This is a genomic window from Stutzerimonas kunmingensis, assembly GCF_014764705.1.
Taxonomy (GTDB): Bacteria; Pseudomonadota; Gammaproteobacteria; order Pseudomonadales; family Pseudomonadaceae; genus Stutzerimonas.
This window is the reverse complement of the sequence record NZ_JACXXG010000004.1, coordinates 111195-226537: the sequence shown is the minus strand read 5'-3', so window position 1 is coordinate 226537 and position 115343 is coordinate 111195. Positions and strand designations below refer to the sequence as shown.

The 115343-nt window shown below is 63.5% G+C and carries 108 protein-coding genes and 3 pseudogenes (2 of these 111 cut by a window edge); 51 read left to right on the top strand and 60 right to left on the bottom strand.

All coding sequences use genetic code 11. The annotated features are described in order from the left end of the window. The 7 genes from IEG05_RS05935 to mreB form a co-directional block, all read right to left on the bottom strand. Positions 1-1918 carry the 5' portion of a YhdP family protein gene (locus tag IEG05_RS05935; protein ID WP_191121764.1) on the bottom strand. 1886 nt of this gene lie to the left of the window's left edge, so 1918 of the gene's 3804 nt are visible here — the first part of the coding sequence; its start codon is at positions 1916-1918; its stop codon lies off the left edge, out of view. Positions 1919-1967: 49 nt separating this feature from the next. Continuing rightward, positions 1968-3425, bottom strand: coding sequence for a ribonuclease G (gene rng, locus IEG05_RS05930; protein WP_102832016.1), 1458 nt, complete (start codon positions 3423-3425; stop codon positions 1968-1970). Between the two features lie 85 nt (positions 3426-3510). Next, positions 3511-4101, bottom strand: a complete 591-nt coding sequence (locus IEG05_RS05925) for a Maf family protein (protein ID WP_191121763.1) — start codon at positions 4099-4101, stop codon at positions 3511-3513. Between the two features lie 95 nt (positions 4102-4196). Continuing rightward, entirely contained in the window at positions 4197-5345 is a 1149-nt protein-coding gene (locus IEG05_RS05920) for a PEGA domain-containing protein (RefSeq protein WP_191121781.1), read from the bottom strand. A gap of 194 nt (positions 5346-5539) precedes the next feature. Beyond that, complete coding sequence (gene mreD, locus IEG05_RS05915; protein WP_014821395.1) at positions 5540-6028, bottom strand: rod shape-determining protein MreD; 489 nt, start codon at positions 6026-6028, stop codon at positions 5540-5542. Further along, entirely contained in the window at positions 6025-7008 is a 984-nt protein-coding gene (mreC, locus tag IEG05_RS05910) for a rod shape-determining protein MreC (RefSeq protein WP_218972462.1), read from the bottom strand. The genes mreD and mreC overlap by 4 nt, the downstream gene beginning before the upstream one ends. A 126-nt stretch (positions 7009-7134) precedes the next feature. Continuing rightward, positions 7135-8172, bottom strand: a complete 1038-nt coding sequence (mreB, locus tag IEG05_RS05905; protein ID WP_003302863.1) for a rod shape-determining protein MreB — start codon at positions 8170-8172, stop codon at positions 7135-7137. Positions 8173-8490: 318 nt separating this feature from the next. Between mreB and gatC the strand changes: the two genes are divergently transcribed. The 6 genes from gatC to IEG05_RS05875 all read left to right on the top strand — a co-directional run bounded on the left by gatC (position 8491) and on the right by IEG05_RS05875 (position 14523). Next, positions 8491-8778: an Asp-tRNA(Asn)/Glu-tRNA(Gln) amidotransferase subunit GatC gene (gene gatC, locus IEG05_RS05900; RefSeq protein WP_014821398.1), complete on the top strand. Its 288-nt coding sequence runs from the start codon at positions 8491-8493 to the stop codon at positions 8776-8778. Between the two features lie 17 nt (positions 8779-8795). Beyond that, a complete protein-coding gene (gene gatA, locus IEG05_RS05895; RefSeq protein ID WP_090519523.1) occupies positions 8796-10247 on the top strand; it encodes an Asp-tRNA(Asn)/Glu-tRNA(Gln) amidotransferase subunit GatA in 1452 nt (483 codons plus the stop codon). An 11-nt stretch (positions 10248-10258) separates the two neighbouring features. Next, the gene (gene gatB / locus IEG05_RS05890; protein ID WP_191121762.1) at positions 10259-11704 is read left to right on the top strand and encodes an Asp-tRNA(Asn)/Glu-tRNA(Gln) amidotransferase subunit GatB; all 1446 of its coding nucleotides are present in this window, start codon (positions 10259-10261) and stop codon (positions 11702-11704) included. Positions 11705-11844: 140 nt separating this feature from the next. Then, positions 11845-12246, top strand: a complete 402-nt coding sequence (locus IEG05_RS05885; RefSeq protein ID WP_090519272.1) for a septal ring lytic transglycosylase RlpA family protein — start codon at positions 11845-11847, stop codon at positions 12244-12246. A 67-nt stretch (positions 12247-12313) separates the two neighbouring features. Next, positions 12314-13399, top strand: coding sequence for a calcium/sodium antiporter (locus IEG05_RS05880; RefSeq protein WP_191121761.1), 1086 nt, complete (start codon positions 12314-12316; stop codon positions 13397-13399). Between the two features lie 38 nt (positions 13400-13437). Next, complete coding sequence (locus tag IEG05_RS05875; RefSeq protein WP_014821403.1) at positions 13438-14523, top strand: calcium/sodium antiporter; 1086 nt, start codon at positions 13438-13440, stop codon at positions 14521-14523. A 43-nt stretch (positions 14524-14566) separates the two neighbouring features. Here the strand turns inward: IEG05_RS05875 and IEG05_RS05870 are convergent, their stop codons facing one another. From IEG05_RS05870 to IEG05_RS05845, 6 genes are all read right to left on the bottom strand, one after another. Continuing rightward, positions 14567-14992, bottom strand: coding sequence for a bactofilin family protein (locus IEG05_RS05870; protein WP_191121760.1), 426 nt, complete (start codon positions 14990-14992; stop codon positions 14567-14569). Between the two features lie 17 nt (positions 14993-15009). Then, positions 15010-15366 (bottom strand): hypothetical protein, encoded by a 357-nt coding sequence (locus tag IEG05_RS05865; protein ID WP_014821405.1) that lies wholly within the window; start codon positions 15364-15366, stop codon positions 15010-15012. Next, complete coding sequence (locus IEG05_RS05860) at positions 15347-16324, bottom strand: M23 family metallopeptidase (RefSeq protein ID WP_023445930.1); 978 nt, start codon at positions 16322-16324, stop codon at positions 15347-15349. Before IEG05_RS05860 ends, IEG05_RS05865 begins: the two co-directional genes overlap by 20 nt. A 186-nt stretch (positions 16325-16510) precedes the next feature. Continuing rightward, positions 16511-17452: an AEC family transporter gene (locus IEG05_RS05855; RefSeq protein WP_023445931.1), complete on the bottom strand. Its 942-nt coding sequence runs from the start codon at positions 17450-17452 to the stop codon at positions 16511-16513. Positions 17453-17557: 105 nt separating this feature from the next. After that, positions 17558-18118 (bottom strand): response regulator transcription factor, encoded by a 561-nt coding sequence (locus IEG05_RS05850; RefSeq protein ID WP_014821408.1) that lies wholly within the window; start codon positions 18116-18118, stop codon positions 17558-17560. 32 nt (positions 18119-18150) lie between these two features. Next, on the bottom strand, positions 18151-19404 hold the full coding sequence (locus tag IEG05_RS05845; RefSeq protein ID WP_003302234.1) for an ATP-binding protein: 1254 nt from the start codon (positions 19402-19404) through the stop codon (positions 18151-18153). 152 nt (positions 19405-19556) lie between these two features. Here IEG05_RS05845 and IEG05_RS05840 point away from each other — a divergent pair, with 152 nt between their 5' ends. The 7 genes from IEG05_RS05840 (at position 19557) to IEG05_RS05810 (ending at position 28804) form a co-directional block, all read left to right on the top strand. Beyond that, positions 19557-20261, top strand: a complete 705-nt coding sequence (locus IEG05_RS05840) for an SIMPL domain-containing protein (RefSeq protein ID WP_191121759.1) — start codon at positions 19557-19559, stop codon at positions 20259-20261. A gap of 178 nt (positions 20262-20439) precedes the next feature. Then, positions 20440-22644 (top strand): TonB-dependent receptor domain-containing protein, encoded by a 2205-nt coding sequence (locus IEG05_RS05835; RefSeq protein WP_191121758.1) that lies wholly within the window; start codon positions 20440-20442, stop codon positions 22642-22644. 158 nt (positions 22645-22802) lie between these two features. Continuing rightward, a complete protein-coding gene (locus IEG05_RS05830) occupies positions 22803-23396 on the top strand; it encodes a PepSY-associated TM helix domain-containing protein (RefSeq protein ID WP_191121757.1) in 594 nt (197 codons plus the stop codon). A 9-nt stretch (positions 23397-23405) separates the two neighbouring features. Then, positions 23406-23915, top strand: a complete 510-nt coding sequence (locus IEG05_RS05825; RefSeq protein ID WP_191121756.1) for a DUF2271 domain-containing protein — start codon at positions 23406-23408, stop codon at positions 23913-23915. 14 nt (positions 23916-23929) lie between these two features. Beyond that, a complete protein-coding gene (locus IEG05_RS05820) occupies positions 23930-24805 on the top strand; it encodes a DUF4198 domain-containing protein (RefSeq protein ID WP_191121755.1) in 876 nt (291 codons plus the stop codon). A gap of 104 nt (positions 24806-24909) precedes the next feature. Then, positions 24910-26469: a sulfite reductase subunit alpha gene (locus IEG05_RS05815; RefSeq protein ID WP_224742700.1), complete on the top strand. Its 1560-nt coding sequence runs from the start codon at positions 24910-24912 to the stop codon at positions 26467-26469. A gap of 280 nt (positions 26470-26749) precedes the next feature. After that, positions 26750-28804 carry a TonB-dependent receptor family protein gene (locus IEG05_RS05810; RefSeq protein WP_191121754.1) on the top strand — a complete coding sequence of 685 codons (2055 nt, stop codon included), beginning with the start codon at positions 26750-26752 and terminating at the stop codon, positions 28802-28804. A gap of 456 nt (positions 28805-29260) precedes the next feature. Here the strand turns inward: IEG05_RS05810 and IEG05_RS05805 are convergent, their stop codons facing one another. Then, on the bottom strand, positions 29261-30424 hold the full coding sequence (locus tag IEG05_RS05805; RefSeq protein WP_191121753.1) for a type III PLP-dependent enzyme: 1164 nt from the start codon (positions 30422-30424) through the stop codon (positions 29261-29263). Between the two features lie 454 nt (positions 30425-30878). Between IEG05_RS05805 and IEG05_RS05800 the strand changes: the two genes are divergently transcribed. The 3 genes from IEG05_RS05800 to IEG05_RS05790 all read left to right on the top strand — a co-directional run bounded on the left by IEG05_RS05800 (position 30879) and on the right by IEG05_RS05790 (position 35423). Beyond that, on the top strand, positions 30879-33005 hold the full coding sequence (locus tag IEG05_RS05800; protein WP_191121752.1) for a TonB-dependent receptor family protein: 2127 nt from the start codon (positions 30879-30881) through the stop codon (positions 33003-33005). 303 nt (positions 33006-33308) lie between these two features. After that, entirely contained in the window at positions 33309-34892 is a 1584-nt protein-coding gene (locus IEG05_RS05795) for a peptide chain release factor 3 (protein ID WP_191121751.1), read from the top strand. A gap of 123 nt (positions 34893-35015) precedes the next feature. Next, on the top strand, positions 35016-35423 hold the full coding sequence (locus tag IEG05_RS05790; protein ID WP_191121750.1) for an endonuclease domain-containing protein: 408 nt from the start codon (positions 35016-35018) through the stop codon (positions 35421-35423). Between the two features lie 797 nt (positions 35424-36220). Here IEG05_RS05790 and IEG05_RS05785 read toward each other — a convergent pair. The 4 genes from IEG05_RS05785 to ptsP form a co-directional block, all read right to left on the bottom strand. Then, positions 36221-38614, bottom strand: coding sequence for a membrane-bound PQQ-dependent dehydrogenase, glucose/quinate/shikimate family (locus IEG05_RS05785; protein WP_191121749.1), 2394 nt, complete (start codon positions 38612-38614; stop codon positions 36221-36223). 129 nt (positions 38615-38743) lie between these two features. Beyond that, on the bottom strand, positions 38744-40483 hold the full coding sequence (locus IEG05_RS05780; RefSeq protein ID WP_191121748.1) for a PTS fructose-like transporter subunit IIB: 1740 nt from the start codon (positions 40481-40483) through the stop codon (positions 38744-38746). A 20-nt stretch (positions 40484-40503) separates the two neighbouring features. Next, positions 40504-41442 (bottom strand): 1-phosphofructokinase, encoded by a 939-nt coding sequence (gene pfkB / locus IEG05_RS05775; protein WP_191121747.1) that lies wholly within the window; start codon positions 41440-41442, stop codon positions 40504-40506. Further along, positions 41442-44318 (bottom strand): phosphoenolpyruvate--protein phosphotransferase, encoded by a 2877-nt coding sequence (gene ptsP, locus IEG05_RS05770; RefSeq protein WP_191121746.1) that lies wholly within the window; start codon positions 44316-44318, stop codon positions 41442-41444. Before ptsP ends, pfkB begins: the two co-directional genes overlap by 1 nt. 180 nt (positions 44319-44498) lie before the next feature. On the opposite strand from ptsP, the gene cra reads away from it, so the two are divergent. The 6 genes from cra to IEG05_RS05740 all read left to right on the top strand — a co-directional run bounded on the left by cra (position 44499) and on the right by IEG05_RS05740 (position 48400). Further along, positions 44499-45488 (top strand): catabolite repressor/activator, encoded by a 990-nt coding sequence (cra, locus tag IEG05_RS05765; RefSeq protein ID WP_191121745.1) that lies wholly within the window; start codon positions 44499-44501, stop codon positions 45486-45488. 68 nt (positions 45489-45556) lie between these two features. Beyond that, positions 45557-45862, top strand: coding sequence for a nucleotide pyrophosphohydrolase (locus IEG05_RS05760; RefSeq protein WP_003302193.1), 306 nt, complete (start codon positions 45557-45559; stop codon positions 45860-45862). Beyond that, on the top strand, positions 45859-46608 hold the full coding sequence (locus IEG05_RS05755) for a methyltransferase domain-containing protein (protein WP_023445948.1): 750 nt from the start codon (positions 45859-45861) through the stop codon (positions 46606-46608). Before IEG05_RS05760 ends, IEG05_RS05755 begins: the two co-directional genes overlap by 4 nt. Positions 46609-46626: 18 nt before the next feature. Continuing rightward, a complete protein-coding gene (locus IEG05_RS05750) occupies positions 46627-47235 on the top strand; it encodes a DUF4136 domain-containing protein (protein ID WP_042927682.1) in 609 nt (202 codons plus the stop codon). A 72-nt stretch (positions 47236-47307) separates the two neighbouring features. Beyond that, the gene (locus tag IEG05_RS05745; protein ID WP_102832038.1) at positions 47308-47865 is read left to right on the top strand and encodes a DUF4136 domain-containing protein; all 558 of its coding nucleotides are present in this window, start codon (positions 47308-47310) and stop codon (positions 47863-47865) included. A gap of 85 nt (positions 47866-47950) precedes the next feature. Beyond that, on the top strand, positions 47951-48400 hold the full coding sequence (locus tag IEG05_RS05740) for a DMT family transporter (RefSeq protein WP_191121744.1): 450 nt from the start codon (positions 47951-47953) through the stop codon (positions 48398-48400). A gap of 17 nt (positions 48401-48417) precedes the next feature. Here IEG05_RS05740 and IEG05_RS05735 read toward each other — a convergent pair whose 3' ends face one another. After that, positions 48418-49350, bottom strand: coding sequence for an SdiA-regulated domain-containing protein (locus IEG05_RS05735; protein ID WP_191121743.1), 933 nt, complete (start codon positions 49348-49350; stop codon positions 48418-48420). Positions 49351-49580: 230 nt separating this feature from the next. Between IEG05_RS05735 and IEG05_RS05730 the strand changes: the two genes are divergently transcribed. The 3 genes from IEG05_RS05730 (at position 49581) to IEG05_RS05720 (ending at position 51785) form a co-directional block, all read left to right on the top strand. Next, positions 49581-49874 carry a hypothetical protein gene (locus IEG05_RS05730; RefSeq protein WP_003302182.1) on the top strand — a complete coding sequence of 98 codons (294 nt, stop codon included), beginning with the start codon at positions 49581-49583 and terminating at the stop codon, positions 49872-49874. Between the two features lie 76 nt (positions 49875-49950). Continuing rightward, entirely contained in the window at positions 49951-51324 is a 1374-nt protein-coding gene (locus tag IEG05_RS05725; protein WP_191121742.1) for an MATE family efflux transporter, read from the top strand. 2 nt (positions 51325-51326) lie between these two features. Further along, entirely contained in the window at positions 51327-51785 is a 459-nt protein-coding gene (locus tag IEG05_RS05720) for a DUF2214 family protein (protein WP_041014872.1), read from the top strand. 15 nt (positions 51786-51800) lie between these two features. Here the strand turns inward: IEG05_RS05720 and speA are convergent, their stop codons facing one another. From speA to IEG05_RS05675, 9 genes are all read right to left on the bottom strand, one after another. Beyond that, positions 51801-53714, bottom strand: coding sequence for an arginine decarboxylase (gene speA / locus IEG05_RS05715; RefSeq protein ID WP_014821432.1), 1914 nt, complete (start codon positions 53712-53714; stop codon positions 51801-51803). A gap of 122 nt (positions 53715-53836) precedes the next feature. Further along, positions 53837-54208, bottom strand: coding sequence for a translation initiation factor Sui1 (locus tag IEG05_RS05710; protein ID WP_090519308.1), 372 nt, complete (start codon positions 54206-54208; stop codon positions 53837-53839). 148 nt (positions 54209-54356) lie between these two features. Beyond that, positions 54357-55460, bottom strand: a complete 1104-nt coding sequence (thiO, locus tag IEG05_RS05705; protein WP_191121741.1) for a glycine oxidase ThiO — start codon at positions 55458-55460, stop codon at positions 54357-54359. Between the two features lie 59 nt (positions 55461-55519). Next, on the bottom strand, positions 55520-55936 hold the full coding sequence (locus IEG05_RS05700; RefSeq protein WP_042927699.1) for a type IV pilin protein: 417 nt from the start codon (positions 55934-55936) through the stop codon (positions 55520-55522). Continuing rightward, a complete protein-coding gene (locus IEG05_RS05695; protein WP_224742698.1) occupies positions 55933-59169 on the bottom strand; it encodes a pilus assembly protein in 3237 nt (1078 codons plus the stop codon). The genes IEG05_RS05700 and IEG05_RS05695 overlap by 4 nt, the downstream gene beginning before the upstream one ends. Before the next feature lie 8 nt (positions 59170-59177). Beyond that, a complete protein-coding gene (locus tag IEG05_RS05690; protein WP_042927701.1) occupies positions 59178-59666 on the bottom strand; it encodes a pilus assembly PilX family protein in 489 nt (162 codons plus the stop codon). A 5-nt stretch (positions 59667-59671) separates the two neighbouring features. Continuing rightward, entirely contained in the window at positions 59672-60694 is a 1023-nt protein-coding gene (locus IEG05_RS05685; protein WP_191121740.1) for a PilW family protein, read from the bottom strand. After that, complete coding sequence (gene pilV / locus IEG05_RS05680; RefSeq protein ID WP_042927703.1) at positions 60691-61128, bottom strand: type IV pilus modification protein PilV; 438 nt, start codon at positions 61126-61128, stop codon at positions 60691-60693. Before pilV ends, IEG05_RS05685 begins: the two co-directional genes overlap by 4 nt. Before the next feature lies 1 nt (position 61129). Further along, a complete protein-coding gene (locus tag IEG05_RS05675) occupies positions 61130-61627 on the bottom strand; it encodes a GspH/FimT family pseudopilin (protein WP_042927704.1) in 498 nt (165 codons plus the stop codon). A 131-nt stretch (positions 61628-61758) separates the two neighbouring features. On the opposite strand from IEG05_RS05675, the pseudogene IEG05_RS23620 reads away from it, so the two are divergent. Both IEG05_RS23620 and IEG05_RS05665 read left to right on the top strand, forming a co-directional pair. Continuing rightward, a pseudogene (locus IEG05_RS23620) lies at positions 61759-61833 on the top strand (prepilin-type N-terminal cleavage/methylation domain-containing protein); the annotation flags it as partial. Positions 61834-61845: 12 nt separating this feature from the next. Further along, complete coding sequence (locus tag IEG05_RS05665) at positions 61846-62271, top strand: GspH/FimT family protein (RefSeq protein ID WP_042927705.1); 426 nt, start codon at positions 61846-61848, stop codon at positions 62269-62271. On the opposite strand, the gene ispH is transcribed toward IEG05_RS05665, so the two are convergent. From ispH to murJ, 6 genes are all read right to left on the bottom strand, one after another. Then, positions 62268-63212: a 4-hydroxy-3-methylbut-2-enyl diphosphate reductase gene (ispH, locus tag IEG05_RS05660; protein ID WP_191121739.1), complete on the bottom strand. Its 945-nt coding sequence runs from the start codon at positions 63210-63212 to the stop codon at positions 62268-62270. The genes IEG05_RS05665 and ispH overlap by 4 nt on opposite strands. A 116-nt stretch (positions 63213-63328) precedes the next feature. Further along, positions 63329-63766: an FKBP-type peptidyl-prolyl cis-trans isomerase gene (locus tag IEG05_RS05655; protein ID WP_101274460.1), complete on the bottom strand. Its 438-nt coding sequence runs from the start codon at positions 63764-63766 to the stop codon at positions 63329-63331. Continuing rightward, the gene (lspA, locus tag IEG05_RS05650) at positions 63759-64262 is read right to left on the bottom strand and encodes a signal peptidase II (protein ID WP_044315014.1); all 504 of its coding nucleotides are present in this window, start codon (positions 64260-64262) and stop codon (positions 63759-63761) included. Before lspA ends, IEG05_RS05655 begins: the two co-directional genes overlap by 8 nt. 36 nt (positions 64263-64298) lie before the next feature. Beyond that, positions 64299-67130, bottom strand: a complete 2832-nt coding sequence (gene ileS, locus IEG05_RS05645; RefSeq protein WP_191121738.1) for an isoleucine--tRNA ligase — start codon at positions 67128-67130, stop codon at positions 64299-64301. Position 67131: 1 nt separating this feature from the next. Next, positions 67132-68082 carry a bifunctional riboflavin kinase/FAD synthetase gene (ribF, locus tag IEG05_RS05640; protein WP_191121737.1) on the bottom strand — a complete coding sequence of 317 codons (951 nt, stop codon included), beginning with the start codon at positions 68080-68082 and terminating at the stop codon, positions 67132-67134. 84 nt (positions 68083-68166) lie between these two features. Beyond that, positions 68167-69714, bottom strand: coding sequence for a murein biosynthesis integral membrane protein MurJ (murJ, locus tag IEG05_RS05635; RefSeq protein WP_101274462.1), 1548 nt, complete (start codon positions 69712-69714; stop codon positions 68167-68169). 222 nt (positions 69715-69936) lie between these two features. Between murJ and rpsT the strand changes: the two genes are divergently transcribed. Then, on the top strand, positions 69937-70215 hold the full coding sequence (gene rpsT / locus IEG05_RS05630; protein ID WP_003288018.1) for a 30S ribosomal protein S20: 279 nt from the start codon (positions 69937-69939) through the stop codon (positions 70213-70215). Positions 70216-70302: 87 nt separating this feature from the next. Here the strand turns inward: rpsT and IEG05_RS05625 are convergent, their stop codons facing one another. The 5 genes from IEG05_RS05625 to rplU all read right to left on the bottom strand — a co-directional run bounded on the left by IEG05_RS05625 (position 70303) and on the right by rplU (position 73990). Next, complete coding sequence (locus IEG05_RS05625; protein WP_003302151.1) at positions 70303-70767, bottom strand: CreA family protein; 465 nt, start codon at positions 70765-70767, stop codon at positions 70303-70305. A 7-nt stretch (positions 70768-70774) separates the two neighbouring features. Beyond that, the gene (gene proB, locus IEG05_RS05620; RefSeq protein WP_191121736.1) at positions 70775-71893 is read right to left on the bottom strand and encodes a glutamate 5-kinase; all 1119 of its coding nucleotides are present in this window, start codon (positions 71891-71893) and stop codon (positions 70775-70777) included. Between the two features lie 105 nt (positions 71894-71998). Next, a complete protein-coding gene (gene cgtA, locus IEG05_RS05615) occupies positions 71999-73216 on the bottom strand; it encodes an Obg family GTPase CgtA (RefSeq protein WP_003302134.1) in 1218 nt (405 codons plus the stop codon). Positions 73217-73385: 169 nt separating this feature from the next. Then, positions 73386-73643 (bottom strand): 50S ribosomal protein L27, encoded by a 258-nt coding sequence (gene rpmA, locus IEG05_RS05610; protein WP_003281574.1) that lies wholly within the window; start codon positions 73641-73643, stop codon positions 73386-73388. A 35-nt stretch (positions 73644-73678) separates the two neighbouring features. After that, complete coding sequence (gene rplU, locus IEG05_RS05605; RefSeq protein ID WP_003302133.1) at positions 73679-73990, bottom strand: 50S ribosomal protein L21; 312 nt, start codon at positions 73988-73990, stop codon at positions 73679-73681. A gap of 242 nt (positions 73991-74232) precedes the next feature. On the opposite strand from rplU, the gene IEG05_RS05600 reads away from it, so the two are divergent. Beyond that, positions 74233-75201, top strand: a complete 969-nt coding sequence (locus IEG05_RS05600; RefSeq protein ID WP_191121735.1) for a polyprenyl synthetase family protein — start codon at positions 74233-74235, stop codon at positions 75199-75201. 148 nt (positions 75202-75349) lie between these two features. Then, positions 75350-75577 (top strand): PA4570 family protein, encoded by a 228-nt coding sequence (locus IEG05_RS05595; RefSeq protein WP_003302130.1) that lies wholly within the window; start codon positions 75350-75352, stop codon positions 75575-75577. A gap of 116 nt (positions 75578-75693) precedes the next feature. Here IEG05_RS05595 and IEG05_RS05590 read toward each other — a convergent pair whose 3' ends face one another. From IEG05_RS05590 to IEG05_RS05560, 7 genes are all read right to left on the bottom strand, one after another. Continuing rightward, complete coding sequence (locus IEG05_RS05590; RefSeq protein ID WP_014821449.1) at positions 75694-76311, bottom strand: BamJ family beta-barrel-assembly machinery protein; 618 nt, start codon at positions 76309-76311, stop codon at positions 75694-75696. Positions 76312-76407: 96 nt separating this feature from the next. Beyond that, the gene (locus IEG05_RS05585; RefSeq protein WP_080902094.1) at positions 76408-76548 is read right to left on the bottom strand and encodes a DUF2256 domain-containing protein; all 141 of its coding nucleotides are present in this window, start codon (positions 76546-76548) and stop codon (positions 76408-76410) included. Continuing rightward, the gene (locus IEG05_RS05580; RefSeq protein ID WP_191121734.1) at positions 76545-78080 is read right to left on the bottom strand and encodes a cryptochrome/photolyase family protein; all 1536 of its coding nucleotides are present in this window, start codon (positions 78078-78080) and stop codon (positions 76545-76547) included. Before IEG05_RS05580 ends, IEG05_RS05585 begins: the two co-directional genes overlap by 4 nt. A 58-nt stretch (positions 78081-78138) precedes the next feature. Next, positions 78139-78444, bottom strand: coding sequence for a DUF6482 family protein (locus IEG05_RS05575; protein WP_191121733.1), 306 nt, complete (start codon positions 78442-78444; stop codon positions 78139-78141). A 90-nt stretch (positions 78445-78534) separates the two neighbouring features. After that, the gene (locus IEG05_RS05570; RefSeq protein WP_003302125.1) at positions 78535-79023 is read right to left on the bottom strand and encodes a TIGR00645 family protein; all 489 of its coding nucleotides are present in this window, start codon (positions 79021-79023) and stop codon (positions 78535-78537) included. Between the two features lie 166 nt (positions 79024-79189). Continuing rightward, complete coding sequence (locus tag IEG05_RS05565) at positions 79190-79525, bottom strand: PA4575 family protein (protein WP_014821453.1); 336 nt, start codon at positions 79523-79525, stop codon at positions 79190-79192. 175 nt (positions 79526-79700) lie between these two features. Then, positions 79701-82139 (bottom strand): Lon protease family protein, encoded by a 2439-nt coding sequence (locus tag IEG05_RS05560; RefSeq protein WP_191121732.1) that lies wholly within the window; start codon positions 82137-82139, stop codon positions 79701-79703. A gap of 266 nt (positions 82140-82405) precedes the next feature. Here IEG05_RS05560 and IEG05_RS05555 point away from each other — a divergent pair. Continuing rightward, a pseudogene (locus IEG05_RS05555) lies at positions 82406-83442 on the top strand (cytochrome-c peroxidase). Between the two features lie 46 nt (positions 83443-83488). Here IEG05_RS05555 and mscL read toward each other — a convergent pair. Beyond that, positions 83489-83899, bottom strand: coding sequence for a large-conductance mechanosensitive channel protein MscL (mscL, locus tag IEG05_RS05550; protein WP_038657142.1), 411 nt, complete (start codon positions 83897-83899; stop codon positions 83489-83491). Between the two features lie 223 nt (positions 83900-84122). Here mscL and IEG05_RS05545 point away from each other — a divergent pair, with 223 nt between their 5' ends. Beyond that, the gene (locus IEG05_RS05545; protein WP_003281602.1) at positions 84123-84392 is read left to right on the top strand and encodes an HP1242/YdcH family protein; all 270 of its coding nucleotides are present in this window, start codon (positions 84123-84125) and stop codon (positions 84390-84392) included. Positions 84393-84449: 57 nt separating this feature from the next. Here IEG05_RS05545 and IEG05_RS05540 read toward each other — a convergent pair whose 3' ends face one another. Continuing rightward, positions 84450-84884 carry a CopD family protein gene (locus IEG05_RS05540; RefSeq protein ID WP_014821457.1) on the bottom strand — a complete coding sequence of 145 codons (435 nt, stop codon included), beginning with the start codon at positions 84882-84884 and terminating at the stop codon, positions 84450-84452. A 116-nt stretch (positions 84885-85000) separates the two neighbouring features. Between IEG05_RS05540 and radA the strand changes: the two genes are divergently transcribed. Continuing rightward, complete coding sequence (gene radA / locus IEG05_RS05535; protein ID WP_041014892.1) at positions 85001-86362, top strand: DNA repair protein RadA; 1362 nt, start codon at positions 85001-85003, stop codon at positions 86360-86362. A 3-nt stretch (positions 86363-86365) separates the two neighbouring features. On the opposite strand, the gene IEG05_RS05530 is transcribed toward radA, so the two are convergent. The 3 genes from IEG05_RS05530 to glyA form a co-directional block, all read right to left on the bottom strand. Further along, the gene (locus IEG05_RS05530; protein ID WP_046617866.1) at positions 86366-86734 is read right to left on the bottom strand and encodes a PilZ domain-containing protein; all 369 of its coding nucleotides are present in this window, start codon (positions 86732-86734) and stop codon (positions 86366-86368) included. A 57-nt stretch (positions 86735-86791) separates the two neighbouring features. Further along, positions 86792-87253: a methyltransferase family protein gene (locus IEG05_RS05525; protein ID WP_046617865.1), complete on the bottom strand. Its 462-nt coding sequence runs from the start codon at positions 87251-87253 to the stop codon at positions 86792-86794. A 135-nt stretch (positions 87254-87388) separates the two neighbouring features. Next, the gene (gene glyA / locus IEG05_RS05520; RefSeq protein WP_041014895.1) at positions 87389-88642 is read right to left on the bottom strand and encodes a serine hydroxymethyltransferase; all 1254 of its coding nucleotides are present in this window, start codon (positions 88640-88642) and stop codon (positions 87389-87391) included. Between the two features lie 253 nt (positions 88643-88895). Between glyA and ettA the strand changes: the two genes are divergently transcribed. The 6 genes and pseudogenes from ettA (at position 88896) to gdhA (ending at position 96082) form a co-directional block, all read left to right on the top strand. After that, entirely contained in the window at positions 88896-90563 is a 1668-nt protein-coding gene (ettA, locus tag IEG05_RS05515; protein ID WP_046617864.1) for an energy-dependent translational throttle protein EttA, read from the top strand. 161 nt (positions 90564-90724) lie between these two features. Further along, entirely contained in the window at positions 90725-92716 is a 1992-nt protein-coding gene (siaA, locus tag IEG05_RS05510; RefSeq protein WP_046617863.1) for a biofilm regulation protein phosphatase SiaA, read from the top strand. 15 nt (positions 92717-92731) lie between these two features. After that, on the top strand, positions 92732-93274 hold the full coding sequence (gene siaB, locus IEG05_RS05505) for a biofilm regulation protein kinase SiaB (protein WP_046617862.1): 543 nt from the start codon (positions 92732-92734) through the stop codon (positions 93272-93274). Between the two features lie 17 nt (positions 93275-93291). Then, positions 93292-93669 carry a biofilm regulation phosphoprotein SiaC gene (gene siaC / locus IEG05_RS05500; protein ID WP_045665504.1) on the top strand — a complete coding sequence of 126 codons (378 nt, stop codon included), beginning with the start codon at positions 93292-93294 and terminating at the stop codon, positions 93667-93669. 12 nt (positions 93670-93681) lie between these two features. Then, complete coding sequence (gene siaD, locus IEG05_RS05495) at positions 93682-94467, top strand: biofilm regulation diguanylate cyclase SiaD (RefSeq protein ID WP_046617861.1); 786 nt, start codon at positions 93682-93684, stop codon at positions 94465-94467. Between the two features lie 276 nt (positions 94468-94743). Next, positions 94744-96082, top strand: a pseudogene (gene gdhA / locus IEG05_RS05490) (NADP-specific glutamate dehydrogenase). A 103-nt stretch (positions 96083-96185) separates the two neighbouring features. Here the strand turns inward: gdhA and IEG05_RS05485 are convergent. Next, entirely contained in the window at positions 96186-96962 is a 777-nt protein-coding gene (locus tag IEG05_RS05485) for a ferredoxin--NADP reductase (RefSeq protein ID WP_046617859.1), read from the bottom strand. Between the two features lie 97 nt (positions 96963-97059). Between IEG05_RS05485 and IEG05_RS05480 the strand changes: the two genes are divergently transcribed. Genes IEG05_RS05480 through IEG05_RS05470 form a run of 3 tightly spaced genes read left to right on the top strand, consistent with a single transcriptional unit; the run spans position 97060 to position 99008 of the window. Beyond that, entirely contained in the window at positions 97060-98184 is a 1125-nt protein-coding gene (locus IEG05_RS05480) for a methyltransferase (protein ID WP_046617858.1), read from the top strand. Continuing rightward, on the top strand, positions 98181-98558 hold the full coding sequence (locus IEG05_RS05475; RefSeq protein ID WP_046617857.1) for a MerR family transcriptional regulator: 378 nt from the start codon (positions 98181-98183) through the stop codon (positions 98556-98558). The genes IEG05_RS05480 and IEG05_RS05475 overlap by 4 nt, the downstream gene beginning before the upstream one ends. A gap of 57 nt (positions 98559-98615) precedes the next feature. Further along, on the top strand, positions 98616-99008 hold the full coding sequence (locus IEG05_RS05470) for a carboxymuconolactone decarboxylase family protein (RefSeq protein ID WP_046617854.1): 393 nt from the start codon (positions 98616-98618) through the stop codon (positions 99006-99008). Positions 99009-99130: 122 nt separating this feature from the next. On the opposite strand, the gene IEG05_RS05465 is transcribed toward IEG05_RS05470, so the two are convergent. The 6 genes from IEG05_RS05465 to IEG05_RS05440 form a co-directional block, all read right to left on the bottom strand. Beyond that, positions 99131-101332: a xanthine dehydrogenase family protein molybdopterin-binding subunit gene (locus tag IEG05_RS05465; protein WP_191121731.1), complete on the bottom strand. Its 2202-nt coding sequence runs from the start codon at positions 101330-101332 to the stop codon at positions 99131-99133. Further along, complete coding sequence (locus tag IEG05_RS05460) at positions 101329-102315, bottom strand: FAD binding domain-containing protein (protein WP_046617852.1); 987 nt, start codon at positions 102313-102315, stop codon at positions 101329-101331. The genes IEG05_RS05465 and IEG05_RS05460 overlap by 4 nt, the downstream gene beginning before the upstream one ends. Then, on the bottom strand, positions 102312-102824 hold the full coding sequence (locus IEG05_RS05455) for a (2Fe-2S)-binding protein (RefSeq protein ID WP_042927739.1): 513 nt from the start codon (positions 102822-102824) through the stop codon (positions 102312-102314). The genes IEG05_RS05460 and IEG05_RS05455 overlap by 4 nt, the downstream gene beginning before the upstream one ends. A gap of 197 nt (positions 102825-103021) precedes the next feature. Beyond that, a complete protein-coding gene (locus IEG05_RS05450; RefSeq protein ID WP_046617851.1) occupies positions 103022-103612 on the bottom strand; it encodes a nucleotidyltransferase family protein in 591 nt (196 codons plus the stop codon). Beyond that, the gene (locus IEG05_RS05445; RefSeq protein WP_046617849.1) at positions 103605-104582 is read right to left on the bottom strand and encodes an XdhC family protein; all 978 of its coding nucleotides are present in this window, start codon (positions 104580-104582) and stop codon (positions 103605-103607) included. The genes IEG05_RS05450 and IEG05_RS05445 overlap by 8 nt, the downstream gene beginning before the upstream one ends. Before the next feature lie 72 nt (positions 104583-104654). Further along, the gene (locus tag IEG05_RS05440; RefSeq protein ID WP_046617848.1) at positions 104655-105221 is read right to left on the bottom strand and encodes a DJ-1 family glyoxalase III; all 567 of its coding nucleotides are present in this window, start codon (positions 105219-105221) and stop codon (positions 104655-104657) included. A gap of 131 nt (positions 105222-105352) precedes the next feature. Between IEG05_RS05440 and IEG05_RS05435 the strand changes: the two genes are divergently transcribed. The 3 genes from IEG05_RS05435 (at position 105353) to IEG05_RS05425 (ending at position 109411) form a co-directional block, all read left to right on the top strand. Further along, entirely contained in the window at positions 105353-106648 is a 1296-nt protein-coding gene (locus tag IEG05_RS05435; RefSeq protein WP_046617847.1) for an NCS2 family permease, read from the top strand. 207 nt (positions 106649-106855) lie between these two features. Continuing rightward, positions 106856-107944: a tRNA (uridine(54)-C5)-methyltransferase TrmA gene (gene trmA / locus IEG05_RS05430; RefSeq protein WP_191121730.1), complete on the top strand. Its 1089-nt coding sequence runs from the start codon at positions 106856-106858 to the stop codon at positions 107942-107944. A gap of 72 nt (positions 107945-108016) precedes the next feature. Then, entirely contained in the window at positions 108017-109411 is a 1395-nt protein-coding gene (locus tag IEG05_RS05425) for an MBL fold metallo-hydrolase (RefSeq protein ID WP_046617845.1), read from the top strand. A 142-nt stretch (positions 109412-109553) separates the two neighbouring features. On the opposite strand, the gene IEG05_RS05420 is transcribed toward IEG05_RS05425, so the two are convergent. Next, entirely contained in the window at positions 109554-111155 is a 1602-nt protein-coding gene (locus IEG05_RS05420) for a 2Fe-2S iron-sulfur cluster-binding protein (RefSeq protein ID WP_046617997.1), read from the bottom strand. Between the two features lie 140 nt (positions 111156-111295). Here IEG05_RS05420 and IEG05_RS05415 point away from each other — a divergent pair, with 140 nt between their 5' ends. The 6 genes from IEG05_RS05415 (at position 111296) to IEG05_RS05390 (ending at position 114406) form a co-directional block, all read left to right on the top strand. Beyond that, entirely contained in the window at positions 111296-111703 is a 408-nt protein-coding gene (locus tag IEG05_RS05415; protein WP_003302072.1) for a DUF1924 domain-containing protein, read from the top strand. 10 nt (positions 111704-111713) lie between these two features. Then, the gene (locus IEG05_RS05410; protein ID WP_003302071.1) at positions 111714-112238 is read left to right on the top strand and encodes a diheme cytochrome c; all 525 of its coding nucleotides are present in this window, start codon (positions 111714-111716) and stop codon (positions 112236-112238) included. Between the two features lie 150 nt (positions 112239-112388). Next, entirely contained in the window at positions 112389-112949 is a 561-nt protein-coding gene (locus IEG05_RS05405; protein WP_003302070.1) for an RNA polymerase sigma factor, read from the top strand. Continuing rightward, the gene (locus IEG05_RS05400; protein ID WP_003302068.1) at positions 112942-113370 is read left to right on the top strand and encodes an anti-sigma factor family protein; all 429 of its coding nucleotides are present in this window, start codon (positions 112942-112944) and stop codon (positions 113368-113370) included. The genes IEG05_RS05405 and IEG05_RS05400 overlap by 8 nt, the downstream gene beginning before the upstream one ends. Next, a complete protein-coding gene (locus IEG05_RS05395; RefSeq protein WP_046617844.1) occupies positions 113367-113831 on the top strand; it encodes a periplasmic heavy metal sensor in 465 nt (154 codons plus the stop codon). The genes IEG05_RS05400 and IEG05_RS05395 overlap by 4 nt, the downstream gene beginning before the upstream one ends. 92 nt (positions 113832-113923) lie before the next feature. Further along, positions 113924-114406 carry a hypothetical protein gene (locus IEG05_RS05390; protein WP_003302065.1) on the top strand — a complete coding sequence of 161 codons (483 nt, stop codon included), beginning with the start codon at positions 113924-113926 and terminating at the stop codon, positions 114404-114406. Between the two features lie 13 nt (positions 114407-114419). On the opposite strand, the gene IEG05_RS05385 is transcribed toward IEG05_RS05390, so the two are convergent. After that, positions 114420-115343: the end of an LTA synthase family protein gene (locus IEG05_RS05385; protein ID WP_003302063.1), read on the bottom strand. It continues 1227 nt past the right edge of the window; only the last 924 of its 2151 coding nucleotides appear in the window; the start codon falls outside the window, past its right edge; it ends in the stop codon at positions 114420-114422.

The window sequence follows — 115343 nt, the reverse complement described above, 5'->3', positions numbered from 1 at the left end:
CGACCTGCCCCTTCACGGCCAACTGCGGCACGTTGCCGGCGCCGACGCGAGGAATGTCCGCTGTCGCATCACGCACGTGACTGTCGAGAATCCGCCCTTCCGCGAGCCGGACGCGAACCCCGCTGTCTTCGATCAGCACCTCGCCACGGCCCTGCTGCAGCACGGGCCAGCCGGGCTGAAACGCCAGCTCGGCATCGCGCACCTTGAAGTACAGGCTCAGGCTGCGCGCGCTGTCGGAAGCTCCCTTGCTCAATGCGCCCTGGTACTGGAAATAACCTTGCTCGACCGTACCGCTGCGAATTGCTTCCTTGAGCCAGCTGACCAACGCCGGGCTTAACGCCGGTGAGCGTGTCGGCAAGTATTTTTCGGTAAAGCGCGCGTCGCCTTCGCTCAAGCCAACCCGCAGGTCCATGTAATCCTCTGCCGCGGGATCCCTGGCCAGGCGGATCAGGAAGTCACCGGCGATCTTGCCTTCCTCGCCGTCGATACGCAGATAGGGCGCAGCCAGCGTGAAGGCCTGCTCGTCCAGCGCCCAGGTCAGACGCCCGCCGGCGTGTCGGTAGCGCCAGGGCTCGGGATACAGTGGCGCAAGCTGCAGGCTGAAGTCGTCGCTGTCCACGCGCAGTTCTCCGCCGCCCAGGTCACCGCGTATGCTGCCACTCGCATTGCCCACCGCCGGTATCCAGTTGTGTGCGGCGAAACTGATGCGGTCCAGATTGGCTGCGAACTGCAGCCGCTGCGGCGATTCCATCTGGTGGTAGTAGTCGAGCTGCAGATTGCGCAGTGTTCCGCTGGGCTGCAGCGCGGTCAGCGTCTCGGTTGCGGCCGGTGGTAGCGGCGCCAGTGCACGGACGAGTGTGGCGATCGGCGCGATACCCAACCGATCAGCCTGCAGCTGCCAATGCTGCTGAGTCTGATCCTGCTGAACCTGGATTCGCGCATCGCCCCAGCGCTCGCCTTCGAGATCGAACGCCAGCCGGTCCAGCAGCAGCCGGTAGCCCTGCTCGTTGCGATCGATATAAGCCTCGCCCCCAAGGTCCTCAAGCTGAACAGGCTCACGATCGGCAAAGGACGTGATCAGTTGCGGCGCGTTAATCCGTAGAACAGCACGCTCCAGCGCCTGTTCGCGCCAGGTTGCCCACAGCTCACCTCCCATCTTCAACGTCTGCAGATGCCAGTCGGCAGTCAGTCGGCGCGGCAACCAGGCGGCCCAGTCGCTTTGTGGCAGGCTGAGATAAACCTGCGCCTCGGCGTGCTGCCAGCGTTGCGGCTGCACCCGCCCCTCAATGCGCAAGGCCAGGGGCAGGCCATCCGGCAGGATGCTGCGCCCGTCCAACCGGAGCCCCACACCGTCGACGAGCAGGCCCAGATCGGTGTAGCTCAGGGTCAGCGGCGGTTCTCCGAATGGCTCCAGCGTGATCTGGCTGTTGCGCACCGCCAGCCCACGCACCCGCTGCAACGACTCGAGAATCTTCTGCGGTTCGGGCGGTTTCTGCTCGGTACGGGTCGGCAAGCCCTCCACTCGCCACTTGCCCTCGGCATCTTCAGCGACAGACAGCTGCACGCCGCTAAACTCCAGCCGGCTCAGCCGCCACTCTCGCGCCCAGAGGCTGGCCGCCAGGTCTGGGACGATGGCAATACGGTCCAGGCGCATCGCGCTGTCACCCTCGCCGAGCAATACATCATGCGCCAGCAAACGGGGAGCGAAACCCTCCCAGCGGCCTTCGAGCCTGCCCAGCGCGATTGGCATGCCCAGCGCCGCCTGCGCCTTCTCCTGCACCTCGGCCCGGTACTCGGCGATTACAGGCACCAGCTGCCGCCCCAGGCTCACGTAGAGCGCGGCCAGAATCAGCCCGAACGCGATTACCCAGAACAGCTGGCGCGACAGTGTCACGAGGAAGGCAGCGAGGCGGTTCATCTGGATGCGCTCCGGTCATCCTGGCCCTTGCGGCCCGGTCTACCATTGTTCAGAGCAACACCACGTCATACTGTTCCTGGGAGTACATGCTTTCCACCTGGAACTTGATCGAGCGACCGATAAAGGCCTCCAGGTCGGCGACATTGCCCGACTCCTCGTCGAGCAGACGATCGATCACCTTCTGATTGGCCAGCACCCGGTAGCCTTCCGCCTGGTAGGCCCGCGCCTCACGCAGGATCTCGCGGAATATCTCGTAGCAGACGGTCTCCGGCGTCTTCAGCTTGCCGCGCCCCTGACAGCACATGCAGGGTTCGCACAGCACCTGTTCGAGGCTTTCGCGGGTGCGCTTGCGGGTCATCTGCACCAGGCCGAGTTCGGTGATGCCGATGATGTTGGTCTTGGCGTGATCGCGCTCGAGCTGCTTCTCCAGCGTGCGCAGGACCTGGCGACGATGCTCCTCGTCCTCCATGTCGATGAAGTCGATGATGATGATGCCGCCCAGATTGCGCAGCCTGAGCTGGCGGGCAATGGCAGTGGCCGACTCGAGATTGGTCTTGAAAATGGTTTCTTCCAGCGTGCGATGACCGACGAATGCACCGGTGTTGACGTCGATGGTGGTCATCGCCTCGGCCGGATCGATGATCAGGTAACCGCCGGACTTGAGCATGACCTTGCGCTCCAGCGCCTTCTGGATCTCGTCCTCGACGCCATAGAGATCGAAGATCGGCCGCTCGCCCGGATAGTGTTCGAGGCGGTCGCCCAGCTCGGGCATCAGCTCGCCGACGAATTGGGTGACCTTCTGGAAATTCTCCCGCGAATCGATACGGATCTTCTCGATCCGCGGATTGACCAGATCACGCAGGGTCCGCATGGCCAGAGAGAGGTCTTCGTAGATCATCGTGGGCGCTTCGACGGTCTTGATCTGACTGGCGATCTGCTCCCACAGACGGCGCAGATAGCGGATATCCATGAGTATCTCGTCGCTGCCGGCCCCTTCAGCCGCGGTACGCAGGATGAAGCCACCGGCTTCCTGGATGCCCTCTGCCTCAACGCATTCGGCAACGACCTGCTTGAGCCGCTCGCGCTCGGCTTCATCTTCGATACGCAGGGAAATGCCGACATGGCTGGTGCGCGGCATGTACACCAGGTAGCGCGATGGGATCGACAGCTGCGTGGTCAGGCGCGCGCCCTTGGTGCCAATGGGGTCCTTGGTGACCTGCACCACCAGACTCTGGCCTTCGTGAACCAGGGCGTTGATCGGCTCGACCGCATTACCCTCGCGGGCGGAAATCTCGGAAGCATGGATGAACGCGGCGCGATCCAGCCCTATGTCGACGAACGCCGCCTGCATACCCGGCAGGACGCGCACCACCTTGCCTTTGTAGATGTTGCCGACGATGCCACGGCGCTGGGTGCGCTCGACATGCACCTCCTGCAGGACACCGTTCTCCACCACCGCCACCCGCGACTCCATGGGGGTGATGTTCATCAGGATTTCTTCGCTCATTGTTGTTCTCGGCGGTGGCTTGATGTGCAGCGCTAGCTGGTGGTTGAGTCGATTCTAACCGGCCTGCGCGCCGAAGCCACAGGCTCTAGCTTGAGCCTTTGGTCCAACGTGGAAGTCCGAAGGCGTCGATCAGCTGCGCCGTTTCACATAACGGCAGGCCAACCACCGCCGAATAGCTGCCGTGCAACTGGCTGACGAACACCGCGCCCCAGCCCTGGATGGCGTAACCGCCCGCCTTGTCCGCCGGCTCTCCGCTATCCCAATAGCGTTCGGCTTCAGCTTCGTCGATGGTACGGAAAGTCACCTCGCTGATGACCACACGCACCTCGCAGGCACTTCGACTGGCCAGCGCGACGGCGGTCATGACCCGGTGCGTACGCCCGGATAACGCCGCCAGCATGGCGAGCCCGTCGGCACGGTCGGCAGGCTTGCCGAGAATATGCTGATCGAGCACCACGCTGGTGTCGGCACCCAGCACGCAGCCGTCGCGATCCCCCAGACTGACGAGCCCGGCGAGCGCCTTGTCGCGCGCAACGCGCTCGACATACGCCTCGGGCGACTCGGTTGGCGAGGGCGTTTCATCGACGGACACGCTGATGAGAGAAAACGGCACGCCGATCTGCGCGAGCAATTCGCAGCGGCGGGGTGATGCCGAGGCAAGAAACAGAGCGCCCATGGCAGTTCCTCAGACGGTAAAGCGACAGCGTCGCATATCCGGGGTACGTCGAGGAAGGCGCAGAGGACCGGCGTAAGGACTACGCCGGGCATGGATCAGAACTTGAAGTTGACCACCTGATCACCCTTGAGCGACAGCGTGCGCTTCTGGGTAATGCCACCGGAGGTGACCTGAATGTCATAGACACCGCTGTCGAGCACCAGCGAAACCGGCGTGGCGCCATGCTCCTGGTCGTTGATGCGGACCCTATCGTCGTACTTGTTGCTACGCACGATCAGCGAGTGGGTCTTGCTGTCGCATTGCTCGTAGGGCACATCGAGAATCGCGCACGGCATCATCTTCTTCGCCGTGATGGTCGCCTCGACGTTCATCTGCGCGTTGACGGTGCCGTCCAGGCTCATGCTTGCCTGGGCGAAATCGGTACGTGTGCGGTAGCGGTACCAGGCGGTATCCAGGTCGACATCGACAATCTGCTCGCGGATATCCTCGGCCAGCACACGCTGGTAGTTTTCCAGCACCCATTGCGACATCTGACCATCGTTGCGGTGCTCGGCCAGGCAGGCCGCGAGACTCTTGCTGGCGGAACAGCGGAACGAAACCGACTGCTCGAAGCGAATGGTCTTGTCCAGCTTGCGGGCAATGGCCTGAATCTTCTTGCTGTTGCGCTCGCGAACCTCGGCCGCCAGCTGGGTCTTGAGACGATCGACGTCACGCGCGGCAAGCGAGAACTTCAGGTGCTGGCTGCCGAGATCCTTCTCCAGAGCTTCGACGCGTTCGCCAATGGCTTTCTCGGCTTCGGCACTACGTTTGTGCTCGTCCAGCAGCTCATCGAGACGCTTGCGCTCGGCGCTCTGACCGAGGAAGTCGTCGACCTCCAGGCGAATCAGCTTCTTGCTGTTGGCCAGCTGCAATTGCACGGCAGCGAGCTCGCTCTTCTCGGCTCGCAGCGCATCTTCAAGCTTCTGCTTTTCAAGGAGAATGGCGTCGAGCTCTGCAATCTTGCCGGCCAGCTGCTCGGCGCGAGGCGAATCGGCAGCGGACTCAGAGGGAGCGGTAACGGTGGAGAGCGTATCTGGGGCCGACAGCTTGGCCAACTGAGGGGCCTGCGGGGCGCTATCGGCCTGAGAGTAACCAGTGCTCATGACCAGCGTCATCAGCAGCGACCCTACCGCGCCGGCAGCCAGCACCGCACGGGCGCCACGAGAGCCTTGCGGCCTGGAAAAAATCGAACTGCCAGCTTCCATACTCATCGCCCGTGCTGTTGTGCTTATCGTCTTCTGAAGCAGAAACCAGTAATGGCGGAACGCCATAGCGGCAGCATGATTTCAGAATTGCTTTGGAGCAGCAAGGCGTAAGCCGTGCCCGGCGGCACAAACCCACACAAAAGATCAGATTTTTTCAGCGCAGAGTACGACGGACGAAATCGACCGGGCGTTGGTCAATACACCGCAAATCGCTGACGCAGCCCCTGCAACGCGACATAAACCCAAGGCCAGAGCAATGCGCTGACCGGCACAGGCACGAGGAACAGCAGCGTCGGCGGCCGATTACCGGTCAGCGTGTTCAGCCAGAGCTGCACCAACTGGGCGAGGCCGAGCACAACCAGCAGCACCATGCTCTGTTGCCACAGCGGAAACATGCGCAGGCGTTGTTGCAGGCTCAGCACCAGAAAAGCGATCAGAATCAGCGGCAAGGCGCTCTGGCCGAACAGCGTGCCGGCCAGCACGTCCTGCGCGAGCCCGAAACAGAACGCGGCGCCCAGCCCACCGCGATGCGGCAGAACCAACGACCAGAAGGCGATGACCAACCCCAGCCATAGCGGCCGTGCGATCTCCGCGCTGCCGGGCATGGGCGCGACGCTGAGCAGCAGCGCGATCGTCAGGCTGAACCAGATGACCCATCCATTATTTGGCCGCCCGCTGATCATTGCGCCTCCTCCGATACCGTTGTCGACGACGAAGCGGCGGGCGCCTGCTCGGAATCGCTCGTTTCAGCCCCCGCCTCAGCAGCGGGTGCGGGCGCAGGTGCGGCTGCCTCCGCGCCTTCGGCAGCGGCTTTCTGATCGGCATCGGCCTGGGCCTCGGCAGCGTCGGCGGCCCGCTCTTCCGGCGTCCGCGAATCGCTGAAGACCAGCATCAGATAGCGGCTGCGATTGAGCATGGCGGTCGGCACCGCACGTACGATGGCGAACGGCTGGCCGGAGCCGTGCACCACCTCGGTCACCTGCGCCACCGGATAGCCGCTTGGGAATCGCTGACCGAGCCCGGAACTGACCAACAGATCTCCTGCTTTGACATCAGCCGTTTCGGCCACATGGCGCAGCTCGAGATAGTCCGGATTGCCGGTGCCCACGGCGATCGCACGCAGTCCGTTGCGGTTGACCTGCACCGGAATGCTATGGGTGACATCGGTCAGTAGCAGCACGCGCGCGGCATACGGCAGCACCTCGACGACCTGCCCCATCAGGCCGCTGGCATCGAGCACCGGCTGCCCCATGAAGACGCCGTCCTTCTCGCCCTTGTCGATCAGGATGCGATGGGTGAACGGGTTCGGGTCGAGCCCGATCAGCTCGGCGACGATGACCTTGTCATCCACCAGCGCCGCCGAGTTGAGCAACTCGCGCAGGCGCACGTTCTGCTCGGTGAGCATCGCCAGCTTCTGCAGGCGCCGCTGCATCAGCAGCGCCTCGGCCTTGAGCTTCTCGTTCTCGGCCATCAGGCTGCTGCTACTGGCGATCTGCTCGGTCGCACCTCTCCAGATCCGCACCGGCATGTCGGCGACCCAGTAGAACGGCGTCAGTACCAGCCCCATCTGGCTGCGTACCGTCTTCAGCGCGTCGAAGCGTGCATCCACCACCATCAGCACGACACAAAGCACGACGAACACCAGCAGGCGTACACCGAGCAAAGGTCCCTTGGCAAATAGCGGCTTGATTGCAACTACCTCACGAGTAAAAGCTTGAGACTAAACGCGACAAGCCGAAAGCCGGTGCGACCGGATCTTTCGGCTTGTCATGAGCACAGCGGCGCAGGCTCACTCCGTGGACAGCAGGTCCATGGCGTGACGATCCATCATCTCCAGCGCGCGACCACCGCCACGGGCGACGCAGGTCAGCGGCTCCTCGGCGACGATCACCGGCAGACCGGTTTCCTGGGCGAGCAGCTTGTCCAGATCACGCAGCAGCGCGCCGCCGCCTGTCAACACCAGGCCGCGCTCGGCGATGTCGGAGGCCAGCTCCGGCGGAGATTGCTCCAGCGCGCTCTTGACCGCTTGAACGATGGTCGCCAGCGATTCCTGCAGGGCTTCGAGCACTTCGTTGGAATTCAGGGTGAAACTGCGCGGCACGCCTTCGGCCAGGTTGCGGCCACGGACGTCCACTTCGCGGACCTCGCCGCCCGGGAAGGCGGTACCGATTTCCTGCTTGATGCGCTCGGCAGTGGATTCGCCGATCAGGCTGCCGTAGTTGCGACGCACGTAGGTCACGATGGATTCGTCGAAACGATCACCGCCGACTCGCACGGATTCGGCGTAGACCACGCCGTTGAGGGAGATCAGCGCGATCTCGGTGGTACCTCCACCGATGTCCACGACCATGGAGCCACGGGCCTCGTCCACCGGCAGACCGGCACCGATCGCAGCGGCCATCGGTTCCTCGATCAGGAACACTTCGCGAGCACCGGCGCCGAGTGCGGACTCACGAATGGCACGACGCTCGACCTGGGTCGACTTGCAGGGCACGCAGATCAGCACGCGCGGGCTGGGCTGCAGGAAGCTGTTCTCGTGCACCTTGTTGATGAAGTACTGCAGCATCTTCTCGCAAACGCTGAAGTCGGCGATCACACCGTCCTTCATCGGACGGATCGCGTTGATGTTGCCCGGGGTACGGCCCAGCATGCGCTTGGCCTCGGTGCCGACGGCGACAACGCTCTTCTGGTTGCCGTGGCTACGAATGGCGACTACAGAGGGTTCGTCGAGAACAATGCCGCGATCGCGCACGTAAATAAGGGTATTGGCAGTGCCCAGGTCGATCGACAGATCACTGGAAAACATGCCACGCAGTTTCTTGAACATGGGAAAAGGGCCCTGGGGCAAACGCGTGGGGAAAAAAGTGCCGCAAACTCTAACAATGGTGCGAAGTTAGGGCAAGGCGAGAGTCCTCCCGCGTGGCGCCAGAAATGAGGCATTGCGTGCCAGGTCGCATGACGGTGGTCGCCACTCATCCTAAGGCCGCGCACCGCGTCCACGCTACCGATAACCGCCTCGGGCATGTAAGATTGACGGCTTTTCCGGGCCAGAAAGCCCATTGCCGCGGCTCGTCCCGTGCTGCCATGCACCCCGTCCAGTCGACGGAAGGTGCAGTCCCGATTCGCTTTCCGCTGGAGATACCCGATGGCGCTTGAACGCACCGAGGTGGAGAAGATCGCTCATCTGGCCCGCCTGGGCCTGTCTGAAGCCGACCTGCCCCGCACCACCGAGACCCTCAACAATATCCTCGGCCTGATCGACCGCATGCAGGCGGTCGACACCACTGGTATCGAGCCGCTGGCCCACCCGCTGGAAACCACACAGCGCCTGCGTGCCGATGCAGTCACCGAGAGCAACCAGCGTGATGCCTACCAGGCCATCGCACCCGCCGTGGAAGAAGGCCTCTATCTGGTTCCGCGAGTGATCGAGTGATGATGAAGGATTCCGACATGCACAACCTGACGCTTGCCGAGATCGCCCGCAACCTCGCCGAGAAGCATTTCTCCGCCGAGGAACTGACGCGCACCCTGCTGGCCCGCATCGAGCAGCTCGGCCCGCAGCTCAACGCGTTTATCAGCGTGACCGACGAGCTTGCCATCGCACAGGCCAAGGCCGCCGACGCGCGTCGCGCCGCCGGCGAGAACGGCGCCCTGCTCGGCGCACCGATCGGCCACAAGGACCTGTTCTGCACCCAGGGCATCCGCACCAGCTGCGGCTCGAAGATTCTCGACAACTTCAATGCGCCCTACGATGCCACCGTGGTGGAACGGCTCGCAGCTGCCGGCACGGTTACCCTCGGCAAGCTGAACATGGACGAATTCGCCATGGGCTCTGCCAACGAGTCGAGCTATTACGGCGCGGTGAAGAACCCCTGGGACCTGACCCGGGTACCCGGCGGCTCCTCCGGCGGTTCCGCCGCGGCCATCGCCGCACGACTGTTGCCTGCCGCGACCGGCACCGACACCGGCGGTTCGATCCGCCAGCCGGCTGCGCTGACCAACCTCACCGGCCTCAAGCCGACCTACGGCCGGGTATCGCGCTGGGGCATGGTCGCCTACGCATCGAGTCTCGATCAGGGCGGCCCGATGGCACGCACGGCCGAAGACTGCGCGCTGCTGCTGTCGGCAATGGCCGGTTTCGACGCCAAGGACTCCACCAGCGTCGACCAGCCGCTGGACGATTACCTCGCCGCGCTGAGCCAGCCGCTCGCCGGTCTGCGCATCGGCCTGCCGAAGGAGTACTTCGGCGCCGGCCTCGATCCGAAGATCGCTGACGCCGTCATGGCATCCGTCGAGGAACTGAAGAAGCTCGGCGCCACGGTCAAGGAAATCAGCCTGCCGAACATGCAGCATGCGATTCCTTCCTACTACGTGATCGCGCCAGCCGAGGCCTCTTCCAACCTCTCGCGTTTCGATGGCGTACGCTTCGGCTATCGCTGCGAAAACCCGGTCGACCTCACCGACCTCTACAAGCGCTCGCGCGCCGAAGGCTTCGGTGACGAGGTCAAGCGGCGCATCATGGTCGGCACCTACGCGCTGTCCGCCGGTTACTACGATGCTTACTACCTCAAGGCGCAGAAAATCCGCCGCCTGATCAAGCAGGACTTCGTCGCTGCCTTCGAGCAGGTCGACGTGATCCTCGGCCCGACCACGCCGAACCTGGCCTGGAAGCTGGGCGAGAAGAACGCCGATCCGGTTTCGGCCTATCTGGAAGACATCTACACCATCACCGCCAACCTGGCGGGCATTCCCGGCCTGTCGATGCCGGCCGGCTTCATTGATGGCCTGCCGGTGGGTGTGCAACTGCTGGCGCCGTACTTCCAGGAAGCGCGCCTGCTCAATGTGGCGCACCAGTATCAACAAGTCACCGATTGGCACATGCGCGCCCCGGCCGGATTCTGAGGAGATTGAAGATGCAATGGGAAACCGTGATCGGGCTTGAGATCCACGCACAGCTCGCGACCCAGTCGAAGATCTTTTCCGGCAGCGCCACCACCTTCGGCGCCGAGCCCAACACCCAGGCCAGCCTGGTCGACCTCGGCATGCCCGGCACACTGCCGGTGCTCAATGCCGAAGCCGTGCGCATGGCCTGCAAGTTCGGCCTGGCGATCGATGCCGAGATTGCGCCGAAGAACGTCTTCGCGCGCAAGAACTACTTCTACCCCGACCTGCCCAAGGGCTACCAGACCAGCCAGATGGACCATCCCATCGTCGGCAAGGGCTATCTGGACATCACCCTGGAAGATGGCAGCACGCGGCGCATCGGCATCACCCGCGCGCACCTGGAAGAAGACGCTGGCAAGAGCCTGCACGAAGACTTCCACGGCTTGAGCGGGATCGACCTGAACCGCGCCGGCACACCGCTGCTGGAGATCGTCTCCGAGCCGGACATCCGATCGGCCAAGGAAGCGGTCGCCTACGTCAAGGCGATCCACGCCCTGGTGCGCTACCTCGGCATCTGCGACGGCAACATGGCCGAAGGTTCGCTGCGCTGCGACTGCAACGTCTCGGTGCGGCCGAAAGGCCAGGCCGAGTTCGGCACCCGCGCCGAGATCAAGAACGTCAACTCCTTCCGCTTCATCGAGAAGGCGATCAACCACGAGGTGCAGCGGCAGATCGAGCTGATCGAGGACGGCGGCAAGGTGGTGCAGGAAACCCGCCTGTACGACCCGAACAAGGACGAGACGCGCTCGATGCGCAGCAAGGAAGAAGCCAACGACTACCGCTACTTCCCCTGCCCCGACCTGCTGCCCGTAGTGATCGAGCAGAGCTTCCTCGACGAAGTGCGCGCCAGCCTGCCCGAGTTGCCGGTACAGAAACGCGAACGCTTCGAGCGCGAGTTCGGCCTGTCGGCCTATGACGCCGACGTGCTGGCGGCCAGCCGTGAACTGGCCGACTACTTCGAACAGGTCAATGCCACCTGCAGCGATGCCAAGCTGGCGGCCAACTGGGTGATGGGCGAGCTGTCCAGCTTGCTCAACAAGGAAGGCCTGGAGATCGAGCAGTCACCGGTTAGCGCCGAGCAGCTGGGCGGCATGATCCTTCGCATCAAGGACGACACCATCAGTGGCAAGATCGCCAAGATGGTCTTCGAGTCCATGGCCGCCGGCGAAGGTTCGGCTGACGAGATCATCGAGAAGAAGGGCCTCAAGCAGGTCACTGATTCCGGCGCCATCGAGTCGATGCTGGACGAAGTGCTGGCAGCGAATGCCGAGCAGGTCGAACAGTACCGCTCCAGCGACGAAGCCAAGCGCGGCAAGATGTTCGGCTTCTTCGTCGGCCAGGCGATGAAGGCTTCCAAGGGCAAGGCCAACCCTGGCCAGGTGAACCAACTGCTGAAGAAAAAACTCGAAGGCTAAGCTGAGCGATGGCCCTCCGCGGTTGCCCCTGCTGCAACCGCGGACATCGCTGCATCACCGCTCCCGGCATCGCCACAACGTCACGACACCTGCCGCGGGCCATCGCCGACTCAGCGATCGACCCAACGGAAGGATTGTTCATGCGCCTGACACGCTTCACCGCCCTATTGTTGCTGGTCTTGCTGGTCAGCGGCTGCGCAGATCGCCAGCCGGCCCAACCCGCCAAGGCACCACCGACCACGCAAGAGCGCTTCAGCCAGAGCGGCAAGGCCTCTTATTACGCGCGGATGCATCACGGCCAACGCACCGCCAACGGCGAAACCCACGATCAGAACGCGCTGGTGGCGGCCCATCGCAGCCTGCCTTTCGGCACGCGGGTGCGGGTCACCAACGAGCAGAACGGCAAGCAGGTGGTGGTACGTATCAACGACCGCGGACCATTTCGCCGCGGCCGCATCATCGACCTTTCCCGCGCCGCGGCGGCACAACTGGACATGCTCAAGACCGGCGTGATCCGCGTGCGTATCGAAACCCTCCCATGAAGGAACAGGCACCTGCAGTGATGTCACAAAGCACAGACTGCGCTACCCCAGCCAAGGGAGCGCCCGCATGTCGCTGATTACCTTTGGCTACCTCATCAGCGGCCTGGTACTGCTCGTCGTCGGTGCCGAAGCGCTGGTACGCGGCGCGGCCAAACTGGCCGGCCGCTTCGGCATTCCGCCCCTGATCATCGGATTGACGGTGGTGGCCTTCGGCACCAGCGCCCCGGAAACAGCCGTCAGTGTGCAGGCGTCGCTGAATGGCAGCGGTGACATCGCAGTAGGCAACGTGATCGGCAGCAACATCGCGAACATCCTGCTGATTCTCGGCATTTCCGCACTGATCGCACCGCTGGTGGTATCCCGGCAACTGATCCGCCTCGATGTGCCAGTGATGATCGGCGCCGGCCTGCTCTGCTATGGACTGGCCTGGAACGGCAGCATCAGCCGACTGGACGGTATCCTGCTGCTCGTTGCCCTGATTGGTTACACACTGTTTCTGGTCCTCGCCAGCAAGCGGGACAAGCCGGGACCAGGCGTCGACGAATTCGACACCGAGTTCGGCCCGGACGCTGGCGACAAGCCTTATGCTTGGGTGCTCCAGCTGCTGCTGATCCTGCTCGGCCTGGGGCTGCTGGTGGGAGGCTCGAATCTGCTGATCGAAGGTGCCGTTGGCCTTGCGCGCGCGCTCGGTCTTTCCGAGCTGGTCATCGGCCTGACGGTGGTTGCGGTCGGCACCTCGATGCCGGAGCTGGCGACCTCGGTGCTGGCGGTCATCAAGGGGGAGCGCGACATTGCTGTCGGCAATGTGGTGGGCAGCTGCATCTTCAACCTGCTGCTGGTACTCGGAGCCGGCGCCGCGGTGGCCGCGGAAGGCCTGTCCATTTCCCCCAATGCGCAGTCCTTCGACTTCCCGGTAATGCTGGCCGTGTTCGTCGCCTGCCTGCCGATTTTCTTTTCCGGGTATTGCATCCGGCGCTGGGAAGGTCTGATGTTTTTCGCCTATTACCTGGCCTACACCCTGTATCTGGTGATGTTCGCCACCGGCCTGGGTGCCATCGAGCTGCTGCGCGACGCGATGCTCTGGTTCGCGTTCCCCTTGACGGCCGTCACGCTTTTGGTGATCTTCCTGCGCGCCTGGCAACACCAGCACTGAAACACCCACTTTCTGGATTTTTTGCGGAGCGCCCCATCGTGACCCTGATGACCTTTGTCTACCTCATAGCCGGCCTGGTGCTGCTCGTTGCCGGCGCGGAGGTCCTGGTGCGAGGTGCAGCCAAACTCGCCGCCCAGTTCGGCATCTCCCCACTGGTCATTGGCCTCACCGTGGTCGCCTTCGGCACCAGCGCGCCGGAGACGGCCGTCAGCGTGCAGGCCGCACTCAATGGCAGCGGTGACATCGCGATCGGTAACGTCGTGGGCAGCAACATCGCCAACGTACTGCTGATTCTCGGCATGACCGCACTGGTCGCACCACTGGTGGTATCGCGTCAACTGATCCGTCTGGACGTGCCGATCATGATCGGCGCCAGCCTGGTGACCTTCGGCCTGGCGTGGGACGGAGAACTCAGCCGTATCGACGGTGCACTGCTGTTCACCGCGGTAGTGGTCTACACGCTGTTCCTGATCATAAGCAGTCGCCGCGAAAAAGCTGCGGAAGTCGACGACGAGTTTGCCAAGGAGTTCGGGCTGGATGAGCCGGCCAAGCCGCATGCTGGGCTGATCAACGCTGGCCTGGTGATCGCAGGCCTGGTGTTGCTGGTGGTGGGCTCCAATTTCCTCGTCGAGGGCGCCGTGGCCCTGGCCCGGGCGCTCGGCCTATCGGAGTTGGTCATTGGCCTGACCGTGATCGCCATCGGCACCTCACTGCCAGAACTGGCCACCTCGATCATGGCGGCCTTTCGCGGCGAGCGCGATATCGCCGTCGGCAACATCGTTGGCAGCAACATCTTCAATCTGCTCTGCGTACTCGGCCTGGCCTCGCTGGTGTCGCCGCAGGCGATCGGCGTGTCTTCGAACGCGCTAGCCTTTGATTTCCCGGTGATGATCGCGGTAGCGGTAGCCTGCCTGCCGATCTTCTTCGCCGGCTACTGCATCAAGCGCTGGGAAGGCGCCCTGTTCGTCGCCTATTACGTGGCTTACACCCTGTACCTGGTGCTGACCAGTACCGGCCGCCCGTTCGCGGAAACCTTTGGCGACGCCATGCTGGGCTATGCACTGCCGCTGACCGCGATCACGCTGCTGGTCATCGCCGGCCGCGCCTGGAAAACCCAGCGCTGACAACAGGACAAACCACCGGCGGGCCTGGCTGGCCCGCCTTCACTCAGCCCTCATGCACCTGAGGCCGCGGCAACTCGAACACCTGGGCACTCTCCTCTTCGTCACCCATGCGGTTGAGGGTCCCGTCGACTACCGCGCCGTTCTCCATGCTCAACTGGCGATAGCGGATGTTCCCGCGCACGCGCGCGTTGGAATGTAGTTCGAGCAGATGCTCGACCACCAGATCGCCGACGATGGTGCCGTCGATCAACGCATCGTAACTGCTCACGTTGCCCTCAATTCTTCCCTCGGCGCTCAGGGCCAGCAGGCTGTGTGTGCCCGGCTTGTGGCAGACATCGCCGCGCACTTCACCGCTAACCTTCAATCCTTCCTCGAAGGTCACATCCCCGATCAGGGACAGGTTGTCGGAGATCAGGCTGGAAAATTGATCGATGGTGACGCGGGGTACCGGCTTCTTCTTGTTGAACATCATCTACTCCAAAAAAGTTAACGGGCCTTCTTCTGCTGACGGAAGAACGCCAGATCGGTCTGCAGCCGCTCGACCTGCGCTGAGAGAGTGGCTATACGCCTTAGCAATTGCTCTTCGGTGGCCTGGATTTCCTGGCGCTTCAACCGGCTCTGCCCAAGCGCGGCCCTGAGTGCCTGGCTGTCCTGCGTCAGCGCCTCAACCTGCCGTGCATGAGCCACCTGCTCGTGGTTGCGCAGGTACAGCAGCGCGCCGATCACACAGAGCAGTCCAAAGATCAGCCAACGTCCGCTGCGCGCGCTGCGCGCGGCTTGCAGTCGGTGCTCGGCGCGTAGCAACTCGCGCGTGGAAGGGCGTTTAGTCCTCAGCCAGGCCATCGCTGTCACGCTCCAGATCACCCAGGGCCAGGAACCGCTGCGGGTCGACGAAGCGCCCCTTGTGCAGCACCTCGAAATGCAGATGAGAACCAGTGGATCGGCCTGTCGAACCCACCGCACCGATACGCTGTGCCGGCGTGACGACCTCACCCTGGCGAACATCCAGTCGCGACAGGTGGGCATAGCGCGTGACCAGGCGATTGCCATGGTCGATCTCCACCAGTTTGCCGTAGGCACCTCGGTAGCCGGCGAAGCGCACCCGGCCTCCCGCCGCAGCGACCACGTCGGAGCCGCTGCGCAACGCGAAGTCCACCCCGGAATGGAACGCCAGTTTCTTGCGGAAGGGGTCGACGCGATTGCCGAAAGCCGAGCCCAGCCGTGCCTCGCCTACCGGTCGCCGTGACGGAATCGCCATGAGCGCCGCGTTGCGCTCGGCCACTTGTTGCATCAGCCCGTCCAGCATCACCCGCATGCAGCGAGCAGAGGTCTCGCTGTGCTGCAGGTCGGCAAGGCTCAGCCGCTCGGCATCGACCAGCAGCTCCCCCGAACAACCCCGAGGCGGCAACAGCGCGCCGCCCTGCCCTGCGCCGGCCGTGCGTGCCGGCACCAGCACGGGCAGCAGCGTCGGGTCCAGCGCCGACAGCTGGCCATGCAGAACACGCTGTTGATCCATCATCTGCTGCAGGGCGAGCAGATCGGATTCGAGAGTTTTCAACCGGCCGACCACCTCGCCGACGCGGGCGATGGCAAAGCGGTCCTCATCCTCGACGGGTACATCACCCTGATGCATGGCCAGGTTCGGCGTGCGCAGATCGCTGCCAAGCCAGACACCGCCGGCAAAGCTTCCCAGACTCAGCACCAGCAACAGCGCAAAACCCGGAACCGCAAGGCGCCGCAGGTTCACCACGCGTATGTCGTCACGCGTCAGCGAGCGGCTCGAAGGTGTGAAAAATGCCATGAGAGATTCCCTAGAACACGGAGCGGCCGCCTCGCCAGGCAAGCCGTTGAACGTCCAGGGCAATTTGACGCAAACGCACTTTTTTTTCTGAGGCCTGATGACCGATTACGACCATCGCGCCGCGATTCTTAAGCTGAGAGCCGCATTGGCGACGAACGGCGCGGCGAATCGCAGCCAAGGTCTCGACTAGATCCAGCCCAGCCAGCCCAGCAGAAACAGCCCGGCGTTGATGCTCAGCGCTGCCATCAGCGTCGTGATGACAATGATGGTCGCGGCCAGCTGATGATTGGAATTGACCGCGCGCGCCATGACGAAACTCGCCGCCGCAGTTGGGCTGGCAAAGTAGAGAAACAGGATACCCAGCTCCGCATCGCGAAAGCCGTAGGCCCAAGCACCCAGGGTCGCGAGTGCCGGCAGCCAGACCATCTTCATCAGGCTCGAACTGAGCGCACTGCCGCTGCTCTTGCGCAACGCATCCAATGACAGCGTGGCGCCGATGCAGATGAGCGCCAGTGGCAAGGTCATCTGCGCAAAGTACTGGCCCGAGGTCATCAGCCAGCCCGGCAAGTCAATCTGCCAATAGGCGAAGGGCACGGCCGCGACCACACCAATGATCAGCGGATTACGCAGGATGCTGAGCAAAATTTCCTTCGGACCGACCTGCCCATCGGGGCTGTAGATGGCTAGCACCATCGCCGAGAGGCTGTTGTAGACCAGAATCACCACCCCGGCGAGCACACCGCCAACGGACAGGCCGTAGTCACCGTAGAGGCTGCTGGCCAGCGCCAGACCGACGATGCCGTTGTTGCCACGAAAAGCGCCCTGCACGTACACGCCGCGATCGGATGCCGGGCAACGCCACAAGGCCCAGACCCAGGCCACGATGAATGTCGCAATTGTGGCGAGCACGAAATAGAGCAGCAGTGCCGGCTGCAGCGCCGCTGTCAGATCGGCCTTGATGATGGAGATGAACAGCAGCGTCGGCATGGTGCCCCTGAACACCAGCGCCGAAGCCGTATACACGAACGCAGCGTCGATCCAGCCGAGGCGCTTGAGCGCGACACCGAGAAACAACATGGCAAACACCGGCGCAGTGACGCTCAGGGTTTGCAGTACGAGGGGGAGCATGGAAGACGCCTGCAACTACAAAGCTCGCAAGCATAAAGCATGCGTTACGCGAGGGCTCGGGCGCCGTGTGATGACAACGCCGCCCCCGCGAGACGATGACGCCGGTTAGCGTCGCACCGGACGTTTCTGTAGCTTGCGCTGCAAGGTCCGTCGATGCATGCCCAGGGCACGGGCGGTAGCGGAGATATTGCCGTCGTGCTCACTGAGCACCCGCTGGATATGCTCCCACTGCAGGCGATCGACCGACATGGGATTTTCCGGCACCAGGCTGTCGAGATCGGCATGCTGCGACAACAATGCCGCCAGCACGTCGTCGGCATCGGCAGGCTTGCACAGGTAATTGCAGGCGCCGCGCTTGATCGCTTCAACCGCTGTGGCGATGCTCGAGTAACCGGTCAGGATCAACACCCGCATCTCGGGGTCCAGCTCGAGCAACTTGGGCAGCAGCACCAGGCCCGAATCGCCTTCCATCTTAAGGTCGAGCACTGCGTAGTCAGGAATATCCTGCTTGGCCAGGGCCAGGCCCTCCTCGGCAGAACCAGCAATGCTGACCTGCAGGCCCCGGCGACTCATGGCGCGCGCCATTACCCGGGTGAACGTCGGATCGTCATCCACCAACAGCAGGTGAGGTTGTTCTTCACCCTCTTGCTGCAACTCGTCGGTCATCTGTGCATTCCTCGCATTGGTCACGATCAGGATCAGGCGCGTACCGAACCATGCGGTAGGCGCAGTTCGGTCAGTGTGCCACCTTCTTCGTGATTGTAGAGCTTCACCGTGCCGCCAGCGCGCGTGACGCTGGCCTGACTGAGAAACAGACCAAGGCCGAAACCCTTGCCCTTGGTCGTGATAAAGGGTCTGCCGATCTGCTCGGCGATCGCCAGCGGAACACCGGCGCCGTGGTCACGGATGGTCAGCTTGATCCACTGCGGATCCCAGTCCAGGCGTATTTCCAGATCCTCGGGACTGGCATCGGTGGCGTTATTCAACAGGTTGAGCAGCGACTGGCTGAGGTCCGCCGGCGGCATCAGCTTCGGCGCACTGCCAAGGCCGACGCACTGGAAGCGGAATGTTGCCTCTGGACGCATCAGGTGCCAGCGCTGCAGGACCGAGTCGACCCATTCGCGTGCGGTCTGCTCGACGACCGCCTGGCGCCGGTCTGCCTCGGCGGCGCGGACCAGTTGACGCAGGCTCTCCTTGCAGAGCTGGACCTGCGACTGCAGCAGGCCGAGATCCTCGCTCAGCTGCGGGTCCTTGTATTCCTGGCGCAACTCCTTGAGCAGCACGCTCATGGTTGCCAGCGGCGTGCCCAGTTCATGAGCGGCGCCAGCGGCCTGGGTGGCCACGGCGAGCAGTTGCTGGTCACGCATGCTCTCCTCGCGGCGCTGGGCCTGCTGCTGTTCCTGTCGGCGCAGCTGTTCGGCCATGCGCGCGACGAAGAAAGTGATCAGCGCGGCCGCCAGCGCGAAACTCAGCCACATGCCGTAAACCTGCAGCGTCGCCCGCTCGAAGGGTGGCAGGGTGAGCGGGTCGTACCAGACCAGCATCAGCGTGTAACCCAGCAGCGCCAGGCCGGAAAGCACGATGGAATAAAGCCACGGCAGGGTTGCCGCAGCGATGGTCAGCGGCACCAGGTAGTAGGACACGAACGGATTGGTCGAGCCGCCGGAGTAGTACAGCAGCGCGCTGTGGATCATCAGGTCGCAGCCCAGATGCACGGCGTATTCCAGCTCGGTGACGGGCCAGGGGCCGCGCAAACGCAGTGCCGTACCCAGACAGAGCACCGCCGACACGGCCAGCGTGATGCCCAGCGCCAGCCAAGGCAGCGTCAGCATCTGCGTCGCGTAAGCCACGCCCACGGCGCCGGACTGTGCAGCCAGCACCACGATGCGAATAAGGGTCAGAAGCCGAAGGTTCTGCCGGCTGGCAGATAGCAGCGGGACGGATGTGTACATGGAGTCTCCAAGAATTCGGCGGAGTATAACCAAGCCGTCTGGCGGCCAAACCGAAATGCGGCAACTCGACGCACGGGCAGCTGCATACATTCACCGGCGCAGGTAGAGTCTTGCGCTATCGCACCGGCCGGTGCACATGCCAAGGATCCGTTATGCAGCCAACTCTCTTCCGCAGCGCAGCCCTCATGGCGCTGATCACCAGCCTCGTCATCCTGCCCGCCATGGCCGAGGAACCACGCTACAACCAGGTCGCCCTGCGCGCCGAGGTCAGCAGCGAAGTGGCCCATGACCGCATGCACGTCACGCTCTACAGCGAAGCACAACACAACGACCCCGCCCAGCTCGCGGCAGAGACCACCCGCGCGCTGAACCAGGCGCTGGAGACCGCTCGGCAGAGCAAGGATGTGATCGTCAGCCAAGGCAGCCGCAACAGCTATCCAGTCTATGACGACAAGGGCCAGCAGATCTCCGGCTGGCGGGAGCGTGCCGAGCTGCGCCTGGAGAGCGGCAACTTTGCCAGCCTGTCGAAGCTGACCGCCGAGCTGATGAAGAGCCTGAAGATGAGCAGCATGCACTTCAGTGTCTCCGACCCGATACGCAAGCAGAACGAGGACGCCCTGCTCAAGGAGGCGGTCGCCGCGTTCCAGGCGCGCGCCCAACTCGCGACCGAAGCGCTCGGCGGCAGCGGTTACAAGCTGGTGAGCCTCAACCTCAACGGCGGCGGATTTCAACCTGTCATGCGCAGCAGCGCGATGAAGATGGACATGATGGAATCGGCACCCATCCCCGAAATCGAAGCGGGCACTCGCCAGGTCACGATCAACGCCGACGGCGTCATCGAAGTCCAGATGCCGTGACCGAAACTGACCGTTCGAACCACTTCTAAATATTCGCTTACAAATAGCCAGCCCGCGCTGTGCAAGGGCTGGCAACCGATTTGACGACACAGATGAGAAACCAATGCAGTAAAGTCTAAATTCTCGTTTACGAATGATTATCATGCGGGCGCCAAAGAGACGGCTACAAGGAGCCCGCATGTCTATCCCCTTCGCACGTACCGCCCTATCCTGCGCCATGATCGGCTGCAGCTGGACGGCTCTCGCCCAGAACGCGCCTGTCACGCTCAACGACACGGTCGTCAGCGCCTCCGGCTTCGAACAGAAGATCACCGAAGCACCGGCCAGCATCAGCGTCATCAGCCGTGAAGCCCTGCAGCAGAAGCGCTACAACAACCTGGCGCAGGCACTGGGCGACGTGGAAGGCATCGACATCGGCCAGGGCACCGGCAAGACCGGCGGGCTCAACATCAGCATTCGCGGCATGCCCAGCCAGTACACCCTGATCCTCATCGACGGCCGTCGGCAGAACGCCGCAGGCAATGTCACGCCAAACGGCTTCAACGAAACCTCCACCAGCTTCATGCCGCCGCTGTCGGCCATCGAGCGCATCGAAGTGATCCGTGGCCCGATGTCGACGCTCTACGGCTCCGACGCCATGGGCGGGGTAATCAACATCATCACCCGCAAGTTCGGCAAGGAGTGGACCGGCTCGGTGACACAGGATTACACCTACCAGCAAGATCGCGACTTCGGCGACACCCGCAACACCAGTGTCTACGCCAGTGGTCCGCTGATCGACGGCCTGCTCGGCCTGCAGGTCCGCGGCAGCCTGTTCGATCGCCAGGAGTCGGACCTTAGCTACGGCAATGGCATTGATGTCAGCAAGCGCGGCCCCTCGCCCGTCGATGGTCGCAACCAGAACATCGGCGCCCGCCTGGCTCTGACCCCGCATCAGGACCATGACTTCGCGCTGGATATCGAGCGTGGACGGCAGGCATACAACAACGACGAATGCCAGCTCGGCACCCTCGACGGCTTGAACAGGGCTTGTACCGCACTGGATACCGCAGCGAACGGCTATGACGACGAGCTTCGCTTCGAGCGCGAACAGATCGCCCTGACCCACACCGGTCGCCTCGGCTTCGGCACGCTGGATTCCAGCCTGATGCACAACACCACCGAAACCTTTGGCCGGACCATTCCCGGCACCATCGGTGCGCCGACCGCCGTACCCGGGGCAATCGGCGGGGACGATCGCGAGCTGGAAACCACCAACCTGGTCTTCGACACCAAGCTGGTTGCCCCGATCGGCGAATCGCACATCGCCACCGTAGGCGGCCAATGGTGGAAAGCCGAAATGACCGATGGCATCGCCCAGACGGAATTCGAGCAGAAGACCTGGGCACTGTTTGCCGAAGATGAGTGGCGCCTGCGCGATGATCTGGCCCTGACTCTGGGCGCCCGCTATGACGACCACGAGTCCTTTGGTGGACATGTCAGCCCGCGGGCTTACCTGGTCTGGAACACCACCGATAGCTGGACGCTCAAGGGCGGCATCAGCAAGGGCTACAAGACGCCGGACCTGAACGACCTGCACGGCGGCATCAATGGCGTAACCGGCCAGGGCTCCATCATCACCATCGGCAACCCGGACCTGGACCCCGAAACGACCACCAGTACCGAGATCGGTGCCTATTTCGACAGCCTGACCGGCTTCAGCGCCAACGCCACGCTGTTCCACAACAAGTTCAAGGACAAGATCGCCAGCGGCGACCCGATCACCGATCCACTGTGCGCAGGCAACAACAACGGCACCTGCTCGCAGCAGATCAACGTCGACGAAGCGGTGACCCGTGGCCTGGAGCTGGCTGGCAGCTGGCAGTTCGCACCAGCCTGGAAACTGAGCGCCAACTACACCTACACCGACAGCGAGCAGAAGAGTGGCGATAACCAGGGAGAGCCGCTGACCAACACGCCCGAACACCTGGCCAACGCCAAACTCGACTGGCAGACCACCGACCGTCTGGGCCTGTGGCTGAAGAGCGAGTACCGCGGTGAGCGCGCGCGCTTCACCTCCAGCTACGAGAATCTCGCTAACGCCAACGGCAGCTACTCCACCAGCCAGTCGATCTACGACACGCTGGGCAAGAACGCCAAGGCATACACACTGTTTCACCTGGGCGGGTCGTATCGGGCTACGGAGAACCTGACGCTCAACGCGACGATCTACAACCTCTTCGACAAGGACTTCGTCGACGGCAAGGCCTACACCACCTACTCCAATGGCGGGAGCGCAAACGGCACGGCCTACGGCACCGACTACAGCCACTCCGGCGCCGCCACCACCGGTATCGTGGAAGAAGGCCGCCGCCTGTGGCTGTCAGCCAACCTGACCTTCTGACCTGAAGGCGACACAACAGAGCCGGGATCATCCCGGCTCTGTTGTTTCTCGCCCATACGGATCATGAAAAACGCGAATGTATGCTGTTTGTAAATCTTTAGCATCGCCGCGTCAGTCGCCCTAGAATTCGCCCACCCTCCCATACGCCAAGGACCACCATGCATATCTGGCTCGGCACTCTGCGTCAATGGCACTGGATCAGCTCCGCGCTGTGCCTGGTCGGCATGCTGCTGTTTGCGGTCACCGGCATCACGCTGAACCACGCCGGGCAAATCGAGAGCAAACCGCTGGTGGAAACCCGCGAAGGGCAGCTGCCCGAGCGGCTGCTCAACAGCCTGCAGGCCGACACTCCGGAGGACGGTCTGCCAGCTGACCTGCAGCGATGGCTGGAACAGACCCTGGACGTGCAGCTGGCCGGTCGCGAAGCCGAGTGGAGCGATGGCGAACTCTACGTCGCCCTGCCCCGTCCTGGCGGCGATGCCTGGCTGAGTCTGAGCCTGGAAAGCGGCGAGCTGGAATACGAGTCGACCGATCGCGGCTGGATCGCCTACTTCAACGACCTGCACAAGGGCCGTCACAGCGGCGAAGCCTGGAGCTGGTTCATCGATCTGTTCGCCGTTGCCTGCGTGGTGTTCAGCCTCACCGGCCTGCTGCTCCTGCAACGCCATGCCGGCAATCGCCCCGGCACCTGGCCACTGGTTGGCCTGGGGCTGGTGATTCCGCTGCTACTGGCGCTGCTCTTCATTCATTAAGGACTGCTCATGCGTAAACGCCTGTTGTTCCCCCTCGCCCTGCTTAGCACCCCGCTATACGCGGCGGACCTGCAGCTGGACGTGGAAATCCCGCGTCTGGATGTCGCCGAGTACCACCGCCCCTATGTCGCCATCTGGCTCGAGCGACCGGACCAGAGCCATGTCGCCAATCTGGCGGTGTGGTACGACACCAAGCTCAAGGACAAGGAAGGCGAAAAGTGGCTCAAGGATCTGCGCCAGTGGTGGCGCCGAAGCGGCCGCAGCCTGGAAATGCCGGTCGATGGCGTCAGCGGTGCGACCCGTGCCGTGGGCAGTCACAGCCTGCAGTTCTCCGACCAGCAGGCACCGTTCAAGACGCTGAAGGCCGGCGAGTACCGCGTGGTGGTCGAAGCCGCTCGAGAGGTCGGCGGCCGTGAGCTGCTGCGCGTGCCATTCAGCTGGCCGCCCCAGCAGAACGCCGAACACCAAGCCCAGGGCAAGAGCGAGCTGGGCGCCATCACCCTCAAGCTGACCCCATGAACAGGAAACACGCGATGAAACCCGTCATCAAATGGACCGCCCTGGCGCTCGCCATCTGCCTGCCGCTGTCGGCCCAGGCCCACCGCGCCTGGATGCTGCCTTCGGCTACCGTGCTCTCCGGCGAAGAGCCTTGGATCACCGTCGACGCCGCCGTTTCCAATGACCTGTTCTATTTCGAACATGTGCCGATGCGCCTCAAGGGCATCGGCGAGGCAGCCCAGGCCCCGGCAGGCGGTCCGCCGGGCGTGCGCGGGCGACCGGTGCCGGAACTGCAGATCATTGCGCCGGATGGTTCCAAGGTCGCGGCACAGAACGGCGCCATCGGCCGCTACCGCAGCACCTTCGATGTACAGCTGAGCCAGAAAGGCACCTACAAGCTGGCCGTGGCCAACAATGGCCTGTTCGCCAGCTGGAAGGAAAACGGCCAGCCGCGCCGTTGGATGGGCACCGCGGAAAGCTTCGCCAAGGACGTCCCGGCGAAGGCCGAAGGGCTCAAGGTCAGCCAGACCAGCAACCGCATGGAACTGTTCGTCACCTCAGGTGCGCCCAGCACCGACGTACTCGCACCGACCGGCCAGGGCCTGGAGCTCAAGCCCGTCACCCACCCCAACGACCTGTTCGCCGGCGAGGCGGCCAAGTTCGTCTTTCTGCTCGATGGCAAGCCGGCCGCGGATGTCGAGATCAGCGTGATCCCGGGCGGCAACCGCTATCGCGACGAGCTGGGCGCGATCAGGACCCGTACCGATGCCGGGGGCAAGGCCAGCATCACCTGGCCGGAAGCCGGGATGTACTGGCTGCAAGCCGAACTCACAACCGACCAGGGCGTGAGCAAGCCGGCCACCGAGCGCCGCGCCAGCTACAGCGCGACCCTCGAAGTGCTGGCGCAGTGAGGAGCGGGCAGCGCTGAACCGAACCGGCAGGCGCCCTGCCGGTTCCTCGTCAGGCCTGCGCCCGGAAACCGGCCGGGCCTTCTTGCCTTCGCTGGAGCCCCACCTTGCCATCGCCTCTGGCCACGCGTCCGCACCTTTACCTGTTCCTGTTCGCCTGCCTGGCGCTCGCCGCGGCGCTGCTGCATTGGCAGCCGCCTCGTGAAGTCTCGGCGGCCGCGGTCGTGCTCGGCTATCTCGCGCTCTGCCTGCTGGTCTGGCGACCTGGCCGCGCCCGATCTGCCGAGACGACGGAGCCGCCCGCCCTGCTGATCGCCTACGCCAGCCAGGGCGGCCAGGCCGGCGAACTGGCCGAGCGCAGCGCCAGGCAACTGGCCGAAGCCGGCATGAGCTGCGCCACGCGCCCCCTCAACGAACTGGACCCGGCGACACTGGCCGACGCGGGACGACTGCTGTTTGTCGCCAGCACCTACGGCGCAGGGGAGGCGCCGGACAACGCGGCGCGCTTCGAAAGGCACCTGCTGGCGTCAGATGCCGACTTGCGCGGGCTGCAGTACGCCATGCTGGCGCTGGGCGACAGCCAGTACCCGCACTATTGCGCCTTCGGCCGGCGCCTGGACCAGGCGCTGCGCAGCCGCGGCGCCGAGCCGCTGTTCGATCGCCTGGACGCGGACCGGCTGGACGCCGGCACCCTGCGCCACTGGCAACAGCAGCTCGGCCAACTGAGCGGCCACAACGCGTTCAGCGATTGGCAACCGGCTCCCTATCAGGCCTGGCGACTCGCCGGGCGAACCGTGCTCAACCCCGGCAGCAGCGGCGCGCCGGTCTGCCACCTCAGGCTCGAACCGCTGGACGAGGCGCCACACTGGCGCGCCGGCGATATCGCCGAGGTCGGCCCTCGGCATCCGCGCGGCCCTGTCGAAGGGCTGTTGCGCCGGCTCGGCCACGACCCGCAGCAGCGGATCGCCGGCGAAAGCCTGCTGGACATCCTCTGCACACGTCGCCTGCCGGTCGAAGAAGTCCTGCGCGGCCTGGATATCGATGCGCTGCTCGCCCTGCCCCGGCTGGCGCACCGCGAATACTCCATCGCCTCGGTTGCCGCCGACGGCGCACTCGAACTGCTGGTACGCGAGGCCCGTCACCCGGACGGCGGCCTGGGTCTCGGCTCCGGCTGGCTGTGCCGCCACGCGCCAGTTGGTGCGCCGATCGCGCTGCGCATCCGCAGCAACCCGGGCTTCCACGGCCCGACCGCCGCGACGCCGCTGGTGCTGATCGGCAACGGCACCGGCCTGGCCGGGCTGCGCGCCCACCTACGTGAACGCGCAATGACTCCCGGCTCGCGCAACTGGCTGCTGTTCGGCGAACGCCACGTCGCGCACGACCTGTTCTTCGCCGACGAACTGCAGCAGTGGCTCGCCTGCGGCCACCTGCAACGCCTGGACCTGGCCTTCTCGCGCGACCAGGCCGAGAAACGCTACGTGCAGCACGCACTGCGCGATGCTGGCGACGACCTGCGCAGATGGGTCTCCGAGGGCGCAGCCATCCATGTCTGCGGCAGCCTGAACGGCATGGGCCAGGAGGTGCAGCAGATCCTCGCGGGACTGCTGGGCGAGGCGCAGCTGAACGAACTGGCGGCGCAAGGGCGCTATCGACGGGATCTGTACTAGCGGAAAGCTTTTACACGGCAGCAAGCGGCGCTTGTCGGTTTCGTAGGGCGGGCTTCAGCCCACCGGCACCGGTCGGTCGCGCAAATGATGGGCTGAAGCCAAGCCTGCGCCTCTTGGCCCTGCCGATGTGGCCAAGTGCGGCATCGAGCCACCCTTGAGAGCCGATATTAATTCGATATCGTAATTGAAATAATTCTCAATAGGTTTCTAAAATAGCGTCATGCCTCCTCCCTCCGTTTGTGAGGCGCAAGGAAAAACAACCGAAGCTCAGGACAGAATGATGAAGCCATTTGCTCGAACCAGCTCCCATACTCTAGCCGTTGCTATCGCAACAGCGCTGATCCCGGTAGCAGCGACTGCCCAGACCAGCGGCCCGCTGGAGATGCCGTCCATGCAGGTGGTGGGCTCCGCGGACGACGCCGTTTCTCGCCAGACTGGCGCAGTGGTGATTGTCACCAAGGAAGAGATCGAGCGTAGTCAACCCTCCTCTACTCAGGACGTGCTGCGTCGCGTGCCTGGTATTAACGCGATTGCAGAGGAAGAGACGGGCGTAGTCAGCAATATCGGCATCCGCGGTCTCTCGGCAAGCGAGGCCAAATCTTTGATCCTCGAAGACGGCGTTCCGGTCGCCCCCGGCCTGTTCATTGGCAATGATCGCTACTTCAATCCCCGCATTCAGCGGATGCAGGGGGTCGAGGTTTTGAAAGGCTCTTCTTCCCTGCGCTACGGCCCGTCCACCATCGGCGGCGTCATCAACTACATCACCAAGACGCCTGATGACGGTGTCTCGGTCTCCACCCGTGTCGGCTCTTTCAACACTCGCGAAGCGATGGTGGAAGCAGGCGGTCGCAGTGAGTCGGGCGATGCCTTCGCAGGCCTGGTCGCCACCCATGCGCGCAGCGACGGTTTCATGGACCGCGACTACGAAATGACTGACGTGATGTTCAAGACCGGCATTGCGCTCAACCCTGACCACAGCCTGGGCCTGAAACTGTCCTGGCATGAGAATGATGCGAACATCTCCTATCGTGGCATGTTTCTGAACGACTACCGGGCCGGCAAGACCTACAACCCGGCACCGGACGACTACTTCCTGACCGACCGCAAGGCTATCGACCTCAACCACGAATGGCATCTGAACGACCGCGCCACCCTCCGGACTCTCGCCTACTGGAGCGAGGTCACCCGCGACTACTGGCGCTACGACGTAAACACTGGAGCTTCCAATACAGCCGGCCGCTGGGTCTATCGGGATACCCTTACCGGCAGCAACCGCACCTTCGATCGCATGGGCCTCGAGACGCGCTTGACGCTCGACCATGACCTGTTCGGCTGGGTCAACGAGGCCGAGTTCGGCCTTCGCATGATGAAGGAAGAAGCAGACGACCGCCGCGTCCGTGCCACTCGCGCGCGGGACCGTAGCGGCGTCACCGATCGCCATATCATCGATACCGCCGAGAGCCTAGCCGGCTATGTGCAGAACCGATTCGTCATCACCGACCGGCTGGCCGTCACTCCTGGCCTGCGCATCGAATCCTACGAGCAGGAGCGTCGCGTCAAAACCCAGAATGATGCGTCGGCTACAACTCGAAACACCGAAGTTCTGCCGGGCATCGGCGCGACTTACCAACTCCTGCCCGAAGCTCAACTGTATGGCGGCGTATATCGCGCCTTCTCTCCCGCTTCGAACGGTGTCGCCCTCGATGGCCTGACCGATCAGAAGCTCGATGGCGAGCGCTCGATAAACTACGAGTTCGGGGTTCGTGGCGACAGCGGCCCGGTGTCGTACGACGTCACCGCGTTCTACATGGACTTCGACAATCAGGTCGTCACGGGCAACAGCAATCCCCTGCTCTCGCAATCGAATACAGGGAAGACCAAGCACTACGGCCTGGAAGGCTCGCTTGGACTGGAACTCGGCGGCGGCTTCAGCCTGGATTCCAACCTGACCTGGGTACCGGTCTCCGAGTTCACCACCGGCCAGTACAATGGCAACCGTCTGCCCTACGCGCCGAAATACCTCGCCAACGCCGCACTCAACTACGAGCAGGGCAAGTTGAGCTCTTCGCTCATGGCCCACTACCGTGGCGAGCAGTACGGCGATCCGGCCAACACCAGGGACATCCCGACCGGAGCTGGCGGCGGAATCTGGGGCGGCAAGATGTCCTCCTATACCGTCTACGATCTGACCTCGCGTTATCAGGTCAGCGAGCAACTCGGCCTGCAGGCCGCAGTGAAGAACCTGACAGACAAGCGCTATATCGCCGGCTTGCGCCAGGGCATCTACGTGGGGCCTGAGCGTTCCTTCGAAGTAGCCATGAACTACAAGTTCTGACCTTGAAGCGAGACACCTCCGCCGGTTCGACAAGGACCGGCGGAACTCCCCTCTCGATGGGCCGAGCGCCCGAAAGCCTCAACGGTATCAGACCGCCCCTTTCATCAAGCAGCGCTTCGGTCGCCATCTCTCCTGCTCGATCATCCCTCACTTGACTTCTAACGTGCAGAAACCCCGCGCAAGCTGCCAACAGGACGCAACGGGCGACTTGAGGCAGTTCTGCAGGGCGGATGAAACCCGCGCGGTCCCCTCATCCGATGCAGCTCAACGTAACCCTGCCCTTGCGGCGGGGTTTCGTATTTTTCTCGGCCTTGCCTCGCTCGGCAAGAATCGCGCGGCGTGCCTCGTTCGGCGGGTTTCACCCGCCCTTGTCCGGCATTCGATGCAACACATGATTGGCCACAGCCAAAAAGAAACGCCCCGCGAAGGCGGGGCGCTTTGATGCAGCCGTGACGCTTAGATGTAGTAGGCCTTCAGCGGCGGGAAGCCGTTGAATTCCACCGCGCTGTAGCTGGTGGTGTAGGCACCGGTGGAGATCCAGTAGAGGCGGTCGCCGATGGCCAGGTTCAGCGGCAGGCCGTACTTGTAGTCTTCGTACATGATGTCGGCGCTGTCACAGGTCGGGCCGGCGATCACCACTTCCTCCATCTCGCCCTTCTTCTCGGTCCAGATGGGGAACTTGATGGCCTCGCCCATGGTTTCGATCAGGCCGGAGAACATGCCGACGTCGGTGTAGACCCAGCGCTCGACGGCGGTACGCGACTTGCGCGCCACCAGCACCACTTCGCTGACCAGCACGCCGGCATTGGCGATCAGCGAACGGCCCGGCTCGAGAATGATTTCCGGCAGGTCGTCGCCGAAGTCTTCCTTGAGGAAGCGGATGATTTCCTCGGCGTAGGTTTCCAGGCTGTTGGTGCGGGTGATGTAGTTGGCCGGGAAGCCGCCGCCCATGTTGATCATCTTCAACTCGATGCCGTCTTCCTGCTTCAGACGCTCGAAGATCACCTTGACCTTGGCGATCGCCGCGTCCCACACGGAGATGTCGCGCTGCTGCGAACCGACGTGGAAGGAAATGCCGTAGGGCTCAAGACCCAGCTGACGGGCGAGGATCAGCAGGTCCATGGCCATGTCGGTCTGGCAGCCGAACTTGCGCGACAGCGGCCAGTCCGCAGTGGTGGAGCCTTCGGTGAGGATGCGTACATAGACTTTCGAACCCGGCGCGGCCTTGGCGATGTTACGCAGGTCGGCTTCCGAGTCGGTGGCGAACATGCGCACACCCTTGTCGTAAAAGTAGCGGATGTCCTTGGCTTTCTTGATGGTGTTGCCGTAGCTGATGCGCTCCGGGCCAACGCCGCGGGACATCACCTTGTCCAGTTCATAGATCGAGGCGATATCGAAGCTCGAACCCTTGTCGCGCAGCAGATCGATGATCTCGACCGCCGGGTTGGCCTTGACCGCGTAGTACACGCTGGCGAATTCGAAACCGGCGCGCAGGTCGTCATAGGCCTTGCTGATGGTTTCGGTGTCGATCACCACGAAGGGGGTTTCGTGCTGGTCGGCAAATGCCTTCATCTTCTGGAAGGTGGCGCGAGGGTAATAGTCTTCGATCTTGACCGTCATGCGTGGGACTCCAAAAAACGGGAAACAAAAGTCGGATGAGGGATGGAGGGCATCAGCCCTGACAAGAACGCCTGATCAGTTTCCCCACTTTGGTTCGCCTACTTCCCAAGGCTGTGTCGCCGAGAACCCCTTGAGGTCTCTCGTCGTCAGTACTTGAGCCGGATGGATCGTTGCCAGCATGGACGTTCGGGCGCGAACCATAAGACCAAGCGCCACAGGGGTCAAGAGTCGATTTCCACCTGTTTACCACATATGGAAGGCATCGATGTTTCAGCGGGGCTGCGCGCTCCCTTCGGGAATTATTCCCGGCCTTTTTCGGGAAAAATTCCCGCGGGCATTCACCAACGAAGCCCAACAAAAGTATTAAGTCAACGGAGCCATCGGTCAGTTCCCGGCCCTAGCCGGCTGATCGACCATGGGTCGCGAAAAGCTGCCCACCAAGGACATAACAATTATGAGCTCCCGCCCTTACCCGACGCTTCTTCAGCTCTCTCTGATGATGTGCATGCCTGCCATTGCACTGGCCCAACAAGACCCTGCCCCCCTGGAACTGCCCAGCCTGGACGTGCGCAGCATGGTTCCGGAAAGCATTCAGGGAACACCCGGCGCGGCCAACCTGCTGTCAAGGGAAACCGTCGACACCTACAAGCCCTATACCCTGCATGACGCCTTCGACTTCGTCCCCGGCGTGCGCACCATCGATGACGATGTGCTCAGCCTGCGCTCGGGCATCGGCGTGCGCGGCGCGCCACCGCGGCGCTCACGCAAGGTGCTGCTGCTGGAGGACGGCACCCCCATCAACAACAGCGCCTATCTCGATTCCGGCGCCCACTACACGCCGCCGCTACAACGCCTGGAACAGGTCGAGGTGCTCAAGGGCGCCGGGCAGATCATTCATGGTCCGCTGAACAATCACGGCATCATCAACTTCCGCAACCTGCGGCCAACTGCCGAGCCACAGACCCGTGTTGAACTGGCCGCCGGCAACCAGAGTACGCGCCAGAGCCACATCAGCCACCGCCGCACGGAAGGCCCGCTGGGCATGGTCTTCAGCTACACCGGCAAAGAGGCCGACGGCACCTTCGACGTGGAAGAACACGAGTTCGACGACTTTTACGGCGGCTTCGAGCTGCAGCTCAACGACAGCCACCAGCTCGCCGCCTCGGCCACCTATTTCCGCGAACGCAGCCAGGGCTACGATGAAAGCAACCTCTCGCTGCAGCAGTACCGCGAAGACCCACGCGGCAAGAAACGCCTGGACGAAGGCCGCGAGTACAACAACATCTCGGTGGACTACTACAAGCTTGACCTGACCCACAACTACCAGATCAGCGACGACGTTCGCCTGTCCTCGAAAGTCTTCGCCACCGAACTGGATCGCCCGCGCTTCCAGACCCGCGGCACCGCACCGGACGAAGGCGGCGTGATGGAAGGCCGTGATCGCCGTTACCACACCCTTGGCCTGGACAGCCGGCTGGATATCGGCGGCATTTCCGCCCTTGGCCTTGATCATCGCATCCAGACCGGCATTCGCTACGAGAAGCACCGCTTCGCCGACCGCCGTCCGGTAGGCCGTCCCGGCGAAGCACTCAAGGAAGGCAATCGTGGCGAGGTCTATGCCCGTGCCGGCGAAAACGGCTACACCCGCGATGGCCGTCTGATGACCTACGATGCCGAAGCCATTTCCGCCTTCGCACAGAACACCATCAGCCGCGGCGACTGGGCCATCACCCCCGGCCTGCGCTTCGAGACGTTCAACCAGTACAACAAGACCAATTTCCGCCCTGGTGACGATGACGAAGGCGTGACCAAGAAGGACAGCAACAGCCTGCTGCTGCCCGGCATCAGCCTGCTTTACAGCGGCTTCGACAACAGCGAGATCTACGCCGGCATCCACCGCGGCTATGCCCCGGCCTCGGCTCGCAGTGATGAATTCCCGCTGACCCCGGAAACCGGCATCAACAGCCAGATCGGCCTGCGCAGCAGCGCCCTCAAGGGTCTCAGCCTCGACATGGCGCTGTTCTACAACCGCATCGAAGACACCCTGATCCGCAAAGAGGTCGATGAATTCGGTGATGCGCGCTTCGTCAATGCCGCCGACTCGCGGGTCTACGGTCTGGATCTTGGCGCGCGAATCGACTCCTGGGCCTGGTACGACTCACCGCTCAATGCCTTTGCCGAAGTCGCGATGAACTACACCAATGCGAAATTCAGCAACGGCCCACTCAAGGGCAACGATGTCCCGGAAGTGCCGCGCTACAACGGCAGCCTGACCCTGGGCCTGGAGCACACCGCCGGTTGGCATCTGAGCACCACCCTCAGCCACTTTGGCGCTTTTTATACCGATATCGAAAACACCCGACCGATCACCGCCAGCGGCGACGAGGACGATGCCGGGCGCGTGCCCAGCCACACCCTGCTCTCGGCACGCGCCAGCTACAAGCTGCCGACACGCCTGGACACCACCCTCTGGATCCAGGGCCGCAACCTGACCGACAAGCTGTACATCGCCGATATCCAGGAAGGCATCCGTCCCGGCGCGCCGCGCTCGATTCTGGCGGGCGTGACCTTCAACTTCTGACGGCTCATCGGAAAGCGCCTGTCAGATCACCACATGGCTTGCCGACAAGCACGCCATGTGGTGAAAAACAGGGCCTTTTGTAGGCGCGAATTTATTCGCGAGCCTTTAGCGAAAACTCCGTGCCGCAAAGCAACACTCGCGAACGAGTTCGCTCCTACAGGTAGATGAGGCAGCGTTTTCACCTTCCCTTGTACCCCGCTCATGCGATTGCCCTGAGCTTCCCCCTACAGTTCGCGACCTGCAAATACGACTCGCGTATAATCGACGACTTTTCCGTTTTGCCAAAAGCAGGTTTTGCCGTTCATGACCACCCAGGCCGCTGAAGTCGCGAAGCGCCGTACGTTCGCGATCATCTCCCACCCCGATGCGGGCAAGACCACCATTACCGAACGCTTGCTGCTGATGGGCAAGGCCATCGAGGTTGCCGGCACGGTGAAGTCGCGTAAATCCGACCGCCACGCCACGTCCGACTGGATGGAAATGGAAAAGCAGCGCGGTATCTCCATCACCACCTCGGTGATGCAGTTCCCCTACCGCGAACACATGATCAACCTGCTCGACACCCCCGGCCACGAAGACTTCTCCGAAGACACCTACCGCACCCTGACTGCGGTGGACAGCGCCTTGATGGTGCTCGACGGCGGCAAGGGCGTAGAGCCGCGCACCATCGCGCTGATGGACGTCTGCCGCCTGCGCGACACGCCCATCGTCAGTTTCATCAACAAGCTGGACCGCGACATTCGCGACCCGATCGAACTGCTCGACGAGATCGAAGCGGTGCTGAAGATCAAGGCCGCGCCCATCACCTGGCCCATCGGCTGCTACCGTGACTTCAAGGGCGTGTACCACCTCAAGGACGACTACATCATCGTCTACACGCCGGGCCACGGGCACGAGCGCACCGAGGTCAAGATCATCCAGAACCTGGATTCCGACGAAGCGCGCAAGCACATCGGCGACGAGTACGAGCGTTTCATCGAACAGCTGGAACTGGTTCAGGGCGCCTGCCACGAGTTCGACCAGGACGAATTCCTCAATGGTCAGCTGACCCCGGTATTTTTCGGTACCGCGCTGGGCAACTTCGGTGTGGACCACGTGCTTGACGCCGTCGTCGACTGGGCGCCGATGCCGCTGCCCCGCGCGGCCAACGAGCGAGTGGTCGAGCCGGTCGAGGAGAAGTTCACCGGCTTCGTGTTCAAGATCCAGGCGAACATGGACCCCAAGCACCGCGACCGCATCGCCTTCATGCGCATCTGCTCGGGCAAGTACGAGAAAGGCATGAAGCTGCGCCACGCGCGCATCGGCAAGGATGTCCGCATCGCCGACGCCCTGACCTTCTTCTCCAGCGAGCGGGAAATGCTCGAGGAAGCCTGGGCCGGCGACATCATCGGCCTGCACAACCACGGCACCATCCAGATCGGCGACACCTTTACCGAAGGCGAGAACCTCGGCTTCACCGGTATCCCGCACTTCGCTCCGGAACTGTTCCGCCGCGTGCGCCTGAAGGATCCGCTGAAATCCAAGCAGCTGCGCCAGGGCCTGCAGGAACTGGCCGAGGAAGGCGCCACCCAGGTGTTCTTCCCCGAGCGCAACAACGACATCATCCTCGGTGCGGTCGGCGTGCTGCAGTTCGACGTCGTCGCCAGTCGCCTGAAAGAGGAATACAAGGTCGAGTGTGCCTACGAGGCGATCAACGTCTGGTCGGCGCGCTGGATCGAGTGCGATGACAAGAAGAAACTCGAAGACTTCACCAACAAAGCCTACGAGAACCTCGCCATCGACGGCGGCGGTCACCTGACTTACCTGGCGCCGACCCGGGTGAACCTGAGCCTGATGGAAGAGCGCTGGCCGGATGTGAAGTTCAGGGCGACACGAGAGCATCACTGACCCAAGAATGCGCCTGCTGCGGGGTACAGCAGGCGTAGTTGGTTCTGCGCATTACTGCCGCTGCGCTCATTTAGATGCGCTCTCGCATGGAAGCGAGTGGCTGCCTTTTCACAAGGACCGTGTATGCCCACCGAACGCGCCTCCCTCGAACAACGCCAGTTCGCCAGACACCTGCGATACCAACTCACCGAGTGCGAGCGTCTGCTGTGGCGCCAGCTGCGCAACCGCGGTTTAGCAGGATTCAAATTTCGTCGGCAACATCCGTGTCCGCCCTATGTCCTAGATTTCTACTGTGCAGAGTTGCGACTTGTGGTCGAACTCGATGGCGGTCAGCACTTCGACGAAGCTGGTCTGGCGAAAGACCGTTTGCGCACGGCCTACCTGCAGCACCACGGGCTGGAGGTTCTACGCTTCAGCAATCTGGATGTGATACGGAATCTAGAGGGTGTCCTGACTGAAATCTTGAGCTGGATTGAGACCCGCGCCCCTCACCCCAACCCTCTCCCCAAGGGGGAGAGGGAGCTGGATTGAGGCAGCCGGATCAGTTGTGCTCATACAGACCATGCAGAGCAAGCGAGGAGAGTGAGCGCGGGCTGTGCCCATCAAGCAGTTGCAACCACCACCAGCGCGCTCTCACCCCAGCACCCAATCCCCGCATTACCGATACACCGGCCTGAACCCGAGCCCTGACTGGGATCTTGCACCGAATCGGGGCCCGTACCCCTCACCCCAACCCTCTCCCCAACGGGGAGAGGGAGCTGGATTGAGGCAGCCGGATCACTTGCTCATGCAGACCGTGCAGAGCAAGCGAGGGGAGTGAGCGCGGGCTGTGCCCATCAAGCAGTTGCAACAACCACCAGCACGCTCTCACCCCAGCACCCAATCCGCGCATTACCGATACACCGGCCTGAATCCGAGTCCTGACTGAAATCTTGCACCGGATCGGGGCCCGCGCCCCAACCCTCTCCCCAACGGGGAGAGGGGGCCTGATTGAAGCCACCGAACATCCGCAACTAGCGGGCACATCATGCGTTTCGCCCTGCACCGGATCGGCAACCCACCCCGGTCAAGTCCCCTCTCCCCTCCGGGGAGAGGGCTAGGGTGAGGGGCTGGCGGCCACGACTAGTGTCGCAACTAAAACCCACACAGCCCCGTTTCACCTACTCCTCAAGGGACCACGCGATCAATAAACCGCCCAGCTTGGTACCTGCCGGCCAGGCTCGAAGACCGCCCACCCAACCCTCTCCCCTCCGGGGAGAGGGCTAGGGTGAGGGGCTGGTGGCTATGTCGAGCGCCGCAGTCGACGTCGCCACCTGCCCCCGCCTCACCTACTCCTCAAGGGTCCACGCGATCAAGGAATCCCCCAGCTTGGTGCCGAACGAGCCATGCCCGCCGGCCATCTGCACCACGTACTGCTTGCCGGTCTTCTCGGACACGTAGGTCATCGGAGTCGCCTGGCCACCGGCAGGCAGGCGGCCCTTCCACAATTCCTTGCCGTTCTGCAGATCGTAGGCGCGCAGATAGTAATCCAGCGTTCCGCTCATAAAGGCCACTCCGCCGGCGGTGCCGATCGGCCCGCCCAGTGCAGGCGTACCCACCGGGAAGGGAATGCCCAAGGGCGCACTGTCGCGGCTGGTGCCGTTCTTGTGCATCCAGACCTTCTTCATGCTGCGCAGGTCCAGCGCGGTGACGAAGCCCCATGGCGGCGTCTGGCACGGCAGGCCGAGCACCGACATGAACGGCTCCAGCCGCACCATATACGGCGCCCCCAGATTGGGCTGCAGGCCAGTCTCACCGCCGCCGGTACGCTCATCGGGGTCGACCTCGCTGCGCTTGACCATGGTCGAGATGAAGGCCAGGTAATTCGGCGCGCCGAACAACAGCTGTCGGCTCGGATCGACCGCCACCGATGGCCAGTTGAAAGTACCCACGTTACCCGGATAGATCAGCGAGCCCTGCTCCGACGGCGGCGTGAAGTCGCCCTCGTAACGCAGCTTGCGGAACTGGATGCGGCACATCATCTGATCCAGCGGCGTACCGCCCCACATGTCGCGCTCGCGCAGCGGTTCTTGCGGGGCGTAGCTGACGGCCGATGCGGGTTGGGTCGGCGCGGTGAACTCGCCGTAGTCAGTGCCTTGGGGCACGGGCATCTCTTCCACCGGCACGATCGGCTCGCCGGTACGGCGGTCGAGGATGTACAGATCGCCACGCTTGGTCGGCTGGATGATGGCCGGCACCTGACCTTGCGGGCCTTCGATATCCACCAGCGTCGGCTGCGATGGCAGGTCGCGGTCCCAGAGGTCATGGTGCACAGTCTGGAATTCCCAGCGCACCTGGCCGGTCGCCAGGTCCAGCGCCACCAGGGTGTCGGTGAAACGCTCGGACTCCGGCGTGCGCGGCTGCGCCCACTGGTCCGGGGTCTGGTTGCCGGTGGGGATGTAGACCAGCCCCAGCGACTCGTCGGCAGTGGCGATGGTCCAGGAGTTCGGCGTGCTGCGCACGTAGGTTTCGCCGGGTGGCAAAGGCTCTGTGGCGTCCGGGTTACCCGGGTCGAAATTCCATACCAGCTCGCCGCTGCGCACGTCGTAGGCGCGAATCACGCCGCCGGGTGAATCCACCGCGCCGTTGTCGGTGATCGAGCCGCCGACGATGACCAGCTTCTCGGTCACCACCGGTGGTGAAGTCGGCAGGTAAACGCCCAAAGCGTCCTCACCGAGTCCAGCCTTCAGATCCACCACGCCGGCATTGCCGAAGTCCTCGCAGGGCTTGCCGTCCTCGACATCCAGCGCGACCAGAGTGCCGTCGTTGGTCGGCAAAAACAGCCTCCGCGCGCAACGCGCTACGGGCTGGTCGGACGGTGCCGTCGCTGCGGGCCCGTAGGCGTTGGCGTCATGGAAGGCCAGGCCACGGCAGGTCATGTGCTGGTAGTACTCGGCATCGCGGTTGATGCTCGGATCGAAGCGCCAGCGCTCCTCACCGCTGTCGGCATCGACGGCGATGGCGATGCTGTGCGGCGTGCAGATGAACAGATTGTCGCCAACCTTCAACGGCGTCACCTGATAGGTGATCTCGCCGGGGTCACCCTCGCCGGACAGGTCACCGGTGTGGAACTCCCAGGCCTTTTTCAACTTGCCGACGTTGTCCGGCGTGATCAGATCGGCCGTCGAATAACGATCGCCGCGGTCGGAGCCGCCGTAGGCTTTCCATTCGCCGGCAACCCGACCGGCCTGCCCCTCGGGATTCGAGCCCTGCATCTGCGCGTCGCTGAATTCACCCGTGATCGAGTGGTAATCCTGGGTCAGCGAGTACCCCGCGATCAGCGCGCCGGCCAGCAGCCCCAAGCCGAGCAACCCACTGGCGCCATCACGCCAGACCAGTCGGCCGCCCACGTAACGATTGATGAACGGCAGAATCAGCCAGAGCCCGAGGATGCACCAGAGGTCGATTCGCGGCGCCAGCTGCCACCAGTCGAAGCTGACTTCGTACAGCGTCCACGCCAGCGTCGCCAGCAGTAGCACCGCGTAGAGCCAGATCGCAGCGCGGCGTCGAGCGAACAACAGCCCGGCCACGCCCAGCAGTCCGATGCCGGCCAGCAGGTAGTACCAGGAGCCACTCAGCATTGCGAGGTAGCCGCCACCGACCGCCATCAGCGCTCCCAGCAGCAGAACCACCACGGCGGTCAGGGTGATGCGCATGGGCCGCGGCCCGTAATCGATACTCATGCAACGCTCTCCAGCCAATTCATCTTCAAAACAAAAAGCAAAAAGCTGGCGAAACTTTCTGACACAAAGTCTCGCCAGCTTGTAGTGGATACGATAGGCGGGGCTTTAGTTCAGCCGTTTGGCGACCGCTTACGCCGTCGCCCCGACACTGAGAGGCTGCGTTTCAGGCCGCTTGATTACTGCGTAGATCACCCCGGTTACCAAGCTGCCGGCGAGGATTGCAGCCAGATACAACAGCGCGTGATTGATGGCGTTGGGGATCAGCAGCACGAACAGCCCGCCGTGGGGCGCCAGCAGCTTTGCGCCGAAGGCCATGGACAGCGCGCCGGTCAGCGCTCCACCGGCAATGCTGGCCGGAATCACCCGCAACGGGTCTTTCGCAGCGAACGGAATCGCGCCTTCGGAAATGAAGCAGCAGCCCAGCACCAGCGCGGCCTTGCCAGCTTCGCGCTCGGTCTGGGCGAACTTGCGTCGGGCGATCAGCGTGGCGATGCCCATGCCGATTGGCGGCACCATCCCCGCCGCCATGGTTGCGGCCATCGGCGCGTAACTCTGGGACGCGAGCAGCCCGACGGAGAAAGCATAAGCGGCCTTGTTCACCGGTCCGCCGAGGTCGACGCACATCATGGTGCCGAGCAGCAGACCGAGCAGGATGGCGTTGGAGGTGCCCATGGTGTCGAGGAATTCGGTGAGCCCGGCGAGCATCTTCGCCACCGGCGTGCCGACCACGTAAATCATCACCAGGCCGGTAACCAGGCTCGCCAGCAACGGAATGATCAGGATCGGCTTGAGCGATTCGATGCTCGCCGGCAAGGGAATCCAGCGGCTCACTGCCTTGGCCGCATAGCCCGCCACGAAGCCCGCGATTATCCCGCCGATAAAGCCCGCACCCAGGGTGCCGGCCAGCAAGCCGCCGATCATGCCGGGCGCCAGACCTGGGCGATCCGCGATGGAATAGGCGATGTATCCCGCCAGCAGCGGCACCATCAACTGGAAGGCCGTTTCGCCACCGATCTTCATCAGCGCGGCGGCCAGTGTGCCCTCCTCCTTGAACGCCTCGATGCCGAAGACGAACGACAGCGCGATCAGCAAACCGCCCGCCACCACCATCGGCAGCATGTAGGACACGCCGGTCAGCAGGTGCTTGTAGACACCGGTCTTTTCGCCCTTCTGTTCGCCGCCGCCGGTATTGGCTGTGGCGCCTCCGGCTAGCACAGCGCCTTCTTCCAGCGCGCGATCCAGCGTTGCGTCGGGTTGTTTGAGGGCCACGCCGGTGCCGCAGCGAAACACGCGCTTGCCGGCGAAACGGGCGACATCCACCTCGATATCGGCGGCCAGCAGCACCACGTCGGCCGCGGCGATGGCGTCCGCTTCCAGCACGTTGCGCGCACCCACCGAACCGCGGGTTTCCACCTGCAGGTCGTAACCCTTGCGGATCGCCGCCTGCTGCAGGGCTTCAGCCGCCATGAAGGTGTGTGCGACGCCGGTCGGACAGGCGGTGATGGCGACAAGTTTGGGCTTGCCGCTGGAATGCGCCGCATCCGCTTCGTCGGCCTGCTGCAGCTCGCTGGCGGTGTCCGCGGCACTGCGCAGGAAGGCTTCCGGGTCGAGCAGCGCCTCGGATGGAGTGGACTGGGCGACGCGCTTGCCGACGAAGCGTTGCAGCGACAGCGGCCCGGTTTTCACCACCACCACCAGATCGGCATTGGCGATCTGCGCGGGCATCAGCGGCGAACCGATGGCCTTGGGATCGTGGACTTCCACGGCGGTCGACCAGCCCAGACGATGGGCGGCCGCTTCGAGCAGGCGTGAAGTCAGCACGCTGGTGACCATTCCGTTGGGGCAGGCCGTAACGATGAGAAGATTCATTCCTTCACCTCTTGTTCGATTTATTGGCTCAGCGGCTGGAGCCGGACCCTGGCCTCCAGGTCCGCAAGTCCATCCGTGTCGGTGATGCCAAAGCCGACCTGCCCAACCGCCTGCGCGGCAATGGCGGTGGCGTGTGTGAGGGTGCGCTCGGCCGGCCAGCTTTCCAGCAGACCGTGGAGCATGCCGGCGAGCAGTGAGTCGCCCGCACCAACGGTGCTGACGACCTGAACCTTTGGCGGACTGGCATGCAGCGTGGCGCCTGGCGAGAACCAGCTGACGCCATTGGCGCCCTGCGAAATAACCACGTGCTCGATGCCTTCGCCTTGCAGCCGCCGCGCTTCGCCAACCAGCGCCGACGACCCGATGAGCTCAACGCCACGGGCCTCGGCCAGTTCCTCCTCGTTGGGCTTGATCAGCCACGGCCGGGTCGCCAGCCCGTCACGCAAAGCGGCGCCACTGGTATCTAGCGCCACCCGCATGCCGAGCGCTTTGAGCGTATTCAGCATCTCCACGAACCACTGACTGTCGATGCCACGCGGCAAGCTGCCGGCGACGACCACGAGGTCATGAGCAGGCGCCAGCCGCTGGAGGCGCGTCAGCAGCTCCGTGCAGTGCGCCTCGCTCACCGTCAGCCCTGGGCCGTTGATGTCGGTGACCTGCCCGTCCGCTTCGGCGAGTTTGATGTTGCTGCGGGTATCGCTCGGCACGCGGACGAATTCGTCGGCAAATCCACGCGCGGCGAACAACTGCTCGAAGGCCTGCGGATTGCCCTCGCCGAGAAAGCCGGTGACGGTCAGCTGATGACCGAGGTCGTCCAGCACCTGCGCGACGTTGAGCCCCTTTCCGGCGGCATGCATCTGCAGGCTTTCGCTGCGATTGACCTGGCCCAGGCGCAGCGCGGACAGCTGCACGGTCAGGTCCAGGGCCGGGTTGAGAGTGACGGTCAGCACGCGAGCCATCAGCAGTGCTCCCCGACGAAGGCGCGGACTTCATGGGCGCCGGGCAGCATCAGGGCTTGCTGGGCCAGCCTCTGGCAGGCCGCGAAATCCAGCTCGCGAACGCGCGCCTTCACCAAGGCGATGCTGCGCGCCGAAACGCTAAGTTCGTCCACGCCCAGGCCCACCAGGATCGGCACCGCCAGCGCATCGGCAGCCAGCTCACCACAGACGCCCACCCACTTGCCGTGGGCATGGGCGGCCTCAACCGTCATGCCGATCAGGCGCAAAACCGCCGGATGCAAGCCGTCGGCCTGCCCTGAAAGCGTCGGATGCCCGCGGTCGATGGCCAGGGTGTATTGCGTCAGGTCATTGGTGCCGATGCTAAAGAAGTCGACTTCCTGCGCCAGCACCGGCGCGATCAAAGCTGCTGAGGGGATCTCGATCATGATGCCGACCTGCAGATCGGCCACCGGCAGCTCAACGCGCAGGCGGTCGACCATGGCCTTGGCGGTGCGCCACTCGTCGATATTGCCGACCATGGGGAACATGATCCGCAACGGGCGGCCATCGGCCGATGCGAGCAAGGCACGCAGCTGGGTTTCGAGGATGTCCGGGCGCTGCAAACTCAGGCGAATGCCGCGCACGCCGAGGAAAGGATTTTCTTCGGCGGGCATCGGCCAGTATGGAAGCGGCTTGTCACCACCAACGTCCAAAGTGCGCACCACCAAGGGGCGCCCTTGGAGGGCTTCCAGCACGCGGCGGTACTCGGCTTCCTGAGTCGCCTGATCCGGCGCCTGGGAATGATTCATGAACACCAGTTCGGTACGCAGCAGGCCGATGCCTTCGGCGCCCATCGCCACCGCTTCCGGGGTTTCGCCAGCAGCGCCGATGTTGGCAGCGATCTCTACCAGATGGCCGTCGCGGGTGATGGCCGGCTCCAGGCGACGCTCATTTGCCAGGCGCTTGCGCTCCTCGCGGGTGGCGCGCTCGTTGCGGGCTTGCTCCAGCTGCGCATCGGTTGGGGCGACCAGCAGTTCACCGCGCTCGCCGTCAAGCAGCAGCAAGGTGTTTGGCGCTAGCCCAAGCACACCCGGCCCAGCACCGACTATCGCCGGAATGCCCAGCGCGCGGGCGATGATGGCGCTGTGCGAAGTGGCGCCGCCGCCAGCGGTAAGAATGCCTGCGACCCGCTGGGCATTGAGCGTGGCGACGTCCGAAGGCGCCACCTCGTCCATCACCAGGATGTAGGGCTCATCTGGGGCCTGATCGGCTTCCACACCAGTCAGGCAGGCCAGCACGCGGCGACCCACGTCACGCAGGTCGGCGGCACGCTCGGCCAGCAGCTTGTCGTGCAAGGCCTCCTGCTGCTGCGCCGCAATTTTGATTTCCTCCATCCAGGCGGCTTCGGCACTCAAACCTTTTTGCAGACGCGCCTGAACTTCCTCGCGCAGCGCCGGGTCGCGCAGCATGGCCTGATGGGTGGTGAAGATGTCGCGGATGCTGGCGACCTGACTCTCATCGATCAGCGTGCCGATCTCCGCATGGACCTTGTCCAGCGCCGCATCCAGCCGCTGCAGTTCGATCACCGGAGACTCGCCGCGCTTGGGGTAGTCGATCACCTGCGGCTTGCGTACCAGGACCGGACCGATGGCGATGCCTGGCGCGGCGGCGATGCCGATGACCTGCTCGCCGGCCCGCAAGACGGGCACGTCCTGGGCTGCCTCATTCAGTTGCACGGCCCGCTGCTCCGCCGGCGCCCCGCCGGCCGGCAGCGGCTCGATTTCCTCGCCCAGCCCTTCCTCCACGGCGCGGACCAGCGCCGGCAACGCATCGTCGGCGATCGAGGGCTCGGCGATGAACTCCAGCACCTGGCCGCGATGCGAGCCCATCGCCAGCAGCTTGCTCAGGCTCTTGGCCGAAACACCCGCGCTCTGGCTACCAGCCAGACGCACTCGGATCTCGCCGGCGAAGGCCTGTGCGACCTCGGTCAGCACCTTGGCCGGGCGGGCATGCAAGCCATGGGCGTTAGCCAGTGGCACCTGGGCACTCGGCCAGTCTGCCGGCACTTCGCCGCCCAGGGCTTCGAGCACTGTGCGACTGGACGTCGCCTGGCTCAGCTCCTGCCCGCGGCCTTCGATCAGCAGATTGCACAGGCGCTCGAGCATCGCCCGATGCGCTTCGCCCAGGCTGGCCAGCACGAAAAGACCATTGAGCGGCTGCCCCTGATGCTCGAGATGGGAAGCTGGCGTGACGAAGGCGAGACCAGGACGCTGCACCGCCTGCTCGCTACTCAGCCACCAGAGGCCATCCCCCAGCGGCAGCGCCTGGCCAAGCGGCAGACTGGCGTTGAAACCCGGCTCCACGCACTGCGCGCGCTTGAGCAGCTTGACGCCCTGCCATGCCAGCTCGTCGAAATCATCCGCAGCGACACCCAGCGAGACCAGCTCGCCATCCAGCGCTAGCGCCTGTGGCGCACCCTGCAGCAGGTCGATGATGGCTTCGCGGCTTTCGGCTTTCTGCAGCGCCTCGCTCAGATCGCCTTCACCCAATGCTCGGGTCAGCAGCTGTAGCAGGCGCAGGTGTTCGTCGGAACGCGCAGCGATACCGATGGCCAGATACACCAGCTGGCCGCTGCCCCAGTCGACGCCGGCCGGAAAATGCAGCAGCCGCACGCCAGTGGTGAACACCTGATCGCGGGTTTCCGGCGTGCCATGGGGAATCGCAAGGCCCTGACCGAGAAAGGTCGAGCCCTGCGCTTCACGCGCACGCAGCCCGTCCAGATAACCCGGCGCGACCAGCCCGTCGGCGACCAGAACTTCACCCAGCAGGGCCAGCGCCGCTGGCTTGTCCGCCGCGGCCTGATGCATGTGGATGTGCTGTGCATTCAACTCAAGCATGGAGAACTCCTGCGGGGCTCGCGATTGTTGTGGCCGACGGTCAAGCCGGCTTTGCCCGAATCCTGGGCTGGCGCTTCAGACCGAAACACTGCTGAAACGTTTCACCTAAGGCTGGCACATTACGCAATATTGGGTAATTCTAGAAGCCCGAGTTCATACCACCCGTCTCAGGACCCTCTGTTGAAACTGACCGACATCGCCCGCCTCGCCAACGTTTCGGTAACCACCGCCAGCTATGTGCTCAATGGCAAGGCCGCGCAGCGCCGTATCAGCGCGGCCACGGTCGAGCGGGTGATGGCCGTGGCCGAACAGCAGGGCTTTCAGCTCGACCAGCAGGCGGCTGGCCTGCGCCGCGGGCAGTCGCGCACCCTCGGCTTCATCGTTCCGGATCTGGAAAACCCCAGCTACGCGCGTCTGGCCAAACTGCTCGAGCAGCGTGCGCGACAGCGCGGCTACCAGTTGCTGATCGCCGGGACGGACGACGAGCCGGACACCGAGCGCCAGGTCATCCAGCTGCTGCGCTCGCGCCGCTGCGATGCGCTGATCGTCGCCAGCTGCCTACCGGCCGACGACCAGAGCTATCGCAAGGTGCAGGCGGCTGGCACGCCGGTGATCGCCCTCGACCGCGCGCTGGACGCCGAGCACTTCTGCTCGGTGGTCAGCGATGATTGCGAAGCGGCCGCCCTGCTCACCCGCTCGCTGGCAGTTCCGGCCGCCGCCCATATCGCCCTGATCAGCGCACGCCCGGCATTGCCCATCAGCCAGCAGCGCGAGGAAGGTTTTCGCCAGGCACTGTCGCAGCACAGCGGTCAGGTCAGCATCCTGCAGGCCGAACAGTTCAGCCGGGCGTGCGGCCGTGAACAGATGCTCGCCCTGCTCGACCGCGGCCCGCTGCCCGATGCGCTGATCACCACCGCCTACGTCTTGCTCGAAGGCGTCTTCGATGCGCTGCGCGAGCGGAGCCTGCTGTGGCCAAAGCAGCTGCGGCTGGCGACCTTTGGTGACGCGCAGTTGCTGGATTTCCTGCCGATCCGGGTCAATGCGATTTCCCAGCAGCACGAGCAGATCGCCGAGCAAACCCTGGAACAGGCAATCCGCGCCATCGAGCAGGGCGATTACCGTCCCGGCGTGATCGCCATCGAGCGTGAGCTGAAAGTGCGGCGTCTCTGATCCGCCCCTTGCGGGCGCTGCCGCGCTGGCGGAAGCTTGTCGTCTTTCGAACACGCCCACCCTCCCAGATGAACATCGAACAGATCACCCAACGCCTGCACGCCATCCGCGATCAGAACGACTGGCAGCGCTTTCACAGCCCCAAGAATCTCGCCATGGCCGCCAGCGTGGAAATGGCCGAGCTGGTGGAAATCTTCCAGTGGCAGACCGAGGACGAGTCGCGCCAGCTCTCAGCCGACAAACTTGAGCATGCCGGTCAGGAAGTCGGCGACATCCTCATGTACCTGCTCTTGATGTGCAGCGAGCTGGGCATCGATATGGAACAGGCGCTGCTGGCCAAGCTGGCCGACAACGAGCGGCGGTTCGCCCGATGAGCGACCGGCATTTCGACGAGCTGGCGACGCGCTTCGCCGAGAAGATCTACGGCGGCGCCAAAGGCGCGATCCGCCTTGCCGTGCTGCAGGCCGACCTGACGGAAGCCCTGCCGCAACGGCCACTGCGGGTGCTGGATATCGGCGCCGGCCTCGGCCATATGAGTCTGTGGCTGGCCCAGCAGGGCCATGATGTGACCTTGGCAGAACCGGCAGAGCCGATGCTGGAAGGCGCGCGCAAACAGTTTGCCGCAGCCGGCCAGCAGGCAACCTTCATTCAGGCGCCCTGGCAGACAGTCGAAAGCCAGGTCGAGGGCCGTTTCGATCTGGTGATCTGCCACGCGGTGCTGGAATGGCTGGCCGAGCCCCAGGCGATCCTGCCGGTGCTGCATCGCCTGACATCGGCCGATGGCTGGCTATCGCTGGCCTTCTACAACCGCGACGCGTTGATCTACCGCAACCTGCTCAAGGGCCATTTCAAGAAGCTGCGCAGCCAGACCTATGCCGGCGAGCGCCAGAGCCTGACGCCTCAGCAGCCGCTGGACCCACGCGAGCTGGCGGCGCAACTCGCACCGCACTGGCAGGTCGAAACAACCAGTGGCGTGCGCGTATTCCATGACTACATGCCCGCCGATTTCCAGGCCCGCACCGAGCCTGCCGAACTGATCGAGATGGAACTGGCCTACCGCCGCCATCCACAATTTGCCGGTCTCGGGCGCTACCTGCACTGGATGTGTCGGCCGCTCTGAGCCGACCGGGAGGTACCGATGTCGATCCGCGCCATGCTGCCGGTGCTCTGCCTGGGCCTTGCAGCCTGCCAGAGCCAGAACCCCTATACCGACGAATCTGCGCCGATTCCTCCGGCGCCACCGATCGAGCAGATCCAGTCACCGATCTATCCGGCGGCGCCAAGGGACTTTTCCAGCTACCAGAACTGGAGCTGGCAAGCACCACCGGCCGGCACCGCGTCGATCACCGGCGAGGAGCTGCAGGAAATGGTCGCCGGCGCGCTCGATCAACTCGGCTTGCGCCCTGCGCAGGCCGAGCGCAAGGGCGAGCTGTTGATCAGCGCCCGCGCCAGCAAGGAGACCCGCATTCGGCAGACTTACGATGATTACGGCCCGCATGTCGGCGTAGGCCGCTACGGTGGCGGCTACGGATACGGCTCAGGTTATGGCGTGGGGACGAGCGTACCCATCGTGCGCAACTACGAGGAAGAGGTGCTCTCGGTGCGTATCGAGATGTTCGACGCGGCTTCCGGCCAATCGATCTGGAGCAATCGCGCCGAAGCACGTAGCGGCGGCAGCCGCGCCAAGCAGCAGGATGCGCTGCGCGAGGCGGTGCAGCGGGCGCTGGCGGACTACCCGCCGCGCTGAGCGTGACGGCGATGCAGACTCAGCACCGCGCCGAGGCCTAGACTGAACAGATTCCACCCCCGGAGAACGATCATGTTGCGCCGCCTGTTGCTGATACCTCTGCTCTTCGCGCTAGCCGCCTGCCAGGGCCCGCAGGTGCAGCGCGATTTCGATCCGACGCGGGATTTCTCGGCCTATCGGGCCTGGGGCTGGCAGGAACCGGCGCTGCAGTACCGACCTGACGATCCACGAATCAAAAGCGACCTCACCGAACAACGCATCCGCGCGGCGATCGCCGAACAGCTCGATCAGCAGGGACTGCGTCCCGCCACGGCCGGCAAAGCGGCGGACCTCAAGGTGCAGGCCTGGTACATCGTCGACCAGCGTACCCAGCAGTACACGACCACCTCCGGCGCCTGGGGCAATCCCTGGTACGGCTACTGGGGTGGGCCGATGTTCACCGACACCCGCACCATCGACTACCAGGTCGGCACGCTGCAGATCGACCTGTATGACGCCGCTGACGGCAAACTGGTCTGGCGCGGCAGCGCCGAGCAGACCCTGAGCAACCGCCAAGGCACCCCCGAGCAACGCGCCGGCAGCATGCGCGAGCTGGTGACACGGGTGCTGTCGCAATACCCGCCGCGCTGAGCCAAGCGCAGCGAACCGCTGTCCCGCTATGGCGAGTCGTATCCCGGCTCGCCATACTGTCGCGCCCTGATTCCGGAGATCCGAAATGCCTGCCGTTGCCTGGTGGTTACTCACCCTTCCGTTCATTGCCGGCGCGATGCTGCCCCTGCAGGCCGGAATCAACGGCCAGGTCGCGCGTCACCTCGGCAACGTGATGGGCGCGGCACTGCTTTCGTTTACCGTGGGAACACTGGCGCTGTTCGTCATCGTGGCAGTCCAGCGCGATATCCCGGCGTTGCAGACCCTCAAAGGCCTGCACTGGTGGCAATGGTGTGGTGGGCTGCTGGGGGCCTTTTTCATCGCCACGGCCGCCTTCGCCGCACCGCGCACGGGAGCGCTGCTGTTCATGGCGCTATTGCTGGCCGGCCAGCTGTTCGTCGCCTTGCTGCTGGATCACTTCGGCTGGGCCGGCTTTCGCCAGTCCAGCATCAGCTTAGGCAAGGTCTCCGGTCTGCTGCTGATCTTCGCCGGCGTCTGGCTGATCCAGCGCGGCTAGCAGGTGCGCGGCGGGCGTCACTCGTGCTCGAAGGCGTAGAACAGGTTGGGCTCGCTGACCAGGTAGAGATTGCCCTGTGCATCGAAGGTCATCCCTTCAGCCTGCGGCACGCTGCGCTCGAGTCCGGCAAACCCGCTCCAGAGCGAGCGGAAGCTGACCAGCTCGCCCTCGGCATCGAGTTCCAGCACCATCTTCGCCTCGTCGCTGAGCAGCACCAGATGGCCGGTACGCTCGTCGAAGTGCACCGAGGACAGGTCACTGGCCATGTCCAGCTTCTCGATCCAGGCCTCACGGTCGATGATTTTGATGTCCATGTCACCTGCCAGACTGCGCTTGATGCCCTGGATCTCGTAGAGCTTGCGCGGTGAATGCTCCTTGACCACGAACAGCCGATCACCGGCGCGGTCGTACCCGACGCCCTCGAAACCGGTATTGTCCTCGTCGTTCAGGGCCAGAGTGATGGAGCGGGCGTCGGTACGCTGCAGCGGCCCGGCAATCCTGGGAACCTGCACGATCACCAGCGCCTGCTTGCGCTCTTCGGTCACTACAAGCAGGTCATCACCCAGATAGGTCACGCCCTCGACGTCCTGGAACCCGCGCAGCGGGTAGCGCGCGAGGAAGCCGCCGTCCTTGTCCAGCGCCAGCAGCTCTTCGGGGTTATTGACGACGCCCCAGAGATGATCGCGGCGTTCGTCGTAGGTCAGCCCGGAAAGATTGTCTTCCACCGTGGCCACCGGCAGCGCGTCGATCTTCACCCGGTATTCGGGTAGCCAGAGGCTGTGCCTTTCCCAGCTGCTTTCATGCCAGGTGGTTTTCAGCGTATAGAACAGCCGCTCATCCAGATGAGTGGCGGTGACAACGTAGAGCAGGCCGAAAAAGACGCAGCCATAGGCCCATGCCGGGCGCAGTGTCGTGATTCGTTCCAGGCGCGCTCTGGCAATGGCCAGCATCGTTGGTCTTCTCGCTCAGGGAATGGTAGGCAGGCTGCCTGGCGCTTGTTGCAGTTGCATGAAGGTCGGGAACGCATGATGCGTAAAGGACTCACAGCGACATTCCGACCGCCTCCTGCGCTGGTGGTTCCAGCGCAGCGGCGACCGTTCGGAACTCTCGGGCGCACTCGAGAGCCCAATGCCCAGAGCCGTGCTTGGGCACCGCAATCGAACGTTCAGGAGAGTGATACATGCGGGTAGAAGGATTCTTCGAATGGCTGGGACAGGCGCTGGGCGCGGTCATACGTTTCATCGTCGAGGCGCTGGGCGACTTCTTCGGCCTGTTTGCCAGGGCCGGGCACAATTTCCTCGAGGGGTTATCGCGTACGCTGGGCATGGACCGCTCGCTGATCAGCCTGGTAGCACTGGCGATCGGCCTGCTGTTGCTGGTTGCGGCGGTCCGCGCGTTCTTTCGCGGCTCGATCATCGGCGGGCTGATCTGGCTGTTCCTCGGGCTGTGGCTGCTGAGCTGGTTGATTCACTGACGCGCAGCCTAAAGCTCGGACTTTCCCTCTTTCATTGCATGCCACGTATAGTGCCGGGCCGTCCCGGAGGCCCGTAATGTCCAGCATGCTTGCCGCCTGGCGCCACGCCCCAACCCACAGCAAGGTGTGGGCGCTGGCGGCGCCGATGATCCTGTCGAACCTATCCGTTCCGCTGGTCGCACTGGTGGACAGCAGCGTGATCGGCCATCTGCCGCACGCGCATCAGCTGGGCGCAGTGGCGGTCGGCGGTAGCCTGTATACGCTGCTGGTGTGGGTGATGGGCTTTCTGCGCATGGGCACGACGGGCTTCGCCGCCCAGGCCGCTGGTCGCAACGACGGCGGCGCCCTGCGCCAGATCCTCCTGCAGGGGCTGCTGCTGGCCCTGGGTTTCGCGCTGTTGCTCGGGGTGCTCGGCGTGCCGCTGAAAGGCGCGGCCCTGCAGCTCATGCAGCCCTCGGCCGAACTGAACGAACTCACCCGTGATTATTTCCACACGCGGCTGTTCGGCCTGCCCGCGGCGCTGGCCAGCTATGCGCTGATCGGCTGGTTCCTCGGCACGCAGAACGCTCGCGCGCCACTGGCCATCCTGCTGACCACCAATCTGATCAACGTGGCGCTGGACCTGTGGTTCGTGCTCGGCCTCGACTGGGGCGTAGCCGGCGCCGCACGCGCCTCGGTGATCGCCGAATGGAGCGGCGCGCTGCTCGGCCTGGCGCTCACCCGCAAGGCGCTGGCCCGCTATCCCGGTCGAGTCGATACCCGCGCGCTGCGCCGCTGGTTGAGCTGGCGGCCGCTGATGGCGGTCAACCGCGACATCTTCCTGCGCTCGCTGGCGCTGCAACTGGTGTTCTTCCTGGTGACTGTCCAGGGCACCCGCCTGGGTGATGCGACGGTCGCCGCCAACGCCCTGCTGCTCAATGGCCTGCTGCTGACCGCGCACGCCCTCGACGGACTGGCGCATGCCGTGGAAGCCTTGAGCGGGCATGCCATCGGTGCCCGCGACCGCAACGCGCTGCAGCGGGTGATGGTGGTCGCCGGGGGCTGGTCACTGCTGGCCAGCGTCGCCTTCGGCCTGTTCTTCCTGCTTGGCGGCCAGCTGTTCATCCAGTTGCAGACCGACATTCCCGAGGTACGCCAGACCGCGCTGACCTACCTGCCCTATCTGGCGGCATTGCCGCTGATCGCGGTCTGGAGCTATCTGCTTGACGGGCTGTTCATCGGCGCTACCCGCGCGCGGGAGATGCGCAACAGCATGCTCCTGGCGGTAGGCCTGACGCTGCCACTGGGCTGGCTGCTGCAAGGGCTTGGCAATCACGGCTTGTGGCTGGCGTTTCTGAGCTTCATGCTGATGCGCGGCGTCTGCCTGGGCGTGCTCGCTCAGCGCCTGCAGCGCCGCGGAGCCTGGTTTAACATGGGCGCGCCGAGCACCACACACTCCGAAGGACACTGAACATGGCCTACGCCATCGCCGCCTACCTGCATTTTCTGGCGATATTCCTGCTCTTTGCCCTGCTGCTGCTGGAGCACCAGCTGTTCCGTCAGCCGCTGACGCTGGAGCGAGCGCGCAGCCTGTTCCGTATCGACATCGCCTTCGGTATCACCGCGGCGGCGGTACTGGCCAGCGGAGCGGCCCGGGCCATCCTCTATGGCAAAGGCCTGGACTACTACCTGAAGAACAGCCTGTTCCACGCCAAGATCGGCCTGTTCGTGGTGGTCGCGGTGCTCTCCATCTATCCGACCCTGACGTTCCTGCGCTGGCGCCCGGCCTTGTCCGCAGGCCAGGCACCGATCATCTCGGACAGCAGCGCCAGGTGGGTCAAGCTGACCATCCGCCTGGAGCTGCTGCTACTCCTGCTGATCCCCTTGCTGGCGTCGCTGATGGCACGGGGCTTTGGCGTAATGCCCGGCTGACGCCGGGCTCGCGGCTCAAGGCGTCAGATAGGACGAGCGCGTCAGCCCCAGACGTAACGCGTCGATGTACTGGGTGCGCTCCTTGGCACTCAGCTTGGCGCTGGCGACCTTGTCGCGGTAATAGGTCATCAGCTCCTCGGGCGACAGGTGCACGTAGCGCAGCATGTCCTCGATGGTGTCGTGGGTCTCGATGCCGGCGTGGTAGTAGCTGCCGTCCTCACGCTGATAGACGTTCACCGAGTCGGTATCGCCGAACAGGTTGTGCATGTCGCCGAGAATCTCCTGATAGGCACCGACCAGGAACACGCCGAGGAAGTACTCCTCGCCAGGCGCGACCTCGTGCACCGGCATGCTGCTTTCGATGCTCTGCTCGTCGACGTAGTGCTTGATCTTGCCATCCGAGTCGCAGGTCAGGTCCTGCAGCACAGCGCGCCTCACCGGCTCCTCGCTCAGCCGCTGCAGCGGCACGATCGGCAGGATCTGGTCGATCGCCCAGGTATCCGGAAGGCTCTGGAATACCGAGAAGTTGCAGATGTACTTGTCCGCCAGCTTGTCGTTGAGCTCGTCGAGCACCGCCCGATGCGAGCGCTGACGGGCCTTGAGCTGGTTGTACAGGCGTCGGCAGATGGCGAAGTAGCTCTGCTCGGCCAGTGCCTTCTGCGCCAGCGTCAGCTTGCCGGAGGCGTACTGCGCGCTGGACTCGCTCATGTAGTGGGTAGCGCGCCAGTAGGTCTCGGTGACCATTTCCGGGTCGGTCGGTCCGAGCAGGTCAGCCAGCGACTGCACGATCTCCGGCAGTTCGTCGTAGTTGTCGATCACCGGCAGCTCATCGTTGTGCCGCTCGACGTCGGTGACCTGCATGACCAACACCGCATGATGCGCCGTCATGGCACGCCCGCTTTCGGAGAAGATGTTCGGGTGCGGCAGCCCCTGTGCCTCGCAGAACTCCTTGAGCATGCCGACCACGGTACCGGCGTATTCGTCGATGTCGTAGTTGATCGAGCTGGCATTGCGCGAGTGGGTGCCGTCGTAGTCGACCCCCAGTCCGCCGCCCACATCGATGTAATCCACCGGCAGGTTCAACGCCCGTAGCTCGGCGTAGTAACGAATCGCCTCACGGAAGCCCTGACGATAGTCGGCCAGATTGGCGATCTGCGAACCCATGTGGAAGTGCAGCAAGCGAATGCCCTGGTCCATTTCTGCGGCGCGGAAGCGTTCGATCACCGAGAGCAGCTGCGCCGCGGACAGGCCGAACTTGGAGCGCTCGCCACCGGTATCGGCCCACTTCGACGATGCCAGCGACGACAGGCGCACACGCAGGCCGACCTGCGGGGTCAGCTTGAGCTCGTTGGCCTCCTCGATCACCAACCCGACCTCGGACTCCTTCTCGATGACGATGAATACCTTGTGGCCGAGCTTCTGGCCCATCAGTGCCAGGCGGATGAACTCGCGGTCCTTGTAGCCATTGCAGACGATGGTGCCGCCCTTCGGCGCCAGCGCCAGCACAGCCATCAGCTCCGGCTTGGAACCTGCCTCCAGGCCGATGGAAACGTTCTGCGTGGCGATGATGTTCTCCACCACCGCTTCCTGCTGGTTGACCTTGATCGGGTACAACGCGGTGTACTTGCCGGCGTACTCCATGCGCTCGATGTTGGCATCGAAGGCACCGGTCAGGCGCCGTACGCGGTCCTGCAGGATGCCGGGGAAACGCACCAGCAACGGCAGCGACAGCCCCGCCTCGCGTAATTGCTCGATCAGGCCGTTGAACTCGATCGGCTCGCCGCTCGGCCCTTGCGGGCGCACTTCGACATTGCCCTGGTCGTTGATTGCGAAATACCCAGCGCCCCAGTGGCGGATACCGTAGATGCTGCGGCTGTCGGCAGCGGTCCACTGGCTACCGTCGTCTTTACGTGTGCGTCGTACAGGCATCAAGGCCTCCCGGAAGAAATTGAGTGTTTCGCAGCGAGCAGAACCGCGCGGCGAAGGCTATGCGGCTTCGACAGCCGATATGCGGAAAATGGTGAAAATCGGTGGAGGTGTCACATCGGTGCTCAGCCACCGGACTTCTTGGCCTTGAAGCCACGTTTGCTCAGCTCGTCGATCAGCAGCTGAACGTGATCGCCCTGAATCTCGATGACGCCATCCTTCAGCGCACCACCCGTGCCGCAGCGACGTTTCAGCGCGCTGGCAAGTTCCTTGAGGTCGGTCTCGGGCAAGGGAACGCCACTGATGGTCGTCACCGTCTTGCCGCCTCGGCCCTTGCTCTCGCGGCGCACCCGCGCAATACCGTCGCCGTCAGGCAGAACGCTTTGTTTGCAGATGCAACTACCCAGCGGTTGGCTGCACTCAGGACAATGCCGACCGGCATCGGTGGAATAGACCAGCCCGCTCAGGCCGGCCAGGGAAGTGGTTTTCTTCGCCACACAAACCTCACTCGCCAATCTGGCTCTGCCTGGCAGAGCCGAAGTGCCGGCTAATTTACCAGCAATGCGAGTTGGTAGCAGAACAGAGTCCGGGCGACGGATATGAAACCCGGACTGCTCGTGAAACCGTAGTACCGCGAAGGGCCGATCAGCTCTCCTGATCGGCGATACGCCCGGCCGGTGCATAGGGCGATGGGTCCACGATCGGCGCCTGCCCAAGCATCAGATCGACCAGCAGCTGACAGGACGCCGGTGCCAGCACCAACCCGTTGCGGAAGTGCCCGCAGTTCAGCCACAGTCCGTCGAAACCGCTCACCGGTCCTACATAAGGCACGCCGTCCGGCGAACCGGGTCGCAGACCTGCCCAGTGCTTGACCACTTGCGCATCGGCCAGCGCGGGCAACAGCTCGATCGCTGTTGCCCTCAGGCTTTCCAGCGCGTCTTCGGTCGGCGTCTTGTCGAAGCCGACATCTTCCAGCGTGCTGCCAACCAGGATATGGCCGTCGCGCCGCGGAATCGCATAGCGCCGCTTGGCCAGCACCATGCTCGGCAGGAAGTCCTCGGCGCACTTGAATAGAATCATCTGCCCCTTCATCGGCTTGACCGGAATCTCCAGCCCCAGCGTCGCCAGCAACTGTGCGCTCCAGGCGCCCGCAGCCACTACAACCTGATCCGCTCGCATCTCGCCCTGCGCCGTCTGCACGCCCACGATACGCGAACCGTCGCGGAGGAAACCCTCGACCGGGCACTGCTCGATCACAGTCACATTCGGCAGCTGCCGCAGCGCTTCGCGCAAGGCGCGCAACAGACGGGGATTGCGAATGTTGGCGACACCCTCCATATAGACGGCGCGCTCGTAACCCTCACCCAGCGAAGGCACTGCCTGGCGCAAGGTTTCCATCGACACCGACGTCAGCGGCCGGCCATAACGCTCAGCCCAATTCAGCGCCTCCGCCTCGTCATGCAAATCCAGCCAGTAAAGGCCGGTGACATGCACCTCGGGGTCCACCCCCGTCTCTTCCAGAAGCCGCTCGCCAAGCTGCGGATAGAAATCCTGCGACCAATGCGCCAGCGCCGTGACCGCCGGGCTGTAGCGCCACGGATAAAGCGGCGAAACGATCCCGCCGCCGGCCCAGGAGGCTTCGCGGCCGGCTGTGCCCGCCTCTAACATCACGACATCGCAGCCTGCCTGGGCCAGGCGATAAGCCGACAGCATTCCAATCACACCCGCGCCGACAATTACGCTCTGCATTCTTCCCCCAATGAAAACGGGCCACAAAAAGTGGCCCGTTATATAACAACATTAAATCTTCACCAACAATCGGCGATCCCCTTGCCATTATTGCTGTTAAGTGCGCGTTCGCCCGCATGAGTGATCTCAAAGTTGCCGCATGCATCGGACGCCATCGACCCAGTACGGGTGGCGCGCAACCTGAAGGTCGTGGCCGTCGCAGCCACTGCCCCTATTTGATAGTTGACCGTCCCACTGGAAGGCACATCCACTTGGAATACCGCAGCCACCTCACCATCCGCTGCAAGATAGGTATTGTTCGCCGAGTAGAAACGCTCAAGTGCTTGAGCACCACTCAACAAGGCGGCCTTGGCCTCCGCGCGCTTGCTCTTGCGGACGGACTCCGTATAGCTGGGATAGGCGATGGCGGCCAGTATGCCGACGATCGCCACTACCACCATCAACTCGATCAAGGTGAATCCCTGTTGGCGCTTCATTTGATTTGTCTCCACGACATACGGCCGGGGCTGCCGCCGCTACCTGATAGATCGAACTGATCGACTTCTCCACCAAGACCAGAGTTGTAACCGTAATCGGATCCATCTCCGAACAGATTACCCGGCGCATCCATCGTACCGTCCGGCAGCTTGAATCCACTGGGCGCGCATTGCGCAGTGCCGCAGCTGACGATGTCAGCCGAGTCAAAGTAGCGGTCATTGTTCACGTCGAACAAGCTATCTGCCAATCGCCCGCCGCTGAGCCCATCAACGCCCAGCAGCCAACTTTCCCCCCCGGACAGGCACGGATCGCTACGCGGGATGAAGGTGGTAAACAATACCCGCTCCTTCGACAGCGATGGGGTTGCCACAATACGCTCGCCGTCCAGAGCCGCATTGCCGACACGCAGGTTTATATACCAGCCATGATGGGTAGCCCAATCAATTGGTTTCTGCGTCAACACACGGTACTGCTGGCCGTTGGACGTCGTCTCATTGACGAACTCCTGTTCGAGCAACCTCAGCTTCGACACTACGTTGTTGCCAGAAAGGTCACGGTCCCAGATGCCGTAGATCGTCTGTAGCTCGGTGTTCAACTTGTCGCCGGAAACCAGATATTGGCCAGTCCCGAATATCACCAGACGCCCGCCTTCAGGATGCTGCCGAACACGAACCTTAGCCGTGATTGGCTGCCGAGTGTCCGAGTCGCGCGCCTTGAATAGCAGACTACTCGACCATTGATTAGTGTTGCTGGAGCTCAGATTAAACTTCCAAAGATTCCCCAGCACATCACCGGCATAGACATGAGTGACGCGCCGATTGGCATCGTAGAATGCCGTGGCGGTAGAAAGCCCATTGGGCGCAGTACTGCCATCGGGGTCGGTCACTACGAGCTTCTTGATCACCTCACCGGTGATCGAATCGACCACATAGAGCGCCGCTCGACCGGCGTTGCTATCGTAGCCGTTGCCGAAGATGGTGACGTAGCGATCACTCTGGCCGATCAGCATACGGGCCACTGTGGGCTCGCCGAACTGATAGCCGAGGTCGTTCCACGGATCGGTCGATAGATTCGTATCCGGCGCGGTGCGCTCCCATCTGATATCGGACTCATCGAACGACCGATCCGTCATGTCCAGAGCGAAGATACCCCGACCGCCATAGCCTAGCGCGCCGACCAGATAGGTTTTCCAGCCGTTGTCATATAGATCGCCCAGACCAAAGGAGCCATCGACGTAGAATTGATGGCTGTAATCCGACTCCGTCAGCGCCATCAGTCCGGGGGTGGCTCCGGGGCTGATGGCGCGCTTGCGAAAGACACTCGCGGGGACATAAGCGAAGGACTCAACACCCGTTGCCGCATCGAAACCGTGCAGCATGCCGTCGTTGGCACCCACAACAAGCAGGGAGGTTTCATCGGCCTTACCATCGACATAAGCTAAGTAACTGTCCGCAGGCTCGGTGTCGTCAGTAGCATCGTTCGGCACGTTGTAGCCGTTGTTCTGCTTCCCAACATAGACAGGATCCGAATTAACGATATCGCCAAGCAGCGAGCTCCGGCTGCGAAGGCGCTGGCCAGCATAGGGCGCCTCAAGCGCGACGCCATCGCTGCCCCCCCTTAACCAGCTCAGCCGCTTAAGCGCATTTGCGTTATCGGTCTCGCCTGTCTTGGTCAGGCTGGCCTGCTGAGCAGCATTGAGATTACTCCAAGTCAGCGCCTGCCCGCGACTACCGGTAAAGTTGGCATCATCGTTGTATGTAAAGATGCGCCGGTCGGCCGGCTCTGGGAAGGTTCCGCTATCTGACGTCCGCCAGGCGACACTTCCAACCGTTCCATCCATGTTTACCCGATAGGCAAGCACTTCACCGGTCCACTCGGTGCTATTGTAACGAGCCTGGTAGATGAGTGCCCCTTCCTGGATGCGCTTGGTGTTGGCCGATACTGCGGAAGCGGAGCTGATCTGCTGGCGGATAGATTGCAGGGCGCTGTTAAGAGCATTGGTCAATTGATTCGAATCATTCGCCGTGTAGTAGGCACCATGCCCATATTCGGCAGCATCTTCGAGCATCTGGTTATCGACGGCGAAGCCAACCGTGTAGGTGTGCAGGTTCTGCTTCAAGTGAGCACTGTCGTTGAAGCTCTTGCCGGCCAGATCGGTGCCGCTCTTGATCAGGTCAATGTCGTAGGCGAACTTGGCGATATCGTCCAAATAAAAGGTGCTACCCTCACCCGTACCCGATAACGTTCCATCGGAATAAGGCATGTCACTAGGCTCATTTTTGCCATCCCAGTCAGGAATGTTATTTGCTCCGGCCACCTCTGGGTTGTCTCGATCCGGATCATTATCGGGAAACGACGCATCGTGAGTCGGCAAGCCATCAGTAAGAATCACGCCAAAATTTTTCTGGCACCGGTACTGTATGGGACTGGTGTAATCGCCTGAGCCAGTTCCTTGATAACGGCTCATTCCTCGGAAGTAGCGCGACACTTCGTAGTAGCTTTCAGCAAGGGGCGTATTAGCAGTTGGCTGCAGCTGATCGATACCAGCGATCAAATTGGCGTAGTTCTGGTCCGCCTGTGCCTGAGTAATGCCCTGTGAAGGGGAAAGCGCCACAACCTGATTCAGAATGCTTCCGCCCGGACCCGCGTTAGAGTGGGTCGCTGCGTTGAATGCCGACAACCCCATCCGCATACCTCGGTTTGCCGAGACAATCGCCTTAGCCGCATCGCGCGCAACCGCCATTCGGTATTCGTTTGGCAATATTGTGCGCAGATCGTTTCCGCTGTCACCGCCTGAGGTATAGGTATTATATATATATGCTAGATACTTTGACGTATAGCGCGTATTGCCATTACCTGCGGGATCTGGCAACGCATAACAACGACGACCATTTCCATCGGTAGAAGCGTAAAGCGCTTTATAACCTGAGGCGCAAGTCCATTTACTAAGCGTGGAAAGTGAGATATTTCCATCAAACACCCCTCCCCCCCAATAACTATTTCCACCGCTTGAGTAGATATAATAGGGTGGCGGCAAGTCACTCGAATCCACACCGAGCGGCGGAATGGCGTTGTACATGCTGCCCGAATTATCCACCAATAACATGACATTGGGCGGAACGCTTCCAGAAATGGAAAGTGGCTCGTTTGGAAAAGGCCCGATTGCGTATACCGGAGAGGCCAGGTAAAGGGAAAAAGCCGCCCCAAAAGCCGAAGCTCTATATTTGTCCATATGCATCCTTAACGACTCACTGTCGACTGCAGTACCACCACGGCATCACCCGAACCACCTCCGGCACGCGCCGTAACGCGGTAGGAATTGACGACAGGAACTTCACCTTCATCGCTCGGCGCGAAGGTCTGGGTCGTGAGCCATTCGATGGTGTATCTGGGAACAGCCTGCACCCCGGCATAACTGTCGGAAACCTGCTGGGAACGTTCAGCCCACGGGTAGTTGTCCTCGACAGGCCGAACACCCGTGTAATCGGGACTTATCAACCCGCTGGTGCCGGCCGCGGAGAACAGCACCCCTGTCTGGCGCAGATGATCCTCACCTACGCGCAGGGCCGCTTCGGCAGCCTGGAACGCGAGGTTCTTGTCGCGCTCGTTGCCCGCCATCCGCTCCTGGAGCGTGGAGTCCTGGATAGAGGCAATTCCGATCATCGTCAGTATCAGCAGGAATACCAGGCTGATGATCAACGCCGAGCCGTTCTGCATGTGTTTTTGCATAACTCTCACCGAACCCGATTACGAATAGCGACAACGCTGCCGAAGGTTTGCCGTAGACGGCCATCGGCAGCGACTGCGGCGCCGTTGAAGTTGATCGATTGCACCGCCTCGCCCGCTTTTGCCACGACGTTGTCGTCCGTGCTGCTCAACAGAAGGCGGAAGCGCACGCTAACCACCCTCGACCAGTCCGTAACGTCATTGGCCGAGCGGTATACATTGGCGACGGGGTTATTGCCCGTCTTGATGCCGTACTCCACTTGGAAGTCCTCGACGCCATCCACTAACTCGGCGGGATTGGCGCTGGTGTCGGATCGATTGGCAAAGCGCCGCTGGATCCAAAGCGCCCGTATAGGCGTTCCGTCGTTCGAGATTCGTGCGGTATCCCTTACGAAAAACGCAACCTCTTCGAAGGCCATTACCTCGGCATCCGTTCCGTACGCCTTGCTGAGGCGGTTGCTGGTGTTCATGTTGCTCGCATGGGCAACCGTGGTTTTTCCGCCTGCCGAGGAAACACTGGTCGCACGGAAGACGTCAGCCGACACGCAATCAGCGATGAACAAGGTATCGCCTGCCTCGAGCCCCAGCCGATTGTCCACGACCTGGATATTGGCGTTGTCGACGGCCATGTTGCCGGTCAGTTGCAGACCGAGGTTGGAGGCCTTGCGGATGGTCAGCACATCGGTCCCGGCACTTGCGTTCCAGCTATTGCTGGAAGCCACGTTGTTCGCCCCGCCCATGATCGCCCCCAGCGGGTTCGTCGCATCCAGCGGAGCAGGAGACGCGATGACATTGATGTCGATCTCTTCGATGTTGCCGCATCCCATGTAGCCTGCCATCCGACTCTCGGCAGCCAGCAGGCCGACGGCGAATCGCCCATTTTCCTGCAGCCGGGACATTGCATCCTGAACCCGGTAGGTCGTTTTGCTCGACAGGAACATCTGCATGACCGCAGCCCCGATCACTAGGCTGAGGACAAGTGCCACCATGAGTTCGACCAGACTCAGGCCTTGGCTCCGCTTGAAATTCACAGACAGTCCCTCTCGCAAAGCCGGGTGGTAAAGACGAACTGCTGGGCCGCCTCGCCACCCGACTTGGTCTCATCCCATTGCACGGTTATCGAGTAGATATCGCCATTCTTGCCCACGCTTCCATTACCCGCGGGCAACTGGGTCGCCATCGCTGCCTTCCATTCCCGCAGGTCCGTCTCAGCGATACCGCTACCGGTCGGAGCGCTGTCGCTAAGGCCAATCGAGTAACTTCCCGCCAGCGCGGCTGGCGCATTGGCTCGCATACGATCGGCAATGTCGTACGCCAGGAAAGTCGCATGCGAGCGAAAGGCTGCGGTCTGGTTGAACTGAAGAGCGTTCAACTGAAGACCTATCATGCCGAGAATCCCGACTCCCAATATCAACATCGACACGAGAACTTCGATAAGCCCGAAGCCCTCCATTCTTCTTTCCATCTTATTGGCACTCCTTTCGCGCAACCGCCGCTCTTCCCATCGCGTTAACGCTGACTATTCGCTCATAGCGACATTCGAGATTCGGAATCGTATAGGCGAAACTCACGGTTGTACCGGCAGCAACACTATCCAGCCGTCCTTGCCCGTTGAATATGACTTCACTCGCAGTCGACGTCAGACTTGCATTCCCGTCGAGCCCAGGAAAGACCCTGATCAACTCACCATCATCGAGCGTGGAATTGACATTTGCATCCGCCCATATACGCCACCCGGCATGCCAGTTGCCGTTATTAGAGGACGTGACCCTGACCTGCCCTCCTCGCTTGACAGACTCGCTTCGCGCCAAGTTGAGCGCATTGAGTAGCAGCCCCGCCTGGGTCTGCGCGCGATTCTGGCGGATAAGGTTGCCGAATTCCGGCACGGCAATACTCAACACGATTGCCAGAATGGCCATCGTCACCATTAGTTCGGTCAACGTGAATCCAAGACTTCGCCGCATGCAAACCTTCCCCTTGAGATGCGCTGACAGTATTCTCTGGTCCGTTTGGATATTCATTCCAAGGCAGATGGTCGGAGGCGAAAGCCAGACGACTGGCACTCATCTGCCAGATCACAGACAGGCAGGACGCCATGCTTACATCAAAGGGACTTAGTCTCGTAGAGTTACTTGTCACACTTTCGATAATCAGCATTCTTTCCCTGATCGCAATACCGGGGATGGGTAGGCTGAGACAGGACCAAGAGCTTTCCAACTATCTTTCAACGCTACGGGGAAGCCTGGCCTACGCGCGGCAGGAAGCGATCCGCACCGGCAGCAGCGTATCGATCACCCCCAAGCAGAGCCGCTGGCAGAATGGATGGCAGGTCTTCCTCGATGCCAACCATGACGGCATCGTGCAAGCACACGAGCGAGTGCTGAGGGATGCGGCGCCAGTGCGAAACGGGCTGTCCCTTTCCGGCAACACCCCCGTGCAAAGCTACATTCGCTACACCCCGAGCGGCAGGGCTACCCTGGTCAATGGCGCCTACCAGATGGGCACGCTGGCGCTCTGCCAGAACGACGGCGGCAAGGGCTACAAGTTGCGCCTGAACAATGCAGGGCGGGTTTCGGCGATCGCCGTCAGCGGTTGCGAAGCCTTCTAGAGCGCTTTGACCCGCAAGTCCTTCGGCATGGAGAACGTCACGTTCTCCGGCCGCCCTTCCAGCTCGTCCATCCCAGTAGCGCCCCACTCACGGAGCCGCTCGATCACCCCACGCACCAGCACTTCAGGGGCTGATGCACCGGCGGTGATACCGATACGCTCGATGTTCTCGAACCATTCGCGCTTAAGGTCTTCGGCGCCGTCGATGAGATAAGCCGGCGTGCTCATCCGCTCGGCGAGTTCGCGCAGGCGGTTAGAGTTCGAGCTATTCGGGCTGCCCACGACCAGAACCACATCGCATTCATCGGCCAGTTGCTTCACCGCATCCTGGCGATTCTGGGTGGCGTAGCAGATGTCATCCTTGCGCGGGCCGCCGATGCTTGGGAACTTGCTGCGCAGCGCGTCGATGACACGGCTGGTGTCATCCATGGAGAGCGTTGTCTGGGTGACAAAGGCCAGCGCCTCGGGGTCGCGCACTTGCAGCTGGGCGACGTCTTCCTCGTCTTCAACCAGGTAGATCGCGCCACCGTTGCGCGCATCGTACTGGCCCATAGTGCCTTCGACTTCCGGGTGGCCCTGATGACCGATCAAGATGCACTCACGCCCATCACGACTGTACTTGGCGACTTCCAGATGCACCTTGGTCACCAGCGGACAGGTGGCGTCGAAAACCTTCAAACCACGCTTCTCCGCCTCCAGCCGCACAGCCTGGGAGACGCCATGGGCACTGAAGATGACAATGACGTCGTCCGGCACCTGGTCCAGCTCTTCGACGAAGATCGCCCCACGCGCACGCAGGTCTTCGACCACGAACTTGTTGTGCACCACTTCATGCCGCACATAGATCGGCGGCCCGAAAACTTCCAGGGCCCGGTTGACGATTTCGATGGCGCGATCCACACCCGCGCAGAAGCCGCGAGGGTTGGCGAGTTTGATTTGCATGGTAAGTCTCGGCACGCGAAGGCTTGATGACGGGTGAGTGTAACGCGATACGGCACAGGCGTACTCCGACGCCCTGTATCAGCCAGCGGGAGGGAAGCAATCCTCCCGGCTTCCGGTTACACCGGTTTGACGTCGATGATCTCGACCTCGAAGGTCAGGATCTTGCCAGCCAATGGATGATTGAAGTCTACGGTGACCTGACTCTCGTCGAACGCCTTCACCACACCCGGCAGCTCGGTACGCGCCGCATCCTGGAAGCTCACCATCAAACCCTCCGAGAGCTCCATTCCTTCGAACTGGCTGCGCGGCATGACCTGCACATTCTGCGGGTTGACCTGGCCGAAGCCCTGCTCCGGAGCAATCTGCAGGGTGCGTTTGTCGCCCACCTTGAGGCCGTAGAGCTGCTGCTCGAAGCCTGGCAGCAGGTTGCCGTCACCCACCTTGAAGGTTGCTGGCTTCTTGTCGAACGTGCTGTCAACCAGCTCGCCCGTTTCCAGGCCAAGCGCGAAATGCAGGGTGACTTCCTTGTCCGGCCCAATGCGCTGTTCAGTCATGTGCAGCTTCTCCGGTCTTGTTGCCCTTGAACATGTCCAGCGCCAGCATGACGGCACCGACGGTGATGGCGCTATCAGCGATATTGAACGCCGGGAAATACCAGCGGTTCTGCCAATGCACCAGAATGAAATCGACTACATGGCCTAACACCACGCGATCGTAGAGATTGCCCAGCGCGCCGCCCAACACCAGCGCCAACGCTACTGCCAGCCAGGTTTCGTTTGCTTTCAGTCGCTTCAGCCAGACCACCAGCACGACACTGACACCAACTGCGATCACCGCAAACAGCCAACGCTGCCAGCCACCATGATCGGCAAGGAAGCTGAACGCCGCCCCCGTGTTGTAGGCCAGCGTCCAGGCGAAGTAGCCCGGAATCACGTCGACCTTCTGGTACAGGCTGAAGTTGGCCTCAAAGTAGTGTTTGGTCGCCTGATCGAAGGCGATCACCAGCACACTGAGCCACAGCCAGGCGAGCCGACCGAAACGCGCACTCATTGCACAGCCTCCGGCCCGCTGATCGTCCGGCGCATATCACGCATAGTGACGGACCTCACCAGCGCCTTCGATATTCTCCACACAGCGACCGCAGATGTCCGGATGCTCGGCATGCGTACCAACGTCCGGCAGATGGTGCCAGCAACGACCACACTTGCTATGTCCGGTCTTGCGGACCACCAGCTTGAGGCCGGCCAGCTCGCTCTCCACGGCCTCGGCTGGGGCCTGAGCCAGTGGTGCGATATCTACGGCAGAGGTGATCAGCACGAAGCGCAGTTCGTTGCCCAGCTTGGCCAACTCCGCAGCCAGCGCGCCTTCTGCATACAGCGTGACTTCCGCCTGCAGATTGCCGCCAATGGTCTTGGCCGCACGCTGGTTTTCCAGTTCCTTGTTCACCGCGGTCTTGACCGCCATGACCTTGTCCCAGAAAGCGCGATCGAGCTCGGCTTCCTGTGGTAGCGCGGTCAGGCCCGTGTACCAGGTATTGAGCATCACCGATTCGTTGCGCTCGCCCGGCAGGTACTGCCAGATTTCCTCGGCGGTGAAGGCCAGGATCGGCGCGATCCAGCGCACCAGCGCCTCGGCGATGTGATACAGCGCGGTCTGGCAGGAGCGACGCGGCAGGCTGTCCGCACCAGTGGTGTATTGGCGGTCCTTGATGATGTCCAGATAGAAGCCGCCCAACTCCTGCACGCAGAAGTTGTGCACCTTCTGGTAGACGTTCCAGAAGCGATAGGTGGTGTAGGCCTCCTCGATCTCCTGCTGCAGCAGCAGTGCGCGGTCGATGGCCCAGCGGTCCAGGGCGATCAGCTGATCATTCGGCACCATGTGCTGCGCGGGATCGAAGCCGTCGAGATTCGAGAGCAGGAAGCGTGCGGTGTTGCGGATACGACGGTAGGCATCGGCGCTGCGCTGCAGGATCTGCTTGGATACCGCCATCTCGCCGGAATAGTCGGTGGCCGAGACCCACAGACGCAGGATGTCGGCGCCCATGCTGTCGGTTATTTCCTGCGGCGCGATGACGTTGCCGAGGGATTTGGACATCTTGCGGCCGTTCTCGTCCACGGTGAAGCCGTGGGTCAGCAGGCCCTTGTACGGTGCATGACCATCGATGGCCGCGCCGGTCAGCAGCGATGAATGGAACCAGCCGCGATGCTGGTCGGAGCCTTCCAGATAGAGATCGGCACGCGGGCCGCTTTCGTGACCCATGGGGTGCGAGCCGCGCATCACATGCCAGTGGGTGGTGCCGGAATCGAACCAGACATCGAGGGTGTCGGTGATCTTCTCGTACTGCGCCGCTTCGTCGCCGAGCAACTCGGCTGCGTCGAGCTTCGACCAGGCCTCGATACCGCCCTGCTCCACACGCTGCGCCACGGCTTCCATCAGCTCGACGGTACGCGGATGCAGCTCGCCGCTTTCCTTGTGCAGGAAGAACGGGATCGGCACGCCCCAGGTGCGCTGGCGCGAGATGCACCAGTCCGGACGCCCGGCGATCATGCCGTGCAGGCGCGCCTGGCCCCAGGCCGGGACGAACTCGGTCTGCTCGATGGCATCCAGTGCACGGCGGCGCAGCGAGCTGCCGTCATGGGCGACCTTGTCCATACCGACGAACCACTGCGCCGTGGCGCGGTAGATCAGCGGCGTCTTGTGCCGCCAGCAGTGCATGTAGCTGTGCTGGATCGACTCGTGCTTGAGCAGCGCGCCGACCTCGGCGAGCTTCTCGACAATAGCCGGGTTCGCTTTCCAGATGAACTGTCCACCAAAGAACGGCAGGTCGGAGACGTAGACGCCGTTGCTCTGCACCGGGCCAAGGATGTCGTCGTTCTCCATCCCGTAGTGCTTGCAGGAGCGGAAGTCGTCCTCGCCGTAGGCCGGCGCCGAGTGGACGATACCGGTACCGGCACCGGTTTCCACGTAATCGGCCAGGTAGATCGGGGCGAAGCGCTCATAGAACGGATGACGGAAGCGGATCAGCTCCAGCACCTTGCCTTCGCAACGGGCGATGATGTCACCAGTCAGACCGTAGCGCTGCAGGCAGGACTCGACCAGTTCCTCGGCCAGCACCAGCAGGCGCTCGCCGGTGTCGACCAGCGCATAGACGAACTCGGGGTGCACGTTCAGTGCCTGGTTGGCCGGAATGGTCCAGGGCGTGGTGGTCCAGATCACGATGCTGGCAGGCTTGGCCAGATTCGGCAGACCGAACGCAACAGCCAGCTTGTCGGCATCCTCGACTTCGAAGGCGACGTCGATGGCATCGGATTTCTTGTCCTGATATTCGACCTCCGCCTCGGCCAGCGCCGAACCGCAGTCGAAGCACCAGTTCACCGGCTTCAGGCCCTTGAAGACGAAGCCGCCTTCGACCAGTTTTGCCAGGGCACGGATTTCGCCCGCTTCATTGGCAAAGTCCATGGTCTTGTACGGGTTGTCCCAGTCACCCAGGACGCCGAGGCGGATGAAGTCGGCCTTCTGCCCTTCGATCTGTTCGGCCGCGTAGGCACGGCAACGCTCGCGGGTCAGATCGGCCGGCTGGTTCTTGCCGAAGGTGGTCTCGACCTTGTGCTCGATCGGCAGACCGTGGCAATCCCAACCCGGCACATAGGGCGCGTCGAAACCAGCCAGGGTGCGCGAGCGGACGATCATGTCCTTGATCACCTTGTTCACCGCGTGGCCAATGTGAATATTGCCGTTGGCATACGGCGGGCCATCGTGCAGGACGAACTTCGGGCGACCTTCGCCGATCTGCCGCAGCTTCCGGTACAGGTCAATGCTGTTCCAGCGCTGCAGAATCTCCGGCTCGCGCTGTGGCAGACCGGCCTTCATCGGAAATGCCGTGGACGGCAGATTGAGGGTCGCTTTGTAATCGGTCATTTCAGTCCTGACTCGTCATGAGGGGTGAAGCCCGCCAGTATTCACGGGCAGCGGCGATGTCGGCTTCGATCGCCGTCTTGAGCGCCTCCAGCGAGGCGAAACGCTGCTCGTCGCGCAGCTTGCGATGGAAGGTGACCTGCACCAGACGCCCATACAGGTCGCCCTGATAATCGAGCAGATGCACTTCCAAGTGTGGTTTACCGTCACTTTCGACCGTGGGTCGCATGCCGATGTTGGCGACACCGGCAAGCGACTTGTCGTCCAGCTCGAGACTGACCAGAAACACGCCACTCAGCGGCGTGTTGCGGCGTTTGAGCTGCACATTGGCAGTTGGCGCGCCGAGCTGGCGGCCCAGTTTCTGCCCGTGCATGACCCGGCCGGTGATACCGAACGGTCTGCCGAGCAGTGCTTCGGCGCAGGCCAGGTCACCCTCCGCCAGCACCTGGCGCAGCCGCGTGCTACTGACCCGCTCGCCGTCCACCTCAATGGTGGTGGCGGCCTCGACCGAGAAGCCTTCGGCCGCGCCGGCCTTGAGCAGGAAGTCGAAATCGCCGGCACGGTCGCAACCGAAACGGAAATCGTCACCGACTTCCAAATGCCGTACACCCAACCCTTCCACCAGCGTGGCGTGGACGAATTCAGCGGCACTCAGCTCTCGCAGGCGGCGATTGAAGGCCAGACACAACACCAGATCGACGCCCTGCTCGCTCAACAGCTGCAGTTTTTCACGCAAGCGGGTGAGCCGCGCCGGCGCCTTGTCCGGCGAAAAGAACTCACGCGGTTGCGGCTCGAAGATCACTACGCAGCTGGGCAGCCCCAATTCGGCCGCACGCTCGCGCAGCCGCGCCAGGATGGCCTGATGCCCCCGGTGCACGCCGTCGAAATTGCCGATGGTGGCGACGCAGCCCCGATGCCGGGGTCGCAGATTGTGAAGGCCTCGAACCAGCTGCATACCGCACTTCTTGCTTGAAAAGTGGCCGATTATACGCACGTGCCGCGCATCCCGGACAGGTTTGCTCCGCTCGTGAATCGTCGATCAATGCCGCAAATGCCGCGGTCGCAGCCCGGTCAGCAACAACCCGGCGGCGAATGCCGCGAGCCCTGCGCAAACGAGAATCCCCAACCGCAGCGCTCGCTGCTGCCAGCCCCAGACGAACCACTCCTGCGCCGGCACGTTAAGCCACCAGACCGTCGCCACCATCGCCGCACAGGCAGCTGCCAGGCGTAACCCGAACAGCCACCAGCCCGGTGCAGGACGGTAGACGCCAACCTTGTACAACCCCCAGAACAGCAGCACAGCGTTGAGCATCGACGACAACGAAGTCGCCAGCGCCAGCCCGACATGCTGTAACGGCCAGATCAGGATCAGGTTCATTACCATGTTCGCGACCATGCAAATGACCGCGACGCGTACCGGCGTCTTCAGATCCTGACGAGCGAAGAAACCCGGCGCCAGCACCTTGATCAGCATGAACGCCAGCACGCCGAGAGAATAGGCCTGCAGCGCCCTGGCCGATTGCACCACCGCCTCCTCGCTCATGGCGCCGTAATAGAACAGGCTGGCGATCATTGGCTCGGCGAGAATACCCAGCGCCAGCGCAGCGGGAACGCCTACCAGCAGCACCATGCGCAATGCCCAATCGACCGTTGCGGAGAACGCCTTTGGATCTTCTCCGGCATGCTGGCGCGACAAGCTCGGCAAGATCACCGTGCCAATCGCGATGCCAAACGCCCCCAACGGCAGCTCTGACAGGCGATCGGCGTAATACAACCAGGACACGCTGCCGGTCTGCAGAAAGGAAGCCAGCACTGTATCCAGCAACAGATTGATCTGACTGACCGAGACACCGAACAGCGCCGGCACCATCAGCAGCATGATGCGTCGAACGCCCTCGTCGCCCCGCTTTACCTTTGGCCGCGGCAGCAGGCCAAGCTTGGCGACATACGGCAGCTGGAAGGCCAGCTGGGCGAAACCGGCAATGAACACGCCCCAGGCAAGCGCCATGATCGGCTGATCGAAATAGGGCGTGAGAAACACAGCCGAGGCGATCATGCAGACATTGAGCAGCACCGGCGTGAAGCCCGGCACCGCGAAATGCCCGTAACTGTTGAGCACGCCGGAGGTGAACGCCGTCAGCGAGATCAGCATCAGGTAGGGAAAGGTGATGCGCAGCAGCTCGCCAGCCAGCTGCATCTTCTCCGGATCATCATGAAAGCCGGGCGCGAAGACCATTACCACATAGGGCGCAAACAGCACGCCCAGCGCAGTCAGCCCGGCAAGGATGAGCCCTAGCATGCCGGCGGTGCGATCCACCAACTGCTTGACGTCCTGCAGCGTGCGCTTGGTGCGATATTCCGAAAGCACCGGAACGAACGCCTGAGCGAATGCGCCCTCGGCAAACAGCCGGCGCAGAAAGTTGGGAATCTTGAACGCAATGAAGAATGCGTCGGCCGCAGCCCCCGAACCGAAGTAGCTGGCGACGACCATATCGCGTACCATGCCCAACACGCGTGACAGCAGGGTCATGACACTGACCACGGCGCTGGAGCGCAACAATCCGCCCTTGCCGGTTTTTTCGGACATTTGTCTTCCTAGAATTGCAGCGAGATTGATCGACCGAGCGCTCAGCGCCGGCCGGATCGATGGCCAGTTACGACACGAAAAGAGGCGGCGAGTTTAGCCGCAGCCCTTCTGTCCGACCAGCTTCTCAAGCCATTCGACCGGGCTTGACAAGCGCCCTTCGCGTCGGCATGATTCGCGGCCTTATTTGCTTTGCAATCCCCCAAGTTTTCGAGGAGTTCGACGGTGGCCAACAGCCCTTCCGCCAAAAAACGCGCAATTCAGGCTGAGAAGCGTCGCAGCCACAATGCCAGCTTGCGCTCCATGGTTCGTACCTACATCAAGAATGTGGTCAAGGCCATCGACGCCAAAGACCTGGACAAGGCTCGCGCAGCCTACACTGCTGCTGTGCCGGTCATTGACCGCATGGCCGACAAAGGCATCATCCACAAGAACAAAGCTGCTCGTCACAAGAGCCGCCTGAACGGCCACATCAAGGCCCTCGGTGAAGCTGCTGCAGCCTAACAGCAGGTTCTTGAAAAAACCGGCCTAGTGCCGGTTTTTTTATGCCCAAATTTTGCCCCACTCGCGAAGGATGGGCCGATGCGCAAGTTACGGCGCAACCGGCCAAGGCAAAATCGGAATCGCCGTCACCGCATTCTGCGGACTACCCTCGATGACGCGATCGCTGTAGACCAGATAAACCAAGGTATTACGCGACTCATCAAAGAAGCGCACCACCTGCATGGTCTTGAACACCAGCGAGGTGCGCTCCTTGAACACTACATCGCCATCCTTGAGCTTGCCGTTGATGCGAATCGGCCCGACCTGGCGACAGGCGATGGACGCCTCGGCACGATCCTCCGCGAGCCCCAGCCCGCCCTTGATTCCACCGGTCTTGGCGCGAGACAGATAGCAGGTCACACCATCGACCAAGGGATCGTCGAACGCCTCCACGACGATCTTGTGATTCGGCCCGAGCCACTTGAAGACCGTATCCACCTCACCGACCTGCTCGGCCAACGCCAGCGAAGGGATGAGCAATCCAAAAACCAGCGAAAAATTGGCTAAACGCATCCTCACCTCAGACCAGAATCATGTTGTCGCGATGGATAAGCTCCGGTTCGTCGACATACCCGAGCAGCTTTTCAATTTCATCTGATGGCCGCCCAAGGATGCGCTGCGCCTCGGCTGCACTGTAGTTCACCAGACCGCGCGCGACCTCCGAACCCTGCGGGCCGACACAGACGACCATCTCGCCACGACGAAACGCCCCCTGCACAGCCCTGACCCCAACCGGCAGCAGACTGCGGTTACCCTGGCGCAGCGCGTGCACAGCACCGTCGTCCAGCGTCAGCGTGCCACGAGTCTGCAGGTGCCCAGCCAACCATTGCTTGCGCGCCGCATGCCGACTGCACTCCGGCGCCAGCAGCGTACCCAGGCGATCACCCGCCTTGAGCCGCGCCAGCACCTGCTCGATGCGCCCACCAACGATCACCGTATGCGCGCCAGAGCGCGCTGCCAGACGCGCCGCACGAAGCTTGGTCTGCATGCCGCCACGCCCCAGCGCCCCTCCCGTGCCGCCAGCCACTGCATCCAACGCAGGATCGTCGGCGCGCGCCTCACTGATGAGATTGGCTTGAGGACTGAAACGCGGGTCGGCGTCGAACATGCCGTCCCGGTCGGTCAGGATGACCAGCAGATCGGCCTCGACCAGGTTGGCGACCAGTGCAGCAAGCGTGTCGTTGTCGCCAAAGCGGATTTCGTCAGTGACCACCGTGTCGTTCTCGTTGATGACCGGCACCACACCGAGATCGATGAGCGTACGCAGCGTGCTGCGCGCATTGAGATAGCGCTTGCGGTCCGAGAGATCGTCGTGGGTGACAAGAATTTGCGCCGTCTGCTGATCGCAGCGAGCGAAGCTGGATTCCCAGGCGCGAATCAAGCCCATCTGTCCGACAGCGGCGGCCGCCTGCAACTCATGCACAGCCTTCGGTCGAGAGCTCCAGCCAAGACGACTCATGCCCGCAGCAACCGCACCCGACGACACCAGCACGAGCTCCACACCAGCCTCGCGCAAGGCCACCATCTGATCGACCCAGACCGCCATCGCAGCCTGATCGAGCCCGCGGCCGTCGGCGGTCAGCAGCGCACTGCCGATCTTGACCACCCAGCGCCGCGCACCGCTCACCTTGTCCCGCATCGTTCCCGCCTTCTATACGGCCAAAACACTTCCGGATCGGACTGCGCACGAGGCAGCCCACCGACCACTCGCCTGACCAGGCCGCGCAGCGGCCCGGGGTTCGACTTAGCGCACGTAGATGATCTCGGCACCACCCTCGTCATCATCATCGTCATCGAAGTCGTCGTCTTCGACCTCATCGGCCGCCTTGACGCCAGCGCGGCGCAACGCACGCTGATCATCCAGCTCCTGCAAGCGGGCCCGCGCCTCATCTTCGATCTGGCGATCGAGCTCGGCCAGGGCCTCGGCGTAGTCAGGCTCTTCGGCGATGCGCACAGTGCGCTCATCCAGATAACGCATGATCGCCTGACTCAGCGCTTCGGTACCCTCGCTCTCCAGCGCGGAGATGACGAATACAGGACCCTTCCAGTCCAAGCGCTCGACCACCTGCCGGACACGTTGCTCACGCTCGTCTTCCAGCAGCTGATCAGCCTTGTTCAGCACCAACCAGCGATCGCGCTGCGTCAGCGCCGGGCTGAACTTCTCCAGCTCATGCAGGATCACCTCCGCCGCATCAGCCGGGTCGCTACCATCTAACGGAGCCATATCCACCAGGTGCAGCAGCAGGCGAGTACGCGCCAAGTGCTTGAGGAAGCGAATCCCCAGCCCCGCGCCTTCGGCCGCCCCCTCGATGAGCCCCGGAATGTCGGCAATCACGAAGCTCTTGTAGCGTCCGACACTGACAACACCGAGGTTCGGCACCAGCGTGGTGAACGGGTAGTCAGCGACCTTGGGCTTGGCCGCCGACACCGAGCGAATGAAGGTGCTCTTACCGGCATTCGGCAAGCCCAGCAGACCGACATCCGCCAACACCTTCAGCTCGAGCTTGAGATCACGAGCATCACCCGGCTTGCCCGGCGTGGTTTGCCGCGGCGCGCGATTGGTGCTGGACTTGAAGCGCGTATTGCCCAGCCCATGCCAGCCGCCTTGAGCCACCAGCAGGCGCTGCCCCGGCTTGGTGAGGTCGCCCATGATCTCCTGGGTAGCCGCATCGATGATGGTGGTACCAACCGGCACCGGCAGGACAAGATCCTCACCCTTGGCGCCTGTACAGTCGGTACTACCGCCCTTCTGCCCGTTCTGCGCATTGAAGCGACGGGTGTAGCGGTAGTCCACCAGCGTGTTGAGGTTCTCGTCGGCCTCCAGATACACCGAGCCGCCGTCACCGCCATCGCCGCCGTTGGGGCCACCCTTTTCGATGAACTTCTCACGACGAAAGCTCATCATGCCGTTGCCGCCGTCGCCGGCCTTTACAAAAATCGATACTTCATCGACGAATTTCATGGGAACGCCTCCCGTCGCAGGACGGGCTTAGGAAACAAGAAACGTAAGGGTCTTGCAAAAAACCCAGCGAAAACTGAATGAGCACCGAGCAGTTCTTTGCAAGAGCCTCACAGGATACAGAAACAAAAAAGCCCCGTCGCATGACAGGGCTTTTCCAGCAACGACGCAGTTAGGCTGCGACGACGCTCACGTAGCGACGGCCAAAAGCGCCCTTCACTTCGAACTTGATCACGCCTTCCACTTTTGCGAACAGGGTGTGATCCTTACCCATGCCAACGCCGTAACCGGCATGGAACTGGGTGCCGCGCTGACGCACGATGATGTTGCCGGCCTTGATGGCCTGGCCGCCGTACATCTTCACGCCAAGGCGTTTGGCTTCTGAGTCGCGACCGTTGCGGGTAGAACCGCCAGCTTTTTTGTGTGCCATGAGTTCAATACTCCTATAAGGGGATTCAGGCCCGATTAGCCCTGAATACCGGTGATTTTGACCTCAGTGAACCACTGACGGTGGCCCTGACGCTTCATGTGGTGCTTACGACGGCGGAATTTGATGATGGTGACCTTGTCGTGACGGCCCTGGGCGATCACTTCAGCGGTAACCTTGGCACCATCGACCACCGGAGCGCCGATCTTTACATCATCGCCGTTGCCGATCAGCAGAACGCGGTCAAAAGTGACAGCTTCGCCAGTCGCAACTTCGAGTTTTTCAATCTTGAGGTATTCGCCTTCGGCGACCTTGTATTGCTTGCCGCCGGTTACGATAACTGCGTACATCTGTGTATCTCCGTTGATCCTGCTCACCCAGCGCTTTGAAAGAATGATTAGTGGCTGGCATGGCTGCATGGGGCCGGAAGGTGACGCCCGTGCAATTGCGTAAGGCAGGGAAATGCCCAGGGGGAAGTTCAGGGTCCGCGATTGTACGCATGCGATACACCCCGCGCAATAGCCAACTGGAGTTGCCTTGACAGTGCCAGACCCGCCCCCTAGCATGCCGCGCAATCTGCGAGGAGTCCCCGATGCAACCCCAGCCTTTCTATCAAGTTGTGGCGGACGATTTTGCCGCTGTCGACGGCATCATCCGCAAGCAACTGACTTCGCGCGTTCCTCTGGTGGAAAAGATCGGGGACTACATCACCTCGGCCGGCGGCAAGCGCCTGCGCCCTCTGCTGGTACTGCTCAGCGGCAGTGCACTCGGGCATCAGGGCGATCAATTACGCTTGCTGGCTGCCATCATCGAGTTCCTGCACACCTCCACGCTGCTACATGATGATGTGGTCGACATGTCCGGCATGCGCCGCGGCCGCTCCACCGCCAACGCCCTGTGGGGAAATGCGCCAAGCGTACTGGTTGGCGACTTTCTATATGCACGTTCGTTCGAAATGATGGTGGAACTGGATTCCATGCCGGTGATGCGCATCATCTCCCAGGCAACGCGCGTCATTGCCGAAGGCGAAGTACTGCAGCTGTCGAAGGTCCGCGACGCCAGCACCACCGAAGAAATCTACATGGAGGTCATCCGCGGCAAGACCGCGATGCTCTTCGAAGCCTCGACCCACAGCGCCGCCACCCTGGCCGGCGCCAGCGAGGAACAGCGTGAGGCACTGCGCACCTTCGGCGATCACCTAGGCATCGCCTTCCAGCTGGTCGACGATCTGCTCGATTACCAGGGCGACACGGAAACCCTCGGCAAAAACGTCGGTGACGACCTCGCCGAAGGCAAGCCTACCCTTCCGCTGATCTACACCATGCGCGAAGGTACCACCGAACAGGCCGCTCTGGTGCGCAAAGCCATCCAGAAAGGCGGCCTCGAAGACCTGGAAAGCATCCGCGCCGCTGTCGAGGCATCAGGTGCGCTGGACTACACCGCCAAGCTTGCCCGCGACTATGCCGAACGCGCTATTGCCTGCCTCGAAGTGATCCCCGCCAATCAGTATCGCGATGCCCTGGTCGAGCTTTGCCGCTTCGCCGTAGCGCGCACCCACTGACACCCCAGCAATGTCGACGCTGCGCTTCGAGCGCAGCCTTCACCCCGCCCGTTGACCCCTCACCTCCACCCTCATCAGGGGAATATTTGCGCTTGCATATTTGCAAATAACAATTATTCTCATTACGAGAATGAATTGGAGGTGACGCATGACTTATCTGATAGATGCCTGGCTGGATCGCCCGCAACCCTACCTGCGCATACTCGACCGGAATACCGGCGCCGTATGCGTTTCACTCGAAGGGGATGCACTGGAAGAGTTGCGAGAACAAGGTGATCTCGATGTGCAGGAGTTGAGCACGAGTGAACCCTGCGTGCTCAAGGAACAGGTTCGAAACCTGTTCCTCTTCAGCTATGCCCGCGCGCTGCGGCCCTGACCAGTACGTAATACCGAGATCGAGAGCCGCACACGGGCAAGCGGTCAGGGCTCACCAGCAGCTTGTCGGTAACCGATTAGTCGCCGACCACAGACGCTACGCCCCAGCAGCCGGACTCAGAGCACGTCCAGCAGTTCGACGTCGAATACCAGCGTGCTGTGCGGCGGGATACTGCCAACGCCCTGAGCACCATAGGCCAGCTCGCTCGGTACATACAGGCGCCACTTGCTGCCGGCATTCATCAGCTGTAGTGCTTCGGTCCAGCCGGCGATCACGCCGCCTACCGGGAACTCGGCAGGCTGGCCACGCTGGTAGGAGCTGTCGAACACACTGCCGTCGATCAGCGTGCCGTGGTAATGCGTGCGCACACTGTCCTCGCGGGACGGTTTGGCGCCCTCACCGGTCGTCAGCACTTCGTATTGCAGACCCGACTCCAGCACCACAACGCCTTCGCGCTTGGCATTCTCGACAAGGAAGGCGCGACCTTCTGCTGCGGCAGCTTCGGCTTTCTGCTGCGCCTCGGCCTGCATGCGCTCGCGGATCACCGCGAAGCTGGCGTTCAGCGCTTCCGGGCTGACCTGGCTGGCAACACCGGCAAACGCATCACGAATACCGGCGATCACCGCATCGAGACTGACGCCCGGCGGGGGATTGTCACGCAGCTGGTCGCCCAGCTGGCGGCCGATGCCGTAGCTCACACGGGTTTCGTCAGTGGATAGATTGAGGTCGGTCATGCCGGGCTCCGAGAGGAAAAAAGGTCGGCCAGCCTAGCACAGCTGAAGCGAGCGGACGCAGCCACCCATACCGCATTGCCGCCGGCAGTGCCTCCATTACCTGCCCTGCCGATTGCGCCGACAGCGTTCGGAGCAATAACGCACCTCATCCCAGCAGCGCGACCACTTCTTTCGCCAGGCAAACGGCAAGTTGCAGGCGGCACAGCACTTGAATGGCAGGTCCGCTTTCCTTCTCACAGCGCGTCCTCGGCATCCAGCCGCGCCAGCAGCGACTCGCCACGCTCCCACAGCGCCTGCTGCTTGCTGCCTTCCATGCGCGCGAGGTTGCGATAGACCATGCTCATCCGCGGATTACCCTGCAACTGCTCGCGGTGGCGCATGAGAAAGTGCCAGTACAACGCGTTGAACGGGCAGGCATCGTCTGTCGTGCTCTCGCGCACCTTGTAAGAGCAATCCTGACAATAGTTGGACATGCGTTTGATGTACTGGCCACTGGCACAGTAGGGCTTGGAGCCCAGGTAGCCGCCGTCGGCGTGCAGCACCATGCCCAGCACGTTGGGCAGTTCCACCCAGTCAAACGCATCCATATAGACCGCCAGGTACCAATCGCACAGCGCGGGCGGCGCGATACCGGCGAGCAGCGCGAAATTACCGGTCACCATCAGCCGCTGGATATGGTGAGCGTAAGCATGCTCCAGCGTCTGCCCGATCACCTGGCGCATGCAGTTCATGCGCGTCTGCCCGGTCCAGTAGAACCCCGGCAGCGGCCTGGAATTGCCGAGGACATTGCGTTGCGCATAGTCAGGCATCTGCAACCAATAGATACCGCGCACATACTCACGCCAGCCAATCAACTGGCGAATGAAGCCCTCGGCAGCGTTCAGCCCGACTCGCCCCTGCCGGTAGGCCGCGTCCACGTCATCACACAGGCGGCGCAGGTCAAGCAGGCCGACATTGAGCGCGGCGCCGACGCGAGCATGGAACAGGAACGGTTCGCCGCTGGCCATGGCGTCCTGGTAGTCACCGAAAGCGGCCAAGCCGAAATCGAGAAAATGCAGCCAGAGCTGTTCGGCCTCGGCGTGGGTGACGGGGTAATCGAAGCCGTCCAGACGGCCGTAGTGATGCGCGAAATGCGCGCTCACCAACGCCTGCACTGCGCGCGTGGTTTCGTCAGCGGCGAAGCGCAAGGTGATCGGGCCGTGCAATCCGCGTGGCAGCGGCTTGCGGTTGTCCGTATCGAGATTCCATACACCGCCCTCCGGTGTGCCATCCGGATTCAGCAGAAGGCCCGTTTGGCGACGCATCTCGCGATAGAAGAACTCCATGCGCAGCTGTCGCTTGCCACTGGCCCAACCCGCGAACCCGGTCCGCGAGCAGAGGAAGCGGCGGTCGACATGCCAAGTGATCGAAAGCCCACTGCTCTTGAGCGCCTGTTCGACCCGCCAGTCACCGGCCTCGGTGACATGAATTTCGTCAGGTCGATACCATGCGGCGAAGCGCGCCAGCTCCCCGGCCAGCGAACCGCTGTTGGTAGGATCGTCGAGCGTCACGTAATCCACCGTGATTCCGCGTTTGCGCAACGCCTCAGCGAAGTGCCGCATGGCGCTGAACAGAAAGATGATCTTCTGCGGGTGATGCGGGACGTGTCCGGCTTCTTCAGCGACCTCAGCGAGCAGCACCCGGTCACGCGTCGGATCGAGCCCATCCAGGGCGGAGAGCTCGAAGCTCAACTGGTCGCCGAGCACCAGGCGCAGTGCGGCGACGCTCACGACCAGTTCTCTTGATGCTTACCGAACAGGGCGCTACCGACGCGCCTGCCGCCGGCCGTCACCACTGGGACCGCATGCCGACCGGCACGCGCAACGGCTCGCGGACGCCCTCGGCAAGACCGCACATCTCGTCGTACGGTGATTGCTGCACCAGATAAAAGGGCAGCTCCGGTAGCTCGCGTAACAGATCACGAGCGTGCTCGACGGACCGCAGATGCCACACATCGCCGCGCGCGTCGATCAAACTATGGCGCTGACCCTGCAGGTAGATGTCGAGAAGATAGATGCCGCCCTCGAGCGAAATCAGCTCGAGAGCGTCGATACGCCCAGCGTGGGCATGAGTGGCGAGATTCTGAAGGTTCATGGCGCTTGCCCATTTGAAAAGCAGTACAGAATATTTAACAAAAAACCAATTCTGTACAGCTTTTCAGGTTTAGCACCTGCGGAGGGACGCTCAGTGCTTGGTGAGCTTGTCGAGATAGCCCATGGCGAACGCCGAGACCACGAAGGTCAGGTGGATGATCACGTACCACATCAGCTTTTCGCTATCGAGCTGCTGGGCATCCATGAACATGCGTAGCAGGTGAATCGACGAGATTGCGACGATGGAGGCAGCGACCTTCATCTTCAGCGATCCGGAATCCATCTTGCCGAGCCAGTCGAGCTTTTCCTTGCCTTCCTCGATATCGAGCTGAGAAACGAAGTTCTCGTAGCCGGAGATCATCACCATCACCAGCAGCCCGCCAACCAGCGCCATGTCGATCAGCGACAGGAGCTTGAGAATCAGCTCGGCCTCACTGAGCGCGAGAATCGCCGGGAGGATATGGAAGATTTCCTGAAAGAACTTGATCGCCAGCGCCAGCAGCGCGAACGCCAGACCGAAATAGATGGGCGCCAGCAGCCAGCGGGCGGCGTACATGGCATTTTCGAGGATGCGCTCCATGAGGTCTCACAGCAGAAAATGAGGAAGGCGCGAGTATACGCAGCCGCGCCGAGCGCACCAAGGCAGGCCAAGGTGCGTTCAGCGCATGTGGATAAGAAATTCATCGGCTCCGGTGAGGCGCCGCTGCAGCCAGCCAGAAACGCGAACGGTTTGCAATGAGGCACGCTTAGGGGCGCGACTCCCAGCCACCGAGAAAGCGCGCCTGGTTGGCGTTCACTCGACGCAGCTCAGCCTGCATGTGCAACTGCCAGATGGACGGGTCATCGGATTCGCAGTAGCCCTGCCCCATCAGGTTGTCGGCGATCGCCGCCAGGACCGATTCGGCCATCGCAGGCCCATGGAATGGGCCCTGGACCTTGATTGCCGTGGGCTGCCCGTCTGCAAGTCCAGCCGCACAGAGCAATGTCCACAGCCCATTGCCGCCGGCAAGCGGGCGTATGACGCATTCGATTCGGGTAACCAGGCCCAGGCACTGGCGGTTCAGACAAAGATTGTGTGGCATGACGGCAGTCCTCGCGTCGGGCCGACGCGGGAACATCCTGTGCGGATGTAGCGCGAGAGCCTGTTTATCCCCTGAAGCTGTGGATAATCCTGTGGATGGAGGGTGGATGCCCTCCTCCACTGCAGACCCGCCGCGCGCGCTATCGTTCCGTTCAAAAACCGCACAATGGCGAGCGTTACTTGCTCCCCTCGGACTCGGACGCTCCTTGCTCCGCTTGTGCCGGCTCGCTCTTGCCTTCTTCCTCAAGCTCGATCTCGGCAATGTCGCGCAACCGCTCGACCACCCGGGCATTCACGCTGCCCTTGGGGAAATGGCCCTGCTCGTTGGTTGTACCCACATCTTCACCGACCAGCAGCGACAACGCTTCGTCCACCTGCCTGACAGCATAGACGTGGAACTGCTGCTGGCGTACGGCCTCCAGCACGCGTTCGTCGAGCATCAGCGTGGTGACATTGGCGAAGGGAATGATTACCCCCTGCTCGCCGGTCAGCCCGCGTGCCTCGCACAGGCGGAAAAAGCCCTCGATCTTCTCGTTGACCCCGCCGACCGCCTGCACTTCACCGAACTGGTTGATCGAGCCGGTGATGGCGAAGCATTGCTTGAGCGGCGTGCGTGAGAGCGCCGAGATCAGCGCGCAGCACTCACCCAGCGAGGCACTGTCACCGTCGACGTAGCCGTAGGACTGCTCGAGCGCGATGCTTGCCGAGATTTCCAGCGGAAACTCTTGGGCGTAGCGGCTGCCGAGGTAGCCGGTGAGGATCATCACGCCCTTGGAGTGAATCGGTTGACCGAGATTGACCTCGCGCTCGATGTCGACGATCCCTGAACCGCCGGGATAGACGGTGGCAGAGATACGCGCCGGCATGCCGAATGCCGAGTCGCCGACTTCCAGCACGGTCAGCCCGTTGCACTTGCCGATCGCCGCACCTTCGCTGTCGATCAGAATCACTCCGGCCAGAATGTCTTCGAGAATCCTCGCCGAGACGCGACCGGTGCGCGTGGCCTTGGCTTTCAGTGCACGCTCGATATGACCGACGTCCGTCACTTCGTCCTTGGCCAGCTGGCGAATGAAATCGGCTTCGCTGACCAGCTGGAACAGATCGCCGATACGCGCCGACAGCCGCCCCTGATGTTCAGCCAGGCGCGCGCTATAGGTCGCCAGACGCGCAACGGCAGCGGCAGTAAGCGGCGCCATGCCCTCTTCGGAGGTGCGGGTCTTCATCAGCTGGGCGAACTGTTCGAGGCTGTCTTCGGCCAGCGGGATGTCCTCGTCGAAGTCCACCAGCACGCGGAACATTTCCTGGAAGTCCGGATCCAGGTCCTGCAGCGTGTAATAGAGCTGGCGCGAGCCGATGATGATCACCTTGACGTTAAGCGGGATCACCTGCGGCGTCAGCGTCACGGTGGCCAGGCGGCCGAGCTCGGCGAGTGGCGATTCCATCTTCAGCTTGCGCGATTGCAGGGCGCGCTTGAGCGCTTCCCAGACGAAGGGCTCGCTGAGCAGCTTTTCCGCCTCCAGCATCAGGAAGCCGCCGTTGGCGCGGTGCAGCGCGCCTGGACGCAACTGGCGATAGCTGGTGTAGAGCGCGCCCTGGTCGGTGTTGTACTCGATGCGACCGAACAGATTGTCATAGGTCGGGTGCGGCTCGAACACCACCGGCGCGCCACCATCGACCGGGTGACCGACCACCAGGCTCGGGCTGTATTGCTCTTCCAGCAATACACGGTTCTGCGCTTCCGGACGGTTTTCGTCCACCAGCTGCTCGACCACAGTCTTCAGCAGATTGACCTGCACGGCCTGCAGGTACGCTTCGATACCGGCGTTCTCCGCATACTTCTCCGACAACGGTGCCAGCAGCGGCTGCAGTGCCTGGCTGATGGTCTCGTCATTGAGCTGGCGCAGCTGGTTGGTCGACTCGCGCTTCCACTGCGGCAAGCTGGCGAGCTCCTCGTTCAGACGCACTTCCAGCGCGGAAATGTCTTCGTGATAACGCTCGCGCTCGGCTTCGGGCAGCTGGGCGAACTCGGTTTCGTCCAGCGCCTTGCCTTCCTTCATGGGCGTGAAGGCGATATTGGTGCTGTCGCGATAGAGAGCGATCTCCTTTTCCAGGGCGAGCTTCTCGATCACATCCAGCGCTTTGTCGTAGCGCTGATTGAAGCCGCGGTCGATGGCGCTCTTCTTCTGCTGGAAACTCGGATGCTCGAATACCGCCGGAAAGGTCGCCAGCAGGTTGTCGATCAACTGATTGATATCGGCGATGAACGCCGTTGCGCCGCCGTGAGGCAACTCCAGCACACGCGGCTCGCGAGGCTCGTCGAAGTTGTTCACGTAAACCCAGTCCGACGGCGTATCCAGACGCTTGCCTTCGGCCTTGAGGTAGCGCCGTACGAACGAGAAACGTCCGGTGCCCGGCTCACCCATGACGTAGACGTTGTATCCCGGACGCGGCATGGCCACGCCGAACTGCAGCGCCTCGACCGCGCGCTCCTGGCCGAGCACACCGAGAAACGGCTCCAGTTCAGAGGTGTCGTTGAAGTTGAATTGGCTGGGCTCGAAGGGACGGGTCAGCGCATCGGGTGCCAGGCGCAAGCCGGCAGCGACAGTTTCAGGCATCGGGAATCCTTGCTGGGGTGGCTCGTTGGCCACGATTGATGCCGTCATTCTGGCGCTGCGCCGGTCGCGCCGCAAGGCTGATACCCGGCTAACCCAGCCGCTGCATAGCCGAGCCACATGGATGGAAATCGCGAGCCGACTGCGAATTGACACAAGCAGAAACATTTCGTCGCACCCACAACGCCCGACCGCCTTGATGCAGGTCAAGCGGTCGCTTGACGAAAAGGCGCCTCCTAGAGCCAGCCAACACAAAAGGAGCTTCCGTGATGCGCCCTTCTATTCCGTTATTGCTTAGCAGCCTACTAATGACCAGCGCAGCGAACGCTGATGAGCTGCGTGAGCGCGCCAACGCGATGTTCAAACCGATTCCGGACAAGGTCACCGAGGTCCGCGGTCAGAAGGTCAGAAGGTCAGCGAAGATCAGGCAATGCTCGGTCACAAACTCTGGTTCGACCCGCGCCTGTCCAGCAGTCACGTCATCAGCTGCAACACCTGCCACAACCTGAGCATCGGCGGCAGCGACAACGTGCCAACCTCGATCGGTCACGGCTGGCAGAAGGGCCCGCGCAACTCGCCCACCGTGCTGAACGCCGTATTCAACGCCGCGCAGTTCTGGGACGGACGCGCCAAGGATCTGCAGGAACAGGCCAAGGGGCCGGTCCAGGCAAGCGTGGAAATGAACAGTACGCCCGAGCGTGTCGTCTCGACGCTGCAGAGCATTCCGGAGTACGCCGCCGAGTTCAAGAAGGCCTTCCCCAACGACAAGGAGCCGGTCAGTTTCGACAACATGGCCTACGCCCTGGAAGCCTTCGAAGTCAGCCTGACCACGCCGAACTCGCCGTTCGACCGCTTCCTCAAAGGTGAGGACGGGGCGCTGGACGACAAGCAGAAACAGGGGCTCGCCCTGTTCATGGACGCCGGCTGCTCTTCCTGCCACAACGGCGTCAACCTTGGCGGTCAGGGTTACTTCCCCTTCGGCGTGATCAAGAAGCCCGGAGCCGAAGTACTGCCGACCGGCGACAAGGGACGCTTCGCGGTGACCAATACCGCCAGCGACGAGTACGTCTTCCGTGCCGCGCCGCTGCGCAATGTCGCGCTGACCCCGCCGTACTTCCACAGTGGTGAGGTCTGGGAGCTCGAACAGGCCGTTGCGATCATGGGTGACAGCCAACTGGGCCGTAAACTGGACAAGGACGAAGTCAGCGCGATTACCGCGTTCCTGCACAGCGTGACCGGCGAGCAGCCGCAAGTCGCCTATCCGGTACTTCCCGCCAGCACCGCGAACACTCCGAAGCCAGAGTGATCGCTCCCCGTTACCCGGCGCCAGCCGCCGGGTAACGGCCCCCGTTTCAGCTTCCCCTCTGCTCCTTGAGCAGGTCGCGTATCTCGGTCAGCAACAACTCTTCCTTGGAGGGCGCTGGCGGCGCAGATGGCGCCTCGGCTTCCTTGCGCTTGAGATGGTTGATCGCCTTGATCGCCATGAAGATGGCGAAGGCGATGATCACGAAATCCACCACGGTCTGAATGAATGCACCGTACCGCAACACCACCGCTGGGGCCTCGCCGACGGCGTCCTTGAGCACTATCGCCAGATCCGAGAAGTCCACCCCGCCGATCAGCAGCCCCAGCGGCGGCATGATCACCCCGTCGACGAACGACGACACAATCTTGCCGAACGCAGCGCCGATGACGATACCCACGGCCATGTCGACGACATTTCCCCGCACGGCAAACGCCTTGAATTCGTTGATCAGACTCATACGTAGATTTTCCTTTAGTGGATGACCGGGCCGCCCGCCATGCCCCCGCGGACATGGCGGTGAACGCCGTGGTAGAGCATAGGCGAGCTTGCCGGCGCAGGCCACGACAGAACGCCTTTCATCGACCGGTTATTGCGAATGAGGTTCGCTTGATCGCCGTCAACCGGTTCTCGGAGGAAGGAGACTAAGGTGAACGCCTTCCTGACAAACCGGAGCGGTTTCCATGCACGTCGAACATCACCCACTGATCAAGGATTTCCCTGAGAAACGCGAGCAGTTGCAGAAACTGCGTCAGGAAGATCCGGCCTTCGCCCGCAAAGCGGATGAATACGAAGCGCTGGACAAGCGCATCTGCCGCGTCGAAGACGGTGTCGAAACTCTAGACGACAGCGCGCTCAATGCCCTCAAGCAGGAGCGCGTGGCGATGAAGGACGACATCGCCCGCGACATCAAGCGCGCCTCGGGCAGCTGCTGCGGCGGTTGCTGCGGCTGATAGCGCCTACCCGTGAAGGGAAGCCCGCCATGTGCGGGCTTCTTGCTGTCTGGCCCGCTAGAACAATCCACCGAAGCGGAACCCGGAGCCGACCCAGACGAAGGCAACCGCAGTCAAGGTGATCAGCACGATGTGTAGCCCCAGTTGCGGCAGGCGCTGCGCATCCAGCTTGGGAATCAGTGCCAGCCGCGCATGCACGCCGAGCAGCGCGGTAAATCCGAGCAGTACCAGCTTGGCTTGCACCAGATGCGCCATGGGCGACGAATCGAACCATTGCCCATGGGGCAGCCAGAGGCTGGCCAGCCAGAGCCCGCTGACGATCTGCACCAGCAGCGCAGGTATCCCGACGCGCTCATAGAGTTGTTCGAACTGGCGTACCGGTTGCACATCGCGGCGACGCAGGGCACCCGGCAGCACACTGAACAGCAGTACCAGATGCCCGCCAACCCAGACACTGGCGCCCAGTAGATGCAGAAACAACAGATGTCGCATGGCGCTCACTCCTGTTCGATTTGTTTACAGTCTGGCCGCTGCCTCGCCGCTTGTGGCTGATGGCGATCAAGTCAGCCGTTATCATGCGACACCACCAATCAGACCCGGAGTTTCCCATGGCCAAGGCCAAGCGCATGTATGGCTGCACCGAATGCGGCTCGACCTTCCCGAAATGGGCCGGCCAGTGCGGTGACTGTGGCGCCTGGAATACGCTGGTGGAAACGATCATCGAGGGTGCGGCACCGCCATCCGGCCGCGCAGGCTGGGCCGGGGAGCAGGCCAACATCAGGACGCTCGCCGAGGTCAGCGTCGAGGAAGTACCGCGCTTTTCCACCGCTTCCGGCGAGCTGGATCGCGTACTCGGAGGGGGGCTGGTGGACGGCTCGGTAGTGCTGATCGGCGGTGATCCGGGTATCGGCAAGTCGACGATCCTGCTGCAGACCCTCTGCGCCATCGCCCAGCAGTATCCGGCACTCTACGTCACCGGTGAAGAATCCCAGCAGCAGGTGGCCATGCGTGCGCGTCGTCTGGACCTGCCGCAGGACCGGCTCAAGGTGATGACCGAGACCTGCATCGAATCAATCATCGCTACCGCGCGGCTGGAAAAGCCCAAGGTGATGGTGATCGACTCGATCCAGACCATCTTCACCGAGCAGCTGCAGTCCGCGCCGGGCGGTGTGGCTCAGGTGCGCGAGAGCGCGGCGCTGCTGGTCCGTTTCGCCAAGCAGAGCGGCACGGCAATCTTCCTCGTCGGCCACGTGACCAAGGAAGGCGCCCTCGCCGGGCCGCGTGTGCTCGAGCACATGGTCGATACGGTGCTGTATTTCGAGGGCGAGTCCGACGGTCGCCTGCGCCTCTTGCGCGCAGTGAAGAACCGCTTCGGCGCGGTCAACGAGCTCGGTGTGTTCGGCATGACCGACAAGGGTCTGAAAGAAGTCACCAACCCGTCGGCGATCTTCCTAACCCGCGCCCAGGAAGCGGTGCCGGGCAGCGTGGTGATGGCTACCTGGGAAGGCACCCGGCCGATGCTGGTGGAGGTGCAGGCGCTGGTCGATACCAGCCACCTGGCCAACCCGCGCCGCGTCACCCTGGGCCTCGACCAGAACCGCCTGGCCATGCTGCTGGCCGTGCTGCATCGGCATGGCAGCATTCCCACCTACGATCAGGACGTGTTCATCAACGTGGTCGGCGGCGTGAAGGTGCTGGAAACCGCGGCGGATCTGGCGCTGATGGCCGCGGTGATCTCCAGCCTGCGCAACCGGCCGCTGGATACCGATCTGCTGGTGTTCGGTGAAGTGGGCCTGTCGGGCGAGATCCGCCCGGTGCCAAGTGGTCAGGAGCGTCTGAAGGAGGCCGCCAAGCACGGCTTCAAGCGCGCCATCGTGCCCAAGGGCAATGCGCCGAAGGAAGCCCCCGCCGGTTTGCAGATCATCGCCGTGACCCGCCTGGAGCAGGCGCTCGACGCGCTGTTCGAGTGATCGTTACTGGCCGCCAAGTGCGGCCAGCTCGCGTTCCAGCAGTGCGTCGTCGCCGAGGTTGAGTTCGACCAGGCGCCGCAGGTGGGCGATCGAGTCGAGATCGATATGCTGGCAGACGAAGCCGATCAGATCGCCCTCTTCATGGGTCATCGCCACCTCCATGCGCACCTCGGCATCATCGGCCAGGCGCACCCGCGCTTCGAACGGCTGTTTAGCATCGGCATCCCAGCCTTCCGGGCGGCGAACCAGCAGGCCTTTCAGGGACAGGTCATGCAGCTCGACCGGCCAGCGCCGGTCGCCCTGCACCAACTCAGTGGCGGCATCGAACTCGATACGCTGGAAGCGCCGGCGATCACTGGGGGAATCAGTCATGAGCATCACTCCGCGGTGTCTGAATTCACTATAGGACAACAACTCTCGACATCGCCGTTACAACCAGCGGCGCACCCGTCCACAGTACGCCAGATAGTCGTCGCCAAACAGCTGGGTCAGCAAGCGCTCCTCATGCATGATCACGGCGCGCTGCATGGTGAAGATCAGGGCAGGCAGCAACAGCCAGGGCCACAGCGTGCCCCAGAGCAGCGCGATGCCACAGTAGATCAGGCTGTCGGCCAGATAGATCGGGTTGCGCGAGAAACCGAACGGCCCCTCTTCCAGCAGCTTCGCGGGCTTGCCATAGGGATTGACCGTGGTCCTGCGCCAGAGCATCAGCAAGCCGGCCCAGAGCATCAGCAACACGCCCGCGTCGATCAGCCCCCAGCCCAGGTAGTGAGTCCAGAGATTGCGCGGCAAGGCGATCGGCAACGCCGACTCCAGCAGCCAGGCTGCCGCGAGAAACAGCAGATAGATGACCGGTGGCGGCAGGATCACACCCGTGGCGCGCTTGAACATGAGTCGGACTCCGGAGGAACAGGACACGGCAGTCTAGCGCGCCGCAATCGCCAGGGATCAGGAAGATGTGTCGCGACAACCGCCAGACAGCAAAAAGCCCGCTTTCGCGGGCTTTCGATGCAGCGATGTAACGTCTTAGTTGCCGTATACCGGGAACTTGGCGCAGACCGCTTCGACCTTGCCACGAACCGCTTCGATCACCGACTCGTCGCCCATGTTGTCGAGGATGTCGCAGATCCAGCCCGCCAGATCACGGCACTCGGTCTCGCCGAAGCCGCGAGTGGTAACGGCCGGGGTACCGATGCGCAAACCGGACGTCACGAACGGCGAACGCGGGTCGTTCGGCACGCTGTTCTTGTTCACGGTGATGTGGGCGTTGCCCAGGGCAGCATCCGCATCCTTACCGGTGATGTCCTGCTTGATCAGGCTGAGCAGGAACAGGTGGTTCTTGGTGCCGCCGGAAACCACATCGAAACCACGCTGGATGAACACCTCGGCCATGGCCTGAGCATTCTTCACTACCTGCTGCTGGTAGGCCTTGAACTCGGGCTGCAGCGCTTCCTTGAAGCAAACGGCCTTGGCCGCGATGACGTGCTCCAGCGGGCCGCCCTGGGCACCCGGGAAGACAGCAGAGTTCAGCTTCTTCTCGATCTCGGCGTTGGCGCGCGCCAGGATCAGGCCGCCACGCGGTCCGCGCAGGGTCTTGTGGGTAGTAGTTGTGACGACGTCAGCGAACGGAACCGGGTTCGGGTAGACGCCAGCAGCGACCAGACCGGCCACGTGAGCCATGTCGACGAACAGGTAAGCACCGACCTTGTCGGCGATGGCGCGGAAACGGGCGAAATCCAGCACCTGCGAATAGGCGGAGAAGCCGGCGACGATCATCTTCGGCTTGTGCTCGACGGCCAGGCGCTCGACTTCGTCATAGTCGATCAGGCCCTGGTCGTTGATGCCGTACTGCACGGCGTTATACAGCTTGCCGGAGGAGGAAACGCTGGCGCCGTGGGTGAGGTGGCCGCCGTGAGCCAGGCTCATGCCGAGGATGGTGTCACCGGCCTGCAAAAGGGCGAGGTAGACGGCGCTGTTGGCTTGAGAGCCAGCATGCGGCTGGACGTTGGCGTAGTCGGCGCCGAACAGTTCCTTGGCGCGGTCGATGGCCAGCTGCTCGACCACGTCGACGTACTCGCAACCGCCGTAGTAGCGCTTGCCCGGATAGCCTTCGGCGTACTTGTTGGTGAGCACCGAACCCTGGGCTTCCATCACCGCCGGGCTGGTGTAGTTCTCCGAGGCGATCAGCTCGATGTGGTCTTCCTGACGCTTGGCTTCCTGCTCCATGGCAGCGAAGAGATCGGCGTCGAAACGGGCGAGGGTCAAATCACGGCTGAACATGGCAGTCCTCTGAGATCAGCTGGCGGTATAAAAGAGAGGCGCGGATTCTACCTCATCCGACCGGTTGCGGGTATGAGCGATAGTCATGCACAAGATGAACAGCCGCCGCTTCCGCAGCCGCGACGGCGCACTGTCGCGGTTTGCCCTGACCGGTGCATTCGGGTAGCTTTGCGCCCTTTCCATGCCACCCCATTTTCGGCCCCCCACGGCCTGGGTCAGGCATCATTCACCACTGTCACGGGCATTCGTTTCCATGGCTCAATACGTCTACACCATGCACCGGCTGAGCAAGGTCGTTCCGCCGAAGCGTGAGATCCTCAAGAACATCTCCCTGTCGTTCTTCCCCGGCGCCAAGATTGGCGTGCTCGGCCTGAACGGCGCCGGTAAATCCACCCTGCTGCGCATCATGGCCGGCGTCGACACCGAGTTCGACGGCGAGGCCCGTGCCATGCCGGGCATCAATGTCGGCTACCTGCCGCAGGAACCGCAGCTCGACCCGGAAAAGACCGTGCGCGAAATCGTCGAGGAGGCGGTTGGTGTGATCAAGGACGCCCAGGCCCGCCTGGATGCCGTCTACGCCGCCTACGCCGAGCCGGACGCCGATTTCGATGCCCTGGCTGCCGAGCAGGCCAAGCTCGAAGCGATCCTGCAGGCATCCGACGGCCATAACCTGGAGCGCCAGCTGGAAGTCGCCGCCGACGCACTGCGTCTACCGGCCTGGGATGCCAAGGTCGCGCACCTGTCCGGCGGCGAGAAGCGCCGCGTCGCCCTGTGCCGCCTGCTGCTGTCGGCCCCGGACATGCTGCTGCTGGACGAACCGACCAACCACCTGGACGCCGACTCGGTGGCCTGGCTGGAGCGCTTCCTCCATGACTTCCCGGGCACCGTAGTGGCCATCACCCACGACCGCTACTTCCTCGACAACGTCGCCGGCTGGATTCTCGAGCTCGACCGCGGCGCCGGCATCCCGTACGAGGGCAACTACTCCGGCTGGCTGGAAGCCAAGTCCGAGCGTCTGGCCCAGGAGTCCAAGCAGCAGTCGGCCCACGAAAAAGCCATGAAGGAAGAGCTGGAGTGGGTGCGCAAAGGCGCCAAGGCCCGCCAGTCCAAATCCAAGGCCCGTCTGCAGCGTTTCGAGGAAATGCAGTCGCAGGAATTCCAGAAACGCGCCGAGACCAACGAGATCTACATCCCGGCCGGCCGGCGCCTGGGCGACAAGGTCATCGAATTCAAGAACGTCACCAAGGGCTATGGCGACCGCGTACTGATCGACGACCTCTCCTTCAGCGTGCCGAAAGGCGCCATCGTTGGCGTGATCGGTGGCAACGGTGCCGGTAAGTCGACCCTGTTCCGCATGCTGATGGGCAAGGAAACCCCGGATTCCGGCAGCATCGAGATCGGCGATACCGTGCAGTTGGCCTGCGTGGACCAGAGCCGCGACGACCTGGACGGTGGCAAGACCGTATGGGAAGCGGTCTCCGATGGCTTGGACCAGATTCGCATCGGCAACTACGAGGTGCCATCGCGCGGTTACGTTGGCCGCTTCAACTTCAAGGGCGCCGACCAGCAGAAGTTCGTCAAGGATCTCTCCGGCGGTGAGCGCGGTCGTCTGCACCTGGCGCTGACCCTCAAGCAGGGCGCCAACGTGCTGCTGCTCGACGAACCGTCCAACGACCTCGACGTGGAAACCCTGCGCTCGCTGGAAGAGGCACTGCTGGACTTCCCCGGCTCGGCCATCGTGATCTCCCACGACCGCTGGTTCCTCGACCGCGTCGCCACCCACATCCTCTCCTACGAGGACGATGGCGGTGTCGTGTTCTTCGAAGGCAACTACACCGAGTATGAAGCCGATCGCAAGAAGCGCCTCGGTGACGCGGCCTCCCAGCCACACCGCGTCAAGTACAAGAAGCTGGCGCAGTAAGCGGTAGATCACAACAACGGAGCCGGACAGGCTCCGTTGTCGTGTCTAGAGAAAGCACCCACAAATAGTGGCACAATGCCGCCTGCGTGAATTACTGATCCCTCCGGCAGGCGCGGCAATCGCACCATGCCGACCCCCGCGACCGACAAAGGACAATTCGCATGGCGGCACTTGGACTGCGCGGCAAATCACTGCTGGCATTGTTGCTCAGTTGCCTGCTTGCTTTCGTCTTTGCCGGTTTCATTGGCCGAGAGGCGCTGCTCGGCGTGCTGAGTCGCTTCGGCGAGGCCTATGCGCGTAATGTGGTCCAACTCAACCGCGAACGCCTGTTCGCACCGGTTTCACGCGAACTGGCACTGGCTCAACGGCTGGCGGCTTCGCAGCTGACGCTGGCCTGGTTGAACGACGAGCAGGACCCGGCCAAGCGCAAGATCTTTTTCCAGGAAGCGGCCGGCTACCAGCAGGCCTTCGGCGACCACGCCTACTTCGCCGCCTCGGCGAGCAGCAACGGCTACTACTCGAACGGACCCGACCAGCCACCCAGCGATGCGCCTCGCTATGTGATGGCCCCGGACGCCCCGCGCGACGAATGGTTCTTCCAGACACTGCAGGCCGATACCCCCTACGCCATCAACGTCGACCGCTCGGTGGTCACCGAGGAGCTCAAGGTGTGGTTCAACGTGCAGGTGCGTGACGGCGATCGACGCCTGGGCCTGGTCGGTTCCGGCATCAGCCTGCAAGCATTTCTGGATGACTTCATCGAGGCGAACAAGGTCGGCGTCGAGTCGATGGTGCTCGATGCCTACGGCTCCATCCTCGTTCACCCTAATCAGAATCTGGTCACGCTCAACGCCGAAACCGCGCGTGGACGCTCCTTGTCGACGAGTATCCTCGGCCAGCTCGACGACCTCGGCGCGGCCTCGGCAGTGCGTCAGGCCATGGCGGAAAGCCGCGCGAACCCCGGCACGGTGGCGACGTTGCGCGTCACCCTGGATGGCGCGCCCCGCTTGCTGGCGCTGAGCTGGATTCCCGAGCTGCAGTGGTTCGTCGCCAGCGCCGTGGACCTGGGCACCGCACAGGTCGTCGAGGTGCGTCCGCTGCTGCCGGCAATCGCCCTGTTTCTGGTGCTGTTCCTGCTGCTGATCGGTGGTGGTGCCTGGCTGGTCGAGAAGCGTGTGCTCAAACCGCTGCGCCAGCTGAGACGCAGCGCCCAGGCTCTGGCGGCTGGACAGTACGATGCCCCCCTGCCCCTGCACCGGCAGGACGAGATCGGCGAACTCAGCGCAGCCTTCGGTGCCATGGCGCAGCAGGTTCGCAGCCACACCAGCGAGCTGGAGAATCGCGTGCGTGAGCGCACCCGCGACCTGGAACAGGCCAACCTGGAGATGGCCGCCGCGCACAAGAAGATCGACGACTCGATCGACTACGCCAGCCTTATCCAGCGCTCGATCCTGCCCAACCGGCAGCTGGTCACCGCCATGGGTGATCGCCATGCGGTGCTCTGGCGGCCACGTGATGTCGTCGGCGGCGACTTCTATGTATATCGCGCCGACGAACATGGCTGCCTGTTCGGAATCGTCGACTGCGCGGGTCACGGCGTGCCCGGCGCGTTGATGACGATGCTGGCCCACGCCGCCATCGATCAGGCGCTCGGCACGACCGGCCTGGACGACCCCGCCGCCGCGCTCGCGCGTACCGATGCGATCGTGCGCAACATGCTGCGCGAAGAGCAGGACTCCCATGCCCTGGCGACCAACATGGATATCGGCCTCGCCTATGTCGATTTGCGCCAGCGCAAGGTGCATTATTCCGGCGCGAAGATTGCGTTGTACTACTGTGATGGCGAAGAGGTGCACGAGATCAAGGCAGCGCGGCGCGCCATCGGCGATAAACGCATCGGCGACTACCGCAACACCAGCGTCGACCTGCAACCGGGGCGGACCTTCTACATGACCACCGACGGTTTCCTCGACCAGGCCGGCGGCGACGACGGGTTCGGCTTTGGCAACAGCCGCTTCGCCAGCATGATCCGCGAGCATGCACGGCTTCCCCTGGCCGAACAGGGCGAAGCCTTCAGCCTCGCACTGGCGCGCTATCAGGGTGAATTCCCACAGCGCGATGACATCACGATGTTATGTTTCCGCTTCGATTGAGACAGGGAGTTGGCCATGGCCCCCATTGACATGTTCGCGATGCGCGAATGCTACAACCAGCAACAGATCATGCTGTGCTTCAACGGCCCCATCTCCCGCAGCCTGATCGAAGAGATCGGCAATGCCCTGCGCAATTACATGAGCGAAGAACAGGCGCACCCGTCCTCGGCCATGGACGTGTTCGCCGTGTACATCGAGATGACGCAGAACATTCGCCACTACACCCGCGAAAAGAACTGGTCCGATCAGCAGGCCGGCGCCACGGTCGTGGTCGCACGCGATGACCAGGGCCGCTACGTGGTTTCGGCCGGCAACCTGATCGAAACCGCCGACGGCCAGCAACTGCTTACCGCCGTCGCCGAACTGGCAAAAAAGGACAAGGCCGGCCTCAAGGCCCTGTACAAGGAACAATTGCGCAGGCCGCGTGACGAACACGTGGCAACCGGCGCCGGACTCGGCCTGATTGATATTGCCCGCAAGTCCAGCGAGCCGCTCAAGGCCTCGTTGCAGCCGGTCTCCGACGAGCTTTCCTTCATCAGCCTGAGCGCCGTCATCTGAAACTCAAGAGCATCCCCATGAACGATTTTTCAATCCCCGGCAGCCAGTCCACTCCCGCCATCCAGTCCGACTGGGACAAAGGCATCGTCTCGATGCAGGGCGACTCGTACCCGGAAAATTCCTACGAGCTGTTCCACCAGGTCTACGAATGGATCGAGCGCTTCCTCGGCGAAGCCGCACATCCGCTCAACCTTGAGCTGCGCCTGCTGTACCTGAACACCAGCAGCATCAAGGCGATGATGGACATCTTCGACCTGCTCGAAGCCGCCTATCAGGAAGGCCGGCAGGTCGCGGTCAACTGGTACTACGACATCCGCAACGAGCGCGTCGTGGAGTTGGCCGAAGAGTTCAAGGAAGACTGCACCTTCCCCTTTTCCATCCAGAGTCACGACTGACAGAAGGTCGATATGCGTGGGCCATCGCCGCTAGAGCAAGAGGTCATCAATCTCCTCGCCGATCCGCAGTTCGAGGGGCACCCGCTGAAGGAAGCGCTGAGCCAGCTGTGGGGAGCGCACCATGACCTGCTTGGCCGGATCGAGCGCATCGCCCGCGTATCGGACGGCTACCAGAGCATCGCCCGCGAGCGCGAACTGAGCCTGGCCGCCCGCTTCGACAAGCAGTTGCGCCAGCTGGAAAAGGTCGCGCGCATCTCCGACCGCTATCAGATGATGATGCAGGACCTGAATGCCTCGCTGCGCGAAGCCTCGACCCTCGACACCCTGACCGGCATCGCCAACCGCCGCCTGCTGACCGAGCGCCTGCGTGAGGAAAGCGAGCGCGCCAAACGCTACGGCCGCCCGCTGGCCGTGGTCATGCTGGACATCGACCGTTTCAAGGTCATCAACGACGAGTACGGCCACGAAGTCGGCGACCGCGTGCTCATCGAAGTGGTGCGCGTCATGGAATCGGAGATTCGCGAGCACGACCTCTGTGGGCGCTGGGGCGGCGAGGAATTCCTCATCCTGATGCCGGAAAGCAGCGCCGAGATGGCCTGCACGGTGATGCGCCGCCTTGGCGACAGCATTGCCGCGCTCGGCGTGCGGGTAAACGATGACCTGCTCGGGGTAACCGCCAGCATGGGTATCGCCGAGCTGCGCGCCGACGAAACCTACTCGAGCACCATCAACCGCGCCGACATCGCGCTGCTGAGAGCCAAGCGCAGTGGTCGCAATCGCTGTGAGCTGGCCGACTAGCCGTCACCCGACCAAGCACAAGAATGACGCACCCAGCGCTCCAATTCCGTGCAAATCGAGCAACGCCTCCGCCTCTTAAAGTCTGAAGCATCGGGAAACATAAAAACTAGAGGCCACGCGCGAAGCCGAGACCTTTAGCACCCACAGCCCCTCGAGCGCACCATTTCGCGGCATGCCAGACTCATGTCGCACTTCCGCGGTGCAAATCAGGTTTGCTACAGTCGCCGGCCAAAATTATTAATGACTGCCGACACGCGGTCGCCGAGGGCCTACCTGATGATCGAAACCGTTGATGCCTTTCTCGCGCGGTTGAAGCAACGCGACCCCCACCAACCCGAGTTCCACCAGGCGGTGGAAGAAGTGGTTCGCAGCCTCTGGCCCTTCCTCGAAGCCCATCCGCATTACATGCAGGCCGGCATCATCGAACGTATGGTCGAGCCGGAGCGCTCGATCATCTTCCGCGTACCCTGGGTCGACGACCCAGGGCCGTGTGCAGGTCAATCGCGGCTTCCGCATCCAGATGAACAGCGCCATCGGCCCATACAAAGGTGGCCTGCGCTTCCATCCGTCGGTGAACATCGGCGTCCTCAAGTTCCTCGCCTTTGAACAGGTCTTCAAGAACTCCCTGACTTCGCTGCCCATGGGCGGCGGCAAGGGTGGCTCGGACTTCAACCCCAAGGGCAAGAGTGACAACGAAGTGATGCGCTTCTGCCAGTCGTTCATGACCGAGCTGTACCGCCATATCGGCGCAGACCTCGACGTTCCGGCCGGTGACATCGGCGTCGGCGGCCGCGAGATCGGCTTCCTCTTCGGCCAGTACAAGCGCCTGTCCAACCAGTTCACCTCCGTCCTGACCGGCAAGGGCCTGGCCTATGGCGGCAGCCTGATCCGCCCGGAAGCCACCGGCTACGGCTGCGTGTACTTCGCCGAGGAAATGCTCAAGAGCAGCCACAGCAGCTTCGACGGCAAGCGCGTGGCGATCTCCGGTTCCGGCAACGTTGCGCAGTACGCGGCGCAGAAAGTCATGGAACTGGGTGGCCGGGTCGTCTCGCTGTCCGACTCGGGCGGCACCCTGCACTTCGCGGACGGCATGACCGCCGAGCAGTGGACATACCTGATGGACCTGAAGAACGTCCGTCGTGGTCGCCTCGAGGAGATGGGCACGCACTTCGGCGTCACCTACCTGGCCGATCAGCGTCCGTGGAGCCTGCCGTGCGATATCGCCCTGCCCTGCGCCACGCAGAACGAACTGGATGGCGAAGATGCTCGCACCCTGCTGAACAATGGCTGCGTCTGCGTCGCCGAGGGCGCCAACATGCCCTCGACGCTGGAAGCCGTGGACCTGTTCATCGAGGCAGGCATCCTCTACGCACCGGGCAAGGCGTCCAACGCTGGCGGTGTGGCCTGTAGTGGCCTGGAGATGAGCCAGAACGCCATGCGTCTGCACTGGACTGCCGGCGAGGTGGACACCAAGCTGCACGGCATCATGCAGTCGATCCACCACGCCTGCGTCGCCCACGGCGAGGAGAACGGTCGGATCAACTACGTGAAGGGCGCCAACATCGCCGGCTTCGTCAAGGTTGCCGATGCCATGCTGGCCCAGGGCGTCGTGTAACGGCTGCGCCCGCCGCCAAGCCTCAGCCAGAAAGACAAAGCCCCCGTCGGATCGTCCGGCGGGGGCTTTTGTTTTGTTGCGCGAGACTCCCCGCGGCAATCGCCTACCAGTAGTTCTCCACCGCCACCTGGCCGGGCCTGCGCGTCATCGCCAGGTTCAGGTCACGCGCTTTCAGCACTGCTCGGGTGTCCTCGATCATCTGCGGGTTGCCGCAGAGCATGATTCGCGAATGCTCGGGCGCCAGCTGCAGATCGGCGGCGCGCTCCAGCTCGCCGTTCTCGATCAGCGTGGTGATGCGCCCGTGCAGCGCACCGGGTATCTGTTCGCGCGTTACCACCGGCAGGTACAGCAGCTTCGAGCCCAGACCTTCCAGGTAGTCGCGTTGCGGCAGTTCGGCGATCAGCTGCTGATAGGCCAGCTCACGCGCCTCGCGCACGCTGTAGACCAGAATGATGCGCTCGAAGCGCTGCCAGGCCTCGAAGTCCTGCAGGATCGAAAGGAACGGCGCGATCCCGGTGCCGGTGGCCAGCAGCCAGAGATCACGGCCATCGGGAAAGCGATCAAGGGTGAGAAAGCCGAAGGCCTGCTTGTCCACCAGCAGCTCGTCGCCGACTGCCAACCGGCTCAACTCGCTGGTGAATTCGCCGTCCGGCACGACGATGGAGAAGAAATCGAGAAACTCGTCGTGCGGCGCCGAGACCATGGAATAGGCGCGCCAGACGATGCAGCCGCTTGGCTTGCGCACACCGAGGCGGGCGAACTGCCCGGCGGTGAAGCGAAAACCGTGATCGCGGCTGGTACGCAGGGTGAACAGGTTAGGCGTCAGCGTCTGCACCTCTAGCAGGCGCTGGCGGGTGAACTTCTCTTCGCTGGCGGTCATACTTCGCTCCCTCCGAGCATCTTTGGGCCCACTGCACGCAGCGCCCGTATGAATCCTTGATACTCCTTTCCGACGCTTACAAACACCGCCAGTTCTCATGCCTATTCTCGACACCCCCTATGCAAGCCTCGACCTGATCCGTCAGCCGGAGCAGCCCAACGAGCCGCTGCAGGCCTTCGATGCCGCCGACGAATACCTGCTGGCCCAGCTGCATGAGCAGGGATTGCCAGCGGCCACGCGAGTGCTGATCCTCAATGACAGCTTCGGCGCCCTGGCTTGCTCGCTGGCCGCACACGTCGCGGTCACCAGCAGCGGCGACTCGCACCTCGGCCACCTGGCATTGCAAAAGAACCTGGCGCACGAGCTGCCGGCCGAGCGCGTGCGCTTCGTACCTGCCAGCGAGGTCGCCCAGGGCCCGTTCGACCGGGTGCTGATTCGCGTACCGAAAACCCTTGCCCTGCTGGAAGAACAGCTGATCCGCCTGCACGGCCAGCTGGCGCCCGGCGCGCAGGTGATCGCTGCGGCGATGATCAAGCACCTGCCGCGCGCCGCCGGTGATCTGCTGGAGCAGTACATCGGCCCGGTGCAGGCCTCGCTGGCGGTGAAGAAGGCACGTCTGCTCAGCGCAACGCCGTGCGCAAAACCGGCGCCGCAGTCGCCCTACCCTACCCGCTACCAGCTTGATCAGCCAAAACTGGAGCTGCTCAACCACGCTAACCTGTTCTGCCGTGAAGGCCTCGATATCGGCACCCGCGCCTTCCTGCCACATCTGCCGCAGGCACTCGGTGCGCTGCGCGTCGCCGATCTCGGCTGCGGCAACGGCGTGCTCGGCATCGTCTACGCGCTGGGCAATCCGCAGGCGGAACTGACATTGGTGGACGAGAGCTACATGGCTGTGCAGTCGGCACGGGAGAACTGGCAGGCAATCCATGGCCAGCGTCCGGTCGAGATTCGCGCCGGCGACGGCCTGGCCGAGCAACCGCCGGCCTCGCTGGATCTGGTGCTGTGCAATCCACCGTTCCACCAGCAGCAGGTGGTCGGCGATTTCCTCGCCTGGCGTATGTTCACCCAGGCCAAGGCGGCACTGACCAAGGGTGGTGAGCTATGGATCGTCGGCAATCGCCACCTCGGCTATCACCTCAAGCTCAAGCGCCTGTTCGGCAACGCCGAGCAGGTGGCCGCCACACCGAAGTTCGTCATTCTGCGGTCGATCAAGGCATGAGCGAGGCGCCGGTCCGCCTCAGCATCCGGCAGTTCGCCGCGCGCTGCGGCCTGTCCGCCGATACGCTGCGCTATTACGAAAAGATCGGTCTGCTACGGCATGTCGCTCGGGACGCCAGCGGTTTTCGCGTCTATGGCCCACGCGACCTGGAGTGGATCGGCTTCATCCTGCGCCTGAAAGACACCGGCATGGCGCTGGACGACATCATCCGCTACGCCGATCTGCGCGAATGTGGCGACGCAACCCTTGCGGCACGTCAGGCGCTGCTCGAAACCCATGCCGCCACCTTGCAGGCACGTCTGCTGCGCGACCATGAGCATCTCGACGCGCTGCGGGCGAAGATCGCGCTGTATCGGCAGCAAACTTCCGCTTGACCTGGAGTCGACTCCAACCCGCAGGCTTTCCTCTGACCCATGAAGAGGAACGCACCAATGTCTGCATCGACCCGCTACACCGAAGGCCTGGCCAAGCTCGAGGAGATTGACGGCGCGGCCGGGCGCAAGGTCATCGACAGCCTGCAAGCCATTGCACCAGATCTGGCGCGCTACGTGATCGAATTTCCCTTCGGTGACATCTACCAGCGCCCCGGCCTCGACCTGGCCCAGCGTGAGCTGGCGACCGTGGCGGCGCTTACCGCGCTCGGCCACTGCCAACCGCAGTTGGCCGTGCACGTTCACGGCGCGCTGAACGTCGGCTGCACGCCGGAACAGATCGTCGAGGTGGTCATTCAGATGGCGGTTTACGCCGGCTTCCCGGCCGCGCTCAACGGCATGCACACGGTCAAGGCGGTGTTTGCCGAACGGGGCCTTTTGCCAGATGCGTGATCGGCAAACCAGCACACCACGTGGCTAAGCCGGCCGACAACAGATTCTGTGCCCTGGCGCAGTGGCGGTTGGTGGGCTAGCCCACCAACCGTACGGACATCGCAGCCGCCGTCGAAGGCGCGTTACAGCACCTTGTCCAGGGTGATCGGCAGATCCCGCACGCGTTTGCCCGTCGCGTTGTAGATCGCATTGGCCACCGCCGCCGCCACGCCGACAATGCCGATCTCGCCCACGCCTTTGGACCCGAGGTCGTTGACAATCTCGTCGTGTTCCTCGACGAAGATCACGTCGATCTCGGGAATGTCGGCGTTCACCGGGATGTGGTACTCGGCAAGGTTGTGGTTCATGTAGCGGCCGAGCCTGTGATCGATCAGCGTCTCCTCGTGCAGCGCCTGGCCGATGCCCCAGACCACGCCACCGACGATCTGGTTGCCGGCGGTCTTCGGGTTGACGATGCGGCCCGCGGCAATCGCGCTGACCACACGGCTGACCTTGATGGTGCCGAGGTCCTCGTCGACGCGTACCTCGACGAACACTGCCGAATGGGTTCCCGTGGCCCAGGCGTCGCGCTTCTCATCCGGCTTGACGCTGGCTTCGGCCTCCAATGCGCCGCTGACCTGGACGATATCGCGCAGCGGCACGGCATGCTCGCCGGATTTCAGCCGCAGTTGGCCATCGACAAACTCCACCGTCTCCAGATTCGCTCCGGTAAAGGGTGAAGCCGGCGACTGCTGTACGGCGTCCAGCAGCTTCTGCCGCAGGCCGGCGCATGCGCGTTGCACCGCACTGCCGACCGAGGACACGGTGGCCGATCCACCCTCCAGCGGCGCCTGCGGCAGGCTGGAATCGCCGAGGCGGAACTCCACCTCGGCCATCGACAGGCCCATCGCATCGGCGGCGATCTGCGTCATCGCGGTGTAGGTGCCGGTGCCGATATCGGCGGTGGCACTGGTTACCAGTAATTTGCCGTCCGCATCGATGCAGGCGCGCGCACTGGCCGGCATCTGCATGGCTTCCCATACGCCGGTGGCCACGCCCATGCCGACCAGCTGGTGGCCGTCACGCAGGCTGCGCGGCTGCGCCGGACGCCGCGACCAGCCGAAGCGCTCGGCACCCTGCTGGTAGCAGGCACGCAGCTCCTTGCTGGAATAGCGCTTGCCCTCATTGCCGTTGATGTCGGTGTAGTTGCGCAGGCGCAGCTCCAGCGGATCGATACCGACTTCATGGGCCAGTTCGTCCATCGCGCACTCCAGCGCATAGACGCCGATGGTCGCGCCGGGTGCGCGCATGTCCAGCGGGGTGTAGACGTCCAGTGGCGCCAGGCGGTAGCCGAGGCGCACGTTGTCGCAGGCGTAGAGCATGCCGGACCACTCCACCTCGTGCTCGGTGAAGTCCTCGAAGCGCGAGGTCTGGCCGATGGCCTTGTGCTCAATGGCCCGCAGCCGTCCTTCGCCATCTGCCGCGAGCTTCAGCTGTTGGAAGGTTCGCGGGCGATAGCCAAAGGTGAACATCTGCTGCCGAGTCAGTTCGACGCGCACCGAGGCCTTCAGCTTGAGTGCGGCCATCACCGCCAGCGGCAGCTGGTACTGCGGGCGCAGGCCGGAGCCGAAGGCACCGCCAACAAAGGGCGCGAGCACGCGAATCTTGCCCTCCATGTCGAACACCTGCTCCAGATAGCGCTGGCAATTCTGCACGCCCTGGGTCTTGTCATGGATCAGCAGCTCGCCGCCCGGCTGGTACTGGACAATGGAGGCATGCGGCTCCATCGGGTTGTGATGCTCGACCGGGGTGCTGTATTCGCTGTCGATGCGATTATCGGCAGCCGTGAATGCCGAATCGAAATCACCGCGCGGCTCTGGCAGCTCGGCCGGTGCGTCATGGGCCTGTTCGCGCGCGGCCTGCAGATCGGTCTGGTGCGCTTCGACCTCGTATTCGACGTGCACCAGGCTCGCCCCGTGCCGCGCCAGCGCCTGCGTTTCAGCAACGACCAGCGCCAGTGGCTGGCCGCTGTAGAGCACGCGGTCGTTGTACAGCGGGCGGAACGGCGAGCCGTCGGCGGCATCGTCGTCCTCGTAGGGCTCGTCGTAGCTGGCCACCGGTGGGCGATTCTGATGGGTCAGCACCAATCGCACGCCGGGCAGTGCTTCAGCCGCGGCGGCATCAATGCCCTTGATACGGCCGCGGGCGATGCTGCTCGACACCACGGCGCCATACAGCAGCCCCGGAACATCGGCTTCAGCAGCGTAGCAGGCCTTGCCGGTGACCTTGAGCGGGCCGTCGACGCGGTCCAGCGGCTTGCCCAGTGGAGAGTTGACGCTGTTCATCGGACGGTTCCTCCGGCGGCTTCGGTCAGTGCGCGCACAATGGCGCGTCGTGCCAGGTCGATCTTGAAAGCGTTGTCGGCGAGCGGTTGCGCGCCTTGCAGCAGGCGATCGGCCGCCGCGGCGAAACATTCGGGTTCGGCACGCTTGCCGCTGAGCAGTTCTTCGGCCTCTTCCAGGCGCCAGGGTTTGTGCGCCACGCCACCGAGCGCGATACGCGCGCGGCGGATGACGTCGCCATCCATCTCCAGAGCCGCCGCGACGGATACCAGGGCGAAGGCGTAGGAGGCGCGGTCACGCACCTTGAGATAGGCGCAGTGGCTGGCAAAACCTTCCACCGGTAGCTCGACGGCGGTGATCAGCTCGCCCTCGACGAGTACGTTGTCCTGCTGCGGCTGGTCGCCGGGCAGCCGGTGGAAGTCCACCAGTTCGAGGCGGCGCTGGCCGTGCGGCCCTTCCACATGCACCCGGGCATCCAGCGCCGCCAGCGCCACGCACATGTCCGACGGATGCACGGCGACGCAATGTTCGCTGGCACCGAGAATCGCGTGGATGCGATTGCGCCCGTCACGCGCGCTGCAACCGGAGCCCGGCTCGCGTTTGTTGCAGGGCGTGGCGGTGTCGTAGAAGTAGTAGCAACGGGTGCGCTGCAGCAGGTTGCCGCCGGTGCTGGCCATGTTGCGCAGCTGCGGCGATGCCCCGGCAAGGATCGCCTTGCTCAGCAGCGGGTAGCGCTGTTCGATCTGCGGGTGCCAGGCCAGGTCGGCATTGCTCACCAGCGCACCGATGCGCAGGCCACCCTCGGCGGTCTGCTCGATGTCGCGCAGCGGCAGACCGTTGATGTCGATGAGCTGGCCGGGTTGCAGCACGTTCTCTTTCATCAGGTCGAGCAGGTTGGTGCCGCCGGCGATGTAGCGGCTCTGCGGCCCGTGCAGGGCGATGGCCTGGTCGATACGTTCGGGGCGCTGATAGCTGAACGGCGTCATTGCGCACCCTCCTGGCCGCGTAGCGTCGGCAGTGCGTCCTCAATGGCGGCGAGGATGTTTGGATAGGCGCCGCAGCGGCAGAGGTTGCCGCTCATGTGTTCGCGAATCTCATCGCGGCTGCTGGCACGATTCTCCGCTGCTAGCCCGGCTGCCGAGCAGATCTGCCCCGGCGTGCAGTAGCCGCACTGGAAGGCATCGTGCTTGACGAACGCAGCCTGCAGCGGATGCAGCGTCGCATCGCTGGCCAGGCCTTCGATGGTGGTCAGACTGGCGCCGTCGTGCATCACCGCCAGGGTCAGGCAGCTGTTGATGCGCCGACCGTCGAGCAGCACCGTGCAGGCACCGCACTGGCCGTGATCGCAGCCTTTCTTGGTGCCGGTCAGGCCGAGCTGGTCGCGCAGCAGGTCGAGCAAGGTGGTCCAGGGTTGCACCTGGAGCTCACGGCGTTCGCCGTTCAGCTCCAGGCTGATGGTGCAGGTTTGGCCTGCAGCTGAAGAATTTTCGCTCATGGCGGCCTCACGGTTTGGGCGTTGGTATGCGCTGTCCGTGCGTCTTGGGGTACGACTGGCGTGCCGCGAAATTCGTTCAGCCCTGCCGGTCGAGTGGCTGCGGCTGACTGAGGGTCGTCTCGCCGCGAACGGCGTGGCGCTGCGCTGACCGGCCGATTGATTCGTGCAGGTTTTGGTAGTCGCTACGGCGATGGTCTTCAGGCCTGCCGGCGATCATCGGGATGGTCGACGTCCTGCAGTACACCGGGATCGTTCAGGGCGAGCTCCAGTACCGGGTGCGCCGCGAAAAGCACCTGAGCACCGCGATCACCATCCAGCTGCAGCAGCGCATCGCGATGGGCGCTGCCGATGCCGCGCGGATGGCCAGGGCGGCCGTCATAGGTCGGCACGATCAGGTTGTCCTCACGGATAGCCGCCGCGATCTCGCGCAGGGTCCGCGGCTGCACATAGGGCATATCCGCCAGCGCCACCAGCCAGCCACGCGCCGCCGGCGCGTGGGCCACGGCCTGCGCGAGGCTGTGGCCGAGCCCGCGGGTTTCCAGCACAAGCACCTCGCAATCGGCAGCGTTGGCGCTCAGCCAGTCGCGCAGAGGCAGATTGTCTGCACGGGTCACCACCAGCAATCGTTCGGCGACACTGCGAAGGTTGGCCAGCGTGGCCGCCAGCACCGGCGGCGAAGACGCAGCAGCCAGGCTGAGCGCCAGCAGCTTGTCCGCACCACCGGCAGCTCGATAACGACTGCCCTGCCCCGCAGCCAGAACGATGGCGCAAACGCCCGCTTCAGGCACAGCGCTGTTGTTCCGGCAACGCCTGGCTGACCAGGGCGCCGTTTTTCAGCGCCACCACCTCGGCCATCAAGGACAGCGCGATTTCCGCCGGTGTACGGCTGCCGATGGGCAAGCCGATGGGGCCGTGCAACCGCTGCACCTGGCGCTCGCCGAGGCCCAGCGAGAGCAGGCGCGCCTTGCGCTTCTCGCTGTTGGCCCGCGAGCCCAGAGCGCCGACGTAGAAGGCTTCGGACTGCAGCGCGGTGAGCAGCGCCATATCGTCCAGTCTTGGATCGTGGGTCAGCGCGACGATGGCGGTGTGCGCATCCGCTTCGATGGCCAGCACGGCATCGTCCGGCATGCCGGGGACAAAGCGCACCGCCGCCGCGTCCCAGTCGTGGGCATAGCCTTCGCGCGGGTCGCAGATCAGTACTTCGAAGCCGAGGCCATGTGCCAGGTCGGCGACGTAGCGCGACAGCTGCCCGGCGCCGATCAGCAGCAGGCGCCAGGCCGGGCCGAATGGCGCGCGCAGGGTATGCCCGTCGAACTGCAGCGCGGCGTCGCGGCCGGCGGCGTGCAGCGTTACAGCGCCACTGGCGATATCCACGCAGCGCAGCAGCCGTTCATGCCCGGCGCAGCGCCGCAGCAGCTCATCAATCCAGCCGGCATCGCACAGCGGCTCCTGCAGCAGGCGCAGGGTACCGCCGCAGGGCAGACCGAAACGTGCGGACTCTTCCTTGCTCACGCCGTAGGTGATCAGCTGGCAAGCCTGCGGTGGCTCGTCGGCCATGACCCGCGCAAGTAGATCGTCCTCGACGCAGCCACCGGACACCGAGCCTTCTACCCGGCCATCACCGCGCAGCGCCAGCAGCGAGCCAACCGGGCGCGGCGCGCTGCCCCAGGTTTCCAGCACCGTGTAGAGCACCACGGGATGGCCGTCACGCAACCAGTCGCGGGCCCGTCGCAGTACCGCCAGATCGACACTGTCCATTGATCTCCTCGGATTCAGCCCATTGCTGCCAGGATTCCCGGCAATGCAAGGAGTGACCGATCCGAGGCGAGGTTAGTTCGTCGTTGCCGGCACCAGCATGGCGTCCGCCACCTCACGGCGCTTGCCGCGACCGGCCAGACGCTCCACCAGGGTCAGGGCGAATTCCAGAGCGGTCGCCGGGCCCTGGCTGGTGATGCAGTTGCCGTCCACCACCACCGGCTGGTCAAGGAAATGCGTGCCGGTAAGGTTGTCGCTCATGCCCGGATAGCAGGTCACCTGACGGCCCTTGAGCACGCCGTAGGGGTGCAGCGCCACTGCCGGCGCGGCGCAGATCGCGGCGAAATCGAGATAGGCACGGGCCTGCTGGCGTACGCGCTCGGCCAGTGGCTCCAGCTCGCCAAGGGTCTTCGCGCCGGGCATGCCGCCGGGCAGCACGATCAAGTCGAAGTCCTGCGCCAGCACGTCGAGCAGCATGGCGTCGGCGGTGATCCGGGTACCGCGCGCGCAGATCAGCATGCGCCGCTCTTCGGCACTGGCCACCAGTACCTCGAACTCGGCACGCCGTAGCACGTCGATCAGGGTGACGGCCTCCAGGTCTTCGGAACCGTCGGCGATCGGAATCAGGACTCGTTTGCTCATGGCCTTCACCTGCTCAATGGAAATTCAACCGCGCTGCCGCCCGGTGTAAGATGCGCGGCTTTTGCGATGACACCCGAATCGCCCGCCAGAGGCGACAGCCCTCACACTGACCGGCACATAGAGGATCGACCATGCTGGAAAAGCTATTTCAACTCAAGGCGCACAACACCACGCTGCGCACCGAGGTCCTGGCCGGTATCACCACCTTCCTGACGATGGCCTACATCCTCTTCGTCAACCCGAGCATCCTCGCCGAAACCGGTATGGATCACGGCGCGGTGTTCGTTGCCACCTGCCTGGCCGCGGCCATCGGCTCGGCGATCATGGGCCTGGTTGCCAACTACCCGATCGCGCTGGCGCCGGGCATGGGCCTGAACGCCTTCTTCACCTACACCGTCGTGCTGACCATGGGTTACACCTGGCAGACCGCGCTGGGTGCGGTGTTCCTCTCGGGCGTGATCTTCTTCGGCCTGTCGATCTTCAAGATTCGCGAGTGGATCATCCACAGCATTCCGCTGGCCCTGCGTGCCGGCATTGCCGCGGGCATCGGCCTGTTCCTGGCGATCATCGCGCTGAAGAACGCCGGCATCGTCGTCGACAACCCGGCCACTCTGGTCGGCCTCGGTGACCTCAGCGCCGGCGGCCCGCTGCTGGCCTGCCTGGGCTTTTTCCTGATCGCCGCGCTGGCCTATCGCCAGGTCACCGGTGCGGTGATGATCGGCATTCTGGTGGTAACCGGCCTGTCGATCCTGCTCGGCCTGTCGCAGCTCAACGGCGTGATGTCGATGCCGCCGTCGCTGGCGCCGACCCTTATGCAGCTGGACATCATGGGCGCGCTGGATATCGGCCTGATCAGCGTGATCTTCGCCTTTCTCTTCGTCGACCTGTTCGACACCTCCGGCACCCTGATCGGCGTGGCGCAGAAGGCCGACCTGCTGGACAAGGACGGCAAGATGCCGCGCCTGGGCCGCGCCCTGCTGGCCGACAGCACCGCAACCATGGCCGGCGCCGCGCTGGGCACCTCGACCACCACCAGCTACATCGAATCCGCCGCCGGTACCGCCGCCGGTGGCCGCACCGGCCTGACCGCCTGCGTGGTCGCCCTGCTGTTCCTGCTCAGCCTGTTCTTCGCCCCGCTGGCCGGTGCCGTGCCGGCCTACGCCACCGCGCCGGCGCTGCTGTTCGTAGCCGTGCTGATGATGAGCAGCCTGGCCAGCATCGACTGGGACGACCTCACCGTCGCCGCGCCGGTCGTGGTTGCCGCGCTGGCCATGCCGCTGACCTTCTCCATCGCCAACGGCATCGCCTTCGGCTTCATCGCCTGGACGGCGATCAAGCTGCTGGCCGGCCGCTGGCGCGAGCTGAGCCCGGCGATGTGGATTCTCTCGGCGCTGTTCGTGGTCAAGCTGGGCTGGTTCGCCGGCTGATCGCAGCGTAGGGTGGATGACGCCTCACCATCCACCAGGTCGCGCAGAAGGTGGATGAGAAAAGCGTCATGTGCGCGCCCCGATCCACCCTACGAATAGCGATCCGCAACATGCGTTAATTCGCGGCAAGGCCGCCCCACGGAGCGAATTACTGTGGGAGCGGCCGGCGCCGTAAAGCTCCTCAAACCTCTGCACGAAGCCCCCGCCATGCCGCTGCCCAAGCTCGACCCCGCCCAATACGATGCCCAACTCGCCGAGAAAGCCGCCCGGCTGGTGGAACTGCTGGCGCCGTTCGATGCACCGGCACCGGAAGTCTTCGACTCGCCCCGTGAGCATTACCGCCTGCGCACCGAATTCCGCCTGTGGCGCGAAGAGGGCCAGCGCCACTACGCGATGTTCGAGCAGGGCGACAAGCACAAGGCGATTCTGATCGACGACTTCCCCATCGCCAGCCGTCGCATCAACGAGCTGATGCCACAACTGAAAGCCGCCTGGCAGGCGTCGGAAGTGCTCAGCTTCAAACTGTTCCAGGTCGAATTCCTCACCACCCTGGCCGGCGATGCGCTGATCACCCTCGCCTACCACCGCCCGCTGGACGAGGCCTGGAAGGCCGAAGCCGAGCAGCTCGCCGCCAACCTCGGGGTCAGCCTGGTCGGCCGCTCCAAGGGCAAGCGCATCGTCATCGGCCGCGATTACGTTGAAGAAGCGCTGGTCGTCGCCGGACGGACATTCCGCTATCGCCAGCCCGAGGGCGCCTTCACCCAGCCCAACGGCGCGGTCTGCCAGAAGATGCTGAACTGGGCCTTCGACGTGCTCGGTGAGCGCGACGACGACCTGCTCGAACTCTACTGCGGCAACGGCAACTTCACCCTGCCGCTGGCCACCCGCGTGCGCCGCGCGCTGGCCACCGAGATCAGCAAGACTTCGGTCAACGCCGCGCTGGCCAATATCGCCGACAACGGCATCGACAACATCGAGCTGGTGCGTCTTTCCGCCGAGGAGCTGACCCAGGCGCTGAACGAGGTGCGGCCGTTCCGCCGCCTGGCCGGCATCGACCTGAAGAGCTACGACTTCGGCAGCGTTTTCGTCGACCCGCCGCGCGCCGGCATGGACCCTGACACCTGCGAGCTGACCCGCCGCTTCGAGCGCATCCTCTACATCTCCTGCAACCCGGAAACCCTGGCGCAGAACATCGCCCAGCTGGCCGATACCCACCGCATCGAGCGCTGTGCGCTGTTCGACCAGTTCCCCTACACCCACCACATGGAGTCCGGGGTGCTACTGGTTCGCAAATGATCGCCGAGTGAACGTCGGCCACCCGTCGACGTTCCACATCCGTAACCATTCAGCCGTTACGGAGGTGCAACCATGCTGGTCTTCGAGCCGATCTATACCGACGGCCTGGCGCAGATTTCCTACCTGGTGGGCGACAGCAAGGCCGCAGTCGCCGCAGTGATCGACCCGCGACGCGACGTCGATATCTACCTCGATCTGGCCCGCGAGAAAGGGCTGCGCATCGCCTATGCCATCGAAACCCATATCCATGCCGACTTCGTCTCCGGTGCCCAGGCGCTGGCCGAACGCAGCGGCGCCGAGATCATCGGTGGCTGCTCGGCGGACTACGGTTTCGAGCTGCGTCAGGCTGCCGACGGCGAGGTGCTGGAACTCGGCCAGGTCAGCCTGGAAATCATCTACTCGCCCGGCCACACGCCGGAACACATCTCGCTGCTGCTGCGCGACGGCCAGCAGGGCGATGAGCCCTTCGCCCTGTTCACCGGCGACACCCTGTTCAACCTCGACGTCGGCCGCCCCGACCTGCTCGGCGAGGACAGCACCAAGCAACTGGCCGCCCAGCTCTATGCCACGCTGTTTACCCGCTACCTGCCGCTCGGTGAGCGCGTCGAGATCTACCCGTGTCACGGCGCGGGCTCGGCGTGCGGCAAGTCGATCGGCGACCGGCGGCGCTCCACGCTTGGCAACGAGTTGTTGTTCAACCCGGCGCTCAACCAGCGACGCAACGAAGCCGAATTCATCGACTGGCTGCTCAGCGGCATGCCCGAGCCGCCGCGTCACTATGCACGGCTGAAAAAGCTCAACGTGCGCCCGGCCACGCGCATGCACGGGCCGATGCTGCCAATGCCGCTGTCGCCGGAAGAGTTCGCCGAGCGCAGCGCCGACCACAGCGCCGTGCAGCTGGTGGACCTGCGCTCGATCCTCGCCTTCGGCGGCGGCCATGTGCCCGGCGCGCTGAACATCGCCCTGCAGAACGAATTCGTCAGCTGGGCCGGCTGGATGCTCGACGATCAGCGACCGATCTACCTGATCGGCGAGGACAGCGAGCAGATCCACCAGGCCACGCTGCAGCTGTATCGGATCGGTCTTGATCGGGTGGAAGGCTATCTGCGCAACGGCATGACCGACTGGCAGAACGCAGGCCTGCCCCTGGCCAATGTCGGCCAGTGGACGGTGCACGAGCTTAACCGCCGCCGCGACGATACCGAGGTCCAGGTACTCGACGTGCGCGCCCCCGAGGAGGTCGAGCAAGGCCGCGTACCCGACGCCCGCCACGCCTTCGTCGCCCATCTGCCCGAAGGACTGGAGCAACTGGACAAGAACAGGACCGTGGCAACCTATTGCGGCAGCGGCTACCGCGCCTCGATTGCCGCCAGCATCCTCAAGCGCCAGGGCTTTCGCCACGTGGTGAACGTGCCCGGCTCGTGGATCGCCTGGCAGAAGCAGGATCTGCCGGTGGCGGAGCGCTAAGCCCGCCGCGGGGTAACCCGCCAAGGGTGGAAAACGGCCGACGGCCTTTTCGACTGCCCGGGCGCTTCCGCCCGCCGGATAAAGGCTATGCCGTTATCCGGCGGACGCTGCGTCAAATCATGCAAACCAGGGCCTTTTCATCTCAGTACTCCACCTGCAATTCGGCGCTGCGCGGTTCGGCCTGGCAGGCCAGCGCCCAGCCCTGGCGCACCTCGCTTTCGCTCAGCACCTGATTGCTGCGCATGCTCACGCTGCCCTCCACCACCCGGCACTTGCAGGCGGCGCAGACACCCGAGCGGCAGGCGCTCGGCGGTTGCAGGCCGGCCTGTTCCATGGCTTCCAGCAGCACCTCACCGCGCGGCACGTCCAGCTCGTGACGGCGACCGTCGAGCGCGACCCGCAGGCGGCTGCGGCGACCGCCCGGTGCGGCCGTCGGCGCTGCGGCGGCAAAGCGTTCCAGATGGATGCGCGCCGCATCCACACCCAGCTCGCCCAGCGCGGCACCGGCAGCATCCATGAACGGTTGCGGCCCGCAGATGAAGGCGTCGGCCACCGTCCAGTCAGCGATCTTCGCGGCAATCGCCGAGCCGCTCGGCACACCCTGTTCGGCATCAAGCCAGATGCGCAGCTGCAGACGCTCGGGGTAACGCGCAGACCACTCGGCCAGCTCCTCAGCAAAGATCAGCGAGGCAGCATCGCGGCTGGCATAGAACAGCCGTACCTGCCCGCTGCCCTCGACCAGCGCGGCCTGCAGGATCGCCATCAGCGGCGTGATACCGCTGCCGGCGCCGAGCAGCAGCAGATCGTCATCCAGGTTGCGCGGCACGAACACGCCGGCCGGCGGCAGCGCCTCGATGCAATCGCCCGCCTGCAGATTGTCCAGCAGCCAGTTCGACGCGCGGCCGCCGGGCACCCGCTTGATGGTGATGCGCAGCGCGCCATCCGCCTGCGGCCGCTGCGACAGCGAGTAGCAGCGCAGCAGCGCCGGCTCGGCGCCGGGCACCTTCAGCGTGAGGAACTGCCCCGGCTGCGCGGTAAAGCGGGCGCGCTGGGCGGCCGGTACCTGCAGGGTGAACGAGCAGCTGTCGGCGGTTTCGGCCTGGCGTGAGGCGATGCGCAGACGGGTGAATTCACCGGCAACCGGCGTCGGCGACGATGCGAGCGAGGTCGCCACCGCAGTTGCAGCCGGCGCCGCGGCCGAAGCCGAAGCCGAAGGTGCAGTCGAAGCCGGCCCCGACTTGGGCACGCCACGCAGCATCGGCCACACCGACTTGCGGCGGAACAGCAGCACATAGCCGACATGCAGGCCGATCAGCCACAGCCCCAGATTGGCGAAGAACTCGTGCACTTCCTCGGCATCGCCCATCCAGCCGATGAAATCGATGTCGCTGGCGGCGCCGAAGACATCCGGCCCCACGCCCGGCAGGGCGGCCAGCACATCGCCGTTGTCGACCATACCCAGGCCGACCACGCTGGCAATGGCGAAATTGCCCAGCGCGCCGACCGTCAGCCACTTGCCGACGCTCGACAGGCCCGGCTTGCTCCGCTGGCCCTTCGGCGGCAGCAGCTGTGGGAAGCCGCGCAGGCGCAGCGGCACGATCAGCAGGCGCCACACCAACAGCGCCACCAGGCCGTAGCCCAGCCAGATATGCAGCGTCTCGGCGTCGTCACCGCTGAGGTAGGCGCCAAGAAAGAAACCGGCCAGCAGCCAGTGGAACAGACGGAAACGATTGAAAGCAGCCACGACGGCGATCCTCATTGAATGGATGCCGCCTTTGTATTCCTGCGAGCTGAAACGAAACTGAACGCCGCCAGCCGCTGCGGTTCAGCTTGGCGTAAGGCGGCGCGCCTAGGCTGCACTCATTCCCAACCGGAGAGCGCACCATGAAAGCCCGCTGGATCATCCTCCTGTCCTGCTGCCTGAGCCTGCCCGCCCTGGCCGAAACCGAACACCCACTGCTGCCCGGCTACGCCGCCCAGGCGCGTCAGGAGAATCCGAACTTCGCCGGTTTCTCCGCCGAGCGCGGCAAGGCGCTGTACTTCGCCGAGGAGCAGCGCAACGGCAAGACCATGAGCTGCACCACCTGCCACACCGCCGACCCGCGTCAGCCCGGCAAGACGCCGGCGCACCGCAAAGTCGATCCGCTCGCCCCGGCAGCCAACCCCGAGCGCTTCACCGACCTGAAGAAGGTCGAGAAATGGTTCCGCCGCAACTGCGACGACGTCTACGCCCGTGAATGCACCGCGCAGGAAAAAGGTGACTTCATCAGCTGGATCGACAGCATCAAATAAGGAGCCTGCCATGAAGATCGCACCCCTCGCTGCCGTCGCCGGGCTGGGCCTGACCCTGGTACTGGCCGGCCTCAGCTTCGCCGATGACGACGACCATCGAGAGCGCAAGGGCTACAAGCGGCCCAAGCGCCTGACGGTACCCAGCGACGCACCGCTGGTGTGGAAGGAAGAATGCGCGGCCTGCCACATGCTCTATTCTCCCGGCCTGCTGCCTGCCGATGCCTGGCGCGAGCAGATGCGCACCCTGGGCGATCACTACGGCAGCAACGCGTCGCTGGACCCGGTGCAGGAAAAGGAAATCCTCGACTTCCTGGTCCGCGCCTCGGCCGCCAACCGCCTACCGGTGGAGCCGTCACCCACCGCCGGCGAGCCGCCACGCATCAGCCAGACGCGCTGGTTCGAGCACAAACACGACGAGCTCAGCGAAGCCAAGTTCGCCCGCGAGTCGGTCGGCGGCCGCTTCAACTGCGTGGCCTGCCATCGCGACGCGGAAAAAGGCGACTTCGACGAGGACCGGGTGAAGATTCCGCGCTGAGACAAAAATAGCCGGAACATTTCGCCAACCGTTGCGTTATATCCCTGCGGCAACCCGGCCGGCAGCGCACGGGCACCGGTAAAAACCGAGGCGTTGGCAACGCAGCAGGTTTTAGCGGCGCCCTGCGCGGTCAACCCAGACGAGCGCTTAATGAACGACAGCGAACAGGACCTCATCCAGCAGGCCGCGCGTGGTGATCGCCAGGCGTTCGGCACGCTAGTGCGCGTCCATCAGGCGCGGGTCTTCCACTTCCTCCGTCGCCTGCTCGGCAGCGCCGACGAGGCCGCTGACCTGACTCAGGAAACGTTCATCCGCGCCTTCCAGGCGCTGCCCAGATGGCGCCCGGAAGCACGCTTGCAGACCTGGTTGCTGCAGATCGCACGCAATGCCGCGCTGGATACGCTGCGCCAGCGGCAACGCTACGTCGACGTGGCGCCGGAGGAACTGGCCGAGCCGGTCGATCCAGCGCCATCGCCGCTGAGCCGACTGCAGGCCGGTCGCGATCTGGCATTGCTGGAACGCTTGCTAGCCCGCCTGCCCCACGAACAGCGCGAGATCCTGCTGCTGCGCGAGGTGGAGGGGCTGGCCTACGACGAACTGGCCGCCACGCTGCAGCTCGCCGCCGGCACCGTCAAGTCGCGCCTGGCACGCGCCCGCGAGGCGCTGCTGCACGGCTATCGCCAGGCCAACGGAGGCACCCTCGATGACTGAGCATCTGGACATGGCGATCCTGTCCGCCTACCTCGACAACGAACTCGACGCCGCCGCACAGCGCCACGCCGCCGCCCACCTGGCGGGTTGTCCGCAGTGTCGCGCCACCCTGGCCGAACTCGACGGGCTCGGCCAGGGCTTGCGTGCGCTGGCCTGCCCGGAGTTGCCGGCCGAGTTGCAGGCGCGTCTGCAGCGGCCCTTCGCGCCGCCGCCCGTGCGCAGCTGGTGGGCCCGGCACTGGGCGCAGGGTATCGGCGCCGCGGCGTCGGTCCTGCTCGGCCTGCTGCTCGGCTATGCCCTGCCCGGCCAGCCGCCGGGCAGCTCACCCAGCCACGACCTGCTCGCCGTCCTCGGCAGCACCCCACCCGGCGCGCTCTGCGCGCGCCCCGAATTCTGCTACCTGAAGGTAAACCTGAAATGAGCAACACCACCCTGCGCAATGCCCTGGTCCTGTCCGTGCTGGTCAACGTCGGCGTGCTCACCGGCCTTGGCTGGCAGAAACTCAGTCGCGATGGCCTGCCGATGCCCTCCGGCGCACCGACCGAGCTGTCGCGCGAGCTGCAACTGAGCGCCAGCCAGCTGCAGCGCTGGCACGATGCCGAGGCGCCGTTCCTGGCCTACCTGCGCGCCTCCAACGCCAGCCTCGGCGAACACCGCAACCGGCTGATCGAGGCGATCTTCGCCGAACAGGTGGACCGCACGGTGATCGACGCCGAGCAGGCGAAGATCGCCGAACTGCAGAACGAACAGCAGCGCCTGCTCATCGACCAGCTGCTGCAGGAGCGCGAGATCCTCGAACCGCAGCAGCGCGCGCGGCTCGCCCAGGTGCTCACGCAGCAGTCGTTCGGCGCCGACAGCATCGAGCAATTGCACCGCAAATGACGGATTGCACGGCGCGATGGAACAAAACCGTCGCGCCTGCGTTAGAACATCAGGAGCCGCACTTCGCCGGCTCGCTCAATGGAGTTCTATCGATGATCCGCAAACCCCACGCTCTCGCCCTCGCCATCATCCTCGCCGGCACCCTCGGCCACGCCGGCACCAGCCTCGCCGCCACCAGCCATGACCACGGCCACGGCGAAGGCGCGCCGGCGCTGCAACTCGATGCCGGCAAGCGCTGGGCCACCGACGCGCCGCTGCGCCAGGCAATGGGCACCATCAACAACGATATGCGCCAGGCGCTGCCGGCGATCCACGAAGACCGTCTGCCCGCCGCCCGCTACGGCGAACTGGCCGAGACGGTGCGCGGCCAGGTCGCCTACATGGTGGAGAACTGCAAGCTGAGCGCCGAGGCCGACGCGCAGCTGCACCTGATCATCGCCCAGCTGCTCGCCGGTGCCGACGCCATGAGCGGCGCCCCGGCCGGTCAGCGCGACGGCGCGGTGACGGTGGTCGGCGCGCTGGGCGACTACGCCACTTACTTCGCCGACGACAGCTTCAAGCCGCTGGAACACTGATCGACCGCCGCGCTCAACCCTTGTCCGGCCGTGCCGGCGGGGCCGCTTTCACCGCGAGCGGCACCTCGGCGGCCACCGCTTCCGACTCGCCCTCGCCGCTGCGATCTCCGCTGGTGTTGGCCAGCAGGCTGGCGGTGGCGGTCTGCAGGTAGGCGTGCAGCTGGCGCAGCAGCTGCGGCTGATCCTCGGCAGCGGCGATCCGCTCGCCAGCCGGTTCACCGCCCAGGCGATAGCGATACAGCCGCGCCGGCTGCTCCTTGGGCTGTACCAGCACCCGATCACCGCGGATCAGCGCCACGGTCTGGTCGCTGCCCGACGGCTTGACGATGCCGAAACCCGGATCGTCCGCCGGCAGGCTGAGCAAATCGCGGCCCCAGCATTGATGACGCACCTCGCCACCGAGGCGGCCCATGATGGTCGGCACCACGTCCACCTGCGTACCGACCACCTCGCGACGGCTGCCGAAACGCTCGGTGACGCCCGGGGCGATCAGCAGCAGCGGCACGTGGAAGCGCAGCAGGTCCATCTCGGTGACTTCCTCCGGCGCGCCGAAACCGTGGTCGCCGACCACCACGAACAAGGTCTGCTTGAACCAAGGCTGGTTACGCACCTTGTCGAAGAACTGCCCCAGCGCCCAGTCCGAATAACGCATCGCCGTCAGATGCTGATCCAGCGCGCCATGCCCCTCGACAGCAGCGACCGGCAACTGCTCGGGCAGCGCATACGGCGTGTGGTTGGACAGCGTCTGCAGCAGCGCATAGAACGGCGCGCCATTATCCAGCTTGCCCAGCTCCTCGGCGGCGCGGGTGAACATGTCCTGGTCGGAAACGCCCCAGGTCGGGTCGGAAACCACCGGATTCACGTAGTCGTTGCGGCCGACGAAGCGCTTCATGCCCTGGTTGCCGAAGAACCCCGCCTGGTTGTCCCAGGCGAAATC

Coding starts and splice junctions, on each gene's coding strand:
- IEG05_RS05565 (WP_014821453.1), bottom strand. CDS start 79,525: ATGCCACACAATCTTTGTCTGAACCGCCAGTGCCTGGGCCTGGTTACC.
- IEG05_RS05865 (WP_014821405.1), bottom strand. CDS start 15,366: ATGGCCTGGCTGAGGACTAAACGCCCTTCCACGCGCGAGTTGCTACGC.
- IEG05_RS05465 (WP_191121731.1), bottom strand. CDS start 101,332: ATGAACAGCGTCAACTCTCCACTGGGCAAGCCGCTGGACCGCGTCGAC.
- IEG05_RS05595 (WP_003302130.1), top strand. CDS start 75,350: ATGACTTATCTGATAGATGCCTGGCTGGATCGCCCGCAACCCTACCTG.
- radA (WP_041014892.1), top strand. CDS start 85,001: ATGGCCAAGGCCAAGCGCATGTATGGCTGCACCGAATGCGGCTCGACC.
- IEG05_RS05560 (WP_191121732.1), bottom strand. CDS start 82,139: ATGCCTGAAACTGTCGCTGCCGGCTTGCGCCTGGCACCCGATGCGCTG.
- proB (WP_191121736.1), bottom strand. CDS start 71,893: ATGCGGGACAAGGTGAGCGGTGCGCGGCGCTGGGTGGTCAAGATCGGC.
- IEG05_RS05725 (WP_191121742.1), top strand. CDS start 49,951: ATGTCCAGCATGCTTGCCGCCTGGCGCCACGCCCCAACCCACAGCAAG.
- IEG05_RS05730 (WP_003302182.1), top strand. CDS start 49,581: ATGCGGGTAGAAGGATTCTTCGAATGGCTGGGACAGGCGCTGGGCGCG.
- IEG05_RS05755 (WP_023445948.1), top strand. CDS start 45,859: ATGAGCGACCGGCATTTCGACGAGCTGGCGACGCGCTTCGCCGAGAAG.
- murJ (WP_101274462.1), bottom strand. CDS start 69,714: ATGTCCGAAAAAACCGGCAAGGGCGGATTGTTGCGCTCCAGCGCCGTG.
- IEG05_RS05805 (WP_191121753.1), bottom strand. CDS start 30,424: ATGACGGTCAAGATCGAAGACTATTACCCTCGCGCCACCTTCCAGAAG.
- IEG05_RS05870 (WP_191121760.1), bottom strand. CDS start 14,992: ATGTTCAACAAGAAGAAGCCGGTACCCCGCGTCACCATCGATCAATTT.
- IEG05_RS05455 (WP_042927739.1), bottom strand. CDS start 102,824: ATGAGCGAAAATTCTTCAGCTGCAGGCCAAACCTGCACCATCAGCCTG.
- IEG05_RS05475 (WP_046617857.1), top strand. CDS start 98,181: ATGAGCGAGGCGCCGGTCCGCCTCAGCATCCGGCAGTTCGCCGCGCGC.
- IEG05_RS05600 (WP_191121735.1), top strand. CDS start 74,233: ATGCAACCCCAGCCTTTCTATCAAGTTGTGGCGGACGATTTTGCCGCT.
- IEG05_RS05695 (WP_224742698.1), bottom strand. CDS start 59,169: ATGGACAAATATAGAGCTTCGGCTTTTGGGGCGGCTTTTTCCCTTTAC.
- IEG05_RS05880 (WP_191121761.1), top strand. CDS start 12,314: ATGTCGCTGATTACCTTTGGCTACCTCATCAGCGGCCTGGTACTGCTC.
- IEG05_RS05405 (WP_003302070.1), top strand. CDS start 112,389: ATGAACGACAGCGAACAGGACCTCATCCAGCAGGCCGCGCGTGGTGAT.
- IEG05_RS05855 (WP_023445931.1), bottom strand. CDS start 17,452: ATGCTCCCCCTCGTACTGCAAACCCTGAGCGTCACTGCGCCGGTGTTT.
- IEG05_RS05790 (WP_191121750.1), top strand. CDS start 35,016: ATGCCCACCGAACGCGCCTCCCTCGAACAACGCCAGTTCGCCAGACAC.
- gatC (WP_014821398.1), top strand. CDS start 8,491: ATGGCGCTTGAACGCACCGAGGTGGAGAAGATCGCTCATCTGGCCCGC.
- IEG05_RS05780 (WP_191121748.1), bottom strand. CDS start 40,483: ATGAATCTTCTCATCGTTACGGCCTGCCCCAACGGAATGGTCACCAGC.
- IEG05_RS05750 (WP_042927682.1), top strand. CDS start 46,627: ATGTCGATCCGCGCCATGCTGCCGGTGCTCTGCCTGGGCCTTGCAGCC.
- IEG05_RS05700 (WP_042927699.1), bottom strand. CDS start 55,936: ATGAAGCGCCAACAGGGATTCACCTTGATCGAGTTGATGGTGGTAGTG.
- mreB (WP_003302863.1), bottom strand. CDS start 8,172: ATGTTCAAGAAACTGCGTGGCATGTTTTCCAGTGATCTGTCGATCGAC.
- IEG05_RS05390 (WP_003302065.1), top strand. CDS start 113,924: ATGATCCGCAAACCCCACGCTCTCGCCCTCGCCATCATCCTCGCCGGC.
- IEG05_RS05740 (WP_191121744.1), top strand. CDS start 47,951: ATGCCTGCCGTTGCCTGGTGGTTACTCACCCTTCCGTTCATTGCCGGC.
- IEG05_RS05395 (WP_046617844.1), top strand. CDS start 113,367: ATGAGCAACACCACCCTGCGCAATGCCCTGGTCCTGTCCGTGCTGGTC.
- ribF (WP_191121737.1), bottom strand. CDS start 68,082: ATGCAGCTGGTTCGAGGCCTTCACAATCTGCGACCCCGGCATCGGGGC.
- siaD (WP_046617861.1), top strand. CDS start 93,682: ATGCGTGGGCCATCGCCGCTAGAGCAAGAGGTCATCAATCTCCTCGCC.
- cgtA (WP_003302134.1), bottom strand. CDS start 73,216: ATGAAATTCGTCGATGAAGTATCGATTTTTGTAAAGGCCGGCGACGGC.
- IEG05_RS05625 (WP_003302151.1), bottom strand. CDS start 70,767: ATGCGTTTAGCCAATTTTTCGCTGGTTTTTGGATTGCTCATCCCTTCG.
- IEG05_RS05745 (WP_102832038.1), top strand. CDS start 47,308: ATGTTGCGCCGCCTGTTGCTGATACCTCTGCTCTTCGCGCTAGCCGCC.
- lspA (WP_044315014.1), bottom strand. CDS start 64,262: ATGAGTGCGCGTTTCGGTCGGCTCGCCTGGCTGTGGCTCAGTGTGCTG.
- IEG05_RS05885 (WP_090519272.1), top strand. CDS start 11,845: ATGCGCCTGACACGCTTCACCGCCCTATTGTTGCTGGTCTTGCTGGTC.
- rpmA (WP_003281574.1), bottom strand. CDS start 73,643: ATGGCACACAAAAAAGCTGGCGGTTCTACCCGCAACGGTCGCGACTCA.
- IEG05_RS05440 (WP_046617848.1), bottom strand. CDS start 105,221: ATGAGCAAACGAGTCCTGATTCCGATCGCCGACGGTTCCGAAGACCTG.
- rng (WP_102832016.1), bottom strand. CDS start 3,425: ATGAGCGAAGAAATCCTGATGAACATCACCCCCATGGAGTCGCGGGTG.
- IEG05_RS05530 (WP_046617866.1), bottom strand. CDS start 86,734: ATGACTGATTCCCCCAGTGATCGCCGGCGCTTCCAGCGTATCGAGTTC.
- siaA (WP_046617863.1), top strand. CDS start 90,725: ATGGCGGCACTTGGACTGCGCGGCAAATCACTGCTGGCATTGTTGCTC.
- IEG05_RS05820 (WP_191121755.1), top strand. CDS start 23,930: ATGAAACCCGTCATCAAATGGACCGCCCTGGCGCTCGCCATCTGCCTG.
- IEG05_RS05460 (WP_046617852.1), bottom strand. CDS start 102,315: ATGACGCCGTTCAGCTATCAGCGCCCCGAACGTATCGACCAGGCCATC.
- ispH (WP_191121739.1), bottom strand. CDS start 63,212: ATGCAAATCAAACTCGCCAACCCTCGCGGCTTCTGCGCGGGTGTGGAT.
- ettA (WP_046617864.1), top strand. CDS start 88,896: ATGGCTCAATACGTCTACACCATGCACCGGCTGAGCAAGGTCGTTCCG.
- IEG05_RS05410 (WP_003302071.1), top strand. CDS start 111,714: ATGAAGATCGCACCCCTCGCTGCCGTCGCCGGGCTGGGCCTGACCCTG.
- glyA (WP_041014895.1), bottom strand. CDS start 88,642: ATGTTCAGCCGTGATTTGACCCTCGCCCGTTTCGACGCCGATCTCTTC.
- pfkB (WP_191121747.1), bottom strand. CDS start 41,442: ATGGCTCGCGTGCTGACCGTCACTCTCAACCCGGCCCTGGACCTGACC.
- IEG05_RS05415 (WP_003302072.1), top strand. CDS start 111,296: ATGAAAGCCCGCTGGATCATCCTCCTGTCCTGCTGCCTGAGCCTGCCC.
- IEG05_RS05425 (WP_046617845.1), top strand. CDS start 108,017: ATGCTGGTCTTCGAGCCGATCTATACCGACGGCCTGGCGCAGATTTCC.
- IEG05_RS05720 (WP_041014872.1), top strand. CDS start 51,327: ATGGCCTACGCCATCGCCGCCTACCTGCATTTTCTGGCGATATTCCTG.
- IEG05_RS05830 (WP_191121757.1), top strand. CDS start 22,803: ATGCATATCTGGCTCGGCACTCTGCGTCAATGGCACTGGATCAGCTCC.
- IEG05_RS05795 (WP_191121751.1), top strand. CDS start 33,309: ATGACCACCCAGGCCGCTGAAGTCGCGAAGCGCCGTACGTTCGCGATC.
- IEG05_RS05400 (WP_003302068.1), top strand. CDS start 112,942: ATGACTGAGCATCTGGACATGGCGATCCTGTCCGCCTACCTCGACAAC.
- IEG05_RS05925 (WP_191121763.1), bottom strand. CDS start 4,101: ATGGGCGCTCTGTTTCTTGCCTCGGCATCACCCCGCCGCTGCGAATTG.
- IEG05_RS05665 (WP_042927705.1), top strand. CDS start 61,846: ATGGGTAGGCTGAGACAGGACCAAGAGCTTTCCAACTATCTTTCAACG.
- thiO (WP_191121741.1), bottom strand. CDS start 55,460: ATGCAGAGCGTAATTGTCGGCGCGGGTGTGATTGGAATGCTGTCGGCT.
- IEG05_RS05845 (WP_003302234.1), bottom strand. CDS start 19,404: ATGTACACATCCGTCCCGCTGCTATCTGCCAGCCGGCAGAACCTTCGG.
- IEG05_RS05810 (WP_191121754.1), top strand. CDS start 26,750: ATGAAGCCATTTGCTCGAACCAGCTCCCATACTCTAGCCGTTGCTATC.
- IEG05_RS05825 (WP_191121756.1), top strand. CDS start 23,406: ATGCGTAAACGCCTGTTGTTCCCCCTCGCCCTGCTTAGCACCCCGCTA.
- gatB (WP_191121762.1), top strand. CDS start 10,259: ATGCAATGGGAAACCGTGATCGGGCTTGAGATCCACGCACAGCTCGCG.
- mreD (WP_014821395.1), bottom strand. CDS start 6,028: ATGATCAGCGGGCGGCCAAATAATGGATGGGTCATCTGGTTCAGCCTG.
- IEG05_RS05920 (WP_191121781.1), bottom strand. CDS start 5,345: ATGGAAGCTGGCAGTTCGATTTTTTCCAGGCCGCAAGGCTCTCGTGGC.
- gatA (WP_090519523.1), top strand. CDS start 8,796: ATGCACAACCTGACGCTTGCCGAGATCGCCCGCAACCTCGCCGAGAAG.
- IEG05_RS05840 (WP_191121759.1), top strand. CDS start 19,557: ATGCAGCCAACTCTCTTCCGCAGCGCAGCCCTCATGGCGCTGATCACC.
- IEG05_RS05835 (WP_191121758.1), top strand. CDS start 20,440: ATGTCTATCCCCTTCGCACGTACCGCCCTATCCTGCGCCATGATCGGC.
- siaB (WP_046617862.1), top strand. CDS start 92,732: ATGGCCCCCATTGACATGTTCGCGATGCGCGAATGCTACAACCAGCAA.
- IEG05_RS05735 (WP_191121743.1), bottom strand. CDS start 49,350: ATGCTGGCCATTGCCAGAGCGCGCCTGGAACGAATCACGACACTGCGC.
- mscL (WP_038657142.1), bottom strand. CDS start 83,899: ATGAGTCTGATCAACGAATTCAAGGCGTTTGCCGTGCGGGGAAATGTC.
- IEG05_RS05575 (WP_191121733.1), bottom strand. CDS start 78,444: ATGAACCTTCAGAATCTCGCCACTCATGCCCACGCTGGGCGTATCGAC.
- IEG05_RS05690 (WP_042927701.1), bottom strand. CDS start 59,666: ATGCAAAAACACATGCAGAACGGCTCGGCGTTGATCATCAGCCTGGTA.
- ileS (WP_191121738.1), bottom strand. CDS start 67,130: ATGACCGATTACAAAGCGACCCTCAATCTGCCGTCCACGGCATTTCCG.
- ptsP (WP_191121746.1), bottom strand. CDS start 44,318: ATGCTTGAGTTGAATGCACAGCACATCCACATGCATCAGGCCGCGGCG.
- IEG05_RS05590 (WP_014821449.1), bottom strand. CDS start 76,311: ATGACCGACCTCAATCTATCCACTGACGAAACCCGTGTGAGCTACGGC.
- rplU (WP_003302133.1), bottom strand. CDS start 73,990: ATGTACGCAGTTATCGTAACCGGCGGCAAGCAATACAAGGTCGCCGAA.
- pilV (WP_042927703.1), bottom strand. CDS start 61,128: ATGGAAAGAAGAATGGAGGGCTTCGGGCTTATCGAAGTTCTCGTGTCG.
- IEG05_RS05785 (WP_191121749.1), bottom strand. CDS start 38,614: ATGAGTATCGATTACGGGCCGCGGCCCATGCGCATCACCCTGACCGCC.
- IEG05_RS05800 (WP_191121752.1), top strand. CDS start 30,879: ATGAGCTCCCGCCCTTACCCGACGCTTCTTCAGCTCTCTCTGATGATG.
- IEG05_RS05655 (WP_101274460.1), bottom strand. CDS start 63,766: ATGACTGAACAGCGCATTGGGCCGGACAAGGAAGTCACCCTGCATTTC.
- trmA (WP_191121730.1), top strand. CDS start 106,856: ATGCCGCTGCCCAAGCTCGACCCCGCCCAATACGATGCCCAACTCGCC.
- IEG05_RS05525 (WP_046617865.1), bottom strand. CDS start 87,253: ATGTTCAAGCGCGCCACGGGTGTGATCCTGCCGCCACCGGTCATCTAT.
- IEG05_RS05470 (WP_046617854.1), top strand. CDS start 98,616: ATGTCTGCATCGACCCGCTACACCGAAGGCCTGGCCAAGCTCGAGGAG.
- IEG05_RS05760 (WP_003302193.1), top strand. CDS start 45,557: ATGAACATCGAACAGATCACCCAACGCCTGCACGCCATCCGCGATCAG.
- IEG05_RS05545 (WP_003281602.1), top strand. CDS start 84,123: ATGCACGTCGAACATCACCCACTGATCAAGGATTTCCCTGAGAAACGC.
- IEG05_RS05540 (WP_014821457.1), bottom strand. CDS start 84,884: ATGCGACATCTGTTGTTTCTGCATCTACTGGGCGCCAGTGTCTGGGTT.
- IEG05_RS05860 (WP_023445930.1), bottom strand. CDS start 16,324: ATGGCATTTTTCACACCTTCGAGCCGCTCGCTGACGCGTGACGACATA.
- IEG05_RS05435 (WP_046617847.1), top strand. CDS start 105,353: ATGCTGGAAAAGCTATTTCAACTCAAGGCGCACAACACCACGCTGCGC.
- IEG05_RS05485 (WP_046617859.1), bottom strand. CDS start 96,962: ATGACCGCCAGCGAAGAGAAGTTCACCCGCCAGCGCCTGCTAGAGGTG.
- speA (WP_014821432.1), bottom strand. CDS start 53,714: ATGCCTGTACGACGCACACGTAAAGACGACGGTAGCCAGTGGACCGCT.
- IEG05_RS05570 (WP_003302125.1), bottom strand. CDS start 79,023: ATGGAGCGCATCCTCGAAAATGCCATGTACGCCGCCCGCTGGCTGCTG.
- IEG05_RS05445 (WP_046617849.1), bottom strand. CDS start 104,582: ATGGACAGTGTCGATCTGGCGGTACTGCGACGGGCCCGCGACTGGTTG.
- IEG05_RS05675 (WP_042927704.1), bottom strand. CDS start 61,627: ATGCGGCGAAGTCTTGGATTCACGTTGACCGAACTAATGGTGACGATG.
- IEG05_RS05480 (WP_046617858.1), top strand. CDS start 97,060: ATGCCTATTCTCGACACCCCCTATGCAAGCCTCGACCTGATCCGTCAG.
- siaC (WP_045665504.1), top strand. CDS start 93,292: ATGAACGATTTTTCAATCCCCGGCAGCCAGTCCACTCCCGCCATCCAG.
- IEG05_RS05850 (WP_014821408.1), bottom strand. CDS start 18,118: ATGACCGACGAGTTGCAGCAAGAGGGTGAAGAACAACCTCACCTGCTG.